Genomic DNA, 113,945 nt, shown 5'->3' with positions numbered 1-113,945 from the left:
GCGCTGTATCGAGAACGCAACGAGTCCTACGATTTTCCGGACGAGGCGCAACGCAAGCGTGAACGGGCGAGCCAAGCCGAGGCCCTGAGGTCGGCGCTGGATGGCTGCGGGTTCGTGCTGGGCGAAGGCCGGCTTCCTGCCAGCGATTCGCTGGCGCGTGTCCTTTTGTCCGACGTCATGGAGTTCCAACTCGCCACGGCGAAAGAACTGCTTGAGCGGCACGGTGCCGGTCTGAAGGCGCGTGCCGAGTCGGAGGCCGGCGACGTCGAGGCACTCAGCCTGCTGGCAGCCCTGCAGTTGCGCGCGGAAGATCGCGCCGGTCTTGCGCAAAGCGATCGCTATGGTTGGGAGCGCTACCGCGATGCGCGTTTCGCCGCGAGCCGCGTGGCGGGCCTGGGCGCGGGCACGGCCGAAGAAAAAGCATCTGTCGCCGCGGAAGCGCGTCGTGCCTTGAAGGATTTTCCCGATAGCGCCTACGTGCTGATGCTGGTTCTGACCGAGGGCGATCTAAAGGGCGAAGAACGGAAGCGGGCGTTGCGATCGCAGGTGCTTGCGGAGTTCCACGGCCTGACCGCGGAAAGCGTGCTGCACGCGAGCAAGAGCGCACGAAGGCTGGTCGAAGCTTTCGTCGAGTATCGGGACTTGGTACAAGCCGATTCGACAGAGACCGGCGGCTGAGCGGACGAGCGGCTTAGCCGATGGAGCCGCCGATGTATTCCCGCGGAATGCGTTCGTTGAGATTCACCAGCACTTCGTACGGAATCGTACCCGCCAGTTGCGCCACTTCCTCGACCGGGATGGCGGCATCGCCCTGGCCACCGATCAGCACGACCTCGTCCTCGTTGTAGGCCGAACCATCGCCGATGTCGACCATGAACTGGTCCATGCAGATGCGTCCGACGATGGGATGCCGCTCGCTGCGGATCAGCACCGCGCCGCACGAGGACAGCGCACGCGAAAGGCCGTCGCCGTAACCGATCGGGATCGTCACCACGCGCGTGTCGCGTTTCGGCGCCCAGGTCGCGCCGTAGCTGACCGGATGGCCGGCTTGCACGACCTTGAAGTAAACCACCTGCGATACCAGCGAGAGCGCCGGACGCAGGTCGATTGTGCGACGGGCCGCCGGGTCGGGCAGGGCACCGTACAAGACAATGCCCGGGCGTACCATATCCAGCCAGGAATCGGGGTTGTGCAGCACGCCGCCGGAATTGGCGATATGGCGTAGCGGCATAGGCGCGCCGATGCGTTGGATGTGGGCGCAGGCTTCGGCGAATCGCTCGATCTGCTGCGCCGTCATCGGCGAGTCGGGATCGTCGGCACAGGCGAGATGCGAATAGATGCCCTTGATCTCGCACCAGCGCGAGGCGCAGGCCGCTTCGATGAAGGCGCCGCAGGAATAGCTGTGCACGCCGATGCGTTCCATGCCGGTATCGATCTTCAGGTGCACGATGGCCTTGCGTCCCATCGCCTCGGCGGCGGCTTCGACCTGGCGCAGCTTGTCCAGCGAAGAAACCGTCACCTCCAGGTCATGCGCGATGAACTGCGCCACCTGCTTCCCGAAGATCCCGCCGAGCACCAGGATCGGCACTGTCACGCCGGCGCGGCGCAGGGCGATGCCTTCTTCGACGAAAGCCACGCCGAGCTGTTCCACGCCCTGCGACTGCAGGTGCAAGGCCACCGGCAACAGGCCGTGGCCGTAAGCATTGGCTTTGATGATGGCCATGACCGGCACGCGGACATGGGCGCGAATCGCGCGCAGGTTGTGCGAGAGGGCGTCCAGGTCGACGCGGATGCGGGTGGGGCGCTGGCTAACCGGATCGCTCATGCCGCAATTGTAGGGGTGGGCGGCATCGCTGGCGACTGCTCGGCGTACGCGCTGCCGCGCGCGTTCACGAGAGATGGACAGGCTTCACCGCAGACTGTGCGCGGTTCCATTGGAAGCCGCCATGCCCTCCGTCATCGTCTGGTTCCGCCGCGATCTGCGCCTGGCCGACAATCCCGCCCTGACGGCTGCGTTGGAGTCGGGACATTCGATCGTTCCGGTCTATATCCATGCATTGAACGAGGAAAAACCCTGGCAGCCCGGCGCCGCCTCGTCGGCCTGGCTGCATCGTTCCCTGCTTGCGCTGGACCAGGACCTTCGCCAACGCGGTTCGCGATTGATCCTGCGCAGCGGCGATAGCCTGAAGGAGTTGGAGACGCTCGCCGAGCAAACGCAGGCCGAAGCGGTTTATTGGAACCGGCTGTACGAACCGGCCTGCATCGCACGCGATACGCGGGTCAAGGACGCGTTGAAACGGCGCGGACTGCAGGTCGAGAGTTTCAACGCCGCTCTGTTGGCGGAACCCTGGACCCTGGCGACCGGTACCGGCGGTCCCTACCGCGTCTTCACTCCTTTCTGGAAGAACTTGTCGCAGCGCCTCGGCAGCCCATCGCCGGATCGCCCGCCGGAACGCCTGGTCGCACCGCCCGAGCGCCTGATATCGCAGGCGCTAGCCGACTTGAATCTGCAACCGGCTCCACCGCAACCGGCGTGGGACGAGGGCTTCTGGGAGAAATGGCAGCCGGGCGAGGGCGGGGCGCGGGAGGCACTGGACGTATTCGTCGATGGCGCCGTCCACGGCTACGGCCAGCAGCGCGATTTCCCCGATCGCATCGGAACCTCGCTGCTTTCGCCGCACCTGCACTTCGGGGAAATCTCGCCACGCCAGATCCTTGCGCGCCTGAGGTCCGAGCATTGGCCCGCCAGAACCGAGCCGGACGTTGCGCACTACCTGCGCGAACTGGGTTGGCGCGAGTTCTCCCATCACCTGCTCTATCACTTCCCGCAGACGTCCGAAAACAACCTCAATCCGCGCTTCGACGACTTCCGCTGGGCGCCGGTGAATCCGGAAACGCTGGCGGCCTGGCAGCAAGGGCGCACCGGCGTGCCGATCGTCGACGCCGGCATGCGCGAGCTCTGGCGCACGGGATGGATGCATAATCGCGTGCGCATGATCGTCGCCAGTTTCCTTTGCAAGAACCTGCGCTACCACTGGTCGCATGGTGCGCGCTGGTTCTGGGACACGCTGGTGGACGCCGACCTGGCCAACAACACGCAGGGCTGGCAATGGACGGCAGGTACCGGCGCCGATGCCGCGCCCTATTTCCGCATCTTCAACCCGGTGACGCAGGCACAGCGCTTCGATTCGGCGGGCAAATACGTGCGTCGCTGGGTGCCCGAACTCGCGAACCTCCCGGACAAGGCGCTATTCGCTCCCTGGGAGCTGCCGGCCGCGACGCTGGCCGAACTCGCACCCGACTATCCATCCCAGCCCCTGGTCGATCTGAAAGCCAGCCGGGAGCAGGCGCTGGCGGCGTATTCGACCTCGCGTTAGAGCGGTTTCCGCGTTGACCATGCCCCGGCGGCCCATGCACCATGGGCGAACGCCGAAAGGATGCCGCCATGAGCGAAACCGCCACGCCGAAACTGCGCCGCGAACCGATGTCGCGGGTGGATACCGCCTGGCTGCGCATGGAACGCGCGACCAATCTGATGATGATCACCGGCGTGATGATGTTCGACTCGCCGATGGACATCCAGACGCTGCGCAAGGTGGTCGAACAGCGCTTCCTGGCCTATCCGCGTTTCCGGCAGAAAGCGGTGGAGACCCCCGCCGGCGCCTGGTGGGAAACCGATCGCGACTTCGACATCGACTGGCATATCCGGTTGACCGCCTTGCCCGGGCGCGCGGGCAAGAAGGAACTCGAACGCTTGACCAGCCAGCTCGCCTCGACACCGCTGGATCAGACCAAGCCGCTATGGCAGTTCCATCTCGTCGAGAAATACGGCGGCGGTTCCGCCCTGATCACCCGTATCCATCATTGTTATGCCGATGGCATCGCCCTGGTGCAGGTGCTGCTCTCGCTGACCGACACCAGTTCGGAACCGAAACCTTCCGAGCGGCTGGAGAAGGCCTGGCTGAAGAAGGAGCACGCGCCCGTCGCCAAGCGCGTCGGTCGCATCGACCGCTACATGAAGCTGGGCAGCCAGATGCTCGAACGCGGCATGGATCGTGTATCGCGATCCGACCATGGCGGCGCTGATGGCGAACGAGGGCGTCGAGATCGCGCGCGAAGTCGGCCACGCCTTGTCGCTGTCGGACGATCCGCCGACGGTGCTGAAGGGCCGGCTCGGCGTCAGCAAGCGTGTTGCCTGGGCCGAGCCGCTGAACTTGAGCGAAGTGAAGTCGGTCAGTCGTGCCCTGCGTTGCACGGTCAACGACATCCTGCTGGCTTCGGCCAGTGGCGCGCTGCGCAGCTACATGCTCGAGCGCGGCGAGCAGATCGACGGCGTGACCATCCGTGCCACGGTGCCGGTGAATCTGCGCCCGCTGGAACACGCCAAGCAGCTGGGCAACCACTTCGGTCTCGTTTTCCTCGACCTGCCGGTCGGCGAGCACAATCCGATGCGACGTCTCGAACGCGTCGCCGCCTGCATGCGCGTGTTGCGCAAGTCGCGCCAGGCCGTGGCGACCTTCGGCGCGCTGGCGGCGGTCGGCATGGCGCCGGCGGCGGTGCAGGGCATGGCGCTGGAGATGTTCAGCCGCAAGGCCTCGGCCGTGGCCACCAACGTGCCAGGCCCGCAGATGCCGCTGTATCTCGGCGGCAGCAAGGTCAAGGACCTGATGTTCTGGGTGCCGCAGACGGGTTCCATCGGCATCGGCATCTCCATCATCAGCTACAACGGCGAAGTGCATTTCGGCCTGATGGCGGATGCGAAGTTGATGCCGGACCCGGATTCGGTCATTCGCCGTTTCCGCCCCGAGTTCGAGAAGATGCTGTACCTGGCGCTGATGGCGCGTTGGGAAGGCGAATTCACCGCCGAAGATGCCGAGGCCTTGATGCTGGATGGCCCGGAGTCCTGAACGCCGGCTGTCGCATGCCGGTGCCAGCGCGCATCCCGAGGCCCTGTCGACTTCTCTTTGGGGAGGATCGCCCCCAAAGGAGTAGCCATGAACAACACTTGTGATATCCCCGGTATCGGCCTGCGCGTTTCGCCGAACCAGGTTCCGGACCCCATGCACGACATCTCGCCCGGTCTGGATCGCGGCGAAGCCGTATTGGCCGGCGGTTGCTTCTGGTGCACCGAGGCCGTGTTCCGCCGGCTCGACGGCGTGCAGGAAGTGCAGCCCGGTTATGCCGGTGGTGCGGCCGACGCGGCCAACTACAAGGCCGTCTGCAGTGGGGCCACGGGTCATGCCGAGGTCATCCGCATCGTCTACGACCCGGCGCGCACCAGCTACGGCCAATTGCTGAAGGTCTTCTTCGCCGTGGCGCACGACCCGACCCAGAAGGACCGACAGGGCAACGACGTCGGTACGCAGTACCGCTCGGCGATCTTTCCGATCGACGACGCGCAGGCGCAGGTGGCGGCCGACTACAAGGCGCAGCTCGAGCGCAGCGGCGTCTTCGCCGGCCCGATCGCGACGACGATCGAACCGCTGGAGGCCTTCTTCGTCGCCGAGGCCTATCACCACAACTATGCCGCGCTGAATCCAGGCCAGTCGTACATCCGCTATGTCTCGATGCCCAAGGTCGAGAAGCTGGAAAGCTATTTCGGTGACAAACTCGCGAAGGAAGGTTCCCGATGAGCAATGGCGTCACCATTCCGCGCTCTGCCTCCGGTTATGATCTGCGCCCCCTGCGCGGCGAGGCGCGCGAGCGCGCGGCGGCGAAACTCAGCCCGGAAGAGCGCCGCGTCCTGCTGGAGCACGGCACCGAGCGTGCGTTCTGCGGCACCTTGTTGAACAACAAGCACGCGGGCGTTTATGCCTGCCGTCTCTGTGGCCTGCCGTTGTTCCGTTCCGACGTGAAGTTCGAATCCGGCACCGGCTGGCCCAGCTTCAATGCGCCGTTCGATCCGGCCCACGTGCTCAACATCGAGGACAACAGCTACGGCATGAAGCGCGTGGAGATCCGCTGCGCGCGCTGCGACGGTCATCTGGGCCACGTCTTTCCCGATGGTCCCCCGCCGACGCACCTGCGTTATTGCCTGAATTCGGCGGCGATGGATTTCTTCGAAGACGGCCGCTTGCCGGAACAGAAGACCGCCGACTAAGGTTCAGCGATCCGGGAAACGGCTGGCATGCGCCGCCAGCAGTTCCTGGGCGATGGAGGCACCGGCCAGCGCGGTGATGTCGGCCGAATCGTAAGGCGGCGAGACCTCGACGACGTCCATGCCGACGATGTCCAGTCCGGCCAATCCGCGGATCAGCCTTAGCGCCTCGTGCGTGTTGAAGCCGCCGACCACGGGCGTGCCCGTGCCCGGGGCGCAGGCGGGGTCGAGGAAATCGATGTCGAAACTGACGTAGCAGGCCGACGAGCCGACACGTTCGCGGATGGCGGCGATGCAGGCGTCGACGCCCTGCTGGTGCAGCCAGCGCGCATCCAACACCTGGAAGCCGTGCGTTTCGGCATTGAAGGTGCGCATGCCGACCTGGATCGAACGGGCCGCATCGACGATGCCTTGCTGCGCGGCATGGAAGAACATCGTGCCATGGTCGATACGCCCGGTGCCATCGCGCCAGGTATCGCTATGCGCATCGAAATGGATCAACGACAGCGAGCCGTGCCTTTCGTGCAGGGCCTGCAGTATCGGATAGCTGATGTAGTGATCGCCGCCCAATGTCAGCGGCACGACGCCGCGCCCGACGAATTCGCGGTATTGCGCACGGATCGCGTCCGGCACCTTGGCCGGTTCGCCGTGGTCGAAGAAGACATCGCCCCAATCGATCACATGCAGGCGATCGAGCGGATCGAAATCCCAGGCATAGGGCTGGCACCAGGCCAGCGAGGCGGAGGCGGCACGGATGGCGCGCGGACCGAAACGCGTGCCGGGTCGGTTCGTCGTCGCGGTATCGAAAGGCACGCCGATCACGGCGACATCCACGCCGTCGAGGTCTTTCGTGTAGCGGCGGCGCAGGAAACTCAGGGCGCCGGAGTAGGTCGGTTCGGCGCGACTGCCATAGGGCGACTCGCGGGTGAACGCCAGATCGACATGCGAAGGCGTGGCGGGGGATTTTTCGCTGGGCGACATCGTGGCTACCTCATCGGGCTTCCACTCGTCGTTCCCTGTCAGGCCGGGACGAGACTCACCGGTATCTATTTACTTCATCGTCGGCATGCTGAACTCGGCGCCGGTGCGGATGCCGGTCGGCCATCGCGCGGTCACCGTCTTCATTCGTGTGTAGAAGCGCACGCCGTCGGGGCCATGCATATGCAAGGGGCCGAACAGCGAGCGTTTCCAACCGCCGAAACTGTGGAAGGCCATCGGTACCGGAATCGGCACATTGATGCCGACCATGCCGACCTGCACCTGGTGCGCGAACTGGCGCGCGCTGTCGCCGTCGCGGGTGAAGATCGCCGTGCCGTTGCCGTATTCGTGTTCGTTGACGAGCTTCAGCGCCGCGTCGAAATCCGGGGCGCGCACGACGCAGAGCACTGGTCCGAAGATCTCTTCGCGGTAGATGCGCATGGCCGCCGTGACGCGATCGAACAAACAGCCACCGAGATAGAAACCATCTTCATGACCCGCGACCTTCAGGCCGCGACCGTCGACGACGAGCTCGGCGCCTTCTTCCACGCCGAGATCGACATAGCTGCGAACTTTGTCCCGATGCGTGCCCGTTACCAGCGGACCCATATCGGGGTCGCCCTGGCAGCCCGGGCCGACGCGCAGCGCCTGCACCATCGGCTTGAGCCGGGCGATCAGCGCGTCGGCGGTCGCATCGCCGACACAAACCGCCACGGAGATCGCCATGCAGCGCTCGCCGGCCGAACCGTAACCGGCGCCGAGCAGGGCGTTCGCGGCCTGATCCATGTCCGCATCGGGCATGACCACCATGTGGTTCTTGGCGCCGCCCAGGGCTTGCACGCGTTTGCCGGCCGCACTGCCGCGGGCGTACAGGTATTCGGCGATCGGCGTCGAGCCGACGAAGCTGACGGCCTGCACGCGCGGATCGTCGAGCAAGGTATCGACCGCTTCCTTGTCGCCATGCACGACGTTGAACACGCCGTCCGGCAGGCCGGCTTCTTTCAGCAGGCGCGCCAGGATCATCGGCGGCGTCGGATCGCGTTCGGAGGGTTTCAGGATGAAGGTATTGCCGCAGGCGATCGCGATGGGAAACATCCACATCGGCACCATGCAGGGGAAATTGAACGGGGTGATGCCGGCGACCACGCCCAGCGGCGCGTACTCGCTCCAACTATCGACGCCGCCACCGACATTCATCGAATGCTCGCCTTTGAGCAGGTGCGGAATCCCGCAGGCGAATTCGACGACTTCCATCCCACGCGTCAGCTCCCCGCGCGCATCCGACAGCACCTTGCCATGTTCGGCGGTGATGGTGGCCGCGATCTCGTCGGCATCCCGTTCCAGCAGTTCCTTGAACTTGAACAGCACGCGTGCGCGATTGAGCGGCGTGACGGCGGCCCAGGCCGGGAAAGCGCGGGCAGCGGATTCGATCGCCGCTTCGACCTCGGCTTTCGACGCCAGCGGAACGCGGCCGCTGACGCGGCCGGTCGCCGGATCGAAGACATCGCCGTTGCGCCCGCTGCTGCCCGCAACTTCCCGTCCGTGGACGAAATGCGCGAGTTGGGCGGGCGCGGGGCTCATCGGATCAGACCAGCGCCTTCTCGGCCGGCACGTACTCGTAACCGAGGTCGCGCGCGACGGCTTCATAGGTCACCTTGCCGGCGTGGATGTTCAGGCCGTTGAGCAGGTGCGGATCGTCGAGCATCGCCTTCTTCGGGCCCTTGTTCGCCAGCTGCACGGCGAAGGGCAGGGTGGCATTGGTCAGCGCGAAGGTCGACGTGCGGGCGACGCCGCCCGGCATGTTGGCGACGCAGTAGTGGATGATGCCGTCCACTTCGTAGGTGGGGTTCTGGTGCGTCGTGGCCTTGCTGGTCTCGAAGCAGCCGCCCTGGTCGATGGCGACGTCGACGAGAACCGAGCCCGGGCGCATCAGGCCGAGCTGGGCGCGCGACACGAGTTTGGGTGCGGCCGCACCGGGAATCAGCACCGCGCCGATCACGAGGTCGGTATCGGGCAGGCGCTCTTCGATCGCGTCGTGCGTCGAATAGATCGTCGTCAGCTGATGACCATAGACCTCGTCGAGATACTTCAGGCGATCGAGCGAGCGGTCGAGAATGGTGACGTGCGCGTTCATGCCCATCGCCATGCGCGCGGCATTGATGCCGACCACGCCGCCGCCGATCACCAGCACTTCGGCCGGCTTCACGCCCGGCACGCCGCCGAGCAGTACGCCGGAACCGCCCTGCGCTTTTTCAAGCGCATGCGCGCCGGCCTGGATCGACATGCGTCCGGCGACTTCGCTCATCGGCGCCAGCAGCGGCAGGCCGCCCTTGCGATCGGTCACCGTCTCGTAGGCGATCGCGGTGCAGCCCGAGGCGATCAGCGCCTTGGTCTGTTCCGGATCCGGCGCGAGGTGCAGATAGGTGTAGAGCAGCTGGCCCGGGCGCAGCATCTTGCATTCGTTCGGCTGCGGTTCCTTGACCTTGATGATCATTTCGGCGCGCTGGAAGATTTCTTCCGCGGTATCCACGATCTCGGCGCCGGCCTTCTGGTACATCTCGTTGGTCAGGCCGATGGCCTTGCCGCCGTCGCGTTGCACCATCACCTTGTGGCCGTGCGAGATCAACTCGCGCGCACCCGAAGGCGTCAGGCCGATGCGGTATTCGTGGTTCTTGATTTCCTTGGGTACGCCGATAAGCATGTTGTCGCCCTCCCGGGCATCAGTGGGCGATTCTTGAACCTGCGGCGCTTGTCGTTTCACCGACTTCGCTCGTCACGGTTTTCGACATCCCCGGTTGTTCTCGTGGGCGCCAGTCGGCGCGGTGGCGATTTTAAGCCATTGCGGATCAGTTTGTTTCCCGGATGGCCTCGGCGATACGGCCGAAAATCTGGTCGATATGGGATTTTTCCAGGATCAGCGGCGGCGACAGGGCAATCACATCGCCGGTCGTCCGGATCAGCAGGTCTTTCTCGTGGAAGCAGCGCGTGAATACGTCGAAGGCGCGGGCACCGGGCTTGCCGTCTCGCGGCGCCAGTTCGATGGCGCCGATCAGGCCGAAATTGCGGATATCCACCACGTTCGGCAGCTCGCGCAGGCCGTGCACGGCGTTTTCCCAGTACGGGCCGAGTTCGATCGCCTTCTCGAACAGGTTCTCTTCTTCGTAGGTATCCAGCGTGGCGAGCGCAGCGGCACAGGCGACCGGGTGTCCGGAATAGGTGTAGCCGTGGAACAGGTCGATCATGTTCTCCGGGCCTTGCATGAAGGCCTCGTGCACCTTGTCCGAAACGAAGACCGCACCCATGGGTATGGAGCCGTTGGTGAGGCCCTTGGCGGTAGTGATCATGTCGGGGGTGACATCAAAACGCTGCGCCGCGAAGGCTTTGCCGACGCGGCCGTAACCGGTGATGACTTCATCGAAGATCAGCAGGATGCCGTGCTTGTCGCAGATCTCGCGGATGCGTTGCAGGTAACCCGCTGGCGGCAACACGACGCCGGCGCTGCCCGAGATCGGTTCGATGATGACGGCCGCGATCGTGCTGGCATCGTGCAACTGCACCAGCCGCTCGAGATCCTCGGCCAGTTCAACGCCGTGCCAGGGCAGGCCGCGGCTGAAGGCATTGCGCGAAATGTCGAGCGTGTGCCGCAGGTGGTCGACGCCCGGCAGCATCGGCCCGAAGAACTTCCGGTTGTTGACCATGCCGCCGACCGACATGCCGCCGAAGCCGACGCCGTGATAGCCCTTTTCGCGGCCGATCAGGCGGGTGCGCTGGCCTTCGCCGCGTGCGCGGTGGTAGGCCAGCGCGATCTTCAGCGCGCTGTCGACCGCTTCGGAGCCGGAATTGGTGAAGAACAGATGTTTCAGCGACGGAGGCGCGATCGCCGCCAGGCGCTCGGCCAGCACGAAGGGCAGGGGATGCCCCATCTGGAAGGTCGGGGCGAAGTCGAGCGTGGCGATCTGCCGCTGCACCGCTTCGACGATGCGCGGGCGCGCATGGCCGGCGTTGCAGCACCACAGGCCGCCGGTGGCGTCCAGGATTTCCCGGCCGTCCACCGAGCGGTAGTGCATGCCCGAGGCGCTGGCCAGCATGCGCGGCTTCTGCTTGAACTGCCGGTTGGCGCTGAAGGGCATCCAGAAGGCGTCCAGATGTTCCGGGGCGGCCACGGCCTGGGCTTCGTAGGCATCGCCAAGGGCGGATTCAGTGTCGGAAGCGGTCATGGCGGCGGTCTCGCGGCAGCGGGTCCGCCCAGCTTAGCCTGTTGAATAAAATTTACAATATGGCGGGCTTTGTTGCGAAATTGACCACGCCGGGTGGGGGTGTTAAATATTCGGCAACACAGAAAACAGGCTGTCCATGGATATCGGTTCGCGACTGCAGGCGGTACGCACCAGCAAGGGTCTGAGCCAGCGCGAGCTGGCCAAGCGCGTGGGCGTCACCAACAGCACCATCTCGCTGATCGAACAGAACAAGGTCAGTCCGTCGGTCAGTTCGCTGAAGAAGGTGCTCGACGGCATTCCCATTTCCCTGGCCGATTTCTTCACGATGGATCTCGCCGGCGATGCCAGCGACGGGCCGTTCTATGCCGCCGAGGACATGCCGGACCTGGGCAGCAACGACATCCACTACTTCCTCGTCGGCAAGCGCCGTCCCAATCGCCAGATGTGCATCCTGCGCGAAGTGATGCCGCCCGGCAGCGACACCGGCGAGAGCATGCTCTCGCACGATGGCGAAGAGGGCGGGGTGATCATGCAGGGCCAGGTCGAGATCACCATCGGCGAACACGTGCGCGTGCTCGGTCCCGGCGAGGCCTATTACTTTGAAAGCCGCACGCCGCACCGTTTCCGCAACATCGGCAGCGAGCCGGCCATCCTGGTCAGCGCCAGTACGCCGCCGACGTTCTGAATCCTCGTATTCGGTAGCGCGGCATCGTCGCCGTTGCTGCCATTCCATCGGAGCCGTCATGAAACAGACCCTCACCCGCGACGACTGGCAGGCGATGGCCGATGCCCTGACGATCCGCCGGCAAGCTTTCATCGACGGCAAGTACGTCGATGCCGCGTCCGGCCGAACCTTCGATGCCTTGAGTCCGATCGACGGACGCGTGCTGGCCCAGGTGGCCGAATGCGAGGCGGAAGACATCGACCGCGCCGTCGCGGCGGCGCGCCGCAGTTTCGAGAGCGGCATCTGGTCGGATGCCAAGCCTGTGCAGCGCAAGCGCACCTTGATCCGCTTCGCGCAGTTGATCGATACCTACGGACGCGAACTGGCCCTGCTCGAATCGCTGGACATGGGCAAGCCGGTCGGCGACGCGCTGGCGGTGGACGTCGCGGCCTCGGTGCGTTGCATGAACTGGACGGGCGAGGCCATCGACAAGGTTTACGGCGAGATCGCTTCCACCGGACCCGACGAACTGGGCTTGGTCACGCGCGAGCCCCTGGGCGTCGTCGGTGCGATCGTGCCGTGGAATTTCCCGATGTTGATGGCGGTGTGGAAACTGGCGCCGGCCCTGGCGATGGGCAATTCGGTCGTGCTCAAGCCCTCGGAGAAATCGCCGCTGACGGCGATACGTCTGGCCGAAATCGCGATCGAGGCGGGCATCCCGCCCGGCGTGTTCAACGTCGTGCCGGGCTTGGGTCGCGCGGCCGGCGAGCCGTTGGCCCGGCATATGGATGTCGACGGCCTCGTGTTCACCGGCTCGACCGCCGTCGGCAAGTTCCTGCTGACCTGCGCCGGCGAATCGAACATGAAACGCGCTTACATGGAGTGCGGCGGCAAGAGCCCGAACATCGTCTTCGCCGACGCGCACGACCTGCACCGCGCGGCGGTCGAATCGGCCTCGGGCATCTTCTACAACCAGGGCGAAGTCTGCACGGCCGCCTCGCGCCTGCTGGTGCAGCGCGATATCCAGGAAGAGTTCGTCGGCATGGTGGTCGAGGCGGGGCGCAGCATGCAGCCCTCGCATCCGCTTGAGCCAGACGCGCGCATGGGTGCGATGGTGGATGAGACGCAGACCTTGCGCGTGCTGGGTTACATCGACAAGGGCCAGAGCGAAGGCGCGCAGCTGCGACTGGGCGGAAAACGCGCCAACACCGTCGAAGGCGGCTGCTACATCGAACCCACGGTGTTCGACAATGTGCGGCACGAATCGACGATCTCGCGCGAAGAGATCTTCGGGCCGGTGCTGTCGGTGATTCCTTTCGACAGCGAGGAAGAAGCCCTGCGCATCGCCAACGACTCGCCGTACGGCCTCGCGGCCGGCGTCTGGACGCGCGATATCTCGCGCGCGCATCGCATCGCGCGCAAGCTGCGTGCCGGCAGCGTCTGGGTGAACTACTGGGACGGCGGCGACATGACCGCGCCCTTCGGCGGTTACAAGCAGTCCGGCAACGGCCGCGACAAATCGCTGCACGCCTTCGACAAGTACACCGAGCTCAAGGCGACCTGGATCAACCTGAAGGCCTGATGCGGCAGACGCGTGGCGGGCTTGAGCCCGCCCTACGGCATCAGGAGGCGATCCTGGCCTTCGCCGTGTTCTGGATGAAGGCCAGCAACGAGGCCAAGCCATTGCTGCGCGTCGGCGACAGGTGCTTGGCGAGGCCGATGTCGGCGATGTAGTCGGGCGTCGTCGCCAGGACCTCTTCGGCGCTGCGGCCCGAATACACGCGCAGCGCCAGATAGATCAGGCCGGAGACGATGCTCGAATCGCTGATCGAATGGAATACCAGTTTGGCGGCATCGCCTTCGGGAACGATCCAGACCATGGACTGGCAGCCCTGCAGGCGGTTGGCCTCGGTCTTCCACTCCTCGGGGAAGGGCGGGAGGCGCTTGCCGAGATCGATCAGATACTGGTAGCGCTCGGACCAGTCGCCGAAAAAGGAAAACTCCTCGGCGATGACGCGTTGCGCTTCGGCGGCGGTGGCTTCGATGGGAAAGTCGGTGTGCATGCCGTGAGTCTACTTCCGCGTCGATCGACGGACCTAGTTGCCAGCGGGGGCCGGAGTCGATGCCGGCGCGGCCGGCTGGACCGGGGTGGCGGGTGCGGGGGGCATCGCGACCGTGCTCGCCGGTGCGGCAGGTACGGCGGGGGCCGCGGCCGTGATTGCCGACGCGGCGGCCTCTGCGGCCTGCGGGAAGTAGTAGTCGATCTCGGCCTGGACATTCGCCAACGCCGGATCGCTGGTCGCAAGCTTGGCGAATTCGCCGGCAGTCGACTTCAGCCATTCGAGGCCTTCCTTGCCCAGGCCGTAGTACTTGTCGTTGGCGCCGGCCCAGATATTGATCGCACGCGTCTTCGTCCGACTGAAGGAGTGCGTCGTCACCGGCTGGCCATGCATCCAGATCTCGTAGCGCACGACGAACTCTTCGTTCGTGACCACCGGAATGATGCCGAGCGTGCTGCCGGAGAGGATCGCGCTGAGCATGCCCGCGGCGTTGCCACCGGCGGTCGGCCTGATCGTGTGCGTTACCACCAGGAAGAACGGCGCGCCGGCGAGTTCCTTGTCCATGCGCGCGAAGGCAGGGGCGGTCTTGAGCAGGTCGTAGACCGTATCGCCGCCGATCGAGGCGTAGAACTGCATCGGCGGCAGTGCGCGTACGCTGGCCTTGGCGGGCATCTCCATGGTGGCCGAGGTGCCGGCGGTCGTCGGGGTGTCGCCGGCAAGCACGGGCGCGGCGCAAAGGAGGGCGACCAGTGCGGCGGCAGCCAACGGCGAGTAGCGGGCGCGATGGGCGGTCATGATGAGGATCCTCACTGGAAGCAGGCGAGCTGGACGGTGGCGCCCAGCGCGGCATCGTTGGCGGTCTTCATATCGCCAGGGCCTTTGGGCTGCACTTCGCTGAAGGCGATGTGCTCGCGCCGCAGGAATTGCGCCACGTAGGTCGAGTCGAGGGCGAAGTTGACGTTCTGCGGAAGCAGGCCCTTGTCGACCAGGGACTTGGCGTTGAGCGTCCCGACCGCGATGCCGAGCAACTCGCCGTTGTCGGACACTACCGGCCCGCCGCTATTGCCTGGCTGGATCGGCGCGGAAAACTGGAACATGCCGTAGGAACCCTTCATGCCACTGGCGGAACTGACGTTCCCGCGGGTGAGGTTGGGCGAATCCGCGAGCAAGCCCTGCAAGGGATAACCGACGCTGGTGACCGATTCGCCGAGCACGAGCTTCTCGCCACTGCGCAGCGGCAGGGCGGCGGCGGTCGCCTGCGCCGAATCGAGCACCGCGACGTCGAGCAGTTCGCTGGCGGCGCGTGGCGTGACGCGGAACGCCTTGCCGTCTTTCCGCGCCTCGAGCACGACGCAGCCGCGCTGTACATGGGCCGCCGTCAGCAACTGGCCGCTGGCGTTGATGAAGAATCCGGTGCCCGTGCGCACGGGCTTGCTGCGGTCGACCAGCAGTTCCCGGTCGAACTTTTCGGTCGATGCCGTAGCCGGGAACTTGATCGCATCCGGTTGCAGCTTGAGTGCCGTGTCGGCCATCGCCGAAGCGATCGCCTGGCGCGCGCCGGAATGGGCGGCGGCCGTGAGATTGAAGCCCTTGATCGGGACGCGCGCCACGGCAGTGGCCTCGTGCAATTTCTTGCCGTCGGGCGCGAACACGTTGTAACTCAGCGTCAGCTGCAGGCGGCCTTCCTTGAAGTCCCAGTCCGGGTTCAGGTCGAGCAGCAGGCCGTAGTTCACCGGCTTGCCTTCCTCGAACCGCACCATGTTCGGAAACACGGGCTTGCCGACCTGGGTGATGGCATCGCCCAGGGCATCGCCCGGCTCGAACCACACGTTGTAGCGGGCGTTGTAGGTGCGTGCGCTCAGTTCCGAGGGTGGCGCGTAGACGGCGAGCGCGGCATCGCTATTCGCGATCGCCGGAGATTTGGTTTTCCCCGCGAAGGCAAGGGCTGGGACGAGGCACAGAAGCAAGCCGATGCTTCGAATGATGAGGCTCATGCAGAAGATCCTCGCCGTGCGCGGCAGGTCCGCGGGCGGCGTCGAGTCGAGGGAGAGGGGTGCGAGGCGGGGACACGAATGGCCCCCGCAAATTGTAGCGGATGCCATGCGGAGTGCCGGCACGGTTCGCGAAAAACGTGCTGCAGTCCGCGCTTCAGGTCCTGCGCCGTACCCAGCGCACGCCTTGGGCGGTGTCCTCGAGCACGATGCCCTGGGCCGCGAGTTCGTCCCGGATCGCATCGGCGCGGGCGAAGTCGCGGTTCTTCTTCGCGGCGACACGCTCGTCGATCAGCGCCTGGATGCGCCCGTCCTCGTCGGCATCGCCGCCACGGGCGAACCACGCCGCCGGATCCTGCTGCAACAGGCCCAGGCTGGCGGCGGCCGACAGCAGCTCGGACTTGAGGCGTCGCTTCTCTTCAGGCGATTCGGCCTTGCGCGTTTCGCCGGCAAGGCGCGCGAGTTCGGCCAACACCATCGGCGTGTTCAGGTCGTCGCAGAGCGCGGCCTCGACGCTCTCGGGAATCGCACCGGCGGCAGCCGGGACATCGGCGAGATCGCGCAACGTGCCGTACAAGCGATCGAGCGTGCGGATGCTCTGCTCCACCAGGCCGTCGGACCAGTCCAGCGGCTGCCGGTAGTGCGCGGTGAGCAGGGCGTAACGCAGGGCTTCGGGCGGATACTCCGCCAGCAACTCGTGCAGCACGCTGACATTGCCGAGCGATTTCGACATCTTCGTGCCGCCCATGTCGAGCATGCCGTTATGCACCCAGAAGCGCGCGAATACCTTGCCGCCATGCGCGCAGGTGCTTTGCGCCACCTCGTTCTCGTGGTGCGGGAACAGCAGGTCGTTGCCGCCGGCATGGATGTCGATCGTTTCGCCGAGGTGCGCCTCGGCCATCGCCGAACATTCGATATGCCAGCCCGGTCGGCCGACGCCCCAAGGCGAATCCCAGCCAGGCAGTTCGGGCGGGCTGGGCTTCCACAACACGAAATCGCCGGCATCGCGCTTGTAGGGCGCGACCTCGACGCGGGCGCCGGCGACCATCTCGTCCATCGGACGGCGCGAGAGCTTGCCGTAGTCGGGATAGCTGGCGATCGAGAACAGCACATGCCCGTCGGCGGCATAGGCATGGCCGCTGGCGATGAGCTTCTCGATCATCGCGATCATCTGCGGCATGTGCTCGGTGGCATGCGGCTCGACGTCCTGGCGGATCACGCCGAGGCGGTCCATGTCCTCGCGGTAGATCGCGGTGAACTTGTCGGTGATCGTCGTGATCGGCACGCCCTGTTCCTGCGCGGCCGCGTTGATCTTGTCGTCCACGTCGGTGATGTTGCGGGCGTACACGAGCTTGGGATGGCGGCGACGCAGCAGCCGCGCCAGTACGTCGAAGACGACCGGGCCGCGGGCATTGCCGATATGCACGTAGTTGTAGACGGTAGGGCCGCAGAGATACATCGTCACCCGGGCCGGGTCGGCGGGTTCGAAGGCTTCCAGGCGGCGGTGCAGGTTGTTGTAGAGGCGCAGTTCCATGTCGCAAGTTTAACAAGCCGGGCCGCTTGGCCGCTGTCGCCGCCTTATTCCGCTTGGGTATGAGTCGGCCGCCGCCTTGGGACGCGGTTCAGCCGGAAGATGCTTGAATCCATCCAGCCAGACAGGCGCGCCACCCGAAGGCATTGGGGAACGTGAGAACGGGCGGCGTCCCGGAAGATGACCGCCGCGCCTGGACTGGCATCCAGACCTTGGAGGCCCCGATGCAACGACTTGTCTTCAGCCTGCTTGCTTCCGCCCTGCTCATGCCAGGCCTCGCGCTAGCCCAGTCCGGTTATTACGAGCAGGACGATCGCTACGGCTACGACCGCGAAAACGTCACCTACGGCTACGCCGACGTGTTGCGCGTCGATCCGATCTACGAACTGGTGCGCACCCGCGTGCCGGAAGAGCGTTGCGGCGAAGAGGTCCGCGATGGCGGCGATCCGACCGGCGGCACCGTGGTCGGTGCCATCGTCGGCGGCGCCCTGGGCAATCAGGTCGGCAAGGGCGACGGCCGCAAGGCGGCCACCGTGGCCGGCGCGGTGATCGGTGGCGCCATCGGCCGCAGCATCGACAAGAACAATGGTTCGGCCAGCAGCGGCGGTTGCCGCATGGTCGAAGTCGAGCGCGAGGAGCGCCGCATCACCGGTTACGACGTCGAATACCAGTTCAACGGACAGAAATACGTGTCCCGTCTTAGCTACGACCCGGGCAACCGCCTGCGCGTGCGCGTTTCGGTCATGCCCGACGACCAGGACGGGCAGGGCGTCGGCTACCGCTGAGTTGCGCGCTCCAGGACTGCCTGACATACTTCGCGCCCGATGAAGATCAACCGCGTCGACGCCGTCGTCCTGACCTCCGCCTATATGGCGGCGGGCATGACCTCGCGCGCGCGCCGACCGGAAGCCCACATGCTCGCTGGGTAACCGGACGTCATCTTACGTTCACCGGAAAAGCCCAGCCTCGCGCTGGGCTTTTTTTTGCCGCCGTAACACTACCGCCACTCCGAAGAAGACTGATGAAACACTTCCTCAACACCCAGGACTGGACCCGCGCCGAGCTGGACGCAACCTTGGCGCAGGCCGCCGAATTCAAGCGCCGCAAGCTGGGCGACCAGCTCAAGGGGCGGTCGATCGCGCTGGTCTTCTTCAATCCTTCGCTGCGCACGCGTACCAGTTTCGAGCTCGGTGCCTTCCACCTGGGCGGGCATGCCGTCGTGTTGCAGCCCGGCAAGGACGCTTGGCCGATCGAGTTCGACCTGGGCACGGTCATGGATGGCGAGAGCGAGGAGCACATCGCCGAGGTGGCGCGTGTGCTGGGTCGTTACGTCGACCTGATCGGCGTGCGCGCCTTCCCGAAGTTCGTCGACTGGTCGAAAGACCGGGAAGATATGGTGCTACGCGCCTTCGCGCGCTATTCGCCGGTGCCGGTGATCAACATGGAGACGATCACCCACCCCTGCCAGGAGCTGGCGCATGCCTTGGCGCTGCAGGAACACTTCGGCACGACCGATCTGCGCGGCAAGAAGTACGTGCTGACCTGGACCTATCATCCGAAGCCGCTCAATACCGCCGTGGCGAATTCCGCCCTGACGATCGCCACGCGCCTCGGCATGGACGTGACCCTGCTATGCCCGACGCCCGAGTACGCGCTCGACGAGCGCTACCTCGGCTGGGCGAAAGACAATATCGCCGAAAACGGCGGTTCCTTCGCGATCAGCCACGACATCGAGAGCGCCTATGCCGGCGCCGACGTCGTCTACGCCAAGAGCTGGGGCGCGCTTCCGTACTTCGGGAACTGGGCGCCGGAGAAACCCATTCGCGATCGCTACAGGCACTTCATCGTCGACGAAGCCAAGATGGCACTGACCAACAACGGCATCTTCAGCCATTGCCTGCCGCTGCGGCGCAACGTCAAGGCGACCGACGGGGTGATGGACTCGCCCAACTGCATCGCCATCGACGAAGCCGAGAACCGCCTGCATGTGCAGAAGGCGGTCATGGCCGCTCTGATCTAGAAACGAGTGAAGAGGAAAGAGGAACGGGTAAGAGCTTCCACTCGTTCCTCTCAACCCTGCACTCGTTCCTCTCAACTCTCCACTCGTTTCTCGGAAAAATCGCCATGACCGCTTCGCCCAAAGACATCGTTCTCGCCTTTTCCGGCGGCCTCGACACCAGCTTCTGCGTGCCCTACCTGCAGGAGCGTGGCTGGAACGTGCATACCGTTTTCGCCGATACCGGAGGCGTGGATGCCGAGGAGCGCGCCTTCATCGAACAGCGCGCGCAGGAGCTGGGCGTTGCCTCGCACCGTACCGTCGATGGCGGGCCGGCGCTGTGGTCCGGTTTCGTGAAGCCTTTCGTCTGGGCCGGCGAGGCCTACCAGGGCCAGTATCCGCTGCTCGTCTCCGACCGCTACCTGATCGTCGACGCCTCACTGGCGCGTTGCGCCGAACTCGGAACGCGGGCCATCGCCCATGGCTGCACGGGCATGGGCAACGACCAGGTGCGCTTCGATCTTGCCGTGAAAGCATCGGGCGACTATCAGATCGTCGCGCCGATTCGCGAGATCCAGAAGGAGCACACGGAAGTCCGCGCCTACGAACAGGCCTATCTGGAGCAGCGCGGTTTCGGCGTACGCGCCAAGCAGAAGGCTTATACGATCAACGAGAACCTGCTTGGCCTGACGATGTCAGGTGGCGAGATCGACCGTTGGCAGGCGCCGGGCGAGGGTGCGCGCGGCTGGTGCAAGCCGCGTGGCGAATGGCCGGCGCAGCCGCTGCGGGTAAAACTCGGCTTCGCGAAGGGCGAGGCGGTATCGCTGGACGGCCAGCGCCTGGCCGGCCATGAACTGCTGGCGAGACTCAATACGATGTTCGCCGCCTACGGCGTCGGTCGCGGCATCTACACCGGCGATACGACCATCGGGTTGAAGGGCCGCATCATCTTCGAAGCGCCCGGTCTGCTCGCCTTGCTCACCGCGCACCGTGCGCTGGAAGAAGCGGTGCTGACGAAGCAGCAGAATCGCTTCAAGCCCGATGTGGCGCGCAAGTGGGTCGAGCTGGTCTACGAGGGTTTCTATCACGACCCGCTGAAGAAGGATCTCGAAGCCTTCCTGGCTTCCAGTCAGGACTGCGTGGACGGTGAAGTCGTGCTGGAAACGCAAGGCGGCAGCGTGGCCGCGGTGGCGGTGATGTCCGAACGCATCCTCAACGCCAAAGGCGCGACCTACGCGCAGGCCGCCGATTGGGGCGTGGCCGAAGCGGAAGGCTTCATCAAGCTCTTCGGCATGAGCAGCACGCTGTGGGCTGAGGTGAACAGATAGGAAAGAGTTAAGAGCAACGAGGAACGAGTGAAAGCCGCAAATTGGCGAGATCTACTCGTTCCTCTTTCCTCTCCACTCGTTTCTTGTCCTTGAAGCAACCAGATGGCGAACCGGACCATGCATGAAAAGACTCTCCAACACCTCGACGCGCTCGTGTCCTTCGACACCCGCAATCCGCCGCGGGCGATCGGGACCGACGGCATCTTCGACTACCTGCGCGACCAGTTGCCGGGTTTCGAAATCCGCGTAAGTGACCATGGCGATGGCGCCGTGTCGCTGCTGGCCGTGCGCGGCGAAACCGCGCGATTATTCAATGTGCATCTAGATACGGTCCCGTCGTCGCCGGCCTGGACAGCGGATCCGTTGAAGCTGCGTGTCGAAGGCGACCGCGCCATCGGGCTGGGCGCCTGCGATATCAAGGGCGCGGCGGCCTGCCTGCTCGCCGCGGCGCAAGCAACCGATGGCCCGGCGGCCTTCCTCTTCAGTAGCGACGAAGAGGCCAACGACGCACGTTGCATTCCCTCGTTCCTGAAAAGCGATCATGGTTTTCATGAAGTGATCGTCGCCGAGCCGACACAGGGCGAGGCGGTCCTGGCGCATCGTGGCATCTGCTCGGTGCTGATGCGTTTTCGCGGCGAAGCCGGCCATGCTTCCGGCGCGCAAGCCTTGCAGGCCAGCGCTTTGCACCAGGCGATGCGTTGGGGCGGTCGGGCACTGGATCTGGTCGAAGCGCAGTCGCATCAGCGCTTCGGCGGACTGACCGGCCTGCGTTTCAATGTCGGCAAGGTCGAGGGCGGTATCAAGGCCAATGTCATCGCGCCGGCAGCGGAAGTGCGCTTCGGATTCCGGCCCTTGCCGTCGCAGTCCGCGGATGAATTGCATGCGCAGTTCGGAACGCTGGTGCCGGCCGGGGCGGTCGAGCGTTACGAGGAAACCTTTCGCGGCCCGGCGCTGCCGGCCGGCAATACGGCCGATGCGGAGAACCGACGTCTGGAGGCGCGAGATCTCGCCGATGCGCTCGGCCTGCCCATCGGCAATGCGGTCGATTTCTGGACCGAGGCCTCGCTGTTCTCCGCGGCCGGCCTCACCGCGATCGTCTACGGCCCCGGCGATATCGCGCAGGCCCATGCCGCCGACGAATGGGTATCGCTCGACCAGCTCGCCACCGTCGCGCAGTCCTATCGTCGCATCCTGGGGGCGCAATGAACGCCAGCGCCGTCGTCGAACCACGTCGCGCGCCCTCCCGGGGGTCGCTTCCGTCTTCATGCTTTGCAGGACCTGGCAATGACTGAGTTGCGCACCACGATCGTCCGCCTGCTGTCCAACATGGCCAGCGCGAAGGAGATCCAGCTCTACCTGAAACGTTTCTCGCAGGCAGGCGCCAGCAAGTTCGCCGTCGTGAAAGTGGGCGGCGCCGTGTTGCGCGATGATCTTGACGCCTTGGTGTCCTCGCTTTCCTTCCTGCAACAGGTCGGCCTGACGCCGATCGTCGTGCATGGCGGCGGACCGCAACTGGACGAGGAAATGCAGCGCGCCGGTATCGCCAAGGAAACGCAGGACGGTTTGCGCGTGACCCGCGCCGACGGCCTGGCGGTCGTGCGGCGCGTCCTGCAGCGCGAGAACCTGCGTCTGGTCGAAGCCTTGCAGGCGCAGGGCGTGCGCGCGACCTCGATCACTTCGGGCGTATTCGAATCCGAAGCCCTCGATGCCGAACGCTACGGCCTGGTCGGCAAGGTCGCGAGAGTGCATACCGATGCCATCGATGCCGCGATCGGTATCGCGTCGATTCCCGTCATCGCCAGCCTCGGCGAAACCCATGGCGGTCAGATACTCAACGTCAATGCCGACTGGGCCGCCAACGAGCTGGTCAAGACGCTGCAGCCCTACAAGATCGTCTTCCTGACCGGTACGGGCGGCCTGCTCGATGGCGAGGGCGCGGTGATCGATTCGATCAACCTCAGCACCGAATACGACGAGCTGCTGGCGCAGCCCTGGTTGCATTCGGGCATGCGTGTGAAGATCGAGCAGATCCACGACCTGCTGATGCAGTTGCCGATGTCGTCTTCGGTCTCGATCACGCGTCCGGACGAACTGGCCAAAGAGTTGTTCACGCATCGCGGCTCCGGCACCCTGGTCCGCCGTGGCGAGAAGATCCGAACGTTCGATCGCTGGGATCAGCTCGACCTGGACCGCCTGAAGTCCCTGGTCGAATCGGGCTTCGGTCGCCGCCTGCATGCCGACTACTTCGAGACCACCGAGCCGTATCGCATCTACGTCAGCGAACACTATCGCGCCGCGCTCATCCTGACGCTCGAGAACGGTATTCCGCACCTGGACAAGTTCGCCGTCAGCGACGACGCCCAGGGCGAGGGGCTCGGTCGGGCCGCGTGGCAGGTCATGCGGGCCGATAATACCCGGCTATTCTGGCGCTCGCGCAGCGACAATGCCATCAACGATTTCTATTTCGACGAAGCGGACGGCTGTTTGAAGGGCGAACGCTGGAACGTATTCTGGTACGGTCTGGAAGGTTTCGACGATATCCGTTTCGCCGTCGATCACTGCCTGACGCGTCCGGCTACCCTGATGAGCGCCTGAGATGAGTTCGACGAACTGGATCCAACCGATTTCCCTGCGTGGCCAGCATGTATCGCTGGAACCCTTGGCCATCGAACACGTGCCCGGTCTCCAGGCCGCCGCGGCCGATGGCGAACTGTGGAAACTCTGGTACACCTCGGTGCCGTCGCCGGACCAGGCGCAGGCCTATGTCGAAACGGCGCTGGCACTACGCGAGGCCGGCTTGGCGATGCCTTGGGTCGTACGCGACGGCGCGGGCGACATCGTCGGCAGCACGCGTTACGGCAATGTCGAGGCCGGCAACCGCCGCGTCGAGATCGGTTGGACCTGGTACGCGAAGCGCGTGCAACGCAGCGGCCTGAACACCGAAGCCAAACTGTTGCTGCTTACGCATGCGTTCGAAGCGCTGGAATGCAATGCCGTCGAGTTCCGCACGAACTGGTTCAATCATGCCTCGCGCAACGCCATTGCCCGGCTCGGCGCCAAGCAGGATGGCGTCCTGCGCAGCCATATGCGCATGCCGGACGGCAGCTATCGCGATACCGTCGTGTTCTCGATCCTTGCGAACGAATGGCCGCAGGTGAAGCGCCATCTGCAGTTCAAGCTGGAACAGCACGGGTCATGAAGCGCATCGGCCTGCTCGGGGCGCGCGGTCACGTCGGCGCCGAACTGATCGGCCTCCTGACCGCGCACCCGGAGTTCGAGCTCGGCTTCGTTTCCTCGCGCGAACGGGCGGGGCAGCGGGTCGCGGCCCATCATCCGGATGTCGATCCCGCGTTGCGCTATGTCGACGTGTCGCCGGAAGCACTCGTCGACCATCCGGTTGACGCGATCGTACTTGCCCTGCCGAACGGCAAGGCCGCGCCCTTCGTTGCGGCGATCGATGCAGTCGCGCCGACGACGGTGTTGCTCGATCTGTCCGCCGACTACCGCTTCGATCAAAGCTGGTACTACGGACTGCCGGAGCTGACGCGTGCGCGTTATCGCGAGCAAAAGCGCATCAGCAATCCCGGCTGTTATGCCACGGCCATGCAACTGGCCTTGGCACCAATGCATGCCCTATTGGCTGGTCCGGCGCAGTGTTTCGGCGTCTCGGGCTACAGTGGTGCCGGTACGACGCCCTCGGACAAGAACGACCCCGCCAGGCTGCGCGACAACCTGATGCCGTATTCGCTGGCGGGTCATGTGCATGAGCGCGAGGTGTCGCGCCAGCTCGGGCACGCGGTGCAGTTCATGCCGCATGTCGCTCCGCATTTCCGCGGGCTCAGCATCACGGCGAACATGATGCTGTCGCGCGGCGTCGCACTGGACGAAGTGCGCGCACGTTACGCCGACGCCTATGACGCCGAGCCGCTGGTCGCGATGCAGGACGAGGCGCCCTGGGTCTCGGCGATCGCCGGCAGGCATGGCGCCGTGGTCGGCGGCTTCACCCTGGCCGACGACGGGAAACGGCTGGTCGTCGTGTCCGTGCTCGACAACCTGTTGAAAGGCGCGGCGACGCAGGCTTCGCAGAACCTGAATACGGCCTTCGGTTTCGACGAAACCCTGGGCATTCCAATGTAGGAGCGATGCCCGGAGGAAATGCCTTTGGGACGCAAGTCGCGACTGTTGCAGAATCCGTGAGGTCGCGACTTGCGTCGCTCCTACAGGAAGCGACGAAACGAGGTGCAATGATGTCCGATCTTCTCTGGCAAAAACCCGGCGTCGAGGTCGACGCGAAAATCCAGGCCTTCCTCGCCGGCGAGGATGTGCTGCTGGACCGCGAGTTCTTCCTCTTCGACATCGAGGCCAGTCGGGCCCATGCCGAAGGCTTGCAGCGAATAGGCATTCTGAACGCTGGCGAACTCGCCTCGCTGAAATCCGAACTCGCGATATTGGCCGATGATTTCGTCGCTGGCCGCTTCGTGCTGGACCAGCGCTTCGAGGATGGGCACTCTGCCATCGAGGCGCGCCTGATCGAAAAGCTGGGCGACACCGGGCGGCGCATCCATACCGGACGCAGCCGCAACGACCAGATCCTGGTGGCGACGCGGCTGTGGCTGAAGGATCGACTGACTCGGGTGGCGGCGCTTTGCCGGGCAACCGCGCAGGTCGCGCTCGATCGCGCCGAAGCCGAGCAGTCGCTGCCATTGCCCGGCTATACGCACCTGCAACGCGCGGTGGTGTCGTCGGCGGGCATGTGGTGGGCTGCTTGGGCCGAAGCTTTCGTCGACAATGCCCTGCGTGCGAAGCAGACCCTGGCCTGGATCGATGCGAATCCGCTCGGCAGCGCCGCCGGCTATGGCGTGAACCTGGCCCTGGACCGCGCGCACACGACCGAGGCCCTGGGTTTCGCGCGCTTGCAGCAGGTCGCGACCTATGCGCAGCTGTCGCGCGGAAAGTTCGAGATGGCGGCGATCGAGGCCCTGGGTTCGGCCGTGCTGGACTTGCGGCGCCTGGCCTGGGATCTGTCGCTTTTCACCAGTGGCGAGTTCGGTTTCGTCGCCCTGCCGCCCGAGTACAGCACCGGCAGTTCGCTGATGCCGAACAAGCGCAATCCCGATGCGATCGAGCTGATGCGCGCGACCTATGCCAGCGTCGCGGCGGCGCGCAGCGAGATCGAGCAACTGCTGTCCTTGCCCTCGGGTTATCACCGTGACCTGCAGTTCAGCAAGGGTGCCATCTTCCACGCGTTCGGCCGCGGCCTGGCGGCATTGGAACTGCTGCCGGATCTGCTGCGCCGCCTGCAATGGCGGGAAGATCGCATGCGCGGCGCGCTGGAGCCGTCGATGTATGCCACCGATCTTGCCTTGGATCTGGCGAAGCAGGGCGTACCTTTCCGCGAGGCCTACCGGCAGGCGGCCGAGCCGTCGCGATGGCAGCAGGTCAGCGCGGAAACCAGTCTGCAAGCGCGCGTATCGCCCGGCAGCGGCGTGGCCCTGGGTCTCGACGTGCTGCGCGCGCGGCTCGATTCGCTGGACTGAGGCGCAACAAAAAAGCCGCCCTGGGGCGGCTTCCTGCGATAGCGACGGGCCGGAGGCTGTCGCGGAATCTTTGGTCGGGGAGACAGGATTTGAACCTGCGACTTCTACGTCCCGAACGTAGCGCTCTACCAGGCTGAGCTACACCCCGAGGTAGTCGCATATTTTAGGGGGTCGGGCGCGGCTGAGGCAAGCCCGGCGGACACACCGTACGGAGGGCCGCTAGAATGGCGGCTTCCCGAGGAGCCACCGGTCTTGATCAAGCCCCGCACCCCGCCCGGCATCATGGAGCTGCTGCCCCGCGACCAGATCGCGTTCCAGCGCATGCTCGACACGATTCGCCGTAATTACGAACGTTTCGGCTTCCTGCCGGTGGAAACGCCGGTGTTCGAGCTGTCCGAAGTGCTGCTGACGAAGACCGGTGGCGAAACCGAGCGCCAGGTCTATTTCGTGCAATCCACCGGGGCGCTGGAAAAGGGCGGCGAAGGTCTGCCGGAATTGGCGATGCGTTTCGATTTGACCGTGCCGCTGGCGCGCTACGTGGCCGAGCACGAGCACGACCTGGCCTTTCCCTTCCGGCGCTACCAGATCCAGCGCGTGTATCGCGGCGAGCGCGCCCAGCGCGGCCGTTTCCGCGAGTTCTACCAGTGCGATATCGACGTGATCGGCAAGGATGCGCTCTCGGTGCGCTACGACGCCGAGATGCCGGCCGTCATCCATTCGGTGTTCTCCGAGCTCGGCATCGGCCCGTTCACCATCCAGCTCAACAACCGCAAACTGCTGCGCGGGTTCTTCGAAGGCCTGGGCATCGCCGACGGCGAGCAGCAGGCCCTGGTCCTGCGCGAGATCGACAAGCTCGACAAGCGCGGCGCGGAAGCCGTGCGCGCGACCCTGACCGGCGAAGCCTTCGGTCTGGCCGAGGCCGTGGCCGACCGCATCATGGGCTTCGTGCAGACGCGTTCGCGCTCGCATGCCGATGCCCTGGCGCAGCTCGATGCACTCGGCGACGCGAATGCGACCCTGGCGCAGGGCGTGGCCGAACTGCGCGAGGTGATCGAGTTGCTGCGCGGCTATGGCGTGCCGGAAAAGAACTACGCGATCAATTTTTCGATCGCCCGCGGCCTGGACTATTACACCGGCACCGTTTACGAGACCCAGCTCGACGACTATCCGCAGATCGGCTCGGTCTGCTCGGGCGGTCGCTACGAGAACCTGGCCAGCAGCTATACGAAATCGAAATTGCCCGGTGTCGGCATTTCCATCGGCGCGACGCGGCTGTTCTTCCAGCTGAGGGAAGCCGGCATCCTGTCCACGGCCGAAAGTTCGGTGGACGTGCTGGTCGGCCTGATGGACGAGACGCGACTCGGCGATTCGCTCGAAATCGCGCGCGGCTTGCGTGCCGCCGGAATTCATACCGAAGTGCAGCTCGAGGTTCGCAAGCTGCAGAAGCAGTTCCAGTACGCCGACAAGGCCGGCATCCGCTTCATGGTGATGTATGGCGAGGACGAGGCGTCGCGAGGCGTCGTCAAGGTCAAGAACCTGCGCAGCCAGGACCAGTTCGAAGTGCCGAAGGCCGAACTGGCGGCCCAACTGAAGGTCGAAATCGAACAGCAGCGCGCGCTGCAGGGACGCTGACATGAAGCCGATCCATCTCGACGGGCGTTCGTTGGGCCGCGAACAGGTCGTCGCGGTCGCCTGGGGCGCCAGCGTCGAACTCGACGAAGCGCAGATGGCGAAGGTGCAGCGCGCCGCCGATTTCCTGTCGGAACAGGTGCAGCACCAGGAGCCGATCTATGGCGTTTCGACCGGCTTCGGCAGCAATGCCGACAAGTTGCTGGGTTCGCGCCGGCAGCGCGACGGCCTGCCGGGGCGTCGGCCCAACGAAGAGAGCCTGCTGGAAGAATTGCAGCGCAATCTGATCGTCACCCATGCCGTTTGCGTCGGCGAGCCTTTCGCGGCGGAAGTCGTGCGCGCGATGATGGTGATCCGCATCAATACGCTGATGCGCGGACATTCGGGCATCCGGCCCGCCACGTTGCGGGCGATGACGGCCCTGCTCAACGCCGGCATCGTGCCTGTGGTGCCGCAGAAGGGCTCGGTCGGCGCCAGTGGCGACCTCGCGCCACTGTCGCACCTGGCCATCGTGCTGCTGGGCGGTGGCGAAGCTTTCCATCGCGGCGAACGCCTCTCCGGTGCGGAAGCGCTGAAGCGCGCCGGCCTGGCGCCGGTGACGCTGTCGCACAAGGAGGGCCTGGCACTGAACAATGGCACGGCGCAGATGCTCGCCACCGGCGTGCTGGCCGTCGCCAAGCTCGACGAACTGCTGGAAACCGCAGATCTCGCCGCCGCGATGACGATCGACGCCTTCGCCGGCCGTTTACGTGCCTTCGACGCGCACGTGCATGAGCTGCGCCCGCATCCGGGCCAGGTGAAAACGGCAGCGAATCTGCGCAGCTTGCTGTCGGGTTCGACCCTGGCCGACATCGACTATCACCTGGTGCCGCGTTTTCGCACCTGGCAGCCGGAGAGTTGGAAAACGCCGGTACAACAGGCGCTGGCCTTCGACATCGGCTGGGACTGGGTACCGCTGACCCAGCGTCACGGGCGCGAAAAGTTCTATCTGCGTTTCCAGCCGTTCCGCGGCGGCAAGAAGCACCAGCCGCAGGACAGCTACTCGCTGCGCTGCATCCCGCAGGTGCATGGCGCGGTGCGCGATGCGATCGAGCAGGCCAAGCGCGTGCTCGACATCGAGCTTAATGCGGTGACGGACAATCCGCTGCTGTTCCCGGACCTGGCCGAATCGGGCGGCGCGCATCGCATCGAAGACCAGGTGGTGTCGGCGGGTCATTTTCATGGCATGCCCTTGGCGTTGGCGATGAGTTACGTCAAGGCCGCCATTCCGGTGCTGGCCTCGATCTCGGAACGCCGGCTCAACAAGCTGGTCGATCCGGCCACGAACGACGGCCTGCCGCCCTTCCTGATCGGCAACGAGGACGGCACCGAGAGCGGTTTCATGATCGTGCAGTACACGGCGGCGGCCATCGTCAACGACCTGTGCTCGCGCGCGCATCCGGCCTCGGTCTATTCGATTCCGACCAGCGCCAACGCCGAAGACCACGTCTCCATGGGGGCGAACGAAGCGCGGCACGTGCTCGACATGACGGCCGATCTCGCCCGCGTGCTCGGCCTGGAGTTGTATACGGCGGCGCAGGCGCTGGATTACCGTCGCGACATGATCAATGCCGCACGAGACCTGGCACGAAGCAGCGATGCGGAAGGGTTTTCGACGAAAGTGCAGGGCGGTCCCGCGACGGACTCGCCGGATCGTGCAACCTTCCTCGCCGAAATCGAAAATCTGCGCCTGGCCTTGCTGTCGGCCGAGGACTTCCACGCAGGCAAGGCCGTGCAGGCTGCCTGGACGCGCTTACGCCAGGACATTCCGTTCATGGCCAGCGATCGCGCGATGGATGGCGATGTCGCCTTGGCCGTGCGCCTGGCCGAGAACGGCGAATTGCTCAGCGCCGCGCGCGCGGCGCTATAGTCAGGCCGGAGAGCGTCGCGTGGAGGAATCGCATTTCCTGGATTCGATCTACTGCGCATTCCCTGCGTTCGAGCGCGAAGAGGCGTTGCGCATCGCCGCGTTGGGCTGTTCCATATCGGCCAACGCGACCTTCGGTGTCGTGGACGAACTCACGCGGCCGCCGTTCGGAACGCAAGTCGATTCTGGGATTGCGCGTGAAGTCCTCGACCTAGTCGATCATCGTTTGGACCATCCGCTAGTGCACCCCGTGCTGGCGGCCGCGCGGAGGCTGGTGAGACGAGAGCAGCTGACGGTCGAGGAATCCGTGACCACGATGCGATTGGTCGCGCTTCATCCCGGTCAGTACGCGGCGCTAGGCGTGGTTTATTTTGCATGCGATGACATTGACGGCATTGCCGACGCCGAGATGAACCGGATATTGGTCGAATGGGACGCTTAGTGTGCGCTTAGGGCCCTAGACCTTCACCGCCGCTTCCTGCACGCGGTTGCGACCGGCGTTCTTCGCCGCATAAAGCGCGTCGTCCACGTGGTGCAGCACATCGTCCGCGTTGTGGTTCCAGCCCGGCGGCACGCTGAAGGCGCCAATGCTGGCGGTGATGGCGATTTCCTTGCCGGCGTAATGCACCGGCTCGGCGCCCACGCGGCGGCGTAGTCTTTCCGCGATCTCCAACAGCCGCGACTGCCCGCAGGCCGGCAAGGCGACGACGAATTCCTCGCCGCCGAAGCGCGCCACCACGGCATTCTCCGAGAACACGGTGTCGGCCAGCTTGCGCGCCAGTACGCGCAGGCATTCGTCGCCGGCCAGGTGGCCGTGCGTATCGTTGACCTTCTTGAAATGGTCCAGGTCGATCAGCAGCACGCCGAGTGGCTGTCGGGTTTCGTGCGCCTGGCGCAGCAGCTGGTCGAAGACGTCGTGGAAATGCCGGCGGTTGAACACGCCGGTCAGCGCGTCGCGACGGTTGGATTCGCGCAGGCGGGAGTTCGCTTCGGCCAATTGCTCCAGCGCCGAGCTCAGTTCGCCGGTTCGGCGCGAGACATTGCGCTCGAGCTGCTCGTTCGCCTCGCGCACGATGCGTTCGTTTTCGCTGCGCAGGTTGGCGTAACGGAAGGCGAGGGCGAAGGACAGCAGGATCATCTCGGTCGCCGAACCGACCTGGATGCCGTATTCGGTGACGAAGGTCTTCGGGAGGAGGCCGATCGACACCGAGGCGTACATCGCCGTGCCGAGCAGCAGCATCGTCCAGGCGGCGAGGAAGAGCTGGGCCGGCCGGTAGCCGCGGCGGATCGTGTACATGGCCTGGTAGATGATGGCCAGCACGCCCGGGAAGACGCAGTAGGTGCCGAGCTTCACCGACAGCCGGTAGTCGACGAAGAACGAGGCGATGCCGACCAGGGTGAAAAAGCCGATCAGGCAGCGCGAAATCAGGTCGCCCAGCGGCCAGCGTTGCTCGAGTTCGAGGAACTTGCGGGCGAACTGGTGCATGGCGATCTGCGAGACCGCCATCGACAAGGGGATTGCGTGATTCGCCAGCCAGGGCGAGCGCGGCCACAGGTATTCGAACGCGAGGCCGTTGAGGCAGAACATCACCAGGCCGAAGCCGGCGATATGGCACATGTACCAGAAATGGCTGCTGTCGCGCAGCGACAGCCACAGGATCAGGTTGTAGAAGAACAGCGCGAACAGGATGCCGTTGTAGATGCCGATGCCGATCTGCGCATCGCGTTCCATCTCGGCGAAAGCGCCGAAGGTGTACAGCGCCAGCGGCGCCTGCATCGAGCTCTTGCTTTGCGTGCGCACCAGCAGTTCGACCTCGGTGCGCTGCGGCAGGTCCACCCAGAAGTTCGGATGGCGGTAGCGGATCGCACGCGCCGAGAAAGGCAACATGTCGCCGGAAGCGAGATGGTCCACGCGTCCGTCGGGATAGCGCAGGTAGACATCGACGTTGTCGAGCAGAGGGTATTTCAGTACCAGCAGCCAGCGTTGCTCGGTATTGCCGGCGTTGAACAATCGCGTATGGAACCAGTAGGCGCCGTCGACGAAGCCGAAGGTCGGGTCGCCATGCGGCAGCGGCTGGAAACCGCTGGAGTCCGCCGCCTGGAACATCGCGCCCGAGTCGATGCGTCGGCCGGCATCCACGCGATAAGTGACATAGGGCGAGAGCTCGAGGCTGGAAAGGCCCGGGCGTAGTTCGGCCCGCGCCTGCGCCGCGCAGGGGGCGGGCCCCAACGCGAAGAAAGCCAGCAACAAAGCGAGCAGCCTGAATACCCGTTGGACCACGCGATCCTCCCTGCGCACACCTTAGCCGTCCGTCCGGGACAACGCCATCGAAAACAGATGCTTGCCAATGTATTAATGCGCTGTTACATTAGAGCAATGAAGCGTCGGGATACCTCCCAAAGGCACAACCCGCCCGGTCCGGTCGAAACCGGGCCGGAGGACTTCATGCGCCTGCTCGACGCCCTGTTGGCGATGCGGACCCCGGGTGAGCTGCGGGCCTTGCTGCTGGACCTGTGCACGCCGGCCGAACTCGAGGCGATCAGCGATCGTTGGCGCGTCGTCCCCTTGCTGTTGCAGGACATTCCCTACCGCGAGATCCACGAACGCACGGGTGTCAGCGTGACCACCATCGGTCGCGTCGCCCGCTGCCTCGACTTCGGCGCCGGCGGCTATCGCATCGCCGCCGCGCGCGTGCTGGACCATCAATCGCATCCCGAACTCCACCCCGAACGTTCGGGGCATTGAGTTCACCCACCTTTCGCTAACCAGGAGCCGCATCATGCGGACGCATGATCGTTTGCGCATCGCCATCCAGAAATCGGGCCGTCTGTCCGAGCCTGCCCGCGACCTGCTCGCGCGCTCCGGCCTGTCGTTCCGCGAAAGTCGCGATCGTCTCTTCTGCTTTGGCGATACATTGCCGATCGATCTGCTGCTGGTGCGCGACGACGACATCCCGGGATTGATCGCCGATGGCGTTTGCGACCTTGGTGTCGTCGGGCGCAACGTGCTCGAAGAGCAGGCGGGCGAGCGTTCGGCGAGGGGCGAGACGCGGGCGTTCGCCGTGCTGCGCGAACTGGGTTTCGGCCAATGCCGGCTTTCGGTCGCAGTGCCTGCCGACTGGGATTGGCGGGGCCCGGCGACGCTGCAAGGCCGACGCATCGCGACGAGCTATCCGGCCTTGCTGGCGCAATGGTTGCGTGAGCAGGGCATCGAAGCGGAGATCGTCGTCCTGGCGGGATCGGTTGAAATCGCACCCAAGCTGGGCAAGGCCGACGCCATCTGCGACCTTGTTTCCAGTGGCGCCACGCTCGCCGCGAACCAGTTGCGCGAAGCCGCGTCGATCCTGCAGAGCGAAGCCGTGCTCGCGGGTCCGGCCCTGCCGTTCGGCGATGCGCGCGGTGAGCTGGCCGCGATGCTGCTGCGACGGCTCGATGCCGTGCTTAGCGTGCGTGCAAGCAAGCTCGTGCTGTTCCAGGCTTCGCGATCGGCGCTGCCTGAGTTGATGAAATTGTTGCCGGATGCGGAACCGCCCACCGTCATGTCCATCGAAGGACGCCAGGGCGAAGTGGCGCTGCAGGCCCTATGCCGCACGGCGATTACCTGGCAACGCCTGGAAGAGATGAAGCGTGCTGGCGCCAACGGGCTGCTGGTATTGCCGGTGGAGCAGATGCTGGCATGAAGATCCTGCGCTGGAGCGAATTGGACGAGGCGGCGCGCAAGGCGACCTTGCGTCGGCCGGAACGAAGCCCGTCGACGGCGATCGCGGATATCGTGCGACGCATCGTCGAGCAGGTGCGGGTCGACGGCGACGGCGCATTGCGCGCGTTGACGCGGCGATACGATAACGCCGAGCTCGGCGACTTCGCCGTCGATGCGGCGGAGTTCGCCCAGGCGGAGCGCGAAGTGACGCCCGAACTGCTGGCGGCGATGCGCGATGCGTACGCGCGGCTCGTGACTTGGCATGAAGCGGGCAGGGCGCAGGAATTCGACGTCGAGACCGCCGAGGGCGTGCGTTGCGGTCGCATGCTGCGTGGCATCGGGCGCGTCGGCCTGTACGTGCCCGCGGGCTCGGCACCGCTGCCGTCCACCGCCCTGATGCTGGGTGTACCGGCGCGGCTGGCCGGCTGCGAGCGGATCGTCTTGTGCACGCCGCCGCGTTCGGATGGTCGCGCCGATCCGGCGGTGCTGATGGCGGCGAGACTCTGCGGAATCGACGAAGTGTTCAAGATCGGCGGCGCGCAAGCGATCGCGGCGATGGCCCTGGGCACGGAATCGGTGCCGGTCTGCGACAAGCTCTTCGGGCCGGGCAATGCCTACGTGGCCGCCGCCAAACAATACGTCAGCGGCTTGCCGCAGGGACCGGCGATCGATCTGCCCGCCGGGCCGTCGGAAGTGCTGGTGATCGCCGATGCAGGCGCCAATCCGCGCTTCGTTGCCGCCGACCTGCTGTCGCAGGCCGAGCATGGCGAGGATTCGCAGGTCGTCCTGCTCAGCGAGTCGTCGCCCCTGCTGCAGGCCGTCGCGGTCGAAATAGAAGCGCAGCTTCCGGCGTTGCCGCGCGCGGACATCGCCCGCGCCGCGCTGGCGCATGCTCGCGGCATCCAGGTCGAACGGATCGAGCTCGCTTTCGACATCAGCAATGCCTATGCGCCCGAGCACCTGATCCTTGCCCTGCGCCAGCCGCGCGATTGGTTGGCGAGCATACGCGCCGCCGGTTCGGTCTTTCTCGGCGACTACGCGCCCGAAGCCCTGGGCGACTATTGCTCGGGCACGAATCATGTACTGCCGACCGATGCGGCCGCGCGGGCCTGGTCCGGCCTCGGCCTCGCGAGTTTCCAGATCGCGATCAGCCTGCAGGAAGTGAATCGCAGCGGTTTGATGCGCATCGGTCCCTGTGCGGTGACGCTGGCGCGCGCCGAGGGCCTGGAAGCGCATGCGCAGGCCGTGTTGCGCCGGCTGGAGTCGGCGACATGAATTCGGTCATGGAACTCGCCCGCCCCGACCTGCGCGATTTCGCCGGCTATGCATCGGCGCGACGCAGTTCGGCCAGCGGCCGGATCTGGTTGAATGCGAACGAATCCTCGCTGGCTTCGTCGGCGGACGAGGGCGGGCGACTGAATCGTTACCCCGACCCGCAGCCTTCTGCGTTGCGCGAGCGCATGGCCACGCTCTACGGCGTGGCGTCGGCGCAGTTGATGCTCACGCGCGGCAGCGACGAGGGCATCGACCTGCTCGTGCGCGGATTCTGTCGCGCTGGCGTCGATCCCGTGCTGATCGCGCCGCCGTGTTTCGGCATGTATGCCGTCTGCGCCCGCCTGCAGGACGCGCCTCTGGTCGAAGTTCCGCTGATCGATGCGGGCGATGCCTGGCGTTTCGATATCGAAGGCATCGGTCGCGAAGCCATCGCCCGTCGAGCCCGCCTTGTCTTCCTGTGCTCTCCCGGCAATCCGACCGGGCAGGCATTGAAGGTTCGCGAGGTCGAAGCGCTGCTCGAGCGACTACAAGGCCGCGCCATTCTCGTGGTGGACGAGGCCTACGTCGAATACAGCCGCGAGGCGAGCGCCGCAGGCTTGCTGGAAAGATACCCATGCCTCGTCGTACTGCGCACTTTGTCCAAGGCCCATGCACTGGCCGGCGCGCGCGTCGGCGCCTTGCTAGGGGATCCGACCCTGGTCGAATTCCTGCGCAACTTGTCGGCGCCGTATCCCATCGCGGCTCCTTCCGCCGAATGCGCACTGGCGGCGCTGAGCGAAGAATGCGTGGCCGAGTCGCACCGTCGCGTTCGGATCGTTCTGCGCGAACGGGAGCGGCTGCGCAGCGCACTGTCGATGGCGCCGGGCGTTCGTCGCATCTACGCCTCGGAGGGCAACTACCTGTTGGTTCGTTTCGCCGATGCGGATGCGGCGCTGCGGCGCTGGCTCGACGCCGGCATCGTCGTCCGCGACATCCGGGCGATGCCCGGCCTCGGCGATGCCTTGCGCGTCAGCATCGGAACGCCGTCGGAGAACAGCGCTGTTCTGGCGGCCCTGGCGCTGGAGGCTTGCGCATGAGCCGCATCCTTTTCGTCGATCGCGACGGCGTCCTGATCGAGGAGCCCGAGGATTTCCAGATCGACGGTTACGAGAAGTTCCGCCTGGTCGAAGGCGTGATCCCCGCGCTGCTGAGGATCCGAGACGCGGGTTATCAGTTCGTCATGGTGTCCAACCAGGATGGATTGGGCAGCGCGGAGTTCCCGGTCGCGAGTTTCGAGGGGCCGCAGCGCCTGCTGCTTCAGATACTCGCATCGCAGGGAATCCGCTTCCGGGAAGTCCTGATCGACCCGCACCGGCCGGAGGACGGCTCGCCCGATCGCAAGCCCGGCATCGGCATGGTGATGCACTACCTGCGCGATCGTGATACCGATCTCCAGGCCAGCGCGATGGTGGGCGACCGCGAAACCGACATGCAGTTCGCGGCGAACCTGGGCGTACGCGGTTTCCGCTTCGGCCCGCAGGCCTACGACTGGCCGACCATCGCGCATGAGCTGGTCGATCGTCCGCGCCAGGCGACGGTGGAACGCGCGACGCGAGAGACGCGCGTACGGGTCTCGCTCGACCTGGACAGGCGTGCCGATCCCGTGGTCGCCACCGGCCTCGGTTTTTTCGACCATATGCTCGAGCAGCTCGGCAAGCATGGCGGTTTCGCGCTGTCGCTCGCTTGCGCCGGCGATCTGCACATCGACGAACATCATACCGTCGAGGATTGCGGCCTGGCCTTGGGCGAAGCCTTTCGCAAGGCGCTGGGCGAGAAGCGCGGCATCGCACGCTATGGTTTCGTCCTGCCCATGGACGAAGCGAAGGCCGGCGCGGCCCTGGATTTTTCCGGGCGGCCCTGTTTCGTCTTCGACGGCGGATTTCCGCGCGAGCGCGTCGGCGACCTGCCGACGGAGCTCGTGCAGCACTTCTTCCGCTCGTTCTGCGAAGCGGTCGGTCTGAACCTCCATCTCGAAGTGCGCGGCGACAATGCGCATCACATGGTGGAGGCCTGCTTCAAGGTCGTCGCGCGCGCACTGGGCCAGGCCATCCGGCGCCAGGGCGACGAGGTGCCGAGCACCAAGGGCTCGCTATGAGCCCGCGCGTCGTGCTGCTGGATTCCGGTGGAGCGAACCTGGGTTCGGTGCAGGCGGCATTCGCGCGGCTCGGCGTCGACGCGCCGGTCAGCAGCGATGCGGCACGGATCCGTCGCGCCACGCATGTGGTATTGCCTGGCGTCGGTGCGGCCGGTAGCGCGATGGCGCGACTGCGCGACAACGGCCTGGATCGACTGATTCCGGGGCTTTCCCAGCCCTTGCTCGGCATCTGCATCGGCATGCAGCTTCTGTTCGAAAGTTCGGAAGAAGACGACTGCGAATGCCTGGGACTGCTGCCGGGTCGGGTGAACCGGCTCGATGAAGCGCAAGGCGTTCGCGTGCCGCACATGGGCTGGAACCGGCTGAAGCAGACGGCGGCGCACGGACTGCTGCGTGGTCTGGACGATGCCTGGATGTATTTCGTGCACAGCTTCGCCGCTCCGAGTTCGTCTTTCGCTTTGGCCGAAGCCCGCCATGGCGGCAGCTTCGCCGCGGTGGTCGGGCAGGGCCGTGTCTATGGCGCGCAATTCCATCCGGAGCGATCGGGGCGGGCCGGCGCGCGCTTCCTGCAGAATTTCCTGGAGCTGGCATGAACTGGACGATCTATCCCGCGATCGACGTTCGTGGTGGTCGCGTGGTGCGCTTGGCGCAGGGAGACTACTCCCGCGAAACGGTGCATGGCGAAGACCCGCTGGCGCTGGCCGCCGCGTTCAGCGCCGCGGGTGCGCAATGGCTGCATCTGGTCGATCTGGATGCTGCGCGCAGCGGAGCTTACGGCTTGCGCACGCTCCTGCAGCGTATCGTCAAACGCACGCGACTGAAGGTGCAGACCGGTGGCGGCATCCGCGACGAGTCCGATGTCGAATCCCTGTTCGAGGCGGGGGCGGCGCGTGTCGTGATCGGTACGCTGGCCGTGCGCCAGCCCGGGCGCGTGATCGGCTGGCTGAAGGAGTTTGGTGCCGAGCGCATCGTGGTCGCGCTCGATACTCGTCTCGAGGGCGGACGTTGGTGCCTGCCGGTGCGTGGGTGGACCGAGGCCTCGGTGGCGAGCCTCGATGAACTGCTGATGCGTTTCCGCGATGCCGGCCTGCGCCATCTGCTGTGCACGGACATCGCGCGCGACGGCATGCTCGCCGGGTTCAACCTGGAGCTGTACGAGGGCTTGCAGCGCCGGTTTCCCGGCATCGAATTGCAGGCTTCCGGCGGTGTTTCCGATGTCGCGCAAATCGCGCGGGCGCGCGAAGCCGGCCTCGCCGGCGCCGTGCTCGGGCGCGCCTTGCTCGAGGGCCGCATCGCCTTGCCGGAGGCGCTGGCGTGTTGAGCCGTCGCATCATCCCTTGCCTGGACGTCAGGAACGGCGCGGTCGTGAAAGGCGTGCGCTTCCGCGATCACGTCGTGGTCGGCGACATCGTCGATCTGGCCCTGCGCTATCGCGATGAGGGCGCCGACGAGCTGGTCTTCTACGATATCGCCGCGAGCCCGGACGGAAGAGAAGTCGATCTTGCCTGGATCGAACGGATCGCGCGGCGGATCGACATTCCCTTCTGCGTGGCTGGCGGCATTCGTTCGGTATCGCAGGCGCGGGCGGTGTTGGCGGCGGGCGCCGACAAGATCTCGATCAACACGCCGGCGCTGGAACGCCCGCAGCTGATCGACGAGCTGGCCTTGGCGTTCGGCTCGCAGTGCGTCGTCGTGGGCATCGACAGCCTGCGCGATTTCGACGGCCAGTGGCGCGTGCGCAGCCATACCGGCGATCCGGCGGCGATGCGGCACAGTAGGCGTCGTACGCTGGATTGGATCGTCGAGGCGCAGCAACGCGGCGCCGGCGAGATCGTGCTCAATTGCATGGGCTCGGACGGGGTGCGGGGCGGTTACGACATCGAACAACTGCGGGCGGCGCGCAAACTTTGCCGCGTGCCGCTGGTGGCGTCGGGTGGGGCGGGGCGCATGGAGGACTTCGCCCAGGTATTCGCCGCCTGCGATGTCGACGCCGCGCTGGCCGCCAGCGTTTTCCATTCCGAAACGATCCGCATTCCCGAGCTGAAATCCTTCCTGCGCGATCGCCGATTCGAGGTGCGTGATGCGCTTTGACTTTCCGTTGGATCCGGACCGCCTGCCCGATCTCGATTCGCTCGCCTGGGAGAAGCAGCAGGGGCTGTTGCCGGTGATCGTGCAGGAGGCCGAAACGCGACGCGTGCTGATGCTCGGCTACATGAACCGCGAGGCGCTGCAGGCGACGTTGTCGTCGGGCTTCGCGACTTTCCATAGCCGCAGCCGGGCGCGGCTATGGCGCAAGGGCGAGACCAGCGGCAATGGCCTGCGCGTGGTTTCGCTACAGGCCGACTGCGACGCCGACGCCTTGCTGCTGCAGGCGTTGCCGGAAGGACCGACCTGCCATCTGGGACGCCCCAGTTGTTTTGCCGAGGCGCCGCGCGACTTCCTCTCCGAGCTCGATCGCGTGGTCGCAGAACGCGAACGCGAGCGCCCGGCCGGCAGCTACAGCACCAGCCTGTTCGAGGCGGGGCTGCGTCGCATCGCACAGAAGGTCGGCGAAGAGGGCGTCGAAACAGCCCTGGCTGCCATCGCACAGGACGATGAAGCCCTGCTCGGCGAGTCCGCGGACCTGCTGTACCACCTGACGGTGTTGTTGCGCGCGCGCGGCCTCTCTATCCAGGAAGCCGTGAAAGCGCTCGAATCCCGGCATCGTTGACGCCGGCCAGGCCTCGCGTCGGGTAGCATAGACCGACGAGTACCGGATGCAGGGCGGCGAGATGGTGACAGTGGCAAAGAGGCAGGCGATCGAATCATCCATCGCCCGCCACCGGTTTCCGGTTCTTGCGTTGAGTGCGTCGATGCTGTTCGCTTCGCTGGCGGCGCAGGCGCAGTCCGCGAACCTGTGCCATGACGCCTCCGTGTTCGAAGACCGAAACGGCAACGGCCTGCGCGAGCGGGGCGAGCGCGGTATCCCGGGCGTAACGGTTTCGGACGGCGTGCGTATCGCGACCACCGATCGCGTCGGTCGCTATTCGCTGCCGCCGGTGTCGGGCCGGACTCTGTTCGTGGTCAAGCCGGCCGGGTATCGGCCGCACCGGCGCGAAGACGGATTGCCCGATACCTGGATCAACTGGCAAGACACACCCGGCCCCGCGCTCAGGTACGGCGGCGTGCCGGCCGCGCCGATGCAGTGCAAGAGCTTCGCCCTGCAACGCGAACCACGCCGCGCGAAACCGCTCGACGTGCTGGTATTCGGCGACCCGCAGCCGAAGTCGTTGACCGATGTGGGCTACTACCAGCGCGACATCGTGCAGCCCCTGGTCGCACAGGGCGGCGGTCGCGCGCAGGCGGACCTCGGCATCAGCCTCGGCGACATCGTCAACGACGACCTGTCCCTGTTCACGGCGATCAAGAAGGTCGACGCCGCGCTCGGCGTTTCATGGCTGCACGCGCCGGGCAACCACGACATCGACTTCGATGCGCCGCGCGACGAAGAGTCGCTCGCCAGCTTCCGCCATGCCTTCGGCGCCGAGACCTACGCCTGGGAAGAACCGGAAGCGAACTTCATCGTCTTCGATGACGTGATCTACATGCCGGGCAAGAAGCCCTCGTATGTCGGCGGCCTGCGCGAATCGCAGTTCGCTTTCCTCGAGGCCTATCTGCCCACCGTGCCGAAAGGCCGGTTGCTGGTGTTGTCGGCGCATATCCATTTCTACGATGCCGAGCCTGGAATCGAGACGTTCCGCCGCGCCGACCGCGAGCGCCTGTTCCGGATGTTGTCGGCATTCCCGAACGTGCTGCTGCTGACCGCGCATAGCCATGCGCAGCGGCATGCCTACTACGGCAAGGCCGACGGCTGGCTGGGCGAAGGCCTGCTGCACGAGTTCAACATGGGTGCGGCCTGCGGCGGCTACTGGTCGGGCATCGCGGACGCATCCGGCATTCCATCCGCAACGATGAGCGACGGCACGCCGAACGGCTATTCGCGCCTCAGCGTCGATCGCGGCGGCAAGTATTCGCTGCGTTGGTTCCCGGCGCGGGAGTCGCCGAACCGGCAGATCGGCTTGCACGCACCGAAAGTGCTGCGCCAGGGTTCGTGGCCGGGTTACGCGGTCTATGCGAACGTCTATATGGGCGACGAGCGCAGCGTCGTGGAATATCGCATCGGCGATGGCGAATGGAAACCTATGCGCCGGGTCGAGCAAGCCGATCCGGCCGTGCTGGTGCAGAACCTCGCCGATGATGCCGCGATGCGCCTGCGCGGCTACGATCGCGCGCCCGAGGCCTCGCCTTCGCCGCATCTATGGCGCGGCGCCCTGCCGACCGACCTGCCGCTGGGCACGCATCGCATCGAGGTGCGCACGCAGATCGAAGGTTATGGTCTGGCGACGGCAGCGACAGAATACCGCCTCGACCCGGCGCCCTGAGGGCGCGTTTCAGGGCGCGATATCGGCGAAGCTGGTGACGCGCGGATGGCCGTGCGTGGCCTCGCCCAGGCGCGGCTCGGCGTAGTCATCGAGACGGTCCAGCATCACCGTCGCCATGCCCGCTTCCCGAGCGGCATCGAGCTCCTCGACGACATCGGAGAGGAAGACGATCTCGCCGGCGGGAACGCCGAGCGCCGCGACGATGTTGCGATAGCTCGAAGCCTCGCGCTTGCCGCCGACTTCGGTATCGAACCAGCCCGAGAACAACGGCGTCATGTCGCCGGCGTCGCTATGGCCGAACAGCAGCTTCTGCGCCGGCACCGAACCGGAGGAGTACACATGCAGCGCATGTCCCTCGGCTTTCCAGCGGCGCAAGGCTTCGGCCGCGTCCGGATAGACGTGCGCGGTGAAATCGGCCTTGCCATACCCGGCTTTCCAGATCAGGCCCTGCAGGGCCTTCAGTGCCGTGTGCTTGCGGTCCTCGTCGATCCAGCCCTGCAGCACTTCGGCCAGCATCGCATCGTCGCAGATGCCGCCCAGTTCCACCGCGACGACGTCTAACCAGCGGCGAACCTCGGGGTCGTCGCCATGCGCCTCGACGAAGGCCGGCAACTCGCGCCGCGCATACGGGAACAGCACGTCCTTGACGAAGGAGATGCTGCTCGTGGTGCCCTCGATGTCGGTGAGGACGGCGCGCTTCGGCGTCGTGGACATCACAGGGCCTGGCCGGCTTCGAAACGCGGGAACTGCTGCGCGATGTCGGTCCCGGTGAAATAGCCGACCCAGCCGTCCGGTTCGGTGAAGAAACGGATCGCGACGAAATGCGGCGACGGTCCCATGTCGAACCAGTGCAGGGTGCTGTCCGGCACGCCGATCAGGTCGCCCTGTTCGCAGAGGATCTCGTAAACGCGTCCGTCGACGTGAAGGGTGAACAGCCCCGAGCCGGCGACGAAGAAGCGCACTTCGTCTTCCTTGTGATAATGCTCGTCGAGGAACTTCTTCCGCATCGTCTCGCGATCCGGGTGCTCCGGATGGATACTGACGACGTCCACCGTGCGGAACCCGTTGTCTTCGATCAGGCGGTCGATATCGGCGCGGTACGCCGCCATCACCTGTTCGGGCGAGGCGCCGGGCGGCAGCGGTGCGTTCGCTTCCCATTGTTCGAAGCGCACGCCGATCTTGGCCAGTTCCGCGGCCATGCCGGCATGATCGCGGACGACCTGCAGCGGAGTTCCGGGTTCGCCTTCGTTGAAGATGCGCAAACGACTCATCGGTGCAGCTTCCTCGTTTCCAGTTCGCAGGCAAGCAGGAACTCGAAAGCTTCCAGGTGGCGGCGGGCTTCGGCCATGTCGGCGCCCCAGGCGTACAGGCCGTGGCCGTTGATCAGGTAACCCCAGAGCGGACCATCGTCGAGCAGCACATCGACCTGCGCCGCCAGCGTCGGCATGTGCTGGTTGTTCGGCAGCACGGGAACGTCCATCTGCGTGGCGTGCGTCTTCTGCCCGCGGAAGGCCTTGATCAGTTCGTAATCCTCGAAGCGCACATGGCCGGCGCCGCCGTACAGGCGCGAAGCGATCGTCTGCGTCAGGGAATGCGTATGTAGCACGCAGCCGATCTCGGCGAAGCGACGGTACAGCTGCGTGTGCAGCAGGGTCTCGGCCGAGGGACGATGCGCCGTGGCGACCGGCTGGCCATCGAAGTCCACCACCATCAGGTCGTCGCGGCCGAGCTTGCCTTTGTCGCGACCCGAGACGGTGATGACCGCGTGGCGATCGTCCAGACGCATCGAGAAATTGCTGCTGGTCGCGGGCGTCCAGCCGAGGCCGGCGAGCTCCCGGGTGTTGGCGATGATTTCGTCCGCGCAGGCGTCGAAACGGTCGCGGTCGTAGGGCAGGGCGTTCATGCGGGAAGTTTATCGGAAGCCGGCCAGTACTGCCGTCCATGCCGGGTGCTCGGCGTCAACCACGGTTCACGGATTGGGTCTAGACTGGGGGCGCGCCACCGGGAGATGCCGCCATGACCGATTCCGTCCCTTCCCGTCGCCGTTTCCTGGGTCGCCTCGCGCTGGCTGCCGCAGCGATCCCGGCCCTGCACTTGGCCCTGTCTCCGGCACAGGCCCAGTCGCTGAAGAAGCTGACGATCGACAATGCGCAGGCGAAGGCGCTCAAGTACCACGAGAGCATCGCCGGCATCAAAGAGCCGACCTACAAGGCGGGCAGCATCTGCGGAAACTGCCAGTTCTTCACCCAGGCCACCGGTGCCTGCACCTTGTTCCCCGGGTTCAGCGTCAATACCAAGGGTTGGTGCTCGGCCTGGGCGAAGAAGGCCTGAGCAAGCGGTCGCTCGCAGCGGCTGAGACCCGCGCTTCCGTAGAATGAGCCATCGGAATGCGGCGCTTCGCCGCGGTCGCGGTCGATGCTGGAGACGGGAATGGAAATCCTGCTGTACTTGTTGCTCGTGCTGGTCGCTGCTGCGCTGGTATTGCTGGTCGTACTGTTGCGCCGCAATCCGTCGGCGACGATGGCGGCCGAGATGGAAACACGGATCAATGCGCTGCGCCTCGATGTAGAGCGCGTGGAACGCAATCTGCGCGAGGAACAGCGCAGCGGGCGCAGCGAATCGCAGGGCGCTTTGGCCGGTTTCGATCAGCGCCTGGGCCAGTTCACCGAACGCACCGAGACCGGGCTGGGCGCCCTGCGCCAGAACCTCGGCGACGATGCGCGTCGCACGCGCGAGGAATCGGCGGCCAGCCTGCAGCGCCTGGCCGAATCGCTGCAGGCGCGACTGGAAAAGCTCAACGAAACGACCGAACGCCGCCTGGGCGAAGTGCGCCTGACGCTGGAAGGCCGCTTGAAGGACATCCAGCAGGACAATGCCGGCAAGCTCGAACAGATGCGCCAGACGGTGGACGAGAAACTGCATGCGACGCTGGAAACCCGGCTGGGCGAATCCTTCCGCCTGGTATCCGAACGGCTGGAACAGGTGCAGCGCGGCCTCGGCGAGATGCAGAGCCTGGCCACGGGCGTCGGCGACCTGAAGCGCGTACTGGGCAACGTCAAGACGCGTGGCATCTTCGGCGAGGTGCAGTTGGGCGCGATCCTGGAGCAGATGCTGACGAACGACCAATACGAGGCCAACGTGGCCACGCGGCCCGGATCCAACGAGCGTGTCGAATTCGCCGTGCGTTTCCCCGGCAGCAAGACGCGCGACGACGAGCCCTTCTGGTTGCCCATCGACGCCAAATTTCCGCGCGAAGACTACGAGCGCCTGCTCGATGCGCAAGAGCGCGCCGATGCCGAGGCGGCGAACCTGGCGGGCATGGCGCTGGAGCGCCGCATTCGCGACGAAGCCAAGACCATCACGCAGAAATACGTCGCGCCGCCGCATACCACCGATTTCGCCATCCTGTTCCTTCCGACCGAGGGGTTGTACGCCGAAATCCTGCGTCGCCCCGGACTGGTGGAAGCCCTGCTGCGCGACCACCGTGTGGTCGTCGCCGGCCCGACCACGTTGTCGGCCATCCTCAACTCGCTGCGCATGGGTTTTCGCACGCTGGCCATCGAGAAGCGTTCCAGCGAGGTCTGGCGGGTGCTGGGCGCGGTGAAGACCGAGTTCGGAAAGTTCGCCGGCGTGCTGGAGAAAACTCGCAAGAAGCTGAGCGAGGCCACCAATGTCATCGACCAGGCGGATGTACGCACGCGGGCGATAGAGCGCAGTCTGCGCGGTGTGGAAGCGGCGACGGAAGGAGAAAGCCAACGCTTGCTGGGCGATTCCCTGATTCCGGATCCGGATCCTGAAAAAGAAGACGGCGCGGACTAGCCGCGCCGTCTTGTTGTTGCATGTTGCCTCGCGTCAGCCGTGCGAGCTGCCGTTCGCCAGGTGGCTGCGGCGACGGCTGTAAGCGAAGTAGACGATCAGGCCGACCACGGCCCAGATGCAGAAGAACTTGATGGTCGGGTTCCAGCCGAGGCTGAAGAACAGCAGGACGCAACCGGCCATGGCCAGCGGGCCGATGACCCAGATCGCCGGGGTGCGGAACGGACGCGGGCGGTCCGGCGCGACCTTGCGCAGCACCATCACGCCCAGCGCCACGCAGAAGAACGCGAACAGGGTGCCGGCGTTGGAGATGTCCGCCAGGATGTCGACCGGGAAGAAGGCCGCGAACAGCGAGACGCAGAGGCCGGTGATCCAGGTCACGACGTGCGGCGTGTGGTACTTGGGATGCACTTCCGCCAGCTTGCCCGGAAGCAGACCGTCGCGCGACATCGTGAACAGGATGCGGGTCTGGCCGTAGAGCATCATCAGCACCACCGAGGGCAGGGCGACGATGGCGGCCAGGGCCACGAGGTCACCGACCTTCTCCCAACCCAGGTTGCGCAGCACGAAGGCCAGCGGTTCCTTGCTTTCCGACAGGGCGCCGCCCGGCTGTGCGCCGGTGGAGCCGACGGCGGCGTAAGCCACCAGCAGGTAGAACACGGTGCAGATCGCCAGCGAGCCGATCAGGCCGATCGGGATATTGCGGTTCGGATTCGTGGTCTCCTCCGACGCGGTCGAGACCGCATCGAAGCCGACGTAGGCGAAGAAGATCGAGGCTGCCGCGCCCAACACGCCCACGCCCGACAGCGGCGTACCCCAGCCGTTCGGCAGCATCGGTTCGAAGTTGGCAGCTTGCACGGCCGGGAAGGTCAGGATCACGAAAACCGAGAGTGCGGCGATCTTCACCAGCACCAGCACGGACGTGACCTTGGCCGACTTCGACGTACCCATCACCAGCAACCAGGTGACCACCAGCGAGAGCAGGAAGGCGATCAGGTTGAATCCGCCCTTGTGCGTCACGCCGTCGACCTGGTGGATGACCGCGCCATCCTTCAACTGCTCGACCCAGAACGGCCCGGCGGTGAGGAAGTCGGGCAAGCCGAGGCCGGCGGCATGCAACCAGCCGTTCGCGTAGCCCGACCATCCGACGGCGACGGCGCCGGCCGCGACCGCGTATTCGAGGATCAGTGCCCAGCCGACCATCCAGGCGATGGTCTCGCCCAGCACGGCATAGGAGTACGTGTAGGCCGAGCCGGCCACGGGGACCATGGCGGCAATCTCGGAGTAGATCAGCGCGGTCAGCGCGCAAACCACGCCGGCGATGACGAAGCTGTACATCATGCCCGGGCCGGCCTTGTTGGCCGCAACCGCCGTGAGCACGAAGATGCCGGTGCCGATGACGGCGCCGATGCCCAGCATGGTCAGCGAGAAGGCGCCGAGCTGGCGCTTCAAGCCCTTCTTTTCCGCGGTCGCCAGGATCTGGTCCAGCGGTTTGACTCGTTCGAAAATCATCGCTCTCCCCCAGGAAACATTATGAGAACGCCGGCCGCGGGAACAGTCGGCGCGCGTCGAACCTGCCGGTCCGCAAGCTGCCGGACCAAACCGCCCGTACCATAAGCGACCCGGCCCAACCCGGCAAGTTCAGGGCCCGGCCCAGCAAGGAAGCGTGATGAACGACCTGAATCCGGCGCAGACCCAAGTCCTGCAACTGCTTACGGATTGCCCAGGCGCCGCGGATGCGCAGGTGCTCGCGCTGTTCAGGGATTTCGCCGCCGCCTCAGTCGATTGCTGCGAACGCACATTTTTGGCCGGGCACTTCACCGGCTCGGCCTGGCTGGTGTCTGCGGACGGACAACGCGTGCTGCTGACGCACCACCGCAAGCTCGGGCGCTGGTTGCAGCTCGGCGGCCATGCCGATGGCGACAGCGACCTCGCGCGCGTGGCCTTGCGCGAGGCTGAAGAGGAGTCGGGATTGTCGGATTTGATCGTCGAACCGCGGCCCTTCGACCTGGACCGCCACGCGATACCGGCGCGCGGCCACGAACCCGAACATTGGCATTACGACGTGCGCTTCGTCGTGCGCACGATCGGTCGCGAGGATTTCGTCGTGGGCGAGGAATCGCACGACCTGGCCTGGCGCGACATCACGGCGATCGCCAGCGATGCGCAGGCGGACGAGTCGTTGCGACGGATGGCGCGGAAGTGGTTGGCGCGCGAAGGCGGACCGTAGGAGCGGCGTAAGCCGCGATCGGGTTATGGCAAGCAGCCGTCCATGGAGCGCTGCCTCTCGGCGTCCTGCCTCGCCCGAGTTTGAGCCGCGATCGTCCCCCGGACGATCGCAAGCGGCTCAAACTCGACCATTGAACTCCCCGGTCAGCGTACTGACGTAGATCTTCTCGCCGTTGACGATGTACTCCGGCACCATGATCTCCAGGCCGGTACTGAGCTTGGCCGGCTTCGGGCGTTTGGTCGCCGTGCCGCCTTTCAGCTCCGGCGGCGTATCGACCACTTCCAGCACGACGTTCGGCGGCAGTTGCAGCGCGACCGGCGCGTCGTCGATCAGCTGCACGTAGCAGCCCTCCAGGCTTTCGGTGATGTAGCCGGCGGCTTCGCCGACGACGTCGGCATCGAGCTGGTAGGGCGTGAAATCCTCGGTATCCAGGAAGACGAAGGCCTCGCCGTCCTTGTAGGAGAAATTGGCTTCGCGGCGCACGAGATCGACTTCCTTCATCTCGTCTTCGGCGCGCAGGCTCAGGTCGAGTTTGGTCCCGCCCGGCACGCTGTACATCGTGAAGCGGAAAGTGACGTTGCCGCCGCGGCCCTGCGGCGAGCTGCGCTCGATGTCGCGGATCTGGTAGACGCCGTTGTTGTGTTCGACGACGTTGCCCTTCTTGATGTCTACGGCTTTCATGGGAATGGCGAGTTAAGAGGAACGAGTGGAGAGGAGTGAGTGACGAGGAGTAAGTGAAGAGTCGTCAGGAACAAGAACTCGTTCCTCGTTTCTCTCCACTCGTTCCTGCTACTTCGGTGCCAGCCGCACCGCGCCGTCGAGACGGATCGTCTCGCCGTTGAGGTAGCGGTTCTGCAGGATGAAGGCACACGTATTGGCGAACTCTTCCGGACGGCCGAGGCGCGACGGGAAGGGGATCGATGCGCTCAGCGACTGCTGTACGGCTTCCGGCATGCCGTCGACCATCGGCGTCCAGAAGATGCCCGGCGCGATCGTCATCACGCGGATGCCGAAGCGCGAGAGCTCGCGCGCCATCGGCAAGGTCATGCCGACCACGCCGCCTTTCGAGGCCGAATATGCGGCCTGGCCGATCTGGCCTTCGTAAGCCGCCACCGACGCGGTATTGACGATCACGCCACGCTCGCCGTCTTCGCCGGCCTCGTTGTGCTGCATCAGGTTGGCGGCGGCCTTGGCCACGTTGAAGCTGCCGACCAGGTTCACCATCACGGTGCCGGCGAACTGCTTGAGCGGCATCGGCGCTTCCTTGCCGAGCACGCGGCCGGCGCCGAGGATGCCGGCGCAATTGATCGCGGCGTTCAACCCGCCCAGCGCGGCTTTGGCTGCGGCGACATTGGCTTCGACATTGGCTTCGTCGGAGACATCGGTGCGGAAGTAATGCGCGTTGCCGGCGCCGAGCTGCGCCACGGCGGCCGCGCCCTTTTCGTCGTTGATGTCGAACAGCGCGACCTTGCCGCCGTTGGCGACGATATGGCTGGCCACGGCGAAGCCGAGGCCGGAAACGCCGCCGGTGACGACGGCGCGGATGTCCTGGAGCTGCATGGGGTAATCCCGCGGGAAAACGCGATTTTAGCGTAGGAGCCAGCGCGGCGCGAACACGTAGGCCGGGCTGCCAAGCCCAGCGATCATGCGCCTACAGATCCCGCAGATAGAAGGTATTGCAACCACCATGGCCGGTATCGCCCATCGGGCCGGCGATTCGCGAGAAACCGCTGCGCTCGTACAGGCGCATTGCGGCATCCATGCCTTTCAACGTCTCCAGGTAGCAGCGGCGGAAGCCGGCCGCGCGGGCCGCATCGAGGCATCGCTGCATCAGGGCGGCGCCAGCGCCGAGTCCCCGCAGGGCCGGCAGGAAGTACATCTTGCGCAGTTCGCAGACGTCCTCTTCGCCGCCGGTCAGCGGCGCGATGCCGCCGCCGCCCATAACCACGCCCTCGCGTTCGACGACGAAATACGCGCATCGCGGTTGCGAATACGCACGCGTCATCCAGTCCACTTCGGGGTCGTTGATGGCGAAGCCGTCGCCCTTGGCGCCGAACTCCGGCATCACCTCGCGGATGATGCCGGCAACGGCAGAGTCGTCTTCGGCGCGAATCGGTCGGATCAGGAATTCCATGCCATCAGTCTAGCGGGTCAGCCGGCTATTTCGTCCGGATCATCAGATTGGTCAGCTCTTCCGGCGAGATACCGGGGCTGTACAGGAAGCCCTGGCCCAGGGAGACGCCGAGATCCATCAGGAAGCGACGTTGTTCTTCGGTTTCCACGCCTTCGGCGCAGATCGACAAGCCCAGGCTATGCGCGATACCGGCCACCGCCTGGCAGATCGCGACGTCGGAATGATTGTCCGGCACGCCCTGCAGGAAGGGTCGGCTGAGCTTGAGGCCATTGATCGGCAAGCGGCGCAAGTAGTTCAGGGCGCTGTAGCCCTCGCCGAAATCGTCGATCACGAGGCCGACGCCCAGGCTGCGCAAGGCATCGAAGCTGGCGACCGTGTCCGGTGCGTCCTCGACCAGGACGCGTTCGGTCATCTCCAGTTCCAGCACCGAACCAGGCAGGCCGCATTTGCCCAGCGCGGCTTCGACCACGCGCGGCAATTCATCGCCGAGGATCTGGCGCGAGGAAACATTCACCGCGACGCGCTCGATGGACAGACCCGCCTTGCGCCAGGCGCAGATCTGGTGACAAGCCTGGCCGATGACCCAAGCGCCGATGCGCACGATGTCGCCGGTCGCTTCCGCCTGGTTGATGAAGGCGTCCGGCGACAGTTCGCCGAGCGAGCGATGGCGCCAACGCAGCAGGGCTTCCGCGCCGTAGATGCGGCCGTCGCGCAACGAGACCTGCGGTTGGTAGACGAGGTGGAACTCGTTGTTGTCCATCGCCCGTCGCAACTGCGACTCGATCTGCAGGCGATCCTGCTGCCGCCGCGCCAATCGCGGGTTGAACCGTTGCCAGGTGTTGCGGCCGCGGCGCTTGGCGTCGTACATCGCCGCATCGGCATTGTTGAGCAGCTGCTCGGGGCGTTCGCCGTCCTGCGGCGAGCAGGCGAGCCCGACGCTGGCGGTGAGCGAGAACTCCTCTTCGGCGATGCGGAAACCCTCGCCGAACGCCTGGGTGATGCGCTCGGCTATTTCCTCCGGGGCTTCGCTGTCCTCGTCGAAATCGCAGAGGGCCAGGAATTCGTCGCCGCCGAAACGCGCCAGCACCGCATCGGGGCCGGCGGCTTCGGTCAGGCGCTGCGCGGCGCCGATCAGGATCTGGTCGCCGGCGCTGTGGCCCAGCACGTCGTTGACCATCTTGAAGCGATCGAGGTCGATGTAGAACAGGGCCAGTTGCCGGCCGGCGAAGCCCAGTCGCGACTGCAGAGCCGCCATCATGCCGTCGCGATTGAGCAAACCGGTGAGCGGATCGGTACGCGCGAGCACTCGCAGGCGCTCTTCTTCCATCTTGCGCGCGGTGATGTCCTGCAAGGTGCCGGTGAGGCGCGTGACTTCCGGATCGCTGCGCTCGGCTTCGCCGATCAGGCGCGCCCACAACACTTCGCCGTCGGGGCGCTGCCCATAGACTTCCAGATCGAAGCTGCCGCCTTCGCGGAACAACCGCGCCACGGCCTCTTCGACATGCGGCCTGTCGTGCAGCGAGATCTGCGTCAGGATCTCGGACAGGTCGCGCGGCGGATCGTCGACGCGGCCGATGATGCGCAGGGCTTCGTCGGTCAGGTAGAGCTTTTGCCGCGGCGCATCCCACTCCCAACCGCCGATGCGCGCCAGCGTCTGGGCGCGATCGAACAGGGCGCTGTCGCGCTTGAGCACGGTGACGTCGCTGAAGATCGATATCACCTGGTGCGGTTCGGTGTTGTCGGGCGCGTATTGCGGCACCGAGGTGACCGACAGCCAGCTCAGCTGCTTGCTGTGCCGGTGGTAGAGGCCGAGCAGTGTGCTTTCCACCGTCTGGCCATGGCGCAGCGCGCGCATCGGCGGCATGTCTTCGAAGTGGATCTGCTTGCCGCGTTCGTCCACCACCAGCCAGCGTTCGAAACGCAGCGCATCGGCGAGGCGGTCGCCGTGCTCGATGCCGAACATGCGCAGCGCGGCCGGATTGCCGGACAGGATGCGACCGGCCTTGTCCTGCACCAGGATGCCCTTGTCGATGCTCTCCATCAGCTGCTGGTAGCGCAGCTCGGCTTCGACGCGCGAACTCAGGTCGCGTGCGACGGCGACGATGTGGCGTTCGCCTCGATCGTCGAACACGGCTGAGTGCACCTCGACCGGGAAGCGACTGCCGTCGGCGCGCATGTTGGTGACTTCGATGACGTAGCTCTCGCCGCGGTTGAGCACTTCCCAGACCGGACTCATGTGGTCGCGCGGCAGATCGGGATTGAGCACGTGCACGAGGCGGCCGACGATGTCGCCGCGTGGCCGACCATAGGCTTCCAGGCCGGCGGCGTTGAGATCGAGGATGCGGCCTTCCTGATCGATGATGCTGACCGGGTCGGGCAAGGCATTGAACAATCCGTCGGCGCGCAAGCGCTCGGCCTCGACCTGCTGCAGCAGCGAGTCCATCGCCGCCAGCGCGGCCGCCAGCTGTTCGGATTGCCGCGCGGGAAACTGGCCGGAAGCCAGGCTGTTACGGAGTTCGTTCAGCGCGGCCTCGGCGCGTTGCGCGGCGGCGCGTCCGGCGCTGCCGGAATCGCCACCGTCGCGGGCGTCGTCTCCGTTCATCGCGCTCAGGTTAGCACCAAGGCAGGCGCGAAATGCCTAGCCGAGGCGGGCCCGGGTGACCTTGCTGCCCGTGTCCCGTCCCAGCAGGGCGGCCAGCCAACGCCCGGTTTCGACCAGACGATCCAGATCCACGCCGGTGCCGAGACCCAGGCCTTCCAGCAGGTAGACCACGTCCTCGCTGGCCACGTTGCCGCTGGCGCCCTTGGCATAGGGGCAGCCGCCGGTACCGGAGACCGCCGAGTCGACGACGCGCACGCCGGCCTCGACGCAGGCCAGGATGTTGGCGAGAGCTTGGCCATAGGTGTCGTGGAAATGCACGGCCAGCGCCGGCATCGGCACCTCCGATGCGACCGCGCGCAGCATGTCGCGCGCCTTGCCGGGCGTGCCGACGCCGATGGTGTCGCCGAGCGAAACCTCGTAGCAACCCAAGGCATGCAGGCGCGAGGCGACACGCACCACATCGTCCACCGGCACCTCGCCCTGGTAAGGGCAGCCGAGCACGGTCGAGACATAGCCGCGTACCTTCACGCCATCGGCGCGGGCCTGCTCCATCACCGGGCGGAAACGTTCGATGCTTTCGTCGATGCCGGCATTGATGTTCTTGCGGTTGAACGCTTCCGACGCCGCCGTGAAAACGGCGATTTCCTCGGCGCCGACCGCGCGTGCGCGTTCGTAGCCCTGCAGGTTCGGCACCAGCACGGGATAGGCGACGCCGGGTTTGCGCCGTATCGCGGAAAAAACCTCGGCCGCATCGGCCAGCTGCGGTACCCAACGCGGACTGACGAAGCTGGTGGTTTCCACCGTTTGCAGGCCGCAGTCGGCGAGTTTCTCGATCAGCGCGATCTTGTCGGCGGTGGCCACCATCGCCTTTTCGTTCTGCAGCCCGTCGCGCGGGCCGACTTCGACGATCCGTACGGCAGGACTCATTTCTTCGCCGGCGCCTTGCGCAGCACGCCCCGGTCGTCGTCGAAGAAGCCCGCCTCGCGCAATGCGGCCGCATCGACCGGCGCGAGCAGGCGGTTCGTCAGCGTGTTCTCGGTCTTGTGCGTCTCGCCGCGCAGCTTGCCGTCGATGATGCGATGGGCGACGGCGCGATCGTCCGGCAGTTCCAGCGTCAAGGTTTGGTTCGCAACGGAGTAGCGCAGCAGGTAGATGTCGCCGCTCGGCGCCGAAGTGTCCTTCATCTCGAAGCGCTGCTTGGCCCAATCGGCATCGACCCACAGGTAGCGCGCATCGCTGTCGCGACCGACATACAACTGCGTCGGCGTACCTTCCTTGCGCCCGGCCTTCTCGTTCTCGACGAACAGCAGTTGGCAGGCCGCATCGATGCGCAATTCGACTTCGCCATCGTCCTTGCCGTTGGATTTTTCGTCGACCGACAGCCAGGTGCCGGCCAGTTCGGAGTCGCAGGCGCCTTCGGCCACGGGCGAGGCCTGGAAGCTGGTGGCCTCGCAGCCGGCCAGCAGAAGGCAGGAAATCATCGCGAACGTTCTCATGGCGAATCCTCCAGTCGGATCAACACCGCATCGGCTTCGACGAAATCGCCGGCCTTGGCCTGCACCGAGGCAATGGTGCCGGCGCGCGGCGATTTCAACGACAACTCCATCTTCATCGCTTCCATCACGCCGAGTTCCTGGCTCGCCTCGACCCTGTCGCCAGGCTCGACCTTGAGCAAGACGATGCGTCCGGGCATCGGCGCGAGGATACGGTCTCCTGACTTCGCTTCGGCATCGGCCTCGAAGCGGAAGGCGGGCACGCGTTCCAGGCGCAGCCGCCGTTCGCCGTCGTGCAGGAAAACGCCAAGCGCGTCGGCGCGGGCGCGCAGCCGCACCGACTGACCGTCGAGCGTGGCGCCGAGCCAACCGGCCTGAAGCCGGGCGCCGTGAACCTCGATGCCACGGCCTTCGTGTCCTATCCGGTAGTCGCCATGCGCACCACGAGCCCGCACTTCGATGCGCGTGCCGCGATGCTGGAAGCAGAGCAGGCGTTCGCCGGCATGGCCCAGACGCCAGCCGTCGGCGATCGCCCAAGGCGAATGCGGGTCGCCGCTACGCGCCGCCGCGGCATGGGTGGCGGCTTCGTCGAACAGCAGGGCAGCCGTGGCGGCCAGGGCCAGGGGCGCCGGTTCGGGCGAACCAGCCGTCGGCATCACTTCGTCGAGATGTTTGTCGAGGTAGCTCGTGTCGATTCGCGCTTCGGTGAACACCGGATGGCGCACGAGTTTCTCGAGGAATTCGATGTTCGACTTCGGCCCGGAAATCTCGCATTCGGCCAAGGCATCGCGCAGGCGGGCGAGGGCGCGCGGGCGATCGCTGTCCCAAGCGATCAGCTTGGCGATCATCGGGTCGTAGAAGATCGTGACGGTATCGCCTTCAATCACGCCGCCATCGAGACGCACGTGTTCGTTCGCTGCCGGAAGCCGCAGCTTCTCCAGGCGACCGGAGCCGGGCAGGAAACCCTGCTCGGGATCTTCCGCGTACAGGCGCACTTCGATCGCATGGCCGTTCCAGCGGACGGCATCCTGCGTCAGCGGCAAGGCTTCGCCAGCGGCGACGCGCAGCTGCCATTCGACCAGATCGGTGCCCGTCACGAGTTCGGTGACGGGGTGTTCGACCTGCAAGCGCGTGTTGATCTCCATGAAGTAGAAACCACCGCCACCCTGGCCCCGACCATCCACGATGAATTCCACCGTGCCGGCGTTGACGTAATCGATCGCTTGCGCCGCCTTCACCGCCGCCTCGCCCATGCTTGCGCGCAGTTCCGGCGTCAGGAAAGGCGAAGGCGATTCTTCGATGACCTTCTGGTAGCGGCGTTGGGCCGAACATTCGCGTTCGCCGAGATGGATCGTATGGCCCTGCGCATCGGCGAAGACCTGGATCTCGATGTGGCGCGGCTGTTCGATGTAGCGCTCGAGCAGGACGCGATCGCGACCGAAGGCATTGCGCGCTTCGCGCTGGCAGGATTCGAGCGCGGCGGCGAACTCGCCCTGTTCGCGCACGATGCGCATGCCCTTGCCGCCGCCGCCATGCGCGGCCTTGATCATCAGCGGATAGCCGATGCGATCGGCCTCCTTCGCAGCACGGCGCCGTCCTGGTTCTCGCCGGTGTAACCCGGCACGACCGGCACGCCGCGCGCCTGCATCAATTCCTTCGCGCCGGCCTTGGAGCCCATCTTGCGCATCGAAGCGCCTTTCGGGCCGATGAAGACCAGGCCGGCGGCCTCGACCGCGTCGGCGAAATCGGCGTTCTCCGAAAGGAAGCCATAACCCGGATGAATGGCCTGCGCGCCAGAACGTTTCGCCACGTCGATGATGGCATCGCCGCGCAGATAACTTTCGGCCGGGCGCGGTCCGCCGATCGGCCAGGCTTCGTCGGCCAGGCGTGCATGCTGCGCGCTCGCGTCGGCTTCGGAGTACACGGCGACGGTGCGGATGCCGAGGCGCCGGCAGGTGCGAATCACGCGGCAGGCGATCTCGCCGCGGTTGGCGATGAGGATCTTGTCGAACATCAGTCTTCCCTGGCCCAGTTCGGCGCGCGTTTGTCCAGGAAAGCATTCAGGCCTTCCTGTCCTTCGGGCGAGACGCGCAGGCGCGCGATCAGCGCGGCGTTCTCGGTATCCATTTTCTCGGCCGTTTCCGCCGTCATGCCGGCGACGCGCAGCGCGAGGCGCTTGGCTTCCTTCTGCGCCTGCGGCCCGCCCTTGCGCAGCCAGTGCAGGCTGCGATCCACCGCTTCGTCGAGTTGCGCCGGTTCGACGCAGTGCTGCAGCAGGCCGATGCGCTCGGCTTCGCGCGCATCGAACACTTCCGCCGCGAGGAACAGGCGACGCGCTTGCCTGGCGCCGACCGCGGCGATGACGTAGGGCGAGATCACCGCCGGCACCAGGCCGAGCTTGACCTCGCTGAGCGAAAACTTCGCGCCATCCACGCCGACGGCGATATCGCAGCAGGCGACCAGACCGACGCCACCGCCATAGGCGGAACCGTTCACGCGCGCGATCGTCGGTTTGCCGAGGAAGTTCAGGGTGCGCATCAGCTTCGCTAGGCGTAGCGAATCATCCCGATTCGCTTCCTCGCTGGCCGCCGCCATGCCGCGCATCCAGTTCAGGTCGGCGCCGGCGGAGAAGGTGCTGCCACTGCCGGTCAGCACGACCGCCCGCACGGACTCGTCCCGGTCCAGCGCTTCGAGCGTTGCGGTCAGCTCGGCGATCAGGCCGTCGTCGAAGGCGTTGTGCACGGCCGGCCGGTTCAGGCTGACCCGGGCCACGCCACCGCTTCGCTCGGTCAGGACGGAATCGGACATGCGCGCTCCCTGCTCGGAAAGCCGGAATGATAGCCGGATTGCGGGTTTTGGCCCGACCGACGGGCGGGCCGGGGCAGGCCCCCGCCTGGCGCTGGCTGACATATAATGAGAACTATTCTTGATTGGCGGGCAGGCCATGCGTCTAACCGAACTACCGAGGGGCGCCACGGCGATCGTGGACGAGGTCGAGAGCCTGCGCGCCGAAGACGCGATCGCCAAACGATTGCGCGACCTCGGTTTCGTGAAGGGCGAACCCATCCGCATCGTCGCGCACGGCCCGCTCGGCGCCGAGCCGGTGCTGGTGCAGGTGGGTTATACGCGGTTCGCGCTTCGTCGCAGTGAAGCGGCGCGCATCCGCGTGGCGCTGGAGGCCTGAATGAGCACGATGCGCATCGCCCTCGTCGGCAATCCGAACTGCGGCAAGACCGCATTGTTCAACCTGCTGACCGGCAGCCACCAGAAGGTAGCGAACTACGCCGGCGTCACCGTCGAGCGCAAGGAAGGTCGCTTCACCGCCGCCTCGGGTCGCGTGTTCCAGGTGCTCGACCTGCCCGGCGCCTACAGCTTCGACGCCGCCAGCCCCGACGAAGCGATCACGCGCGATATCTGCCACGGCACCTTCCCGGGCGAAGCCGTGCCGGACCTGATCGTCTGCGTCGCCGACGCGACCAACCTGCGCCTGCATCTTCGCTTCGTGCTCGAGGTGCGTCGCCTTGGCCGCCCGATGGTGCTGGCCCTGAACATGATGGACGCCGCGCGCCGTCGCGGCATCCAGATCGACGTCGCCGAACTCTCGCGTCGGCTCGGTATTCCCGTCGTCGAAACGGTGGCGGTGAAGCGGGGCGGCGCCCAGACGCTTGTCGATCACCTCGACGCGAGCCTGCCGCCTGCGCCCGCGCTGTCCGATTTCGCCGATGGCGACCAGCATGCCCTCGTACGCGAGCTGCTCGCCGATACGGTGGTGATGCCGCGACGCACCGCCGAGATCGACGATGCGCTCGATCGCTGGTTGCTGCATCGCGTCTGGGGCCTGGTGGTGCTGGTCGTATTGATGTTCCTCATCTTCCAGGCGGTGTTCTCCTGGGCAGCGCCGCTGCAGGACGGCATCGAAGCCGGCACCGCCTGGCTCGGCGAGTTGCTGGGCAATACCTTGCCCGAGGGGCTGCTGCGCGGTCTGCTGGTGGACGGCATCGTCGGCGGCCTCGGCGGCGTGGTCGTCTTTCTGCCGCAGATCCTGATCCTGTTCCTGTTCATCCTCGTGCTAGAGGAATCGGGCTATCTGCCGCGTGCGGCCTTCCTGCTCGACCGCATGATGTTCGCCGCCGGGCTGACGGGCCGCTCCTTCATCCCGTTGTTGTCCAGCCACGCCTGCGCGATTCCGGGCATCATGGCCACGCGCAGCATCCAGGACCCGCGCGATCGTCTCGCGACCATCCTCGTGGCGCCGCTGACGACCTGTTCGGCGCGTTTGCCCGTATATGCGCTGCTGATCGGCGCCTTCATTCCGCAGCGCGACGTCGGCTGGTTCAACCTGCAGGGACTGGTGCTTTTCGGTCTGTACGTGGCCGGCATCGTCAGCGTGATGGCCGTGGCCTGGGTCATGAAACTGATGCGCCGGGACAAGAGCGAACACGCCCTGATGCTGGAGTTGCCGTCCTACCGCGTGCCGAATCCGCGCGACGTGCTGATCGGCCTGCAGGAACGCGCCATGATTTTCCTGCGTCGCGTCGGCGGCATCATCCTGACGCTGACGGTGCTGCTGTGGTTCCTGCTGAACTTCCCGGCGGCGCCGGCCGATGCGGTCGGCCCGGCCATCGACTACAGCTTCGCCGGCCGTCTCGGCCACCTGATGCAGCCGCTGTTCGCTCCGATCGGTTTCAACTGGCAGATCTGCATCGCCCTGGTGCCGGGCCTGGCGGCGCGCGAGGTGGCGGTGTCTTCGCTGGCCACCGTCTACGCCATTTCCGGGGGCGAGGATGTCGCCGCGGAACAACTCGGGATCATGATCGCGTCGCAGTGGTCGATGGCGACGGCGTTCTCGCTGCTGGCCTGGTACGTGTTCGCACCGCAGTGCTTGTCGACGTTGGCGGTGATCAAGCGCGAGACGAACTCCTGGCGCAATGTCGCGATCGCGACGGGCTACCTGTTCGCCCTGGCCTACCTGGCCTCGTTCCTCACCTACCGCATCACGCTGGCGTTGAGCACATGAGCGAAGGCCTGCAACTCGCGATCGTCGGCCTGATCGTTCTGGCCTGCGCCTGGCGCGCGTTCAAGCGCTATGCGCCGAAGACGGCCTGGCGTATGCAGGCCTCGCTATCGTATTCGCTCGAACGCAAGGGTCGTCCGGCCTGGTCGATGCGCATCGGGCGCTGGCTGAGGCCGATGGAAGTCGCGAGCGGGCAGGGCTGCGGCAGCGGTTGCACGACTTGCGGCAGTTGTGCGACGAATCCCGTGCAGGAAACGACGCCGGCATCCAACGACCCGCTGCGCATCCGCATCATCGGCTGAGCGCGCAGGTTCGGTCTTGTCGTCGCTTGGGGTCTGGCCCGTCCCGTGGGCAGGCCTAGAGCGTGAAGGAAACCACGAACAGCAGGACCAGCTGGGCCCCGAACAGCGGCCATAGCCATCCCGTTTGCGTGCGAGCGACAGGCAGCGACAGGCCTCGAACTCGCGATAGCAGGATGTCGTGGATCGTGAGCATCGCGAACGCGCTCAGTACGGCTGCGCAGATTTGATATCGCAAGGCCAGCCCATCGCCGACCAGCTTGTCCAGGGTAAGGAGAACCAGGCCGCAGGCCGAAATGCCGGTGAGCAAGGCGGCGACCTGACTCTGGCTCCACCCTTCGCCGCCAGGGTGACGGCTGCCCAGCCAGAAGATGGTGGTCACGATGAAAGGGATGCTGCCGCTGAGGTCCATCGCCACCAAGGCCACGCCGCAACCCAGGCCGATGGCGGTGAGCAGAAGCAGCCAGTCCCATTGCATGCGCGCCTGGTTGTAGTCGTGGAAGCGGATGAGGCCGAGCACGACCAGGGCATAGGCCAGCCAGAGCAGGAAAGACCCGCCGAAGCCCATTGCCCAATTCAGCGCGAATCCACGGCCCTCATCGATTGCGACCACATAGGCGCCAATGACAGCGGTCCATAGCAACAATCTTGTAGCGATCAACGCAAATCGCTCGCGATGCAGCGCATTGCGATCGGTCGCGCGATTCCAGAAGCGCTGGGCGCTCTGGTTGATGTCGGTCGATGCCGCATCCGGATCGGCAGCATGCAAGGCCCGCGCGAAGTTCCCGGTACGGTTGGGCAGCCCGGGGAATGCGATCAGACACAAGCGACGCAACCAGGAGAACGGCTGCACCAATTCATCCGCGATCTTCCTGTCGGTCCAGGTGGCATACGGCCCTGCCTGGGTGCGCAGCACACGCTTGAACTCCTCGATGTCGCCGAAGCGGCGTTGGACCTCGTACAGGCGGTGACGCAACTGACTATCGACGCCGGAGATGCTATCCAGCCCGAAGAAGGTGGTGACGCTTTCGAAATGAGGGGCGGCCGCCGTGGGTTCGACCATTTCTAGGGCGGCGACCACGGGGTATTGCAGGGCGTGCTTGCGTTCCAGCGAGTACAGGTCGGGATGCGCCTGCAACCAGGTTTCCACCCCGGATGGGGTGTCGGTGCGCATGCGTTGGGCCAGTTCCTCGGCGAAGGCAGCCGAGTCGAATCCCTCCTCCGACTCCCCGATGATTGATTCGTTCGCGGCATCGGCAGCACCGCTGGCGGTCGCACCGGCATTGACCACGACGAACGAGGCGTCGTCGAGCGCATCGACCGAGGCGAACTGGACGGCGGGTTCTTCGCCCCGCTCAAGCGTCTCGTCTTCGCTATCGTCGTCCCAACCCTGTTCGCGCCAACGCAGTTGTTCCAGGCAGGCTTCGTAGGCCTCGTGGATTCGCTGGAACCCCTCCGGATCCTCGTCCGGACGGTGCTGGCGCAGCAGTCCGGCATAAGCGCGCTTGACCTGGACGGCGTCGGCCCTACCATCGAGGCCGAGAATCTTGAATGGCGACATGCTCAGTCGAGGCCTTGCGATTCGAGCTTGTCGAGTGCGTTCGAGAGTTCGCCTCGCTCGCGTTCGATGCGCAGGCGATCCTGCGATTCCATCACCGCCATGAAACGCGCCAACCAGTCCTGCAGCATGCCGCGCTGATCGAGACGCTCTTCGTACAGGCGTTCGATGCGGGCGATCGCGGCCAGGTTGGCCTGGTCTTCGCGTGGATGCACCTTCAGCGCCGACAGCGAGGCCAAACGTTCGCGGATATCGGCATCGCTCAATACGCCGGGATTGTCCTGCAGGATGAGCTCGCGCTTTTCGCCGGTACCGAGAGTGGTGGATTCGACCTGCAGCACGCCATTGACGTCGTAGGTGAAGCGCACGTCGATCGCCGGTTGGTGCTTGCGAATCTTTTTCGCCAGGCGGATGTCGAGGGTACCCAACAAGACGTTGTTGGCCACGCGCGGGCTCTCGCCCTGGAAAATCTCCAGCCTTATCTCGCGCTGGCCGTCCTGCATCGCGCTGAACTGCTCGGAGCGGCTGATCGGCACCGTGGCATTGCGTTCGATGATGGGCGAGAAGTGGCCGTCGCTGATGCGCCCGTGCTCGTCCTCTCGTGCGGTCGCGATGCCCAGCGTGTACGGGCAGACGTCCGTCATGACCACTTCTTCCAACGTCCGGTTCCGCATCTTCATGCCCGCCGCGATGCAGGCGCCGAAGGCAATGGCCTGGTCCGGGTGTACATGGCGCAGGGGGAGGCGGCCGAGCATTCGGGCCACCAGTCGGGTAAACACTGGCATGCGCGACGCTCCGCCAACCATCACCACTTCGCTGAGGTCGCCGGGCGACAGCTTCGCGTCGCGCAGCGCGCGCTCGATCGGCGCACGCACGCGCTGCAGCAGCGGTTCGACGAGTTGCTGGAAACGGCTCTCGGTGATTGTCCACTCGCGCGTTTGGCCGCCGGCCTGCAGGGTCATGCGGACCTCGTCTTGCTGGCTCAACTGCTTCTTCGCGATTTCGAGCCTGGCCAGCAGCTGGGCCAGTTCCCCCGGGGCAACAGCCGCGTGTCGATCTCCAGATCCTTGCAGCAGGCCTCAAGCATCGCCTTCAGGAAGTCTTCTCCGCCGAGGTGATTGTCGCCGGCGCTGGCATGTACCTGCATCACCCCATCGAAAATCTCGAGGATGGACACGTCGAATGTGCCGCCGCCCAGATCGAGCACGATGAACGTGGAACCGTCGATGCGTTCCTGCAGGCCATACGCCAGCGCAGCGGCGGTGGGCTCGTTGATCAGGCGCTCGACCTTGATTCCAGCAAGTTCGCCAGCCGCACGAGTGGCTTTGCGCTGCGCGTCGCCGAAATACGCCGGCACGCTGATCACGGCTTCACGAACCTTTTCGCCGAGCGCCGCCTCCGCGTCGGCCAGCAGGGAACGCAGGACCAGCGCCGACAACTCCTCGGGACGGAAGCTGCGCTTGCCCAACTGAGTGCTGCGATTGGTGCCCATCCAGCGCTTGAATGCGGCGACGCTGGCGCCGGGATGCGTAATCAGGCGATCGCGCGCGCCGGCGCCGACCAGGACGCCGCCATCGTCCCCGATGCTGACGACGGAAGGCGTCAACAGTTCACCGACCGCGTTCGGGAACAATCGCGGTGCGCTGTCTTCGTAGATGCCGATCAGTGAATGGGTAGTGCCAAGGTCGATACCGACGATCATGCGCCAGGGGGTCCGCCGAAAAGAGGTGATTATCCGCGAACAGGCGGAAGAAAAATGCCCGCTCGGGTCACATCCGGAACACGCCGAAGCCGGTCTTCTCGATCGGTGCGTTCAACGAGGCGGACAGGGCCAGGCCGAGCACGCGGCGCGTATCGGCCGGGTCGATGATGCCGTCGTCCCAGAGGCGGGCGCTGGCGTAGAAGGGATGGCCCTGGCGTTCGTACTGCTCGCGGATCGGCGACTTGAAGGCCTCTTCCTCGTCCGCGCTCCATTCTTTTCCCGAAGCTTCGATGCCGTCGCGCTTGACCGTCGCCAGCACGGAGGCGGCCTGTTCGCCGCCCATCACGCTGATGCGCGCGTTCGGCCAGGTCCACAGGAAGCGCGCGCCGTAGGCACGGCCGCACATGGCGTAGTTGCCGGCGCCGAAACTGCCGCCGATGATCACGGTGAACTTCGGCACGTGCGAGCAGGCCACCGCCGTCACCATCTTGGCGCCGTCCTTGGCGATGCCGGCGTTTTCGTACTTCTTGCCGACCATGAAGCCGGTGATGTTCTGCAGGAAGACCAGCGGGATGTCGCGCTGGTTGCACAGCTCGATGAAATGCGCGCCCTTGAGCGCCGATTCCGCAAAGAGAATGCCGTTGTTGGCGACGATGCCGACCGGGTAGCCATGGATATGCGCGAAGCCCGTCACCAACGTCTTGCCGTAGCGCGCCTTGAATTCCTGGAATTCGGAGCCGTCGACCAGGCGGGCGATGATCTCGCGGATGTCGAACGGGCGACGCGTGTCCTTCGGCACGATGCCGTACAGCTCCTCTGCGGCGAACAGCGGTTCGCGCGGCGGCTGCACGGCGACCGGCAGCGACTTCTTGCGGTTGAGGTTGAAGACGATGTCGCGGGCGATCTGCAGCGCATGGCGGTCGTTTTCGGCGTAGTGGTCGGCGACGCCCGACACGCTGGTGTGCACGTCGGCGCCGCCGAGCGCTTCGGCGTCCACGACTTCGCCGGTCGCAGCCTTCACCAGCGGCGGGCCACCCAGGAAGATCGTGCCCTGTTCCTTGACGATGATGCTCTCGTCGCACATCGCCGGCACATAGGCGCCGCCGGCGGTGCAGCTGCCCATCACGACGGCGATCTGCGGGATGTTCTGCGCGCTCAATCGGGCCTGGTTGTAGAAGATGCGACCGAAATGTTCCCTGTCCGGGAAAACTTCGTCCTGCAGCGGCAGGAAAGCGCCGCCGGAATCGACGAGATAAATGCAGGGCAGGCGGTTTTCCAACGCGATTTCCTGCGCGCGCAGGTGCTTCTTCACCGTGATCGGGAAATAGGTGCCGCCCTTTACCGTCGCATCGTTGGCCACGACCACCACTTCCTGTCCGTGCACGCGCCCGATGCCGGCGACCATGCCGGCGCCAGGTGCCTGGTCTTCGTACATGCCATCGGCCGCCAGTGGCGAAAGTTCGAGGAAGGGCGAGCCCGGGTCGAGCAGGGCGCTGATGCGTTCGCGTGGCAACAGCTTGCCGCGTTCGGTGTGCTTGTTGCGCGCTTTCTCGCCGCCGCCGAGGCTGGCTTGTTCGAGTCTGCGATCGAGCGCCGCCACCTGCTCGCGCAGGTGCTCGGCATTGTCCTGGAACTCGGGGCTGCGGGGATCGACCTGGGACGACAGTGCGGGCATGAGGAGAACTCGACCGGAATCGCGACAGTGTAATTCAGCGGCGCGGTCGGCCGAATGCCGAGGGGCGGAAAAAGAAAGCGCGCCGAAGCGCGCTTTCCCGAGCCCGACGCGAATGGCGGATCAGTCCTTCTTTTCCGCATCGGCGGTGGCCTCGGCCTCCGCCTTTTCTTCCTTCATCTTGTCGGCCACGTTCTGCGCAGCGTCGCCCACCGCATCGGCGGCCTTGGCCTTGCCCTCTTCGTAGGCGGCCTGGGCATTGTCGGCGGCGGCGTCGGTGGCCGCGGCGGCCTCGCCCAGCGCTTCGCCGGTACTGGCGGCGGCGGCGTCGGCGCCCTGCACGATGGCGTCGCCGGTGGCGGTCGCGGCATCGGAGATCTTGTCGCCCGCGTCCTGCGTGGCGGCTTCGGCCTCGGCCGCTTCCTGCTGGGCCGTGGGGGTTTGATTGCTGCATGCCGCCAGGCCGAAGGAAACCAGCGTCAGGGCGGCGAGTTTCAATGAGGTGTTCATGGCTCCTGCTCCGTGGATAGCGGGGTCTGCCCGCGTGACGGAAGCTTGTGACCGCATCGGTGTAGGAAACATGAACCGAACGCGGCTGGCCCGGGGCCATGAATCCCGGCCAAGAAAAAAGCCGCCGACTTGCGTCGGCGGCTTTCGATCGACCAGTGGTCGAAGCGAGATTACTTCTTCTCGCCTTCGGCAGCGGCGTCGGTCGCAGCAGCAGCGGCCGTGTCGGCAGCGGCGGCAGCGTCGGTCGCAGCAGCAGCGGCCGTGTCGGCAGCGGCAGCGGCGTCAGCAGCGGCGTCGGTGGTGGCAGCAGCGGCGTCAGCAGCGGCGTCGGTCGCGGTGGCGGCGGCGTCGGTCGCAGCAGCAGCGGCTTCGTTGGCAGCGGCGGTGGCGTCGGCAGCGGCGTCGGTCGCGGTGGCGGCGGCGTCGGCAGCCTGGTCGGCAGCCTGGTCGGCCTGCTGCGAGCAGGCGGTCAGGGCCAGGCCCAGGGCCAGGGCGAGCAGGGTCTTGTTCAGGGACATGGGGTATTTCCTCGTCTAGACGTTAACGTTTGTTAATAACAAAACGTGCGCGTAGGGCGCACGTGCCGGATATGATGACAAGTCTATGGCCGGAGTCAAGCGTTCAGTTTGACTCCGCAAGCCGGCGTTCAGGCGAGCTCGATCGCGATGGCCGTGGCCTCGCCGCCGCCGATGCAGAGGGCCGCCACGCCCCGCTTGCCCCCGCGACGCTTCAGCGCGTGGATCAGGGTCACGATCAGACGGGCGCCGCTGGCGCCGATCGGGTGGCCGAGGGCGCAGGCGCCGCCGTTCACGTTGAGCTTGCCGTGTTCGATGCCGAGCTCGCGCATCGGCGCCATCGCCACGGTCGCGAACGCCTCGTTCACTTCGAACAGGTCCACGTCGCCGACTTCCCAGCCGGCCTTGGCCAGCACTTTCTCGATCGCGCCGACCGGCGCGGTCGTGAACCATTCCGGCGCCTGCGAATGCGTGCTGTGCGCGACGATGCGCGCGAGCGGTTCGACGCCGCGCTTCTCGGCGTGTTCGCCCGACATCAGCACGAGGGCGGCGGCACCGTCGTTGATGCTCGACGAACTCGCGGCCGTGATCGTGCCGTCCTTCTTGAAGGCGGGCTTCAAGGTCGGGATCTTGGCGATGTCGCAGCGGCCCGGCTGTTCGTCGGTGTCGACGATGACTTCGCCCTTGCGGCCCGCCACGGTGACCGGCGCGATCTCCTCGCTGAAAGCGCCTTCGGCCTGCGCGGCCAGGGCGCGGCGCACCGACTCGGCGGCGAAGGCGTCCTGCTCCTCGCGGCTGAACTGGTATTTGCCGACGCACAGTTCGCCGAACACGCCCATCGGCTGCTTGTCGTAAGGATTGGTCAGACCATCCCAGGCCATGTGGTCGAGCATTTCGGTGCTGCCGTAGCGGATGCCGGTGCGCGAACCGTTGAGCAGGTGGGGCGCATTGGTCATCGATTCCATGCCGCCGGCGACGACGACCTTGGCCGAACCGGCGACGATCAGGTCGTGGCCCAGCATCACGGCCTTCATGCCCGAGCCGCAGACCTTGTTGATGGTGGTCGCGCCGGAGGACATCGTCAGTCCGGCAGCGATGGCCGCCTGGCGCGCAGGCGCCTGGCCCAGACCGGCCGGCAGCACGCAACCCATGATGACTTCGGACACCTCATCGGCTTCGAGGCCGGACTGTTCCAGCGCGGCCTTGATGGCCGTCGCACCGAGCGTGGTGGTCGGAACGCCGGTGAACTGGCCGAGCAGGGAACCCAGGGCGGTGCGGCGTGCGCCGACGATGACGACGGAAGACATGGCGACTCCAGAGATGCGAAGCCCGATATTATGCGCCCGCGCGCGGGGCGGTCCAAGCGCAAGGCCATGGCGGATTCGGCTGTCGGATCTCGCCTGCTTCGCTTGTCAGGCGTGCGTCCAACGCCTAGCCTGAACCTTGGGGCGCACCTGACGGCGCGGACGGAGGAAGGATGATTCCCGCCTGGATCGCGGTCGTGCTCCTGCTCGTCGCCACCGTCATCGGCCTGTGGACCGGCCGGCAGCGCGAGCGCGCGCGTCAGGCGGCGGACCACGAACACAGCAGCCTGCGCCTGAAACTCGTGCTTTGGAGCACCGGCGACGAACTCTGGGAGATGGATCTTGCGGCCGACACGCTGAGCCGCTCGAATCCGCTCAAGCACCTGCAGGCGTCCAGCCACGACCTCGTCACGCGCGCCAGCGCGATGCGCGCCCTGGTGCATCCGGACGACCGCGATGCCTTCAACGAGGCCATGGTCCTGCACTTCAAGGGCGACACCGAGTACTTCGACATCAGCTACCGCGCGCCGGATTTGGCGGGCAGCTGGCGTTGGCTGCGCTCGCGCGGACGCGTGGTCGAGCGCCAGGCCGACGGCCAGGCGCTGCGCATGGTCGGCACGACGAGCGACGTGACCGAGTTCAAGAACCATGAACTCGAACTCGACGAGCTCAACCACGAGCTCGAATCGCGCGTCGAACAACGCACCGAAGCGCTGGACCGCAGCAACCGCGAACTGCAGGACGCCATCGTCGAACTGCAGCAGGCGCAGGACCAGCTCGTGCATTCGGAAAAGATGGCGGCGCTCGGCGGCCTGGTGGCTGGCGTCGCGCACGAGATCAACACGCCGCTCGGCATCGGCGTGACGGCGGCCTCGCATCTGGACCAGGAAACGCGCCGGCTCGCCCAGCAGATCGAAGACGGCAGCCTGACGCGCGAAGCGCTCGGACAGTTCCGCCAGATGGCGACGGAAAGCGCGCAACTGATCCTGCGCAACCTGATGCGGGCCGACAAACTGGTGCGCAGTTTCAAGCAGGTGGCGGTGGACCAGTCCAGCGAAGAGCGTCGGCGCATCGATCTCGGCGTCTATCTGCAGGAAGTGCAGACCTCGCTGCTGCCGGCGATGAAGAAGAGCACGCACCGGATGGAAGTCGAATGTCCGACCGCCCTGGTGGTCGATACCTATCCGGGCGCCATCTACCAGATCGTCGCGAACCTCGTGATGAATTCCCTGCTGCACGGCTTCCGAGATCGCCAGGACGGGCTGATCACGCTGACGGCGAGTCGCGAGGGCGACGAGATCCTGATGGTCTATCGCGACAACGGCGTCGGTATGGACGAGGAAACCTGTCGGCGCGTCTTCGAACCCTTCTTCACCACCCGGCGAGGCGAGGGCGGATCGGGCCTGGGCATGCACATCGTCTGGAATCTCGCGACCAGCCTGCTCGGCGGCGGCCTGCAATGCGAGAGCGCGCCCGGCAAGGGCGTGCGATTCGAGCTGCGGTTTCCGGCGGCCGCGTAGCGTTGGTTTTGTAGGAGCGACGCAAGTCGCGCCCATCGCAGCTACCGATCTCGCTTCTTGTAGGAACGACGCAAGTCGCGACCCATCGCAGCGAGCGAAAATGCTTCTCGTAGGAGCGAGGCAATCGCGACTGTTTGGCTGCACCAGGCATTTGCCCTGCGGGCGGCGGCACCTCTTGTTTCGGCAAAAGGTGCCCCAAAACCATTGCGCCCGACACTCGCCGGCGCGAAATCCTTTCTCGCCGTACCCTGTGCTTCTCGCCGCCCGCGGGCCGGCCCGAACTCGCGCATCCCTGCGCTCGGACAGTCGGGCCTTTCCCCCGCGGTCGGCTGCGATTGTGTTCGCACATCCCTGTGCTCATCCCTCGCTACGCTCGGGACCAGCTTCGCTGTCCTGATTTGCTCCCGGCAAATCAGTCGGCTCGCTTTAGGGCGCGTTTTGCTCTAGGCCCGCGCATCCTGCGCTATGCCGGGACGAGCGCGAAGCAACTGCAGCCCGAAACGGGCCAACTAATCCGGCATCTGCGCCCGGATCGCCTGCGCTTCGTTCCAGTGCGCGAACAGTTTTTCGACGAGGGCCGGATCGAACTTGATGCCGCTCTGCGAAGCGATGAACTCGCGGATGCGGCCTTCGTCCCAGGCTTCCTTGTAACAACGCCGGCTGCCCAAGGCGTCGAAGACGTCGGCCAGCATCGTGATACGGCCGGGCAGCGGGATGTCCTCGCCGGACAGGCCGCGCGGATAGCCGCTGCCGTCCCAGTTCTCGTGATGCGTCAGGGCGATCTCGGCGGCGAGCTTCAGGATGCCGCGGCGCGATAGCGCCAGCATGCGATGCCCGATCTCGGCGTGGCCGCGCATGATGCGCGTCTCCTCGGCATCGTGCGCTCCCGGCTTGTTCAGCACCGCATCGGGAATGCCGATCTTGCCGATGTCGTGCAAGGGCGCGGCATAGCGCAGTTGTTCGCACTGGCTCGGCTCCATGCCGCTGAGCCGGGCGAGGAAGGCGGCCAGTTCGCCGACGCGGCGCACGTGCGCCGCGGTTTCCTGCGACCGCGATTCGGCGGCGCCGGCGAGCACGATGATCATCTCGCGCTGCGCTTCCAGCAGGTCCTGGTTGAGATGCAGGTTCTCGAAGGCGATCGATACGTTCGTGCAGAACACTTCGACCAGACGGTAGTCGAGGTCGGACAGGTCCCAGGTCTCGCCGACGTAGAGCAGGCTCTCGCTCTGCTGGCTGTCGGTGAAATGCAGCACGTAGTGGTCCTTGCGGAACTGGTGCTGCTTCTTGTCCAGCGCCGCGCTCAGCGTGACCAGCATGTGCGCCGGCAGTTCCTCGCCGGCCGGGTGGTCGACGAAACGGGAGAAATCGCCGGTCGCCGCGGCCACGACGAGGTTCCCCGGGTTGATGGCGAAATCGCCGGAAACCTTGCAGTACAAGGCCCCGCGTTCCAGGCCCACGAGGCCGGTCAGCTGCGACAGCACGGCCGAGGCGAATTCGGCCGGGTTCTCGTGCGAGAAGATGTGCGCCGAGGCGGAGATGACGCGTTCGAGGCCGCGCCGGTTCGCCTCGATCGTCATGATGTCGCGATAGGCGCGCAAGGAGGCGAACATGGTCGTCGCCAGCTTCTGCGCCGTCAGTTCGGTCTTTTCCTTGTAGTCGTTGATGTCGTATCGCGTGATGACTTCATGCTCGGGCGCCTGGCCGGGCTGGCCGGTGCGCAGGACGATGCGCACGTTGCGGTTGCCGAGGTCGTTGCGGATGAAGCGAACCAGCTCCAGGCCGGCCTGATCGCTCTCCATCACCACGTCGAGCAGCACCACGGCCAGGTCCTCGTGCCGGCCGAGCAGCTGCCGCGCTTCGGCGGCGCTTTCGGCCGACAGGATCTGCAGCGGACGATCCTCGAAGCGGAAGCCGCTCAGTACCAGGCGGGTGACTTCGTGTATCTCGGGCTCGTCGTCGACGAGCAGGACTTTCCAGGCGGGTAGCGCGGCGGGCGATGCAGCGAGGAAATCCATGGGCGTTCCGCAGTCAACGGCTCGCCTTGGAGTCTAGCCAAAGCCGGGGGAGAAAAGCTGCCCCGGCGCACGGAATCTTCCGGGCGCCCCGTCCGGGGCGTGTCGGCGGCTCAGTGGCCGGCGAACAGTTCGCGGCCGATCAGCATGCGGCGGATTTCGTTGGTGCCGGCGCCGATGGCGTAGAGCTTGGCGTCGCGCAGGATGCGGCCGGCCGGGTATTCGTTGATGTAGCCATTGCCGCCCAGGGCCTGGATGCCTTCCAGCGCGACCTGCACGGCCGATTCGGAGGCGTGCAGCAGACAGGCGGCCGGGTCCATGCGCGAGGCATGGCCGCCGTCGTAGTCGCGGGCCACCTGGTAGGCGAAGGCACGGCTGGACTGCAGCGCCGTGTACATGTCGGCCAGCTTGCCCTGCATCAGGCCGAAGGTGCCGATCGCCGCATCGAACTGCTTGCGTTCGCGCACATAGGGCAGGGCGAGATCCATCGCCGCCTGCATCAGGCCGATCGGGCCGCCGCTGAGCACGAGGCGCTCGGTATTGAGGCCGCTCATCAGCACCTTGACGCCCTGGTTGACCTCGCCGAGTACGTTCGCGGCCGGGATTTCGCAGTTCTCGAAGACCAGCTCGCAGGTGTTCGAACCGCGCATGCCGAGCTTGTCGAGTTTCTGTGCGGTGGAGAAGCCCTTCATGCCGCGTTCGACGATGAAGGCGGTGAGGCTGCGGCTGCCCGCTTCCTTGCCGGCCGTGCGCATGTAGACGATCAGCACGTCGGCCTCGGGGCCGTTGGTGATCCACATCTTGCTGCCGTTGGCGACCCAGCTATCGCCCCGGAGTTCCGCGCGACAGCTCATCGAGCCGACCACGTCCGAACCGGCGCCCGGCTCGCTCATCGCCAGCGCGCCCTTGTGTTCGCCGCTGCAGAGTTTGGGCAGGAACCGGTTGCGTTGTTCCTCGGTGCCGTTGTGATAGAGGTTCTGCACGCACAGGTTCGAGTGCGCGCCGTAGCTCAGGCCGATCGAACCCGACGCGCGCGAAATCTCTTCCATCGCCACCAGGTGGGCGAGGAAACCCATGCCGCTGCCGCCGTATTCGGTCGGCACGGTGATGCCCAGCAGGCCCATGTCGCCAAGCTTCGGCCACAGGTCCTGCGGGAACCAGTTGTCGTGGTCGATCTGCGCCGCGCGCGGGGCGATCTCGCTGTCGGCGAAACGGCGCACCGTGTCGCGCAGGGCATCGATGTCGTCGCCGAGGTGGGGGAAGTGCATGCGTCAGGGCTCCAGGGTCAGTAGTGCGACCGGCTCAACCGGCTTTTCGTTTCTTGTTCAACCAGAACATCAGGCCGACGATGCCGCCGATCAGCGCGCCGACGATCGCGCCGCGCATCACGCCTGAGCTGCGCGAACCCGCGCCTGCCGTCGCGCCGGCCTCGGACCCGGTGGCGGTCGCGTCTTCGCCATTGGCTTCGCGGATGCTTTCCGCCCAGGCCACCACGTTTTCCTGCACCCAGCGGCGCGCTTCGGGTCCGGTGTCGTCGGCGAAGCAGTACAGGTACAGCAACTGCTGCTTGACCATGACGATGGCGGTGCCGCCGATGACGCGCTTCTCCGTGCCCGGTCCGACGGCGACATTGCTGCCCATCGAGAAGAACACGCCCCAGGGTTCGCGCTTGAACACGCCGTCGTACTGCACGCCGCTCAGCGTCAGGTTGGCATCGGCGCCGTACTGGTCCTTGACCGCCTTGTTGCCGCTGCTGGCCAGTTCCGCGGCCTGCTTGTCCAGCGTCGGCGCGAGCTTGGCGATCTCCGCCTCCACCTGTTCCATGTTGGCGGCGAATTCTTCGTCCGAGATGGACACGCCATCGACCTGGCGCAACACCTGCAACTGGAAATAGCGCTCGAGGTCCTGCGGGTTGCCGGCAAGCAATTCGGCCTTCGCCTCGGGCTTGATGTAAGCCTCGACGAGGCGGTTGCCCGGCGGCAGGTAGGCCTGCGAAACATCGAACACCTGCGGGAGGTCCTTGCTGACCGGTTCGAACCCGGACGGGTCGGGGATATCGAGCGAGCGCGATCCGAATTTCGTCGGGCCGGCCATGGCGCCGCCGACGAAAACCGCCGTGGTCAGGGCGAAGCCGATGAGGATCGATGCGAAGCGAGTGCGCGTATGCGTCATGGCCTGTCTGCCCGGTGAGTCCGGCCGCCAACCCCTGGCGCCGGAGAACGTCAATTCTATCCGACCCGCCGAAACGACACCGCCCGGGCGAGCCGGGCGGTGCGGTACTGCCTTGCGGGCGCGGCGATCAGGAGCCGCGGCGGCCCTGGAAGCGTGGCGCGCTCTGCCCCAGGTGCGGCAGGCGCAGCTTGCCGATCGTGGCGATGCGCTCTTCGGCCATGCGGTCGGCGGCGCGGTAGGTCGGGATGTTGTCGCGCTTGCTGATCTCGAAGATGCGGCCGAGGTTGAAGTAGATCGTGCGCAGCATGCGCATGGCGCGTTCGCGGTTGTAGCCGTCGATCTCCAGCGAGACGTTCATCAGGCCGCCGGCGTTCACCGCGTAATCCGGTGCGTACAGGATGCCCTTGCGCATCACTTCGTCGCCGATCTCGTCGGTGGCCAGCTGGTTGTTGGCGGCGCCGCAGATGACCTTGCACTTCAGGCGCGGCAGCGTGTTGGCGTTCACCGTGCCGCCGAGGGCGCAGGGCGAATACACGTCGGCGTCGACGTCGTAGATCTGGTCGGCGGCCACCGCTTCGGCGCCGTGGTCGTCGACCGCGCGCTGCACGAGTTCCTTGTTGATGTCGGTCACGAAGACCTTGGCGCCGCGCTCGCGCAGCAGCTTCACGTATTCCATGCCGACGTGGCCGACGCCCTGCACGGCGTAGCTGTACTTGCCGACGTCCTCGTTGCCGAACTTCACCGAGAGCGCAGCCATCAGGCCCTGCAGGGTGCCGTAGGCGGTGAAGGGCGAGGGATCGCCCGAGCCGCCGTGCACCTGGTGCACGCCGGTGACGAATTCGGTTTCGCGGAACACGTATTCCATGTCGTTGACGTCGATGCCGACGTCTTCGGCCGTGATGTAGCGGCCGTTGAGCGAATTAACGAAGCGGCCGAAGGCGCGGAACAGCGCTTCCGACTTGTCCTTGCCCGGGTCGCCGATGATCACCGCCTTGCCGCCGCCGAGGTTCAGGCCCGACACCGCCGCCTTGTAGGTCATGCCGCGGCTCAGGCGCAGCACGTCGTTGAGCGCGTCCTGTTCGGTGGCGTAAGGCCACATGCGCAGGCCGCCGAGGGCGGGACCCAGCACCGAGTTGTGGATCGCGATGATGGCCTTCAGGCCGGCGTCCTTGTTGTGGCAGAAGACGACTTCTTCGTGACCGGTGTGGGCGATGGTGTCGAAAATCATGACGGGCTCCGCGCGGGACGGCCTGGAAGTGCGCAGGGCCAAGGTTGGCTCTCCACTTCAGGAATGTTCCGCAAGTAGATGAAAATTATGGGATAAATGTTTCGCTTTAGCCGAAGGCGGGGCGCCCGGCGCGGCGTAGTGTAAAGCAAACGCTCTAACGCAGTTGCGATGCCCGGGTTAAGCCGCCGCCGGGTTCGGTCCCGGCCGATTCCGGGCGGCCAGCGGGGCTGTCCGCTTTTTTCGCGGCAGGGCGTTCGCCTCATTGCCTGGCCGTTTCGTCTCTCCCCGGGATGCGGCCGGCACAGACCCTTGAGCAGGGACTTGGCGGCCGTACTCCGGCCGCCATTTTTTTGCGTGATGCGCGTCTCATTGCCTAGACTGCCGCCGACACGGGAGGGCGTGGTGGCAGTCGATCCGCACAACATCGGGCGCGAAACGAGCGCGAGCAACGAGGATTCGGCGCAACTGGCCGAACTGCTGGAACGCATCGGCCAGCGCGACAGCGAAGCGCTTTCGAGGCTGTACGAACTCACGCTCGGCCGCGTCTATGCCGTGGCGATGCGCGTGCTGGAAAATCCGGCGGATGCGCAGGAGACGGTGGGCGACGTCTATCTGCAGGTCTGGTCGAAAGCCGCCGATTACCGTACCGAACGCGGCGAGCCCATGGCCTGGCTGCAGACGTTGGCCTGGAGCCGGGCGCTGGATCGTCGGCGACGTCGGCAACGCCAGTCGCGCGAGGTCGAGCTGCATCCGGAGGAAGCGCAGGACACGTATACGGAATGTGAAGAGATCAGCGTCGAGCAGGCGGCGGAACGCTGGTGGTCGGCCCGGGCCGTGCGCCGGGCCTTCGTGGAATTGTCGGAAGCGCAGCAGGTCGTGCTGCGCATGTTGTTCGAGGAAGACATGAGCCAGCAGGAAGTCGCGGAAAAAACCGGTTGGCCGCTCGGGACGGTGAAATCGCACTCCCGTCGCGGCCTGGCCGTGCTGCGCGAAGCCCTGCTGAAGGGAGGCCAGGACCATGCCTGATCGCAAGCCCGAAGATCTCATCCTGCTGGCCGCCCTGAGCGGACAGCTGCCCGAATTGCTGCCCGCCGCCGAGGTCGCGCAGGCCATGCACGATCGCCTGATGGCCCAGGTTCGTGGGGCGCCGCTGCAGGTCGTGCGCGCCGAAGAAGGCCGCTGGGTGACGGTGGTCGCCGGCATCGAAGCCAAGCGCGTGCGCTGCGACGAACGCACCGAAACCACGCTCTGGCGCATGCAGCCCGGCGCCGTGTTGCCGGCGCATGTGCACGATCACGACGAAGAATGCCTGCTGCTGGAAGGCTCCCTGGTGCAGTCCGGCACCGAGTACCGCGCCGGCGACTATCTGCTCGTGCGGGCAGGGCATCCCCACGAGGATTTCCATTCGCCCCGGGGCGCGTTGTTCCTGATCCGGGGCGAGCGCCGGGATTCCCTGCACCAGCACGCCTGAGCCAGGCGCTGCATCCGGCCGGCATGACGCCGGCGTATTACCCCTGCGCGCCGATCCGGCGCTACATCGCAGGGGAACATCGTGATCATGTCGAGTTTGCTTCTGACGCTGGCTCTGGCCAGTGCCCCGGCGACCGCGAGCGCCCCGGCGACCCCTGCCGAAGCCTATCCGCCGATCCGTCAGCGCAACGGCATCCTCGTCGATGTCAAAGGCCGCGGCGTCTATACCTACGACGGCGATACCGATCCGGGCAAGAGCAACTGCGATGCGCAGTGCCGCCTGCTGTGGCCGCCGATCTTCGCCGACGCGGGCGCGCAACCGAAGGGGCCGTTCACGCTCGTGCAGCGCAAGGACGGACGGCAGCAATGGGCCTACAAGGGCAAGCCGCTGTATCGCTGGATCTCCGACAAGAAACGCGGCGATGCCGGAGGCGATGGCGTCAGCGGCGTCTGGCATCTGGTGCGCGTGCCCAAGCCCGTTCCGGCCTTTACGCCGGAACCGGTACGCAATCCGCCTGCGAAGCCCTGATTCGCCATGCGCATCGAATACGCTCCGACGCTGCGTGCGTCGATCCTGTTCGCGTTGGCCACAAGCGCTACGCCGGCATTCGCCGACGACGAGAAGGCCGCCGGCGAGATCGGCCATGGCGGCAAGCTGATCCTGACCGGCGGCGTCAGCCAGGTCGAAGGCGCGGCCGGCGGGGGATTGACGCCCTGGGCCGTCATCGGCAGCTACGGCAGCGATGACCAATGGGGCGCGAACGCCTTCTACACGCGCGTGAACGTCGACGATTACCACCTCGACAGCTACGGCGTGCTCATCGGTATCCACGACCGCGTCGAACTCAGCATTGCGCGCCAGGAGTTCGATACCGAAGACGTCGGTGCCGCGCTCGGCCTCGGCCGCGGTTTCACGATCAAGCAGGACATCATCGGCCTGAAGGTGCGCCTCGCCGGCGACGCCGTGCTCGATTCGGACCGCGCGATGCCGCAAATTTCGATTGGCGTTCAGCACAAGCGCAACAACCGCGGCGCGTTGCTGTCGGCCATCGGCGCCGAGGACGATTCCGGCACCGACATCTATGTCTCGGCGACGAAACTCTTTCTCGCGCAGGGCATCCTGCTCAACGGCACCGTGCGCTTCACGAAGGCCAACCAGATGGGCCTGCTCGGTTTCGGCGGGGACAAGCACGATGGCTATCGTCCGCAGTTCGAGATCTCGGCCGCCTACCTGGTGAACCGCAAGCTCGCCATCGGCGCCGAATACCGCGGCAAACCCGACAACCTCGGCATCGCCCGCGAAGACGATTGGGTCGACGTCTTCGTGGCCTGGGCGCCGAACCGCCACGTATCGCTGACCGTCGCCTACGTCGATCTCGGCAACATCGTCATCAAGGACCGGCAGCGCGGCGTCTATGCCTCGCTGCAGGTCGGATTCTGAGGAAATCCCGCGCATGAACCGCAAGCCGTTCCGGAGTTTCGCATTGCTGTTTTTGTTGGCGCTGTTCAGCCCGGTCTGCCTCGCGCAGGACGCCGAGACTGATGAAGTCCCGGCCGAAGACGTGCCGGCGGACGAGGCCGCGCCCGACGAGGCGCAACTGCCGCAACGCGATCCGACCGCCGCCGATCCGGCACCGGCGCACCCGGAACTGCGCGCGGTGTTCGACCAGTTCGGCGGCGAAGCAGGCCTGACGGCCCTGATGGAAGAATTCATGGCCCAGCTGCTGCGCGATCCGCGCACGAAGTCCTTCTTCGAGAACGTGGACCAGAAGGCGGTCAAGCGTCATCTGGTGGAGCAGTTCTGCGCCATCCTCGGCGGCGGTTGCGAATACACGGGCCGCGACATGAAATCCGCGCACGCCGGCTTCGGCATCGATCGCGCGCAGTTCAACGCCTTGGTCGAGGACTTGCAGATCGCGATGGACAAGCGTGGCATTCCGTTCCGTGCGCAGAACAAATTACTGGCGAAACTCGCGCCGATGCATCGCGAGATAGAGGGCAGATAGGTTGATGGTGTGTGGTGGGTGGTTGGTAGTTACAGCTCTCATCCAATCAACTACCAACCACGAACCATCAATCCAGCTTCTCTACGCCCGCCGCTTCCACCCGGTTCTTGCCTGCGAGCTTGGCGCGGTACAAGGCGGCGTCGGCCGCGGCGATCAACAGCTCGGCGCTGAAACCTTGATGCGGAATCACCGAGGCCACGCCGACGCTGATCGTCACCACGCCCTCGGGCGTGGCCGCATGCGGCATTTCGGCTTTTTCGACCACGCGGCGAATCCGTTCGGCCACCTGCATCGCCTGGTCCAGCGTCAGGCCGGGCAGCACCACGCCGAATTCTTCGCCACCATAACGACCGGCCGTATCCTCGGGCTTGCGCAATTCGCCGTCGATGCGCCGCGCCACTTCGCGCAGGCAGTCGTCGCCGGCCAGGTGCCCGCGCTGGTCGTTGTAGAGCTTGAACTGATCCAGGTCGAACAACAGGAAGGACAGCGGCGTGCCGCGCGCCTGCGCCAGTTCCCATTCGCCATGCAGGCGTTCGAGCAGCATGCGGCGGTTCGCCAGGTCGGTCAGCGGGTCGTGATAGGAGAGGCGCGTCAGTTCCTCGTTGATGCGGCGCAGTTCGATGCCGCGCGATTCGAGTTCGGACGTGCGTTGCCGCACCAGTTCCACCAGTTGCTTCTCGCGGCGGCGCTGCTGGCCTTCGCGCAGGCGCAGCAGCACGTACAGCAATACACCGGCCAGCAGTCCGAACAACAACAGCGCCGGCGTCGTGCGCCAGAACGGCAGCGGGATCGTGATCGCCAGGTCGATGGGCTTGGCCAGGCGGCCGTGCGCGTCCATCGCCTCGATGCGCAAGTGGTAGTCGCCGGCGGGCAGGGCGGTGAAGCCGCGCTGGTTGTCCGGGGTCCATGGCGTCGCCTGGGCTTCCAGGCCCAGCATCTGGCTGCGGTAGCGGATGCCCGATTCCTGTTCGCCGGTGCGCAGCGCGACTTCGAAACGCAGGTCGTGCGTGCCGACCGCGAGCTCGATCGGGTGGGTCAGTCGCGCGCGCGACACCGCGCGCGCATCGATCGTCAGGCCTTCCAGCACCAGGGGCGCCGCCTTCGTGCCGCTCAGCGCGATAGGCTCGAATACCGCGACGCCGCCGATGGTGCCGATCCAGATGCGCTTGCGTTCGTCCACCTGCAAGGCGCCGTAGTTGCATTCGTCGTGCGGCATGCCGTCGACGCGATGGAAATCGGTGGCGTCGTACACGCCGTTGCCGCGCGCGCGCCATAGCGCCGCGCCGTAGTTCGTGCACAGGAAAAGATTGCCGCGCCCGTCCGGCACCACTTCATAGACGAAGGGGTCGGGCGGCGTCGGCAGGGCCGGGCGCTCGACCACGCGCGGATGCGCGGCATCGCTGACGTCCAGGCGCAGCACGCCGGCCTTCAGACTGCCGATCCACAGCACCTGGCGCTGGTCCTCGCGCGCAATGCGGCTGATCGCGTAGAAGCTGTCGTCGGGCAAGCCCTGGGCGACGCTGAAATAGGTCCATCGGCCGTCGGCGTCGATGCGTGCGATGCCATGCGTGCTGGTCGACGCCCAGAGCACGTCGCCGACGCGTTCAAGATCGTAGACACGACGCGGATGTCCGTCCTTCGGACTCCAGCTCGTCCACTGCCCATCCTTCAGGCGCGCGAGCCCGGATTCGCGCAGGCAGAACCAGAGCGAGCCATCGCTGTCCTTCCAGATCTGGCTGATCGCCTCGTGATCGGATTTCGGCCAGGGCGTGGGAATACGCTGGAAGCGCCGCCCGTCGAAACGCGAGAGTTCGCCGCCCCAGGTGCCGACCAGCAGTTCGCCCGTGCCCGGTTCGCGCGCGAGGCTGCGCACCATGTCGCTGGGCAGGCCGTCCTTCGTGCGGTAATGCCGCCAACCCGCGGCGGAATAATGCAGCAGGCCTTCGCCATCGCTGCCCAGCCACAGTTCTTCGCCACCGTCCTGGCCGGTTTCGTGCAGCAGCGACCAGACGCCATTGCCCTTGCGGCCGATCTGGCTGATCGTGCGCCACGGCCCGACCAGGGGCAGACGCGCCGCGCCGCGGTCGGAACCGATCCACAGGAAAGGCACGCCATCGGCGGTCTTGCCGATCGCCAGCGCTTTCACCGCCGCGCCTTCGAAACCCGCTTCCGAATCCACCGGCAGCCAGCGGTCGCCGGAGCGATGCGCCAGGCCGCTGCGCGTGCCCACCCACAAATGCGGCGGCTGCCCCGGTTGCAACTGCACCTGCAGGTGCTGCACGAAATTCGTCGGCAGGCCATCGGGCGAAGCGAGCAGGCGCTGCCAACGTCCATGCTGCAACCGCGCCAGGCCGCCGCCGTAGCTGCCGACCCACAGGATCGGGCTGCCGTCGGACGGATCGGTCCATTGTTCGAGCGAGGAGATCTCGTTGAAGCGCGGACCCGCCACGTCCATCACGACGCGAGCGCAGGCTTCCTTGCCGCGGCAACGCCACAGGCCGGTGCCGAAGGTTGCGACCCAGAGCACGTCCTCGTCGGCATTCGCACCGGCTTGCAGCAGCACATCGAAGACTTCGCTGGCCGCCATCTCGGCCGGCATCGCATGGTGGCGCCAGCGTTGTCCGTCCCATTCGTGCACGCTGCCGCGGCCGGTGGCGAAGAGGCGATAACCCTGGCCCTGGCGCTGCGGGAAGGCGCGCAGGCGCACGCCGCTGTCGCGGTCGAGGCCGGCGTTGTCGTGCACGCGCCGCCATTCGCCGGCTTCGCGCACGTACACGCCATGTTCGGGCACCGAGACCCAGACGCGGTCGTCGGGCGTGGCGGCGATGTCGCGCACCGGCGCCGAAAACACGTCGCGCGGCCCGGGTTCGGGCACGAAACGGCTGCTGTTGTAGCGCACGAGGCCGCGCATCGTGCCCAGCCAGACCTGGCCGTCCTTGGTCACGGCGGCGCTGACCACGCTGAGGTCGGGCAGGCCTTCGCCCTGGTCGAAATGCTCGGCCGGCAGGAAGCCGATGTCCTCCAGCGCCAGCTTCGGCTCGGCCAAAGCGCTGCCCGCCATCGCCGAAACACCGACGACCAGCCACTGCACCGCGCGTACGAAACGACGTGCCTGCATGCGGACCCCCCGACCCAACGATAGCCCGGCTGCCCCGTGAAGAGCCAGCCGAACCCCGTCGTTCCGGGCTGTCGGGACCTGCGCCACGGTTCATTTAACGCCGCCGGCGCTACAATTCCGGTCTTGATTGGACCCGGCCGAACCCCGCGATGAGCACTCCCGCCAGCGACTTCACCTCCGCCGACGCCGCGAGCGAACGCAGCCCCCTGCGTTTCGTCACCGCCGCCAGCCTGTTCGACGGGCACGACGCCGCGATCAACATCATGCGCCGCCTGATCCAGGCGCAAGGCGTCGAAGTCGTGCACCTCGGCCATAACCGCAGCGTCGAAGACGTCGTGCGCGCCGCGCTGCAGGAAGACGCCGACGGCATCGCCCTCTCCAGCTACCAGGGCGGCCACGTCGAATACTTCAAGTACATGGTGGACATGCTGAAGGAACGCGGCGCCAGCCATATCCGCGTCTTCGGCGGTGGCGGCGGCACGATCACGCCGGAAGAAATCCGCGAACTGCAGGCTTACGGCGTCGAGCGCATCTACCATCCGAACGACGGCATGCAGATGGGCCTGGTCGCGATGATCGAGGACCTCGTGCGCCGCACGCAGAGCGCGCGCGATGCTTCGGGTCGTAGCACCGTCACCAACGACAACGGTTCGGCGAAGAAGAAGGGCGGCAAGAACAAGAACGACGTCGCCGCGCCGGAAGTTTCCATCGACGACGAGATCGCCATCGGCCGCGTGCTGAGTGCGATCGAAGCCGGCAACTATTCCGAAGCCGAACTCGCCAAGCTGCGCAAGCAGTGGGCCGCGCCCGGCGGTTCGCGTTTCCAGCCCGCGCGTCCCGCGCCGGTGGTTGGCCTCACCGGCACCGGCGGTGCCGGCAAATCGTCGGTCACCGACGAGCTGATGAACCGCTTCCTGCAGGCCTTCCCGGAGATGCGCATCGCCGTCATCTCGGTGGACCCGACCCGTCGCCGCACCGGCGGCGCCCTGCTGGGCGACCGCATCCGCATGAACTCGCTGCGTTCGCCGCGCGTCTTCATGCGTTCGATGGCCACGCGTCGCCAGAACGTCGCCACCAATGCCGTGCTGAAGGACTGCATCGCCTTCCTGCGCTCCTTGCCCTACGACCTCGTCTTGGTCGAAACCGCCGGCATCGGCCAGAGCGATTCGGAAATCGTCGATCTCGTCGACTTCCCGATCTACGTGATGACCTCGGACTTCGGCGCGCCCAGCCAGCTCGAGAAGATCGACATGATCGATTACGCCGAGCTCGTCGTGCTGAACAAGTTCGACAAGCGCGGCGCCGAAGACGCATTGCGCGACGTGCGCAAGCAGTGGAAGCGCAACCGCACCGCCTTCAAGATGGCCGACGAGGACGTGCCGGTCTATCCAACGATCGCCTCGCAGTTCAACGACCCCGGCGTGAGCTGGATGTTCTCGAACCTGTGCCGGCTGCTGCGTGCGAAGCAAGCCGCGAACGATGCCGGCAAATCGGCCGGCACGGCGCATTGCGACTTCAACCCTGCCATCGACACCTCGCTGAAGGAACCGCGCGCCACCGTGCTGATTCCCGGCAATCGCGCGCGTTATCTCGCCGAGATCGCCGAGCAGGGCCGCAGCATCAATGCCTCGATCGAGAAGCAGGCCGAAGCCGCCGATCGCGCTCAGAGCTATTGGCAATCGCTGCGCGACCTCGGCGACGACCAGTTGCCGCCGATGCTGGCCTTGTTCGAAGCCGAAGCCCTGATTCCGTCGAAAGACCTGCCGTTCCCGGCCTGCGGCGAACGTCGCAGCGGCATGCCGGACCGCCGCAAGCCCTTCTTCCAGTGGGAACGCCGCCGCGAGGGCGAGGGCGCCGCGAATGCGCCGGACTACGCCCAGCAGGACCTGAAGCCGGCGTTCTACGCCGACCGCAGCGTCACCACGCTGCGCCAGCGCTACAACGATGCGGTCAAGGCGTTGACGACCGAATCCTGGAACCTGCTGCGCGAATGGCCCGAGCGCCTGAAGTCGGTCACCGATGAAGTGACCGAATACCAGGTGCGCGACAAGACCATCCGCGTCGAGAACTACCGCGAATCGCTGTCGCACCAGAAGATCCCGAAGATCGCCGCACCGAAGTTCCATAGCTGGGGCGAACTGCTGGTCTTCCTCGGCAAGGAAAACCTGCCGGGTTCGTACCCGTACACCGGCGGCGTGTATCCGTATCGCCGCACCGGCGAAGACCCGATCCGCATGTTCGCCGGCGAAGGCACGCCTGAACGCACGAACCGCCGTTTCCATTACCTGAGCCTCGGCCAACCGGCCGCGCGCCTGTCCACCGCTTTCGACTCGGTCACGCTCTACGGCGAAGACCCGGCCGAACGCCCGGACATCTACGGCAAGATCGGCAACTCCGGCGTATCCATCGCTACGCTCGACGACATGAAGAAGCTGTATTCCGGCTTCGACCTCTGTGCGCCGACGACCTCGGTGTCGATGACGATCAATGGCCCGGCGCCGATGATCCTCGCGATGTTCATGAACACCGCCATCGACCAGCAGGTCGAGAAGTACCTGCAGGCCGACCAGGCGCGTTGGGACGAGGCGCACCAGAAGATCGCCGAACTCTACGAAGGCCGCCATCGCCCCGAATACTCTGGCCCGCTGCCGGAAGGCAATGATGGTCTGGGCCTGGGCCTGCTCGGCGTCACCGGCGATCAGCTCGTCGATGCCGAGACGTACGCGAAGATCAAGGCGCATACGCTCAAGACCGTGCGCGGCACCGTGCAGGCCGACATCCTGAAGGAAGACCAGGCGCAGAACACCTGCATCTTCAGCACGGAATTCGCCCTGCGCATGATGGGCGACATCCAGCAGTTCTTCGTCGACAAGGGCGTGCGCAATTTCTATTCGGTGTCGATCTCCGGCTATCACATCGCCGAAGCCGGCGCGAACCCGATCTCGCAGCTGGCGTTCACGCTCAGCAATGGCTTCACCATCGTCGAGTACTACCTCGCGCGCGGCATGAAGGTCGATGATTTCGCGCCGAACCTGTCGTTCTTCTTCAGCAACGGCATGGACCCGGAATACACGGTGATCGGCCGCGTGGCCCGCCGCATCTGGGCCCGCGCGATGCGCGAGCGCTACGGCGCCAACGAGCGCTCGCAGATGCTGAAGTACCACATCCAGACCTCGGGCCGTTCCCTGCACGCGCAGGAAATCCAGTTCAACGACATCCGTACGACCCTGCAGGCCCTGTACGCGCTGTTCGACAACTGCAATTCGCTGCACACGAACGCCTACGACGAAGCCATCACCACGCCGACCGAAGAATCGGTACGCCGCGCCGTCGCCATCCAGATGATCATCAACAAGGAACTGGGGCTCAATTTCAACGAGAACCCTTGGCAGGGCAGCTTCATTGTCGATCAGCTGACCGACCTTGTCGAAGAGGCCGTGTACAAGGAATTCGAAGCCATCAGCGAACGCGGCGGCGTGCTCGGCGCGATGGACACCATGTACCAGCGCGGCAAGATCCAGGAAGAATCGCTGTATTACGAGCAGAAGAAGCACGACGGCAGCCTGCCGCTGATCGGCGTGAACACCTTCCTCGGCAAGGACCACGGCGGCGAGATCACCACGACCATCGAACTGATCCGCTCGACCGAAGGCGAGAAGGGCCAGCAGATCGCCAACGTCCGCGCCTACCAACTCGCTCGCAACGATCTTTCCAACGGCGCGACTGTAGGAGCGATGACCGAAGGAAATCCCCGTGGGACGCAAGTCGCGACCTCGGGCGCGAATGGACTTTCACCCCTCCAATCCACCGCCCGCGAACGCAAGAACATCTTCGCTGCGCTGATGGAAGCGGTGAAAACCCACAGCCTCGGCCAGATCAGCCACGCCCTGTACGACGTCGGCGGCGAATACCGCCGAAATATGTAACCCGCTGCGTCGTTTCCCTTGTAGGAGCGACGCAAGTCGCGACAAACGGGCCGCCATCGCGGCCCGTCTTCTTTCACACGCACCGAACCCTGAACCCCATCCCGCGACTTTCTTCGCCCGATGGTTCAATATCGATCCATGACAAGCGCACGCCATCTCCTGTTGCTGTTGGCCAGCCTGGGCCTGAGCGGCGATGACATCGCGCGTTCGGCCGACGGCAAGCTCGTCGTCGGCCTGTTGCCGGTGGACGTGGAGGCGGAATTCGATGGCTGCGGCTGTTTCTTCGGGGCGGGCGCCGAGGAGAACACCTATCGGCACTATCTGACCGGCTGGAACCTGGACGAAGAAGATCGGACTCCGTTGCGGATCAACGGCCGCACCGAACGCCTGAGCGCGGAGATCGTCGAAGCACCCGGCGAACCCGCGAGCCGCATCGGCGACCCGGTGCTGTTCCAGTTGCGGAACCCGCAGGTCCGCGTCGACCTGGTCTGCAAGATCGCCGAAAACTGCGAGGCGTCGCAGGATGAAAACTGCGAATCCACCAGCTACGCCTGTAACGCGACTATCGAAGCCCACGGCAGCCACGTGGAGCTGCCGGCAAACGGTCGCTGCGGCTGTTGAACGGCGAAAACGCAACGCTGCCGGCCGATCCCTGGGTGCCGCCACGCTGGCTGGCCGGCCTGTTGAGCGCCGTCCAGTTTCTGATCGTCATCGCAGGGTCCGGCGTCTGCATGTACCTCGTCGGGCGAGGTCTGGTGCTGGATGTCGATTTTCGCATCTTCGTGGCCCTGGCAACGACGCTGGTGTTCTACTTCGCGGCGATCGCCATCCATGAAACTGGTCATGCGTTCGCGGCGCGTGCGGCCGGCATGACGCTGGTCCGCGGCGCATTCTTCCATTGGCAGTGCGTGTTCTCCCGCCGCGGTTGGCGATGGCGTCGTCGCGGAAGCCAGCGCACGCCCTCGGCCTTCGTGATGGCCTGGCCCGATCCCGCGCGTGCCTTGCGTCCGCAAATGCTGTGGTTCGTTTCCGGTGGCGTTCTCGCCAATCTCGCCAGCGCATCGGTGTTGGCCCTGCTGGGTTCCTGGGTTCCCGCGCCCGCGAACGGCTTCATGCTCGGCTTCGCCGTGCTGCATCTCGAACTGGCCGTCATCAATGCCTTGCCGATGGTGTCGGGCTGTCCCACCGATGGCCTGAACTTCCTGGCCTGGTGGCGGCGAGATTTCGAACAGCATCCCGCGGCGCAATGCATGCGCTTGCTGGGGCGGTCGATTACCGGCACGACGGCAGACCAGCTTCCTGACGGCGAGGTGGCCGCCCTGGCGAAGGGGCGCGACGGCGTGCAACTGATCCATGGCTGGATCGTCATGAAGGCGGCACAGAACCGCGGCGAATGGCAGAAAGCCGCAGAGGCGGGCGATCGGCTCGACGCCGCGATTGCCGCCCTGCCTGCGCCCGCCGTGGCAGCGAACAAGGATTTCCGTTGGCAGGTTGCGCTGGAAACAGCGTTCTTCCGGTCACTGGTCGCCGGCTCGCCCGATGCCATGCGCCAGATTCCCTTCAACGCCAATGGCGACTGGTTCGCACCCCACCTCTGGCCGCGCTGCCAGGCCCTGATCGCCGCGTTCGATGGCGATACCGCAGCTCGCGACCTCCTTCTGGTCGAATCGCAGCGGCATGCCGAAGACTCCATCGATCGCGCGCTGCCGATAAGCGAGGCCGGGCTAACGGACGCGGTCGTGACGTTGCGGGGGCTGACAGGGGAGCAAGCCAGTTCAAACGGAAATGTTCTCTGACCCCTTTCCCCAGCCCAAGGCGGTCGCCGTTCCGGTCAGTGTGAGAATAGTCACATAGCCCCGAGCCCAACCGACTGTTTGACTTGAGGCCGATTCGGCGTGAGCATTCCGCGGAAGAGAAGTAGTGAAGTACCAGTCAAGCGTAACTACGCTATGGTCGGGTCATCGTTGCAGGAAGTTGGCGGTGAATAACGTCGCAACGTGCGGTTGCCGCGACAGATGAACGGGGAATGTGATGCCGAAATCAAAGCGTGCTTTTCGGGTGGATGCTCGTGCGCTAATTAGTCTCGGGCGCGAGAGCATCAAGGATCACACCACGGCCTTAATTGAGCTGGTCAAGAACTCCTACGACGCGGATGCTGAAAATGTCGAGATCGAGATCATAGGTGCAGATCGGAGTTCAGGGAGTTACATCCGAATTGCGGACGACGGAAGCGGAATGTCGTCGCAAGACATTGATGGGAAATTCTTGAGAATAGGATTCTCAGAAAAGCGCAAGAAAAAGTTTAGTCGTAAAGGGCGTCGCGAAACGGGAGAAAAAGGCATTGGTAGGCTTTCAGCCGATCGGCTAGGTGCCATACTCGAGCTTCGCAGTCAAACTGAGGGGTATGCGGAAGTTGGCGTTCGAGTCGATTGGAATCAGTTTGATATTGACGGTACTGAAATTGGGGCAGTAGCGGTTGAGGATTTGGAAGACTCCCGGCCCGTCCTTTGTTTGCGGGCGAATCCTAAACAGCTCCCAAAAACTGGCACAGAGGTTCGAATAAAGGAATTGCGTCAAGGCTGGAACTCTGACGATCTGGACTACTTGGGCGTCGAGCTAGCGACGTTGGTGCCAGCCTCCAGAGCGAAAGGTGATTTTCAAATCTGGATTCGTACTAGTGTTGCCGACGAGTTCGAGTCGGTGCGGTCCGCGTTTGAGTTAGCCGCGGCGCTGGAGCTTGAGGGTGAATTCGATAAATCAGGCCGCCTAAGCTATCGCGTCTCTACGCCGCCTCTCAAAGCCGGTCAGAACCGCCATTCCATACGAACAGGTGATGTTGCCTGGAATCAATTGGTCAACTCGAACCCGCAAATTCCATTCTCCACGGGAAAGTTTTCCGTCTTGTTGTCGTTCTTTCCGAGAAAAGCAGCCAGTCTTTCTGGAAACTTTTCGCTAAATCAGCTGAAGGAATATCTAGATGCTCAAGGTGGGGTGAGGATCTATCGCGACGGAATCAAGGTCAAGCCCTACGGCGATCCAACTCATCCAGAAGGCGATTGGCTATCGCTTTCGGAGAGAAAGATCAGGAATCCAGCCGGTGCGGGAAGGAAGTCTTTCAAAATTGCTGCCAATCAATTGGTAGGTGTGATCGAGATCGGCAGAGACACCAATCCGGGCCTTTCCGACAGCGCTGCGCGAGAGGGGCTGATTCACAGCGCGGAGTTCGTGACGCTGAAAGTGGCCGTGATTGCTTGCGTCCAGTTGCTCGAATCCTTCTATCACGAGCGATTCTCCAGTGAACGAGAGGCGGAGCAGGAGTCAGCGGAGAGGCTTCCAGAGGTGCTAGGTCAGATCAAAGAAGGCCTAGGCACTCTAAAACGATCGCTTTCTGACGTTCAGCGATCTGCGGAGGGGCGTGAGTCGGTTCGCCTCAGGGCGACTGTCGAGCAATTGGCGGCAGTTTCGGAGCGTTTTGCGCGTGCCGAAAGAGAAATCGAAGAGCTGGCAAGTCAAGCCACAGTTTACAGAGGGCTTGCTACCGTAGGAATTTCAAGCGCAGTCTTTGCGCATGAGACCGAGTCCGCGCTAGCGCAGGCGCGCATGTCTACGTCTTTGGCTCTAAAATCCATCAGTGCCTCCAAGCCAAACTTATCGCTGACGCAGACTGAGTTGGAGAAGGCGACGAAAGCGATAACAAAGGTGGGCGTGTGGGGTCAGTTCGCGATATCAAGAGTAAAGAAAGACAAGCGGCGACGGACAAAGGTAGACGTTTCAAAGATCATCGGGAATCTGGCCGACGAGATCGAGCCGCTCTATCAGGCTGCTGGTCTAAAGCTCGAGCGGAAGATTGTTCATGGTCTCGAGATTCGAGCCTTTGTCATGGATATCGAAGCAGTAATTCTCAACCTCCTAACAAACGCGTTTCACCACGCTGGAATGTCCAAGGCGAAGCGGGTTCTATTGACAGCGGCGTACGCTGGAAAGGGCGACGACAGAGTCATCGAGTTGAGCGTTTCTGATTCGGGCCCTGGCATCGCCAGAGAACACCTACCTCAAATTTGGACGCCGCTTTTTTCTACGAAGGCGGATACCAAAGGAAGGTCGGTTGGTACTGGCTTAGGGCTTTCCATAGTTAAGTCGGTTGCCGATGAAATGAACGGCTCCGTGCTTGCGCAACCGAAAGGTGAGCTGGGTGGCGCAACATTCAAGATTCGATTTCCTGCGAAAAGGAATTGACGGATGGACCGAGTGCAACGAATGGATAGGATTGCGATTGTCGACGACAATGCGGAGATGCGGTCCACACTCGCCGGTCACGTTCGATTAGAAATTGATGCCCGTGGTCTAAGTTGGGAGGTTCTGGAGATAGCTCCGTTACCTGACTTGAATGACTATTCCCCATGGCTACTCGCAAACGACGTGCGCGTGTTGGTTCTTGATGAGAAGTTGAGCGGTTCTGCAGACGAAGCAGGGGCAGACTACTCTGGGCATGACATAGCGGCGATTGTTCGGCAGCAGGTGCCTGATTTGCCTCAGGTCATAGTGACTTCGGTCAAGAATAGCGATGACTTGGATGATGCGGCAGAGGAGTTGGATGCCATTGTTGCCCGCAACGATTTCGATGAGCAGCCAGATTTGTATGTTGAACGGATGTTACGAATGGGAAAAAGCTATCTCGGGCGCTATGAAAGTCAACTTGCCGAGTTTGGTAGAATTGTTCGCGCTGTTGCGGCCGGTGACGTCAATGAGAGCGACATCTCTCGACTCGAGGCTATTCGGGCCAGTACTCAGAGTTCGTTTTCAATTACAGAGGTAACGACATCTCGGGAGTGGTTGGATCGCGCCAAGGAACTGAAGGCGAAGCTTGAGGAAGCGGTCATGTTGCTGCGAGAGCAAGCTCGTAAGTGAGGGGGCTATGTGAACTGGTTCTTAATCGACAAGCACTCAGCAAAGCAGCCAGCTGGCAAGTACTCGGAATGGAAGTCTCTACTTCGCGAAGAAGGGAGAGAGCAGTGTGTCTATTGCGCCATCAAGGAATCTTCTTACGGAGGGTTCAGGAACTTTCACGTTGAACATTTCCGTCCAAAAAGGCACTTTCCAGATAAGGAAGACGATTATTTCAATCTTTTCTATGCTTGCGCGGTCTGCAACTCTTTCAAGGGCTGTGACTGGCCCGCGGATCCAGTCGATGACTACTCTGAAGCTGCCTACATTGACCCTTCCTCTACTGATTTGGCGCAAGTCATTGATATTGATGAGCGATTAGTCGCTCGGCCCAAGAATCCGGCCGCCGCGTACATGATTGAAAGATTGTATCTAAATCGACCTCAGCTCTTGCTCTTGCGAGAGATGGTGCGCGTGCGGGCCGAGCTTCATGCGCTGCGAGAAGCAATGAGGCCTCTAGTTGCAGGTGGGGTCAGTGGTGATGTTGCTGGACTTCTTCTGGACGTTGGGGATTTGTTGGACAAGCTTCACGAAGTTTCGCCATACGAGCCTAGTGATGTTAGACGTAACTAATCTTGAGTCGGAGCGAGGCTGGGTTGATGTCGGCGTGTATCCCACGCCTGCGACGGTCATAGAAAAGTTTGTTGTCTTTATTCGGTCCGTCGCCGGATTTGATGATGTGGTGGAACCAATTCGAGTGCTTGACGCTTGTTGTGGCGATGGTCGACTAGGACATGCGCTCGCCCGCAACCTAGATGCGACCGGGAAATTGGTAGATCTCTCGTTCGTTGAGGTGAGTCCGCGACATTTGGTCCGGTTGAATGCGAAGGTTTCGTATCCGATAGCTGTGTATATCAGGAATTTTTTTCAATGGCAGGCCGCATCTCTTTTTGACGTTATCGTCAGCAACCCGCCGTACCTGGCGCTAGGCGCAAGAGACGCCGAACGATTTGAAATTGATTGGAAGGTAGCGCGGGCCGCTGGACGCAACTTGTACGGCGTGGCTATTCGAAAAGCAATTGAACTCTGCAGGCCCGGCGGGACAGTGTTTATGATTGCACCCCACGGCTGGACCCGGAATGTTGGTTCGGCCGAACTGCGCGAGTTCGTTGCCCAGCATGTGTCCGAGTTGACGATAAATGCCTTCCGCAGTCGCACAAGAGTTTTCCCGGATGTCAATCAGGAAATCGCATTTCACGCGTTCAAGAAGCGTACTAGTCAAGACGTAGAGCCGATTGTGTTTTCTCTCGCTTACGAGCAGGCATCGAAGCAACTATTGGATTTCGATACTAAGACGAAAGATAGAGGGCGAAGCAGAGGTTCGGTCCGCGTCGGTCCGGTGGTCTGGAATAGAACGGAGCTTGATCTGACCGGGAACCCGAAGGGCGCGATGCTGTTAGTGAATGGAGGAAACATCGGGCGCGATGGCAAGCTGAGACATCACCACCGTTATCGCGAGCGCCAGTACATTGGAAGGAAGGGGCTGTCGAGTCACCATATCTCAAAGGGTCCCATGATTCTAATTAAGCGGTCAATGCGTGGGTCGCCTGGCGCTTGGGAGGTGGATTTTGCTTTGATTCGATCCAGAACCTTCGAATGCGTAGTAGAAAACCATGTAATCGTCGTTGAGCTTTCGCGCGGCATGCCCGCGAAAGATCGTGATGATTTTGCTACGAGACTAGCGAGGACTATTAGTCACCTTCACAAGGACCATGGGCATCCAAACATTTCTGCCGCGCTTGTGGCTGACGCCATTGCGGAGCTCGCCCTGGCTTGATTGTAGAGAACGGGCAGCCCGCCACGGCTAAGAGTGGTTTTGATGCAGATGCGTGCTTTGATTGGTTGATCTCGCGCGGTGGTTGAGCAAGCCTGTTAGGCGGAGTGCGCTAACTGGAATTAGGCGTTTTTTATGCGGCGGGTATGCGCGCTGATCTAACAGAAAATGATCATAGCTGGCGCGCTTTGGTCGGCGGCTTCGCTATGTCAACGATCCGCAACGCCTACTCGCTTGTCGCGAAGCTAGCGCCAGCGAAGGGTTGTTTCCTGCCTCAGTACTTCCGGCACACTCCCCAGCCTCCCAACACGGCGTAGCGTTCCCCTGCATCGATCATCGCGATCTGCCTGGGGAGAGGGCCGTCATGCCGAGCATGGACCGTCGAGCATTCCTGAAACTCGCCTCCGCCATGGGCGCAGCCCTGGCCTGGGGCGGGGCCGTCGCCAAAGCATCGACCAGCGGCTGGCGCGAGCGGCGCGATCTGTATCCGCAGGGCGTGGCCTCAGGCGACCCCGATCAGCAGAGCGTCATTCTCTGGACACGGCGCCCGTACGGCGACGGCCACGCGCCCGCCACGCTGCTGGTCGAGGTCGCAGAAGATCCAGACTTCAAGCGCGTCATCGCCACCACCGCCGCCAAGGTAAGCGCCGAATCCGACTGGACCGCTCGCGTCATCGTCGGCAACCTGCCGGCGGCGGGAGAATACTGGTATCGCTTCGTGGACGAGGAGGGCAACGGCAGCCGCATCGGCCGCACGCTCACCGCGCCCGCGGACGATGACCCGCGTCCGAGCAAGTTCGCCTTCGTCAGTTGCTTCTGCCTGCCCGAAGGCTACGGCAACGCCTATCGGCGGATGATCTACGAGGACGAGAACGCCAAGCTCGAAGACCGCCTCGGCTTCGTGTTGAACCTCGGCGACTTCATCTACGAAGTGGTGCAGTACCCCGACCAGGCCAAGAACGGCCGCTACGACCGCAAGCTCACGTTCCCGATCACGTTCCCGAAGGGCAAGGTCGTTGCCAGGAACCGTTTCTGGGTGCCGGACTCGCTGGAGGATTATCGCGTCGTCTACCAGGCCTATCTGCTCGATCCGGACCTGCAGGATGCGCGCGCACGCTGGCCCTTCGTGAGCGTCTGGGACAACCACGAGATTTCCTGGAACGCCTGGCAGTCGGTCTTCGAATTCGCCGGCACCGATGGCTGGGTGGCCGGGCAAAAACTCAAGGTCGCGGGCAACCAGGCCTGGTTCGAATACATGCCGGCGCGCGTGCTGCCGCCGGGCGCGAAGCTCGACACCTTCTCTGCGCCGACCGTCGAAGACGTGCAGCTCAAGCCCACCGATTTCGACGACACTGGCCTCGGCACCGAACCGAACAACCTTGCCGCCATCAACAGCCTGATCATCTATCGCGCGCTGCGTTGGGGCCGGCATATCGACCTGCTGCTCACCGACAACCGCAGCTTCCGTTCGCGCGATCCGGGCAATCACGACGAGGTCAACCCGCTTTTCGAAGGCGAGACCCTGGGCTTCGTGCCCGAGGAGTTGTGGGGGCCGCTCGATGCTGGCCGCGCGTTCAATGGCGGCCATCCGCCGGCGAAACTCAGCTACGGCGACAAGTCGGTGGACAACTACGTGGCCAAGGCGGCGCCGCAATCGATGCTGGGCGCGAAGCAAAAGGCCTGGTTCCTCGACCAGCTGCGCCATGCCAGGGCGACCTGGAAGGTCTGGGGCAATTCGCTGGGCACGCTCGACACGCGCGTCGATCCGCAGAACCTGCCGCCCGACGTCGGCGTGTGGAAAGGCAAGGGCTACGGCCTCGTGAGCGCCTACGACTGGGGCAGCGTGTGGCACGAGCGCGCGGAGATCTACGACACCGTGCGTGATGCCGGTATCACGGGGTTTGCGGTCGTCGCCGGCGATCGTCACAGTTTCTGGGCGGGTTATGCGGCGAAAGCCTTGCCACCGGCCGCGTTCGAACCGGTGGGCGTGAGCTTCGTCGGCGGCTCGTTGATTTCCGTCGGCGGCGCCGAGGCCAACGAATACGTCCAGAAGAAGGAAAACAATCCGACGCGCGGCCTGTACATCGCCGAAGACAAGGATGGCAAAAAGCAGCACACGTTCAACCTGATGATGCGCCATGGCGTGCGCTCGGCGCTGGAGTACGCCAAGACGCAAGACGTGCAGAAAGCGCTGGCGGTACGCAACCCGGAGATGGCCCCGCACCTGACCTTCGTTGACAACGGCGGCCACGGCTACGCCACGGTGCGCTGCGACGCCGAGAAAATGGTGACCGAGTTCGTCTGCATCCCGCGCCCCGTGGCGCGTGCGCCGGGCAACGACGGCGGGCCATTGCGCTATCGATTGCGCCTGGACATACCGCTATGGAAAGCCGGCGAACGCCCGCAGATGACGCAGACGGTGGTGGAGGGGGATGTGGGCCTGTCGGTGTAGGGTGGGTTTCAGTCCACGTCCTGTTTCAAGAGGCGACGGGTAGGCCGGGTCCGTCCCCTCCGGGTAAAGCGCGTCGCGTGGGAACGAGGCCTATTTGAAGATCGCGGCGAGCACGCTGCGGATGGCCTGGTTGTCGCCGATCTGCACGACGAACAGGTATGGCGCGTGCGCAGCCATCAACAGCCAGAACGCCGGGTGCCTGAAGCTGCCGAACTTGCGGAAGTAGACGACGATGATCAGCATCATCGCGATCATCGACGGCACGGCCAGTTTCACCAGTGAGATACCGTCCAGATTGCCTTGATTGGCCACGATGAAGAGGATGCCGAACAGTCGCGCCAGGCCCGGCGACAGCACGGCCAGCACCGAGGCCATCATCCATTGCACATGGCCGGCCAGGTTCCTGCGCTTCATCTCGTAGATCGCCATGAAGACGCTGACGAGGAACAGGCCTACCAGCACGACGTCGATGATGACCGCGAAATAAGCGAAGGTCGGATTGAAGAAGCCGTTCGGGTCGAGCTTCGCCACGTCGTCGATGTTCTTCGGGATGATGGTGAGCGCGCTGCCCGCCACCACGCCGGCGAGCAGGGTGCCGATGGCGCCGAACAAGCGATGGCGCCGGATGTCTTTCCGGCGCGTGATCAGGTAGGGCTGCACCACGACCAGCAGGTACCAGAGCGTCGCGGAGATGCCGTGCACGTGCTGGTGGAAGGTGGAGCCGGTGAAGTTGAGGTAGTAGCTGTACGAGAACCCGAGGATGGACACCGCGAACGGGAACAGCATCCACAGATGGAAGTTCCGGTAATCCGCTGTTCCCGGCACGGCGCTCGTCGTCGCGTTCATGGCTTCCCCTTGGTCGGTTCCCGCATTCAGGCCGTTGTGCGGCCCTGGCAGCGCGATGTCCCCTGATACTCGCGCCCGATGGACATTAGCATGGTGCTGGCGCCGGTCCAGGAAGCCGGGTCAGATTCGTAGGGTGGGCCTTGGCCCACCGTGCGGTAAGGCGAATACGCGGGTGGGCTTAAGCCCACCTTACGGCCTAGCGCAGACCTTTGCGCTCGCGCTTGGCCGCGTACATCGCCGCGTCGGCGGCGTTGATCAGGGCTTCGCCGTCCAGCGAGCCGGATTCGGCGACGGCCACGCCGATGCTCGGGCCGGCATAGTCGATGCTGACGCCTTCGCCGAGGTGAAAACGCTTGCTGGTGGCCGCCAGCAGGCGATCGCACAGGGCCTCGGTGGCGTTGCGCAGGTCGCGCCGCGCCGCCGTGCCGAGCACGATGAACTCGTCGCCGCCCATGCGTGCGGCGAAATCGCCGCCGCGCATCGCGTCGGTCAGGGCTTCGCCGACGGCGACGAGGAAACGGTCGCCGACATCGTGGCCGTACTGGTCGTTGATGGTCTTGAAGTTGTCGAGATCGACGAAGGCGGCCAGCACGGCGTGGTCGTCGCGGCGCGCCTGTGCGAGGCGACGCGCCAGGTCCTTCATCAGGGCGCGGCGATTCGGCAGGCCGGTGACGGTGTCGAGCAGGGCCGTCGCGGCCAGCGCGTCGTTGGCCTGTTGCAGGGCGTGCATCAGGCGCTCGCGTTCGACCTGTTGCGCTATCAGCGCGGAGAACATTTCCAGCATGCGCCCCGCGCCGTCGGCCAGCGGCCTGCGTTCGCCGCTGGCGGCGCAGAGCGTGCCGTAGAGCTTGCCGCCTTCGATGCGGATCGGCGTGCTGGTGTAGGTGGCGATGCCGAGCTGAGCCGCGGCATCGGAGTCGCCCCAGCAGTCGGCCACGTCGTCGGTATAGAAGCGGCCTTCCTCGAGCGCGCGTTTGCACAGCGTGTCGCCCCAGGGCACGCTCAGGCCTTCCGGGATCTGCAACTCGTGGCTGTTGCGCGCGTACAGCACGTGCTGCACGCCGGCGGCTTCGTCGATGGCGGTGACGTAGGTGGACTCCAGGCCGGTCACCGTTTCCATCAGTTCGAGCAGCGGGCGGACCAAGGATTCGAGATCGCCGCCGGCGCGCACGGAATCGGCGAGCAGGCCGACGAACTGGCGCAGAGGGTTGTCGCCGGGCAGGACAGGCATGGGCGTCTCCATCGCACGCAGTGTGTGCGATGCGCGTGATGATGGCGTGGAGACAGACGGCTGGCTATCCGATGGTTCCGACACAGGTTCCTCCCCCTGGGGCCAAACATACTGCTGGTTAGCCGCGCTGTCATCCGGCTGGGGGCAGATTGGGCCTCGTAGGGGGCTCGGCCCACCGATGCGTTGGGTCGAGATCATGGTGGGCTAGAGCCCACCCTACCAGGGCGAGGTGACATTTGTAGGGTGGGTTCAAGCCCACCAACGCGTTTTTCCGGGGTGCGTAGGTCATGTTGGCCGACATGCAAGCCAGGTTTCCTGGGTCAATCTGGTGCTATGTCGAGCTACCAACGTCACTGGGTGCCAGGCGGAACGTATTTCTTCACGATCAACCTGCTTGATCGAAAGCAACAATTGTTGGTCGAGCACATCGACGATCTGGGGCAGGCGTTCCGGGCAACACGGCAGGCACGGCCGTTCGACCTGCTGGCGATCGTGGTGTTGCCGGACCACTTGCATTGCATGTGGCGCTTGCCGGAGGGTGATGCCGATATCGCCAATCGCTGGGCGCAGATAAAGGCGGGTTTCAGTCGGGTGTTGCCGCAGATGGAGCCTCGCTCCATGAGCCGCGCGTCAAAGCGGGAGCGCGGTGTCTGGCAACGTCGCTATTGGGAGCATGTGATTCGAGACGAACAGGACTTCCGGCGCCATCCGACTACATCCATTACAACCCGGTGAAACTTGGCCACGCGCATCGGCCTGCGGATTGGCCCCATTCAACATTTCGTCGATGGGTGGAGCAGGGTGTTTACACGCCGGATTGGGCCGTCAATCCGGAAACCTCGTAGGGTGGGCCCTGGCCCACCAACGGCTTGCGCGGATGAACGGTGGGCTTGAGCCCACCCTACGACGGCGCAATGGATTCGTAAGGTGGGCCTTGGCCCACCGCACAAGCAACAAGGAACAAGGAACGGTGGGCTTAAGCCCACCCTACGACCGGATCAGGTTTATCGCTGATCCAGTTCGTGGTGGATCAGCACCACGCATTGCGACGCGAACAGCATGGTCCGGCCGAGGCTGATCTTCTTCGTGCCCAGGCGCTCCAGCGTGTGGAACGTGTTCTTCGGCATCGGGATATGGTCGGTGAGCAGGAAACAGGGGCGCTCGCCGAAGGCCTGTTCGCGGATCGGCGCGCCCTTGCGGTCCATGACGAAGAGCTGGTGATCCTCCGCCAGTTCCTGCACCAGCTTCTCGAAGCTGACCGTGCGGACCGTCACGCCGGATTCGACCGATCGCGATTCTTCCTTGCCCATGCCCCTGGAGGCATCCAGAGCGCGCGCGACCTTGCCGAGCAGCGATTGCTCATCGAAGCCGCCGATATCGTGCATGGCATCGGCTTCGAAGCGAATCGTGCGGGAGAAATCCTGCGTGCTCTCCAGCACCAGGTACACCACGACATCCTGGCGATGCGACTGCGCCACGAAGATCGCGTTCATCAGCGTGTGCGCGAGGATTTCGGTATGCGCTTCGCCACCGACGCCGGCCAGCAATTTCTGGCTGTCGGTCGGCGCGGCGCGGGCTCTCAGGACGAAGGTTCGCATGTACCGTTATCTTTCCTCGTAGGGTGGGCTCAAGCCCACCATTCGGTTTCCGCATCGTGCGGTGGGCCAAGGCCCACCCTACGGTGCGTTGATCGCCAGCTGCGCCGCGAAGGCGCGCTGGTAGGCCGGCCGCGCTTCGCCGCGCGCCACATAGGCGGCCAGCGTCGGGAACTCGTCGAGCAGGCCCGATGATCGCGTTCGCAGCAGCACCGAGGCCATCATCAGATCGCCGGCGCTGAACTCGCCATCGAGCCATTCGGCATCGCCCAGGCGCGCGGCCAACGGGCGCAGCCGGTCGCGGATTCGTTCTTTCACCATCGGCACGCGTTCCGCCGCCCAGGGTTTGTCGCGCTCGAGGAAGGCGGCGGTAAACAGCTCGAGGATGGGTGGTTCGATGGTGTTCACGGCGGCGAACATCCAGGCGATCGCGCGGGCGCGCGCATCGGCATCGTCGGGCAGCAGGCCAGGATGGTTCTGCGCGAGGTGCAAGACAATCGCACCGGTTTCGAACAGCACCAGACCGCCTTCCTCATACGTCGGGATTTGGCCGAAGGGATGCCGCGACAGATGCGCCGGTTCCTTCAAGGCCTTGAACGAGACCAGCCGCACCTCGTAAGGCAGGCCGACTTCTTCCAGCGCCCAACGTACGCGCGTATCGCGCGCCAGACCCTTGCCGCCATCGGGCGATTTCTCGAACGCGGTGATCGTGATGGTCATGGCTGGGCCCGCACTTGCTGCAGCAACCAGGCCAGCAACTGCGCATCCGGTTCCGGATTGCCGTCGAACAGCCAGGTGTGGCCGCCGAGTTGTTCCAGCCACAATACCGGCTTGTCGCCGCTGTTGGCCGCCTGCAGGCGCGCCACGTACTTCGCGATCGTCGCGGACGAGCCGTAGTTGTAATCGTCGGGTGCGCTCTTCACCACCAAGACCGGCAGGGAAATCTTTTCCGGCAGCTGGTAGTAGGGCGAATTGCGCAGCAGCAGACGCACGCCTTCGGGCGTATGCGTGTCGCCGAACTCGCCGAGGTTGCGCGCCGAAGTGGGATCGAGCTTCGCGCCGCGCAGGTCGTCGGGTTGGCCGACGTTGTAAACGACGGCGCCGAATTGCTGGGGCGCCAGTGCCAGGGCCATGCCGGCCGGCTGCGCGCCATTGGACGTGCCGAGCAGGATGGTGCGCTGCGGCTTCGTATAGCCCCTGGCGACGAGACCGCGTGCCACGGAAAGCAGGTCCTGCGTGGCGCGCGATTTGTTCTCGCGCAAGGCGGCGCGATGCCAGGCTTCGCCCAGTTCGCCGTTGCCGCGTACATGCGCGTAAGCAAAGATCGCGCCCTGGCGCGCCCACAGGGCGATGAAGGGATTGAACTCCGGCGCCTGCACCTTGCCGAAGCTGCCGTAGGCTTCCAGCAGCAAGGGTGCGCTGCCATCCAGCGGAATTCCTCTCGGGCGGATCACCGACACCGGGATGTTCACGCCGTCGTCGGCCGGGATCAGCAACTGTTCGACGATCAGGTCGGTCGGCGCGACGAAGCGCCCACCCGGCGCGATGGCGCTCGGCTCGGCCTGCTTTGCGGCCGGTGCGACGCGATACCAACTTCCCGGGTCGATCCAGTTCGACAGCTCCACCCAGGGGCCATCCTTCCGTGCGCTCGCGGTGGCGAAGCGCGCCATGCCGGCCAAGGGCAGCGAGACAGGCGAAACATTCTTGCCATCCAGGTCGGCGCGATACAGACCGTCGCGCAGATCGCGCAGTTCGGTGAAATACAGTTGCTCGCCATCGAGCAGGAATTCGCGTAGCAAGCCTTCGCGTTCCGGTACGACGGTGATCCAGTCGGACGCCTGCGCGCCGAGATCGCGCGCGACGATGCGGCGGCGATCGGCGCCGATGCTCGTGAGGGCCAGAACGCGGTCGCCCTGCAACAGCGGCGAGCCGTAACCGTCTTCGGCGATGCGTTGCCACACCGGCTTGCCCGTAAGCGCATCGTCCAGTCGCGCGGCCCAGAGCTCTGCGCGCTCGGCCCGCGTCCTCGCCAGTCGCGCGACGATCCACGATGAGCCGGGTGCCATGACGATGGCCGACGGCAGATCGTCGTCTTCGGTGTGAATGACGGCATGCACGCCATGGCCGAACACGGCGACGTCTTCGCTGACTGGCGAGCCGAGGCGGTGCAAGACCTGTCGGCCGCGCGCGTAGCGCGCGCCGCTCGGACCGATCATCGCGCCTTCCGCGAGACGCGGATAGACGAAGCCGGAACTGTCGGGCAGCCAGGTCACCTGGTAGCGGCTGCCACTGGTCGTGGTGAGAAGGTCGGTGATGCGATCCGGCAACAGCTTGCCCGTGCTCAGTTCAACCACCGAAACCTGCGGTGCCACATCGCCACGGCCGGTCGTGGTGATCGCGGCGTAACGACCGTCCCACGAGGGCGTGACGCGGCGAATGCGGCCGCCGCGCCCGGCGGCTTCCAGCGCTTCGTGGTCGATGACCAGGCGTTCCTGCGTGGCACCGTCGTCGAGCGCGTACAGCGCCTGCCCCTGTTCCAACCAACGCGTGATCAGCACCGTGCCCATCGTCGGGCTGACCTGGCCAAGCGTCGGCAGCGATTGAAGGGCGTCGCTGATCGCTTCCGCCAGCGACGAAGTGTCGCCCGCCTGTTCGAGCAGCGACTTGGCGTATCGCTGCTGTGCGTCGAACCAGAGCTTGAACGCCTTGCCGTCGGTGGCTTCCATCCAGCGGTAGGGGTCGCGCGTTTCCACGCCATGCACCGTTTCGGTCACGACCTCGATGCGTGCGGGCGGAGGAGGAGCGATCGGCACCCGCACGGACGCCGCGACATCGGCCGCGAGCAGCAGCAGGGGCAGGGCAATGAAAAAACGGGTCATGGCTTAGGGCCTGGAGTCGCGGAAAGTAGCCCGGGTTGAACGCCGACGGCGTGATACCCGGGATTGTTCGTATTCCCCGGGTATCGGCCCTTGGCCTCAACCCGGGCTACGTTCTTACTTCGCCAGCTCGTAGAAATACTCCGCGTACGACAAGGCGGCGCCATCGAAGCCATCGAGATTCTTGTTCGCCGATTCGATCAGGAAGAATTCGTCCGGTGCATGCGCGCCGCCGCCAAAGCCCAGGCCGAAATGCCCGACGGGCAAGCTCAGCGGCGGATCGGAGAAGGCGAAACCGGGATAGGAACCGGCGTTGCGCGGCCACAGCAGGGGCTTGTTGCCATGCGCGCGCAGCAGGGCGAGTTGCGCCTGGATCAGGCCCGAATCGGAACGCGTTTGCGTCGGGTTGTAGCCGCCGCTGACGTTGACTTCGATATCGCCGTAGCCGTGCTTGGCCAGATGCGCTTTCAAGGCCGCGACGGCATCGTCGAATTTCATGCCCGGTACCAGGCGCATGTCGATCTTGGCGACCGCGCGATGCGGCAGGATGGTCTTGCCGCCCGGGCCGGTGTAGCCGCCGACGAGGCCTTCGATATTCACGGTGGGCTGGGAGATCAAGCGTTCCTGCGCCTGCTGGTAGGGCAGATCGTCGATCCAGTGCGCGACCCCCAGCTGCTTCTTGGACATCTCGTCGCTATCGGGTGCGATGGCGGCGGCGATCATCGCGCGGTGTTCGTCGCTGATCGGCGGCGCGACCGGGTAGTTGTCGATCGTGATGGTGTTGCCATCGTCGGAAACGAGCGTGCCCAACGCTTTCACCAGTCGCCAGGCCGGGCTGTCGACCATCGCCTTCAGCGAGGAATGCACGTCCTTGTTCGGGCCGCGTCCCCAGCGTTCGCCGCTGGCGACCAATTCCAGTTCGACGATGCCCTTGGCACCGAGGCTGACGGTGATGATGCCGTCCAGATCCTGCATGGCGCTGGGCATGAAGACGCCGATGGATTTCGACAGGGCCTCCTGCACCTTGGGCGCGCGCACGATCTGGGTGAAATGCGGCGAGCCGATCTCTTCCTCGCCTTCGGCGACCAGCACGAGATTCACCGGCAACTTCTTATTGGCGGCATGGAACGCGTGCAACGCGGCGAGGAAGGCCGCTTCAGGGCCCTTCTGGTTCACCGCGCCGCGACCCATCATCACCTTGCCGACGCCGGGCTTCTCGACAATGCGGCCTTCGAGGGGCGGCGAACTCCATTCGGCCGGGTCGTATTGCTTGACGTCGTACATGAAGTACACGCCGACGGTTTTCGGCGCACCGGCGTCGAGCGTGGCGAAGACGCCGGGCTTGCCGTCGGTGGGCATGATCTCGACATGCTGGAAGCCGGCATCGCGCAACAGCATCGCCATGTGTTCGGCGCCCTTGGGGTAGGCGAGGTTCTCGGCCGCGATCGAGGGCAGGGCGATCCAGTCCTTGAGGCGCTGCACGTTGGCATCGTGTTGCGCGGCGAGCTGCGTACGGAGCGCGGCGAGATCGGCCTCGGCAGCCTGCGTTGCGGACGCGAACGCGGCAAGGCCCAGCGAGCAGGCCAGCGCGATGGCGCGGCCGGACAACGAACGATGCGATGTCATTCCCCAACTCCCGGTGATGGCGTGGGCCATGGTAGCCCGGGTTGAGCGCCATCGGCGCGATACCCGGGATCCTGGCTGGGCTCCAGCGTGGCCGCCTGAGCAGGCTCCCGTCGCCGATACGGAGGCTCCATCGGCGATTCCGCCGCTTCGTCGCAACGCCATTGCCGGGGCGTAGGCGCAGGCGCCATGGTGCCTTGCCTGCTGCGCAATCTTTCGGAGCCTTGCATGACCCCGATCGCCTTGTTTTCGCCCGAACCGGCCCGCGGCTGGCTGCCCTGGGTCTGGCTCGCGCCGATCCTGTTGATCGTGTTCGTCGCGGCGCCGGTGATCGCACTGGACGGATGGATGCAGGCGCAGCACTGGTCGGATGCGCGTGGCTATCCGATCGGACTGGCCGGCTTGTACGCCTTGCTCTGGTTCACCTTCGCGCCGACCTTGCTGCTGGTCCTCGCCTGGACACGTTGGATCGAACGCCGACCGATCAGAAGCCTTGGCTTCGTCGCTCCGGCGCCCTTGAAGACATTCCTGCAGGGCGTGGCGATCGGCGTCGGCACGATCACGCTGGTCGTGTTCTCGATCTGGGCGGCGGGAGGACTCCGGGCTGAAGGCTGGGGTTCGGCCTGGCGCTCACCGGCGAGCCTGTTGCATATCGCCTTGCTGCTGCCGAGCTTCGCCCTGCAGTCGAGCGTGGAGGAAATCATTTTCCGCGGCTGGCTGTTGTCGACGGTGGCGCGCAAAGCGAGCGTCTGGCTGGCGGTGCTGCTGGTGTCCTTGGTGTTCACGTTCCTGCACTACAGCCCGCATCAGCCCTGGCTGATCACGATGAGTTCGTTCCTGTTCTCGCTGTTCGCCTGCGCCTGGGTGCTGCGCACCGGGAATATCTGGGGCGCGATGGGCTGGCACACCGGCTGGAACTGGTGGCTTGCGACCGGATTCGAGTTGCCCGTTACCGGCATCGATGCGCATCTGCCGGCCTTGCTGGTGGCGCTACGTCCGCAGGGCATGGACGCCCTGACCGGCGGTGCCGAAGGCCCGGAAGGCAGTTTCCTGTGCGTTGGGTTCTTTGTCGTCGGCATCGCATGGATCGCCTGGCGACGGAGGCGGGCGACGGTTTCTTCGTTGCAGGTCGAGCGTAGCCCGGGTTGAGCGCGTAGCCCGGGTTGAGCGCCGAAGGCGCGATACCCGGGAAGTTCAACGAGTACAACCAGAACGCAACGAATGAGCGATCGCCAACACACGCGGGTATGGGCCCATGGCCTCAACCCGGGCTGCGGATCACCGCACGGCCGCGCGCTTGGCGGCAGGCAAAGCCGTGCGCAGCGCCTCGTTGTATTTCGCACCGAGCACGGCGAAGCCGTCTTCGTTCGGATGGATCTCGTCGTACCAGAACGATTCGACCTGCGTACCGGGCACGTTGCGGAAATCGGCGAACGAGAACTGGGAGTAGCCGCGCTTGATCTGCGCCAACACGCCGGCGAAACCCTGGCCCAGCAGCAGGTCGGCGAAGGGTTTGGCCTCGGCCTTGTTTTTCAGTACGGATTTCATCGGACGCCACAACCAGGGACCCACATTGCCGATCAGCGGGCGCGCGAGACCGAGGTTCATGATGTCGGTCTTGCCTTTTTCGCCGATGCGCACGAGCGGTGCGTAGGTATGGCCGACGACCCTGATCTGCGGCGCCAGCTCGCTCATCGCATCGAGCAAGGTCTCGTAACAGTCGCGGATGCCGTCGAACACGCCGGCATCCACGACTTCCTGATAGGCATCGGCGGCGGACAGGCCGCTCATGTCGCCGAAGACCTTGGCCAGGCGTTTGTCGAGCGCGTCGTTGCCGCCGATGCTGACGCCCAGCAGGTCGAACTCGCGCGCCGTCAGACGCTCGGCGTAGTTGCGGCAATTCGCCCGCGTACACATGTCCTTGGCCTGGAAACCGGGTTTGCCCAGCCGCACCGAGATGCCTTCGATGCGCGCGAAGCTGTGCCAGTTCAGGTTGCGATACAGCGGCGTCGTGAACCAGGAGTCGCCCCAGTAGGCGATCGCCGGTCGCGTCTGCAGGTACTCGCGCCAGGCCGCGCGCTTGCGGCTGCTCGGCGTGCCGGTGGCATCGCGGACGTCGTCCCAGTTCGTATAGATGCGCTGCAGCGTCATGCGATTCTCCGGTGGGGGTGCGAGAGGATCGGGCGGTCGGGCTCAGGCGTTGCGGCCCGGCGGCTTCAGGTTGGTCTTCAGGGCCGGCAGGCTGGCGAGGAAGTCGCGCGCTTCCCGTCCGGCCATCGAGAGCTTCCTGTCTTTCCTGATCGTACAGACACCGAGTTGCGAGATCACGCGCATCGTGAACTTGGCGCTGAGGCTGAGCTTGCCGTTCTTGAGCTGGAAATCGGGCGGCGTGTAGGTGAACTGCTTGAGGACCGCGGTTTCGGTCGCGAAGTCGCACTCGCAATCGCCGCATTCGGGTTCGACCGTGCGGAAAGGCGAGGAGGTCGGAATGATGCCGAAACCCATCCACCACATGAAGGCAGTGAGCCACAGCTGGATGTAATCCTGGTGCGCATTGGGGTCGAGCGTGCCGGCATCGGGCTTGCCGGTGATGGGCTTGTAGACATAGTCCGGCGGTCCATCGATGGAAACGAATTCGTAGCGAATCCGGGTGCAAGGATTCGAGCAGCTCATGATGTTCTCCACGTCGTGGGTATTCGTTCGCAAAGGACCCGGGCCATCGCGTCATGTCGGAGCGACGGTTCGGGACCGCACGAAGGCGCGGAACATCCCTGTCCGGCGGGATCGGCCGGCATCATTGGCAACGCACAATTTCATCGCGTCCGGCCAGTGCGTCGTCGCGTTTTTCCATTGAGGCGGCGGGTTGTCAGCAAGGCTTACATGGGCGGGCGAAGCGGTTCGTGTTGCAACCGTTTCGCCATGCTCCGTATCTGTCGCCGGAGTCCTCCGATTGGAAGCCGGCATGCCGCTTCGTTCCTCTGCGCCCTCGATCGCGCGCGTTTGCGCATTCTCCCTGGCCCTGGCGGGCGCACTCATCGACTCCGCGTCGGCGAACGAACTGGCGAAGCCCATCTCGCAGGCGTTGGAGCAAGTGCAAGCCGTGCCTGGAGCGTTCCCGGCAGCGGCGGTGGTGATCGTGCAGGGAGAGGCGGAGCCCTGGATACAGGTGCGCGGCCACACGCGCGCCGACGGCGGCGAGCCGGCGGATGCCGACACGCGCTTCTATATCGCGTCGCAGACGAAATCCTTCATGGGTTTGTTGGCCGCCGTGCTCGACCGTCGCGGCGAACTTCCGCTGGACACCAGCTTGGCCGAGATTTGGCCCGGATTGCGATTGCCGGCGCCGGCCGATCCGCATCGCATCACGATGGCCGATCTGCTCTCGCACCAGGAAGGCCTGAGCACCGATACCCTGAATTTCCTGACCGCCTACGTGCGCGACGTGCCCGCCGCGGAATACCCGTCGCTGTTGGCGACCGAGGTGCAGGTGCGCTCACCAGGATTCCGCTACGCGAACATCGGCGACTTGATCTACGGCGCGGCGCTGGAAGCCCGAACGGGTCGGAGCTGGCGCGACTGGATGCAGGCATCGCTGCTTCAGCCGCTGGCGCTCGAAGGCGCGAGCCCGCGTTCGTCAATGATCGACCCGCGCAAGATCGCTTGGAACCATCAATGGAACGGCCGCGCCTGGCGCGCGTTCGCGCCCAAACCCGATGCGCTGATGCACGCCGCCGGCGGCATGCTGGCTTCGCCGAAGGCGATGGCGCGCTGGATGCAGTTGAATCTTGGCCTGGGCGCGCTGCCTGCCGACGTGACGGCCGACGATTTCCGCCGCTCCTTGCAGCCGATCGCGAAGGCCAAGCTGGCCGATGGCGAGATCGACTGCGATGGCTACAGCCTGGGTTGGTATCGCTGCGTCTACAAGGAGCAGGAAGCGTTCATGCATCCGGGGTCCTACGTGGGCGCCGTGTCGGTGACGGTACTCGTACCGTCGTCCAAGGCCGGCATGAGCTTGATGGTGGCCAGCGACAGTGCGATGGAAGGCCTGCAACTGGAACTGATGAAGGCCTTCATCGGGCTCGCCACCGGACAGACGGGCGAGGATGTACGACTGCGCCGGTTGGTCGCGGACTATCCCTCGCGGCTGGAGACGCGGATCAACAAGCGCCTGCAGGCGATCGCCGCCGCCCGCGCCGAAGCGGATTGGGGCGATTGGCGCTGGAACCCCGACGCGGCGCAACGCCAGGCCTGCACCGGCCGGTTCTCCGACGCCGTGTTCGGCACGATGGAACTGGGACAGGAAGGCAGCGCCTGGTTCGCGCGCATCGGCGAGATGCGGCTGGCGCTGGAACCGGCGCAGCCGGGCATGTTCGCCGCCACGGACGGCAGCTTCGATGAGCCCGAGCCGCTGCGCTGCGATGCGGCGACCGGCACCGTGCGTTGGCGCGGGCGCGACTTCCGCAAGCCGTGAGCCGTCGCGCCTTCGCGCCCTCGGCTCAGGGCCGCCCGAACTCCACTTCGCGCAGGCGCAGTTGGCCACCGTGTTCGGCCACGACCATCGCGACGGCTTCCTGGTTGTCGCTATCGATGTTGACGTAGATCCAGGCCACGCCGTCCTCGCCGATGTTCGGCATGTCGGTCTGCACGTCGAAGACATTGGCCGTGGTCGGGAACTCCTCGCCCTCGAACATCGACTCGAAGGATTCCTTCATGTCCGCGACACTCATGTCGCCGTCGGGGTGAAGCAGCTTGCGCGCGGCCTTGTAGTCGCGGTCGAGCAGCAGGTTGACGAAGGCGAGGGCGACCTGGGCGGCATCGTCGGCGGCGGCGCTTTCGCCTACCGGGGCAGCGGCGGGCTGGGCTGCGGATTTGCCCCCGGCCATCTTGTTCTTCATGTGGGCTTCCATCATCGCCAGGATTTCCGCGGTCGACTTGCCCTGCATGGCCTGCATCATGGCCGCTTCTTCTTCGCTGGGTTCGGCGTCTTCGTCGAAGTCGGACAGGCCTTCGCTCTCGTCGTAAGTGCCGGCTTTCTTTTCTTCGCAGCGCTGGATGCCGATGGACTCGATGCCTTCGCTGCCGGACGCGTCCACGGCGCGATAAGCCGCGATGGCTTCGTCCCATTCGCCCATGTTTTCCAGGATCATGGCGCGCGGCAGGCCGAAACCGGCGGCGGCGGGAAAGATCGACTCGGCGATCTCGTAATAGGAAACCGCTTCGCGCAGCTTGGCCTGGTTGAACACGCTGTGCTCGTCGTAGGGCACGGGCTGCCATTGCGCGCCCTTGACCTCGCCGGCTTCCTTCAGGCCGGCCGATTCGGCGCGGTTGGCCAGGGCCACGACGGCGGCGGCGGCCTTGTAGCGGATGTCTTCGTTCAAGCGATGTCTCCCCGGTGGTCGGCTCCGAGTGTAGACAGGTCCGCCTGTGTTCGCGAGAGGGACGGTATCGTCGCTAGAATCGCTGCAGGCGTCCGGACAGGCAGGCGCGATGGAAAAGAGCAAGAAGGTCTCCGCGAAGCCGAAGTTGCTCGCCGGCGACAACCCGCAGATTCCGAAAGGCGAGGGCGATGCGCCGGTGCAGGCCTGGCTCGCCGCGATACCTGGCTGGAAACGCGAGGTCGCACGGCGAGTGGATGCCTTGGCGGCGAAGGCCGTGCCGGATCTGCGCAAGGCGGTAAAGTACAACTCGCCGCTGTACGGCGCCGCCGGTCGCGACGACTGGTTCATGAGCCAGCATTGCTTCACGAACTACGTGAAAGTCGCGTTCTTCCACGGCGTGGCGCTCGACCCCTTGCCGCCGGGAACTTCGAAGCAGGAACGAGTGCGTTACCTCGATATCCGCGAGGGCGACATCATCGACGAAAAGACCTTCGTCGCCTGGGCGAGGCAGGCGAGTCGATTGTCCGGCGAAAGACTCTGAAACGAACCCTGGAATGGAGAAGCTCATGCGTTTCACGAAACGGTTGATCGGCCCGGCGTTGGCATTGCTGGTGATGTTGCCGGGAGCGACCCTGGCGGCGGGCTTGATGAAAGCGACGCCGGATCTCGATGCGACGATCGCGAAACAGATGGAAGAGGCCGCCATCGCCGGCCTTGGCGCGGCCATCCTGGTCGACGGCCGGATCGTCTGGGCCAAGGGCTATGGTTACGCCGACGTGGCCAAGCGTGCGCCGTTCACGCCGGACACGATCATGAACATCGGTTCGATCACGAAGACCGTTACCGGTGTCGCGCTGATGCGCCTGGTACAGGAAGGCAAGCTGTCGCTGGACGCCGACGTCAACACCTACCTGCCGTTCAAGCTCGTCAACCCGCACCAGCCGGGCGCCGTGATCACGCTGCGGCAACTGGCCACGCATACGTCGGGCATCACCGATCGCTGGGACGTCTACAAGGACACCTATCACTACGGCGGCGAGCCGGAACAAACCCTCGGCGATTTCCTTAAGGCGTATTTCCTGCCTGGCGGCAAGCACTACTCCGAGGAAAATTTCCTGGATAAGCGACCGGGTACGCATCGCGACTATTCGAACATCGGCGCGGCTCTGGCCGGCTACATCGTCGAGCTCAAGAGCGGCGAACCCTTGTCGGACTACACGCGGCGCAATATCTTCCTGCCGCTGGGCATGTCCAACACCGGCTGGACCCTGGCGGGCATCGACCGTTCGCGGCACAGCCAACTGTACGTATCGCAGAACGGCATGACGATACCGATCCCGCTGTACGGGCTCACCACCTATCCCGACGGCGCATTGCGTACGTCGGTCGCCGACCTGTCGCGGCTGTTCGCCGCCCTGTTGAACGATGGCGCCTACGAGGGCGCGCGCATACTCGACGAAGGCACGGCGCGCGAGATGCGGCGCTTCGAATACACCGAAGCGAACAAGCCGGACAATGTGAAGCTTGACGAAAAGAACACCGGCATCTTCTGGCAATCGAAGTACAACGTAACGCGCATGGGCCACGGCGGTTCGGACCCCGGCATCTCGACCGAGATGCTGGCCAGCCTGTCGCGCGATATCGGCGTCGTGCTATTCGTCAACACGTCGACCTCGGGCGAAGAAGCGCGTGCCAACGCCGCCATTTTCGCCGCGTTGTGGAAGCAGGCGGAGGAGATGAAGGCGACCAAGTGATGGGGACAGGCTGTGACGCTCTTCCCAAAGCCGCAAGTCCTGCTTGTGGAGCGTAGCTGCAAAAGCTAGCGTTCACCGACGCGGATGTCGGCGAGGGGCTTATGCAACGGGTGGAGTCGCGGTCGATCTGGTTGTTTCTGTGCTTGTTCGTGCTCGTGAGCGCGGTCTTCTATACCGTGCCGCTGGCGACCGGCAAGATCATGTCGGGCAATCGCCTGTACCTGACCGGCCTGATGTGGAGCCCGGGTATCGCGGCCATCCTCACCTGCTGGCTGCATCGGATACCGATGGAATTCCTCGGTTGGCGTTGGGGCGAATGGCGCTGGCAATGGCGGTCCTGGTTGCTACCTTTCGGTTATGCGGCCGTTGCCTACGGCATCGTCTGGCTGAGCGGGCTCGGCGCGTTCGGCAATCGCGAATTCGTCGATGCTTTGCCGCAAACGCTCGGCTGGTCGACCGGATCGTCGGCGGGCGATGTCCTCGTTTTCCTGGTGCTGACCGGGACGGTCGGCATGGTGCAGAGCATGTCGCGCGCGCTCGGCGAGGAGATCGGTTGGCGCGGCTTCCTGGCGCCGGCGTTGACCGGGCGCATCGGTTATACGAAAGCGTCCCTGATCGTGGGCCTGATCTGGGGCGCCTGGCATATCCCCGGCCTGGTCTTCGCCGATTACAACGGCGGCACGCCACCTTGGTTCGCGATCAGTTGTTTCATGACCATGGTCGTCGCCAGCAGCTTCATCATGAGCTGGTTCCGCTTGCGCTCCGGCAGCCTGTGGACCGCAGCGGTGATGCACGCGAGCCACAACCTATTCATCCAGGCCTTCTTCACCCCGATCACGGCGAGTACCGGCGAAATGACGCCGTATGCGATCGACGAATTCGGCTTCGTCCTGCCGCTGGTGATGGTGGCGTTGGCGTTCTGGTTCTGGCGTCGGCGCGACGAGGCCATGCGCGCCGCAAACTGACACGTGCCTGCTCAGGGCTTGGCGGGCGGCGCGGCCATCGGCATCGGCGGCGCCAGCAGCGCGGCTCTGTCTTCGTCGCGCAAGGGAAAGATGGCGCCCTTGGCTTCTGCGAAACGCTCGGGATAGCAGGGGGCCGGCGCGCCGCACATCAGCTGGGACGGATCGTCGTTGTGACGGATGCCGAGCGCATGGCCGATTTCGTGGGCGGCGATGTTCAGCGCCACGCCGGGCGCCTGCAGCGCGGGCTTGTCCAGTGCGCGCAGGCCGATGAACTTGCGGCCGTCCTTCATGCGCGCGGTGAACGAAACGAATGGCACGTCGGCCAGCGCGATGACGATATCGCCCTCGATGGCGAACATTTCCTGCGGCGCGCGACGCTTCTGCAGCCCGTGGTCGGCGCCGTTCTCGAGAAAGTAGCTGTCCGGGATCGGATTCGCTTGCACGCCGCTCACCCGCAGCTGGTCTTTCGAGCCGGCCGCCTTCAGGGTCTGGTTCCAGAACGCGACGGCTTCGTTCACTGCGGCGATGCGTGGGTCGTCGGCGCGGCCGAGCACGGTGACGCTATGTTCCTCGGCGTGCGCGGCCGTGAACGGAAGCGCGGACAACATCAGGACGAAAAGATGGCGGCGCATCGACGGGATTCCTATGGGTTCCCGTGTGTAGATGCGGGGCGGCGCGAAACGGTCGCAGGCCTGACGCGACGAGGGAATGTCGGTCGGCCCCATCGCGCCTACCCGTTGCGATGGAAGTACACCTGCTCGGCCGCCCAGCGCAGTGGCGATGTGTGTAGCAGCAAGTCGAAAGGCCAATCCATCTGGAAGTGGTCGAACGCCCAGCGCAATGCGCGCTTGACGCGGAAACTCGGCGCAGTTTGCAGCGCCACTTGCTCCGGTGGCGGACCGTCGTCGCGCAAGCGCGCGGCCACGGCGCGACCGACCGCCCAGCCATGGTCCCAGGCCGAATGGATGCCGCCGGCCGTGACCGGCGAGACGATGCCTGCGGCATCCCCGACGAGAATGGCGCGATCGCGGGCGATGTTCGCGACCGGTCCGCCGCAGGGAATCAGGCCGGCGCGCACCTGTCCCGGCTTGAGATAACGCGGCAGGCCGCCGGCCACGCCTGCGTGCAGCAGGAAGGCGTCGATGTCGGGCGCTCGCGCGTTCGTAGGATCGTGTCGCAGCGCGAGACCAGCCTGGATGCCGGTCGGATTCTGCGCCAGCCAGCCGATATAGCCGGGGGCGAAGCGTTTGCCGACGAAACAGTGCAGGGCATCCGGATGCGCCAATTGCGCACCGGGGAACTCGTATTCGATGCCGTAGAGGAAGTCGCGAACCTCGCCCAGCGCGCAGCGTTTCGCCACGCGCGAGCGGGCGCCATCGGCGCCGATCAGATAGCGCGTGCGCCCGACGCCCGGCAGTTGCCAGCCATCAACGATACGTTCGCCGTCGGAAAATGCGCTGCCCAGGCGAAGATCGACGCCATGCGCGCGCAGCTGCTGTGCCAGCCAGCGCATCAGGCCAGGTGTGTCGGTCGTCAGAAAGTAATAGCCGGGAGACGATAGGTTCAGGTGTTCGAGGCTGGGTGCATACAAGCGCACGCCTTCGATGCGACGGACGAGTGACGCCGGCGCCTGGCCGAGCATCGTGCGCTCGGCCGCTTCCTTGACGATAATGCCGGTGGTGCGCAGTTTCTCGCCGGGGTCGCGCTTGCGTTCGAGCACGCAGACGCGCAGGCCGCGTTGCGCCGCGGCCAGGGCGCAGGCGGCGCCGGCGAAACTGGCGCCGACGACCACCAGGTCGAAGTCGAAAGACGTGCCTTCGTTGTGCATGGGGCGTCGCGTGGGGAGACGCATGCACGATGCCGTTGCTGCGCGCGCTGGCGATGGAGGCAGGGTGAAGCGGGAGTGAAGCAGTTCATACCGGCGGGCGCCCGGTTAGGGATACTATCCATGCGGATCGCTCGCCGGACGCCCCCGAATCCGCCAGGTCGCTGTGAACGCCGAACTTCCCTACGCCGGATATCGACTTTTCGCCAGAAGCGACGGCGAAGGCCCGGCCCTGCTGCTGATCCACGGCTTCCCTACGTCCAGTCGCGACTGGGATCCGCTATGGCCGGTGCTGTCGCGGCGCTGGAGCCTGCATGCGATCGACATGCTCGGCTTCGGTCTGTCGGACAAGCCTTCCGACTTCGCATACTCGGTGTCGGCCTCGGCCGATCAATGGGAGGCCTTATGCTCCGCCCGCGGCCTGGGCAGCGTGCATGTGCTGGCGCACGATTACGGCGACACGGTGGCGCAGGAGCTGCTTGCACGGCAGATCGATGGTCGGCTGCCGTTCGCGATCCGCTCGATCGCCTTCCTCAACGGCGGCCTGTTCGCCGAAGCGACGCATCCGCTGCGGGTGCAGCGGTGGTTGCTGGGCCCCTTCGGGCCATGGATCGCGCGACTGTCGAGCGAACGCACGTTCGTTTCGGGAATGCGGCGCATCTGTGCGCGCGTACCGGATACGGCCGAATTGCACGAGCACTGGCAGTTGCTGGTCCGTGCCGGCGGGCGACGCGTGCTGCCGAAGCTGATCCGCTACATCCGCGAGCGTAGCGAGCAGCGCGAACGTTGGGTCGGCGCCCTGCAGCGGGCCGGCATCCCGATCTGCCTGATCGACGGGGTGGAGGACCCGGTCTCGGGTGCCGATACGGTGCGGCGCTGGCGCGAACTGCTGCCGCAGGCGCCCGCGCACGAACTGACTGGCGTCGGCCATTACCCGCAATGGGAAGCGCCGGGCGCCGTTCTGGCTGCGTTTGAGGCCTTCCACCGGGGCGTGACTGTCTGACCGGTCGCGGCGGTCGCCTTGGCGGCGTTTTATACTGGACGCTCACTCCCGCTCGGGTATTTCGCAATGATCGGCACTTCCCTGATCCTGGCCGCGGTCGGCCTTCTCTTCGTCCTTTTCTGCCTCTGGATGCTGACCTGGGTCCTGGGCCTGCGACGCGTGGTGCCGGTGAACGAGGTGCACATCGTCCAGACCCGTAACAGCACCATCTCGTACGGAAAGGGCTTCGACAGCAATACCTACTACGAATGGCCGTCGCGCTTGCCGCTGATCGGTTTGCAGAAGGTGACGCTGCCGGTGTCGAACTTCTCGATCGACCTGCCGGATTACGCCGCCTACGACAAGGAGCGCGTGCCCTTCCTGGTGCACGTGATGGCCTTCTTCCGCATCAACGACTCGAACACGGCGGCGCAACGCGTGGCCTCGTTCGACGAACTGAAGACGCAGCTGACCGCGATCGTCCAGGGTTCGGTGCGCACGGTGCTGGCCGGGCACGAGATCGACCAGATCATGCTGGACCGCAGCCGTTTCGGCGAAGCCTTCACCAAGGAAGTGCAGCCGCAGCTCGGCGGTTGGGGCGTCGAAGCGATCAAGAACATCGAGCTGATGGATATCCGCGACGCTAAGGAAAGCGATGTCATCCAGAACATCATGGCCAAGCGCACGTCCGGCATCGAACGCGAATCGCGCCTGGTCGTCGCCGACAACCATCGCCAGGCCGAAATGGCCGAAATCGCCGCCAAGCGCGAAGTCGAGTTGTCCAAGCAACAGGCGATGGAGCAGGTGGGCCTGCGCACCGCCGAGAAGGACAAGAACGTCGGCGTCGCCAACGAGCAGGCGTCGCAGCAGGTGAAGGTGGAACAACGCGAAACCGCCGCGAAGGAAATGGACGTCGTGCAGGTGAAGAACGTGCGCGGCGCCGAGATCGACCGCCAGGTGGCGGTGATCGCCGCGGGCAAGGCGAAAGAGGTTTCCATCGTCGAAGCCGAAGCCGGCAAGCAGGTCGCCATCGTCGAAGCCGAAGGCGGCAAGACGCAGGCCGTGCTGGTCGCCGAAGGCAAGCTGGAAGCGGCCAAGCGCAATGCCGAAGGCATCGCGGTGGAAGGCGCGGCCAAGGGCACGGCGGAAACGGCGATCCTGATGGCGCCGGTCGATGCGCAGATCAAGCTGGCCGAGAAGATCGGCAGCGACAAGGGCTACCAGGAGTACCTGCTGGGCGTGCGCAACATCGAAGCGATCCAGGCCGTCGGCGTGGCGCAGGCCGATGCGCTGAAGGGCGCGGACGTGAAGGTCATTTCCAATGCCGGCACGCCGTCGAAGGGCCTGTCCGGCGTGATGGACCTGTTCTCGGCCGGCGGCGGCACCGCGGTGGCCAGCATGTTGGAGGCCCTGTCGCAGTCCGAGGAAGGCAAGAAGCTGCTGGAGAAATTCTCGGGCAAGGCAGACGAAAACAGGAAATAGGACGACGACGTCGGTTGCTGATCGGTTCCAGAAGCGGTCGGTGTGCGCAAGCGTGGCTAACGCATGGAAATGGCGCGCCTGATCGCCCAATATCGTCCACGTTCGATTGGATCCGGATTGCGCCATGCAAGAGCACGATTTTCGTGGCGACGAGTTGCATTTCCGCAATCGGCGCCGTAGTCATGCGCGGCGCACCTCCTGGCCCCTCTTGGTGGTGCTCCTCTTTGCGGGAACCGTGTTCTTGGCTTCCGTCGCCGTCTATTTCGTCAATGGTCGGGCATCGAGTTACGAGCGCGTAGCCGGTTCAGCAAAGCCACGTACTGGCTTGCGCGAGCCTATTCGCTTGCCGGTGGATCAGGCGGAGCAGGATGACCGGGCGTCGTCAGTATCAGCCTCTGATGGTGATGGCCCGAGCCTCTACAAGTGCAAGGGACCGAAGGGGGAATCGACCTA

At 65.1% G+C, this 113,945-nt stretch carries 101 protein-coding genes, 1 tRNA gene and 2 pseudogenes (2 of these 104 running past the window's edge); 58 read left to right on the top strand and 46 right to left on the bottom strand.

What is annotated here, in order from left to right; translation table 11 throughout:
- Positions 1–678, top strand: partial view of a hypothetical protein gene (locus QM707_RS06065; protein ID WP_415000964.1) — the final stretch only. It extends 768 nt beyond the left edge of the window; the window shows 678 of its 1,446 coding nt (coding positions 769–1,446); the start codon falls outside the window, past its left edge; it ends in the stop codon at positions 676–678.
- A 13-nt stretch (positions 679–691) separates the two neighbouring features.
- On the opposite strand, the gene alr is transcribed toward QM707_RS06065, so the two are convergent.
- Positions 692–1,825: an alanine racemase gene (alr, locus tag QM707_RS06060; protein WP_415000963.1), complete on the bottom strand. Its 1,134-nt coding sequence runs from the start codon at positions 1,823–1,825 to the stop codon at positions 692–694.
- A gap of 121 nt (positions 1,826–1,946) precedes the next feature.
- Between alr and QM707_RS06055 the strand changes: the two genes are divergently transcribed.
- From QM707_RS06055 to msrB, 5 genes and pseudogenes are all read left to right on the top strand, one after another.
- Positions 1,947–3,377 carry a cryptochrome/photolyase family protein gene (locus QM707_RS06055; RefSeq protein WP_415000962.1) on the top strand — a complete coding sequence of 477 codons (1,431 nt, stop codon included), beginning with the start codon at positions 1,947–1,949 and terminating at the stop codon, positions 3,375–3,377.
- A gap of 41 nt (positions 3,378–3,418) precedes the next feature.
- Positions 3,419–3,949: pseudogene (locus QM707_RS06050) on the top strand (wax ester/triacylglycerol synthase domain-containing protein); the annotation flags it as partial.
- Positions 3,950–4,055: 106 nt separating this feature from the next.
- Positions 4,056–4,907: a WS/DGAT domain-containing protein gene (locus tag QM707_RS06045; RefSeq protein WP_415000961.1), complete on the top strand. Its 852-nt coding sequence runs from the start codon at positions 4,056–4,058 to the stop codon at positions 4,905–4,907.
- 87 nt (positions 4,908–4,994) lie between these two features.
- Complete coding sequence (msrA, locus tag QM707_RS06040) at positions 4,995–5,633, top strand: peptide-methionine (S)-S-oxide reductase MsrA (protein WP_415000960.1); 639 nt, start codon at positions 4,995–4,997, stop codon at positions 5,631–5,633.
- Positions 5,630–6,100: a peptide-methionine (R)-S-oxide reductase MsrB gene (gene msrB, locus QM707_RS06035; protein WP_415000959.1), complete on the top strand. Its 471-nt coding sequence runs from the start codon at positions 5,630–5,632 to the stop codon at positions 6,098–6,100. Before msrA ends, msrB begins: the two co-directional genes overlap by 4 nt.
- Positions 6,101–6,103: 3 nt before the next feature.
- On the opposite strand, the gene speB is transcribed toward msrB, so the two are convergent.
- The 4 genes from speB to QM707_RS06015 form a co-directional block, all read right to left on the bottom strand.
- The gene (gene speB / locus QM707_RS06030; RefSeq protein ID WP_415000958.1) at positions 6,104–7,078 is read right to left on the bottom strand and encodes an agmatinase; all 975 of its coding nucleotides are present in this window, start codon (positions 7,076–7,078) and stop codon (positions 6,104–6,106) included.
- 69 nt (positions 7,079–7,147) lie between these two features.
- Positions 7,148–8,656, bottom strand: coding sequence for a CoA-acylating methylmalonate-semialdehyde dehydrogenase (locus QM707_RS06025; protein ID WP_415000957.1), 1,509 nt, complete (start codon positions 8,654–8,656; stop codon positions 7,148–7,150).
- Between the two features lie 4 nt (positions 8,657–8,660).
- On the bottom strand, positions 8,661–9,776 hold the full coding sequence (gene ald / locus QM707_RS06020; RefSeq protein ID WP_415000956.1) for an alanine dehydrogenase: 1,116 nt from the start codon (positions 9,774–9,776) through the stop codon (positions 8,661–8,663).
- Positions 9,777–9,921: 145 nt separating this feature from the next.
- The gene (locus QM707_RS06015) at positions 9,922–11,292 is read right to left on the bottom strand and encodes an aspartate aminotransferase family protein (RefSeq protein ID WP_415000955.1); all 1,371 of its coding nucleotides are present in this window, start codon (positions 11,290–11,292) and stop codon (positions 9,922–9,924) included.
- 136 nt (positions 11,293–11,428) lie between these two features.
- On the opposite strand from QM707_RS06015, the gene QM707_RS06010 reads away from it, so the two are divergent.
- The gene (locus QM707_RS06010; protein WP_415000954.1) at positions 11,429–11,977 is read left to right on the top strand and encodes a cupin domain-containing protein; all 549 of its coding nucleotides are present in this window, start codon (positions 11,429–11,431) and stop codon (positions 11,975–11,977) included.
- Positions 11,978–12,035: 58 nt separating this feature from the next.
- Positions 12,036–13,538: an aldehyde dehydrogenase gene (locus QM707_RS06005; protein ID WP_415000953.1), complete on the top strand. Its 1,503-nt coding sequence runs from the start codon at positions 12,036–12,038 to the stop codon at positions 13,536–13,538.
- A gap of 40 nt (positions 13,539–13,578) precedes the next feature.
- Here QM707_RS06005 and QM707_RS06000 read toward each other — a convergent pair whose 3' ends face one another.
- The 4 genes from QM707_RS06000 to cysS all read right to left on the bottom strand — a co-directional run bounded on the left by QM707_RS06000 (position 13,579) and on the right by cysS (position 17,541).
- Positions 13,579–14,019, bottom strand: a complete 441-nt coding sequence (locus tag QM707_RS06000) for a SufE family protein (RefSeq protein ID WP_415000952.1) — start codon at positions 14,017–14,019, stop codon at positions 13,579–13,581.
- 33 nt (positions 14,020–14,052) lie between these two features.
- Complete coding sequence (locus QM707_RS05995; RefSeq protein WP_415000951.1) at positions 14,053–14,811, bottom strand: hypothetical protein; 759 nt, start codon at positions 14,809–14,811, stop codon at positions 14,053–14,055.
- Between the two features lie 11 nt (positions 14,812–14,822).
- Positions 14,823–16,010 (bottom strand): S1 family peptidase, encoded by a 1,188-nt coding sequence (locus QM707_RS05990; protein ID WP_415000950.1) that lies wholly within the window; start codon positions 16,008–16,010, stop codon positions 14,823–14,825.
- 154 nt (positions 16,011–16,164) lie between these two features.
- Positions 16,165–17,541, bottom strand: coding sequence for a cysteine--tRNA ligase (gene cysS / locus QM707_RS05985; RefSeq protein WP_415000949.1), 1,377 nt, complete (start codon positions 17,539–17,541; stop codon positions 16,165–16,167).
- A gap of 221 nt (positions 17,542–17,762) precedes the next feature.
- Between cysS and QM707_RS05980 the strand changes: the two genes are divergently transcribed.
- The 8 genes from QM707_RS05980 to argH all read left to right on the top strand — a co-directional run bounded on the left by QM707_RS05980 (position 17,763) and on the right by argH (position 26,399).
- Positions 17,763–18,323, top strand: coding sequence for a glycine zipper 2TM domain-containing protein (locus QM707_RS05980; protein ID WP_415000948.1), 561 nt, complete (start codon positions 17,763–17,765; stop codon positions 18,321–18,323).
- A 236-nt stretch (positions 18,324–18,559) separates the two neighbouring features.
- A complete protein-coding gene (locus QM707_RS05975) occupies positions 18,560–19,558 on the top strand; it encodes an N-acetylornithine carbamoyltransferase (RefSeq protein WP_415000947.1) in 999 nt (332 codons plus the stop codon).
- A gap of 104 nt (positions 19,559–19,662) precedes the next feature.
- On the top strand, positions 19,663–20,862 hold the full coding sequence (locus QM707_RS05970; protein WP_415000946.1) for an argininosuccinate synthase: 1,200 nt from the start codon (positions 19,663–19,665) through the stop codon (positions 20,860–20,862).
- A gap of 117 nt (positions 20,863–20,979) precedes the next feature.
- A complete protein-coding gene (locus QM707_RS05965) occupies positions 20,980–22,068 on the top strand; it encodes an acetylornithine deacetylase (protein WP_415000945.1) in 1,089 nt (362 codons plus the stop codon).
- A gap of 78 nt (positions 22,069–22,146) precedes the next feature.
- Positions 22,147–23,457: an acetylglutamate kinase gene (locus QM707_RS05960; RefSeq protein WP_415000944.1), complete on the top strand. Its 1,311-nt coding sequence runs from the start codon at positions 22,147–22,149 to the stop codon at positions 23,455–23,457.
- 1 nt (position 23,458) lies between these two features.
- Positions 23,459–24,061: a GNAT family N-acetyltransferase gene (locus QM707_RS05955; RefSeq protein WP_415000943.1), complete on the top strand. Its 603-nt coding sequence runs from the start codon at positions 23,459–23,461 to the stop codon at positions 24,059–24,061.
- The gene (gene argC, locus QM707_RS05950) at positions 24,058–24,999 is read left to right on the top strand and encodes an N-acetyl-gamma-glutamyl-phosphate reductase (RefSeq protein WP_415000942.1); all 942 of its coding nucleotides are present in this window, start codon (positions 24,058–24,060) and stop codon (positions 24,997–24,999) included. The genes QM707_RS05955 and argC overlap by 4 nt, the downstream gene beginning before the upstream one ends.
- 110 nt (positions 25,000–25,109) lie before the next feature.
- Entirely contained in the window at positions 25,110–26,399 is a 1,290-nt protein-coding gene (gene argH, locus QM707_RS05945) for an argininosuccinate lyase (protein ID WP_415000941.1), read from the top strand.
- A gap of 71 nt (positions 26,400–26,470) precedes the next feature.
- On the opposite strand, the gene QM707_RS05940 is transcribed toward argH, so the two are convergent.
- Positions 26,471–26,547: transfer RNA gene (locus QM707_RS05940), tRNA-Pro, on the bottom strand.
- A 104-nt stretch (positions 26,548–26,651) separates the two neighbouring features.
- On the opposite strand from QM707_RS05940, the gene hisS reads away from it, so the two are divergent.
- From hisS to QM707_RS05925, 3 genes are read left to right on the top strand one after another with little or no spacing between them, the layout of a single operon-like run.
- Positions 26,652–28,031, top strand: a complete 1,380-nt coding sequence (gene hisS, locus QM707_RS05935) for a histidine--tRNA ligase (protein WP_415000940.1) — start codon at positions 26,652–26,654, stop codon at positions 28,029–28,031.
- A gap of 1 nt (position 28,032) precedes the next feature.
- Positions 28,033–29,937 carry an HAL/PAL/TAL family ammonia-lyase gene (locus QM707_RS05930; protein WP_415000939.1) on the top strand — a complete coding sequence of 635 codons (1,905 nt, stop codon included), beginning with the start codon at positions 28,033–28,035 and terminating at the stop codon, positions 29,935–29,937.
- A 19-nt stretch (positions 29,938–29,956) separates the two neighbouring features.
- A complete protein-coding gene (locus tag QM707_RS05925; RefSeq protein WP_415000938.1) occupies positions 29,957–30,376 on the top strand; it encodes a hypothetical protein in 420 nt (139 codons plus the stop codon).
- 15 nt (positions 30,377–30,391) lie between these two features.
- Here the strand turns inward: QM707_RS05925 and QM707_RS05920 are convergent, their stop codons facing one another.
- Positions 30,392–32,215 carry a 7TM diverse intracellular signaling domain-containing protein gene (locus QM707_RS05920; RefSeq protein ID WP_415000937.1) on the bottom strand — a complete coding sequence of 608 codons (1,824 nt, stop codon included), beginning with the start codon at positions 32,213–32,215 and terminating at the stop codon, positions 30,392–30,394.
- Between the two features lie 165 nt (positions 32,216–32,380).
- Between QM707_RS05920 and QM707_RS05915 the strand changes: the two genes are divergently transcribed.
- From QM707_RS05915 to QM707_RS05870, 10 genes are all read left to right on the top strand, one after another.
- Positions 32,381–32,680, top strand: coding sequence for a YerC/YecD family TrpR-related protein (locus QM707_RS05915; protein WP_415000936.1), 300 nt, complete (start codon positions 32,381–32,383; stop codon positions 32,678–32,680).
- A 34-nt stretch (positions 32,681–32,714) separates the two neighbouring features.
- Positions 32,715–33,614 carry an ATP phosphoribosyltransferase gene (gene hisG / locus QM707_RS05910; RefSeq protein ID WP_415000935.1) on the top strand — a complete coding sequence of 300 codons (900 nt, stop codon included), beginning with the start codon at positions 32,715–32,717 and terminating at the stop codon, positions 33,612–33,614.
- Positions 33,611–34,909: a histidinol dehydrogenase gene (gene hisD / locus QM707_RS05905; RefSeq protein WP_415000934.1), complete on the top strand. Its 1,299-nt coding sequence runs from the start codon at positions 33,611–33,613 to the stop codon at positions 34,907–34,909. The genes hisG and hisD overlap by 4 nt, the downstream gene beginning before the upstream one ends.
- The gene (gene hisC, locus QM707_RS05900) at positions 34,906–35,985 is read left to right on the top strand and encodes a histidinol-phosphate transaminase (RefSeq protein WP_415000933.1); all 1,080 of its coding nucleotides are present in this window, start codon (positions 34,906–34,908) and stop codon (positions 35,983–35,985) included. The genes hisD and hisC overlap by 4 nt, the downstream gene beginning before the upstream one ends.
- A complete protein-coding gene (hisB, locus tag QM707_RS05895) occupies positions 35,982–37,043 on the top strand; it encodes a bifunctional histidinol-phosphatase/imidazoleglycerol-phosphate dehydratase HisB (RefSeq protein ID WP_415000932.1) in 1,062 nt (353 codons plus the stop codon). The genes hisC and hisB overlap by 4 nt, the downstream gene beginning before the upstream one ends.
- Positions 37,040–37,636, top strand: a complete 597-nt coding sequence (hisH, locus tag QM707_RS05890) for an imidazole glycerol phosphate synthase subunit HisH (RefSeq protein ID WP_415000931.1) — start codon at positions 37,040–37,042, stop codon at positions 37,634–37,636. The genes hisB and hisH overlap by 4 nt, the downstream gene beginning before the upstream one ends.
- Positions 37,633–38,364 (top strand): 1-(5-phosphoribosyl)-5-[(5-phosphoribosylamino)methylideneamino]imidazole-4-carboxamide isomerase, encoded by a 732-nt coding sequence (gene hisA / locus QM707_RS05885; protein ID WP_415000930.1) that lies wholly within the window; start codon positions 37,633–37,635, stop codon positions 38,362–38,364. The genes hisH and hisA overlap by 4 nt, the downstream gene beginning before the upstream one ends.
- Positions 38,358–39,134: an imidazole glycerol phosphate synthase subunit HisF gene (hisF, locus tag QM707_RS05880; RefSeq protein WP_415000929.1), complete on the top strand. Its 777-nt coding sequence runs from the start codon at positions 38,358–38,360 to the stop codon at positions 39,132–39,134. The genes hisA and hisF overlap by 7 nt, the downstream gene beginning before the upstream one ends.
- Complete coding sequence (gene hisIE, locus QM707_RS05875; protein WP_415000928.1) at positions 39,124–39,753, top strand: bifunctional phosphoribosyl-AMP cyclohydrolase/phosphoribosyl-ATP diphosphatase HisIE; 630 nt, start codon at positions 39,124–39,126, stop codon at positions 39,751–39,753. Before hisF ends, hisIE begins: the two co-directional genes overlap by 11 nt.
- Positions 39,754–39,895: 142 nt before the next feature.
- Entirely contained in the window at positions 39,896–41,464 is a 1,569-nt protein-coding gene (locus QM707_RS05870) for a calcineurin-like phosphoesterase C-terminal domain-containing protein (RefSeq protein WP_415001813.1), read from the top strand.
- Between the two features lie 9 nt (positions 41,465–41,473).
- Here QM707_RS05870 and mtnC read toward each other — a convergent pair whose 3' ends face one another.
- Genes mtnC through QM707_RS05855 form a run of 3 tightly spaced genes read right to left on the bottom strand, consistent with a single transcriptional unit; the run spans position 41,474 to position 43,367 of the window.
- Complete coding sequence (mtnC, locus tag QM707_RS05865) at positions 41,474–42,178, bottom strand: acireductone synthase (protein ID WP_415000927.1); 705 nt, start codon at positions 42,176–42,178, stop codon at positions 41,474–41,476.
- Positions 42,178–42,735: a 1,2-dihydroxy-3-keto-5-methylthiopentene dioxygenase gene (locus QM707_RS05860; protein WP_415000926.1), complete on the bottom strand. Its 558-nt coding sequence runs from the start codon at positions 42,733–42,735 to the stop codon at positions 42,178–42,180. Before QM707_RS05860 ends, mtnC begins: the two co-directional genes overlap by 1 nt.
- Positions 42,732–43,367, bottom strand: coding sequence for a methylthioribulose 1-phosphate dehydratase (locus QM707_RS05855; RefSeq protein WP_415000925.1), 636 nt, complete (start codon positions 43,365–43,367; stop codon positions 42,732–42,734). Before QM707_RS05855 ends, QM707_RS05860 begins: the two co-directional genes overlap by 4 nt.
- A gap of 113 nt (positions 43,368–43,480) precedes the next feature.
- Between QM707_RS05855 and QM707_RS05850 the strand changes: the two genes are divergently transcribed.
- Positions 43,481–43,795 carry a high-potential iron-sulfur protein gene (locus QM707_RS05850; RefSeq protein WP_415000924.1) on the top strand — a complete coding sequence of 105 codons (315 nt, stop codon included), beginning with the start codon at positions 43,481–43,483 and terminating at the stop codon, positions 43,793–43,795.
- A 99-nt stretch (positions 43,796–43,894) separates the two neighbouring features.
- Positions 43,895–45,283: a DNA recombination protein RmuC gene (rmuC, locus tag QM707_RS05845; protein WP_415000923.1), complete on the top strand. Its 1,389-nt coding sequence runs from the start codon at positions 43,895–43,897 to the stop codon at positions 45,281–45,283.
- Between the two features lie 33 nt (positions 45,284–45,316).
- On the opposite strand, the gene QM707_RS05840 is transcribed toward rmuC, so the two are convergent.
- Positions 45,317–46,792 (bottom strand): amino acid permease, encoded by a 1,476-nt coding sequence (locus QM707_RS05840; RefSeq protein ID WP_415000922.1) that lies wholly within the window; start codon positions 46,790–46,792, stop codon positions 45,317–45,319.
- A 157-nt stretch (positions 46,793–46,949) separates the two neighbouring features.
- On the opposite strand from QM707_RS05840, the gene QM707_RS05835 reads away from it, so the two are divergent.
- On the top strand, positions 46,950–47,510 hold the full coding sequence (locus QM707_RS05835; protein ID WP_415000921.1) for an NUDIX hydrolase: 561 nt from the start codon (positions 46,950–46,952) through the stop codon (positions 47,508–47,510).
- A 117-nt stretch (positions 47,511–47,627) separates the two neighbouring features.
- Here QM707_RS05835 and yeiP read toward each other — a convergent pair whose 3' ends face one another.
- From yeiP to QM707_RS05795, 8 genes and pseudogenes are all read right to left on the bottom strand, one after another.
- A complete protein-coding gene (gene yeiP / locus QM707_RS05830; RefSeq protein WP_415000920.1) occupies positions 47,628–48,191 on the bottom strand; it encodes an elongation factor P-like protein YeiP in 564 nt (187 codons plus the stop codon).
- Positions 48,192–48,299: 108 nt separating this feature from the next.
- Positions 48,300–49,070: an SDR family NAD(P)-dependent oxidoreductase gene (locus tag QM707_RS05825; RefSeq protein WP_415000919.1), complete on the bottom strand. Its 771-nt coding sequence runs from the start codon at positions 49,068–49,070 to the stop codon at positions 48,300–48,302.
- Positions 49,071–49,161: 91 nt separating this feature from the next.
- Positions 49,162–49,644 carry a GNAT family N-acetyltransferase gene (locus QM707_RS05820; protein WP_415000918.1) on the bottom strand — a complete coding sequence of 161 codons (483 nt, stop codon included), beginning with the start codon at positions 49,642–49,644 and terminating at the stop codon, positions 49,162–49,164.
- Positions 49,645–49,669: 25 nt separating this feature from the next.
- Entirely contained in the window at positions 49,670–52,246 is a 2,577-nt protein-coding gene (locus QM707_RS05815; protein WP_415000917.1) for an EAL and GGDEF domain-containing protein, read from the bottom strand.
- Between the two features lie 36 nt (positions 52,247–52,282).
- Positions 52,283–53,173: a hydroxymethylglutaryl-CoA lyase gene (locus QM707_RS05810; protein ID WP_415000916.1), complete on the bottom strand. Its 891-nt coding sequence runs from the start codon at positions 53,171–53,173 to the stop codon at positions 52,283–52,285.
- On the bottom strand, positions 53,170–53,742 hold the full coding sequence (locus QM707_RS05805; protein ID WP_415000915.1) for a hypothetical protein: 573 nt from the start codon (positions 53,740–53,742) through the stop codon (positions 53,170–53,172). The genes QM707_RS05810 and QM707_RS05805 overlap by 4 nt, the downstream gene beginning before the upstream one ends.
- Positions 53,739–55,753 (bottom strand): annotated as a pseudogene (locus QM707_RS05800) (acetyl/propionyl/methylcrotonyl-CoA carboxylase subunit alpha). The gene QM707_RS05805 and the pseudogene QM707_RS05800 overlap by 4 nt, the downstream one beginning before the upstream one ends.
- Entirely contained in the window at positions 55,753–56,547 is a 795-nt protein-coding gene (locus tag QM707_RS05795) for an enoyl-CoA hydratase/isomerase family protein (protein ID WP_415000914.1), read from the bottom strand. Before QM707_RS05795 ends, QM707_RS05800 begins: the two are co-directional and overlap by 1 nt.
- 136 nt (positions 56,548–56,683) lie before the next feature.
- Between QM707_RS05795 and QM707_RS05790 the strand changes: the two genes are divergently transcribed.
- The 3 genes from QM707_RS05790 to QM707_RS05780 are packed head-to-tail and all read left to right on the top strand — an operon-like array spanning position 56,684 to position 59,055.
- Positions 56,684–56,923: a FeoA family protein gene (locus tag QM707_RS05790; protein ID WP_415000913.1), complete on the top strand. Its 240-nt coding sequence runs from the start codon at positions 56,684–56,686 to the stop codon at positions 56,921–56,923.
- A complete protein-coding gene (feoB, locus tag QM707_RS05785; protein WP_415000912.1) occupies positions 56,924–58,756 on the top strand; it encodes a ferrous iron transporter B in 1,833 nt (610 codons plus the stop codon). It abuts the gene before it with no gap.
- Positions 58,753–59,055 carry a DUF6587 family protein gene (locus QM707_RS05780; RefSeq protein WP_415000911.1) on the top strand — a complete coding sequence of 101 codons (303 nt, stop codon included), beginning with the start codon at positions 58,753–58,755 and terminating at the stop codon, positions 59,053–59,055. The genes feoB and QM707_RS05780 overlap by 4 nt, the downstream gene beginning before the upstream one ends.
- A gap of 55 nt (positions 59,056–59,110) precedes the next feature.
- Here QM707_RS05780 and QM707_RS05775 read toward each other — a convergent pair whose 3' ends face one another.
- The 7 genes from QM707_RS05775 to QM707_RS05745 form a co-directional block, all read right to left on the bottom strand.
- A complete protein-coding gene (locus QM707_RS05775; protein ID WP_415000910.1) occupies positions 59,111–60,613 on the bottom strand; it encodes a J domain-containing protein in 1,503 nt (500 codons plus the stop codon).
- A gap of 2 nt (positions 60,614–60,615) precedes the next feature.
- Entirely contained in the window at positions 60,616–61,596 is a 981-nt protein-coding gene (locus QM707_RS05770; protein ID WP_415000909.1) for an Hsp70 family protein, read from the bottom strand.
- Complete coding sequence (locus QM707_RS05765) at positions 61,593–62,312, bottom strand: Hsp70 family protein (protein WP_415000908.1); 720 nt, start codon at positions 62,310–62,312, stop codon at positions 61,593–61,595. The genes QM707_RS05770 and QM707_RS05765 overlap by 4 nt, the downstream gene beginning before the upstream one ends.
- Positions 62,313–62,379: 67 nt before the next feature.
- On the bottom strand, positions 62,380–63,987 hold the full coding sequence (locus tag QM707_RS05760; RefSeq protein ID WP_415000907.1) for a carboxyl transferase domain-containing protein: 1,608 nt from the start codon (positions 63,985–63,987) through the stop codon (positions 62,380–62,382).
- Between the two features lie 120 nt (positions 63,988–64,107).
- Entirely contained in the window at positions 64,108–64,494 is a 387-nt protein-coding gene (locus tag QM707_RS05755) for a hypothetical protein (protein ID WP_415000906.1), read from the bottom strand.
- Positions 64,495–64,664: 170 nt separating this feature from the next.
- Positions 64,665–65,012, bottom strand: coding sequence for a hypothetical protein (locus QM707_RS05750; RefSeq protein WP_415000905.1), 348 nt, complete (start codon positions 65,010–65,012; stop codon positions 64,665–64,667).
- 128 nt (positions 65,013–65,140) lie between these two features.
- Positions 65,141–66,316, bottom strand: a complete 1,176-nt coding sequence (locus QM707_RS05745) for a thiolase family protein (RefSeq protein WP_415000904.1) — start codon at positions 66,314–66,316, stop codon at positions 65,141–65,143.
- A 170-nt stretch (positions 66,317–66,486) separates the two neighbouring features.
- Between QM707_RS05745 and QM707_RS05740 the strand changes: the two genes are divergently transcribed.
- On the top strand, positions 66,487–67,833 hold the full coding sequence (locus QM707_RS05740; RefSeq protein ID WP_415000903.1) for a sensor histidine kinase: 1,347 nt from the start codon (positions 66,487–66,489) through the stop codon (positions 67,831–67,833).
- 509 nt (positions 67,834–68,342) lie between these two features.
- Here the strand turns inward: QM707_RS05740 and QM707_RS05735 are convergent.
- From QM707_RS05735 to QM707_RS05720, 4 genes are all read right to left on the bottom strand, one after another.
- A complete protein-coding gene (locus QM707_RS05735) occupies positions 68,343–69,848 on the bottom strand; it encodes a DUF3369 domain-containing protein (protein ID WP_415000902.1) in 1,506 nt (501 codons plus the stop codon).
- 110 nt (positions 69,849–69,958) lie between these two features.
- Positions 69,959–71,113, bottom strand: coding sequence for an isovaleryl-CoA dehydrogenase (locus tag QM707_RS05730; RefSeq protein ID WP_415000901.1), 1,155 nt, complete (start codon positions 71,111–71,113; stop codon positions 69,959–69,961).
- A gap of 34 nt (positions 71,114–71,147) precedes the next feature.
- On the bottom strand, positions 71,148–72,017 hold the full coding sequence (locus QM707_RS05725; RefSeq protein WP_415000900.1) for a hypothetical protein: 870 nt from the start codon (positions 72,015–72,017) through the stop codon (positions 71,148–71,150).
- Positions 72,018–72,144: 127 nt separating this feature from the next.
- Positions 72,145–73,245 (bottom strand): Glu/Leu/Phe/Val dehydrogenase dimerization domain-containing protein, encoded by a 1,101-nt coding sequence (locus QM707_RS05720; protein ID WP_415000899.1) that lies wholly within the window; start codon positions 73,243–73,245, stop codon positions 72,145–72,147.
- Between the two features lie 402 nt (positions 73,246–73,647).
- On the opposite strand from QM707_RS05720, the gene QM707_RS05715 reads away from it, so the two are divergent.
- From QM707_RS05715 to QM707_RS05695, 5 genes are all read left to right on the top strand, one after another.
- Complete coding sequence (locus tag QM707_RS05715; RefSeq protein WP_415000898.1) at positions 73,648–74,271, top strand: sigma-70 family RNA polymerase sigma factor; 624 nt, start codon at positions 73,648–73,650, stop codon at positions 74,269–74,271.
- Positions 74,264–74,716 carry a cupin domain-containing protein gene (locus tag QM707_RS05710; protein WP_415000897.1) on the top strand — a complete coding sequence of 151 codons (453 nt, stop codon included), beginning with the start codon at positions 74,264–74,266 and terminating at the stop codon, positions 74,714–74,716. The genes QM707_RS05715 and QM707_RS05710 overlap by 8 nt, the downstream gene beginning before the upstream one ends.
- An 87-nt stretch (positions 74,717–74,803) precedes the next feature.
- Positions 74,804–75,244: a hypothetical protein gene (locus QM707_RS05705; RefSeq protein ID WP_415000896.1), complete on the top strand. Its 441-nt coding sequence runs from the start codon at positions 74,804–74,806 to the stop codon at positions 75,242–75,244.
- 6 nt (positions 75,245–75,250) lie between these two features.
- Positions 75,251–76,156 carry a DUF3034 family protein gene (locus QM707_RS05700; protein ID WP_415000895.1) on the top strand — a complete coding sequence of 302 codons (906 nt, stop codon included), beginning with the start codon at positions 75,251–75,253 and terminating at the stop codon, positions 76,154–76,156.
- A gap of 13 nt (positions 76,157–76,169) precedes the next feature.
- The gene (locus QM707_RS05695; protein ID WP_415000894.1) at positions 76,170–76,721 is read left to right on the top strand and encodes a group 1 truncated hemoglobin; all 552 of its coding nucleotides are present in this window, start codon (positions 76,170–76,172) and stop codon (positions 76,719–76,721) included.
- Between the two features lie 67 nt (positions 76,722–76,788).
- On the opposite strand, the gene QM707_RS05690 is transcribed toward QM707_RS05695, so the two are convergent.
- Positions 76,789–79,839: a diguanylate cyclase domain-containing protein gene (locus QM707_RS05690; protein WP_415000893.1), complete on the bottom strand. Its 3,051-nt coding sequence runs from the start codon at positions 79,837–79,839 to the stop codon at positions 76,789–76,791.
- Positions 79,840–79,988: 149 nt separating this feature from the next.
- Between QM707_RS05690 and QM707_RS05685 the strand changes: the two genes are divergently transcribed.
- From QM707_RS05685 to QM707_RS05650, 8 genes are all read left to right on the top strand, one after another.
- The gene (locus tag QM707_RS05685) at positions 79,989–83,765 is read left to right on the top strand and encodes a methylmalonyl-CoA mutase family protein (protein WP_415000892.1); all 3,777 of its coding nucleotides are present in this window, start codon (positions 79,989–79,991) and stop codon (positions 83,763–83,765) included.
- Positions 83,766–83,903: 138 nt separating this feature from the next.
- Positions 83,904–84,386: a hypothetical protein gene (locus QM707_RS05680; RefSeq protein WP_415000891.1), complete on the top strand. Its 483-nt coding sequence runs from the start codon at positions 83,904–83,906 to the stop codon at positions 84,384–84,386.
- Positions 84,383–85,561: a hypothetical protein gene (locus QM707_RS05675; protein WP_415000890.1), complete on the top strand. Its 1,179-nt coding sequence runs from the start codon at positions 84,383–84,385 to the stop codon at positions 85,559–85,561. Before QM707_RS05680 ends, QM707_RS05675 begins: the two co-directional genes overlap by 4 nt.
- 235 nt (positions 85,562–85,796) lie before the next feature.
- Positions 85,797–88,001, top strand: a complete 2,205-nt coding sequence (locus QM707_RS05670) for an ATP-binding protein (protein ID WP_415000889.1) — start codon at positions 85,797–85,799, stop codon at positions 87,999–88,001.
- A 3-nt stretch (positions 88,002–88,004) separates the two neighbouring features.
- Positions 88,005–88,673 (top strand): hypothetical protein, encoded by a 669-nt coding sequence (locus QM707_RS05665; protein ID WP_415000888.1) that lies wholly within the window; start codon positions 88,005–88,007, stop codon positions 88,671–88,673.
- Positions 88,674–88,682: 9 nt separating this feature from the next.
- Positions 88,683–89,282 carry an HNH endonuclease gene (locus tag QM707_RS05660; protein ID WP_415000887.1) on the top strand — a complete coding sequence of 200 codons (600 nt, stop codon included), beginning with the start codon at positions 88,683–88,685 and terminating at the stop codon, positions 89,280–89,282.
- A complete protein-coding gene (locus QM707_RS05655; RefSeq protein ID WP_415000886.1) occupies positions 89,266–90,486 on the top strand; it encodes an Eco57I restriction-modification methylase domain-containing protein in 1,221 nt (406 codons plus the stop codon). The genes QM707_RS05660 and QM707_RS05655 overlap by 17 nt, the downstream gene beginning before the upstream one ends.
- Positions 90,487–90,847: 361 nt before the next feature.
- Complete coding sequence (locus tag QM707_RS05650; protein WP_415000885.1) at positions 90,848–92,935, top strand: alkaline phosphatase D family protein; 2,088 nt, start codon at positions 90,848–90,850, stop codon at positions 92,933–92,935.
- A 90-nt stretch (positions 92,936–93,025) separates the two neighbouring features.
- Here QM707_RS05650 and QM707_RS05645 read toward each other — a convergent pair whose 3' ends face one another.
- Together QM707_RS05645 and QM707_RS05640 are read right to left on the bottom strand one after the other, a co-directional pair.
- Complete coding sequence (locus tag QM707_RS05645; protein ID WP_415000884.1) at positions 93,026–93,781, bottom strand: hypothetical protein; 756 nt, start codon at positions 93,779–93,781, stop codon at positions 93,026–93,028.
- Between the two features lie 196 nt (positions 93,782–93,977).
- The gene (locus QM707_RS05640; protein WP_415000883.1) at positions 93,978–95,012 is read right to left on the bottom strand and encodes a diguanylate cyclase domain-containing protein; all 1,035 of its coding nucleotides are present in this window, start codon (positions 95,010–95,012) and stop codon (positions 93,978–93,980) included.
- Between the two features lie 333 nt (positions 95,013–95,345).
- Between QM707_RS05640 and QM707_RS05635 the strand changes: the two genes are divergently transcribed.
- Positions 95,346–95,747 (top strand): REP-associated tyrosine transposase, encoded by a 402-nt coding sequence (locus tag QM707_RS05635; RefSeq protein WP_415000882.1) that lies wholly within the window; start codon positions 95,346–95,348, stop codon positions 95,745–95,747.
- A 269-nt stretch (positions 95,748–96,016) separates the two neighbouring features.
- Here the strand turns inward: QM707_RS05635 and trmY are convergent, their stop codons facing one another.
- The 4 genes from trmY to QM707_RS05615 form a co-directional block, all read right to left on the bottom strand.
- A complete protein-coding gene (trmY, locus tag QM707_RS05630; protein ID WP_415000881.1) occupies positions 96,017–96,610 on the bottom strand; it encodes a tRNA (pseudouridine(54)-N(1))-methyltransferase TrmY in 594 nt (197 codons plus the stop codon).
- A gap of 78 nt (positions 96,611–96,688) precedes the next feature.
- The gene (locus tag QM707_RS05625) at positions 96,689–97,327 is read right to left on the bottom strand and encodes a glutathione S-transferase family protein (protein WP_415000880.1); all 639 of its coding nucleotides are present in this window, start codon (positions 97,325–97,327) and stop codon (positions 96,689–96,691) included.
- Complete coding sequence (locus tag QM707_RS05620) at positions 97,324–99,486, bottom strand: prolyl oligopeptidase family serine peptidase (RefSeq protein ID WP_415000879.1); 2,163 nt, start codon at positions 99,484–99,486, stop codon at positions 97,324–97,326. Before QM707_RS05620 ends, QM707_RS05625 begins: the two co-directional genes overlap by 4 nt.
- A 114-nt stretch (positions 99,487–99,600) precedes the next feature.
- Positions 99,601–101,109: a M20/M25/M40 family metallo-hydrolase gene (locus QM707_RS05615; protein WP_415000878.1), complete on the bottom strand. Its 1,509-nt coding sequence runs from the start codon at positions 101,107–101,109 to the stop codon at positions 99,601–99,603.
- 225 nt (positions 101,110–101,334) lie between these two features.
- Between QM707_RS05615 and QM707_RS05610 the strand changes: the two genes are divergently transcribed.
- On the top strand, positions 101,335–102,255 hold the full coding sequence (locus QM707_RS05610) for a lysostaphin resistance A-like protein (RefSeq protein ID WP_415000877.1): 921 nt from the start codon (positions 101,335–101,337) through the stop codon (positions 102,253–102,255).
- A 129-nt stretch (positions 102,256–102,384) separates the two neighbouring features.
- On the opposite strand, the gene QM707_RS05605 is transcribed toward QM707_RS05610, so the two are convergent.
- Both QM707_RS05605 and QM707_RS05600 read right to left on the bottom strand, forming a co-directional pair.
- Positions 102,385–103,257, bottom strand: coding sequence for a hypothetical protein (locus QM707_RS05605; RefSeq protein WP_415000876.1), 873 nt, complete (start codon positions 103,255–103,257; stop codon positions 102,385–102,387).
- Between the two features lie 42 nt (positions 103,258–103,299).
- Positions 103,300–103,779 carry a hypothetical protein gene (locus QM707_RS05600; protein ID WP_415000875.1) on the bottom strand — a complete coding sequence of 160 codons (480 nt, stop codon included), beginning with the start codon at positions 103,777–103,779 and terminating at the stop codon, positions 103,300–103,302.
- A gap of 289 nt (positions 103,780–104,068) precedes the next feature.
- Here QM707_RS05600 and QM707_RS05595 point away from each other — a divergent pair, with 289 nt between their 5' ends.
- Positions 104,069–105,577 (top strand): serine hydrolase domain-containing protein, encoded by a 1,509-nt coding sequence (locus tag QM707_RS05595; protein WP_415000874.1) that lies wholly within the window; start codon positions 104,069–104,071, stop codon positions 105,575–105,577.
- A gap of 25 nt (positions 105,578–105,602) precedes the next feature.
- Here the strand turns inward: QM707_RS05595 and QM707_RS05590 are convergent, their stop codons facing one another.
- A complete protein-coding gene (locus QM707_RS05590) occupies positions 105,603–106,484 on the bottom strand; it encodes a hypothetical protein (protein WP_415000873.1) in 882 nt (293 codons plus the stop codon).
- 109 nt (positions 106,485–106,593) lie between these two features.
- Here QM707_RS05590 and QM707_RS05585 point away from each other — a divergent pair, with 109 nt between their 5' ends.
- From QM707_RS05585 to QM707_RS05575, 3 genes are all read left to right on the top strand, one after another.
- Positions 106,594–107,025 carry a DUF1801 domain-containing protein gene (locus QM707_RS05585; RefSeq protein WP_415000872.1) on the top strand — a complete coding sequence of 144 codons (432 nt, stop codon included), beginning with the start codon at positions 106,594–106,596 and terminating at the stop codon, positions 107,023–107,025.
- Positions 107,026–107,050: 25 nt separating this feature from the next.
- Positions 107,051–108,238 (top strand): serine hydrolase domain-containing protein, encoded by a 1,188-nt coding sequence (locus tag QM707_RS05580; protein ID WP_415000871.1) that lies wholly within the window; start codon positions 107,051–107,053, stop codon positions 108,236–108,238.
- A 155-nt stretch (positions 108,239–108,393) separates the two neighbouring features.
- Complete coding sequence (locus QM707_RS05575) at positions 108,394–109,203, top strand: lysostaphin resistance A-like protein (RefSeq protein ID WP_415000870.1); 810 nt, start codon at positions 108,394–108,396, stop codon at positions 109,201–109,203.
- An 11-nt stretch (positions 109,204–109,214) separates the two neighbouring features.
- Here the strand turns inward: QM707_RS05575 and QM707_RS05570 are convergent, their stop codons facing one another.
- Both QM707_RS05570 and QM707_RS05565 read right to left on the bottom strand, forming a co-directional pair.
- Positions 109,215–109,835, bottom strand: a complete 621-nt coding sequence (locus QM707_RS05570; protein ID WP_415000869.1) for a matrixin family metalloprotease — start codon at positions 109,833–109,835, stop codon at positions 109,215–109,217.
- A 98-nt stretch (positions 109,836–109,933) separates the two neighbouring features.
- Positions 109,934–111,055: an NAD(P)/FAD-dependent oxidoreductase gene (locus QM707_RS05565; RefSeq protein ID WP_415000868.1), complete on the bottom strand. Its 1,122-nt coding sequence runs from the start codon at positions 111,053–111,055 to the stop codon at positions 109,934–109,936.
- 139 nt (positions 111,056–111,194) lie between these two features.
- On the opposite strand from QM707_RS05565, the gene QM707_RS05560 reads away from it, so the two are divergent.
- The 3 genes from QM707_RS05560 to QM707_RS05550 all read left to right on the top strand — a co-directional run.
- A complete protein-coding gene (locus QM707_RS05560; protein ID WP_415000867.1) occupies positions 111,195–112,031 on the top strand; it encodes an alpha/beta fold hydrolase in 837 nt (278 codons plus the stop codon).
- 66 nt (positions 112,032–112,097) lie between these two features.
- Positions 112,098–113,492, top strand: coding sequence for an SPFH domain-containing protein (locus QM707_RS05555; protein ID WP_415000866.1), 1,395 nt, complete (start codon positions 112,098–112,100; stop codon positions 113,490–113,492).
- A 124-nt stretch (positions 113,493–113,616) separates the two neighbouring features.
- Positions 113,617–113,945, top strand: the 5' portion of a protein-coding gene (locus tag QM707_RS05550) for a hypothetical protein (protein WP_415000865.1). It continues 295 nt past the right edge of the window; only the first 329 of its 624 coding nucleotides appear in the window; its start codon is at positions 113,617–113,619; the stop codon falls past the right edge of the window.

The organism is Arenimonas sp. (assembly GCF_047602345.1).
GTDB lineage: Bacteria > Pseudomonadota > Gammaproteobacteria > Xanthomonadales > Xanthomonadaceae > Arenimonas.
The sequence above is the reverse complement of the archived record's forward strand: the minus strand, read 5'-3'. Positions and strand labels throughout refer to the sequence as shown.

What these genes read in the sequence shown, in the direction of transcription:
- QM707_RS05930 (WP_415000939.1), top strand. Translation starts at nt 28,033, where the DNA reads ATGAAGCCGATCCATCTCGACGGGCGTTCGTTGGGCCGCGAACAGGTC.
- QM707_RS05640 (WP_415000883.1), bottom strand. Translation starts at nt 95,012, where the DNA reads ATGCCTGTCCTGCCCGGCGACAACCCTCTGCGCCAGTTCGTCGGCCTG.
- ald (WP_415000956.1), bottom strand. Translation starts at nt 9,776, where the DNA reads ATGCTTATCGGCGTACCCAAGGAAATCAAGAACCACGAATACCGCATC.
- QM707_RS05635 (WP_415000882.1), top strand. Translation starts at nt 95,346, where the DNA reads ATGTCGAGCTACCAACGTCACTGGGTGCCAGGCGGAACGTATTTCTTC.
- QM707_RS05870 (WP_415001813.1), top strand. Translation starts at nt 39,896, where the DNA reads ATGCTGTTCGCTTCGCTGGCGGCGCAGGCGCAGTCCGCGAACCTGTGC.
- QM707_RS05605 (WP_415000876.1), bottom strand. Translation starts at nt 103,257, where the DNA reads ATGACGCTGCAGCGCATCTATACGAACTGGGACGACGTCCGCGATGCC.
- QM707_RS05565 (WP_415000868.1), bottom strand. Translation starts at nt 111,055, where the DNA reads ATGCGTCTCCCCACGCGACGCCCCATGCACAACGAAGGCACGTCTTTC.
- QM707_RS05725 (WP_415000900.1), bottom strand. Translation starts at nt 72,017, where the DNA reads ATGACGCATACGCGCACTCGCTTCGCATCGATCCTCATCGGCTTCGCC.
- hisG (WP_415000935.1), top strand. Translation starts at nt 32,715, where the DNA reads ATGCGGACGCATGATCGTTTGCGCATCGCCATCCAGAAATCGGGCCGT.
- QM707_RS05960 (WP_415000944.1), top strand. Translation starts at nt 22,147, where the DNA reads ATGACTGAGTTGCGCACCACGATCGTCCGCCTGCTGTCCAACATGGCC.
- QM707_RS05695 (WP_415000894.1), top strand. Translation starts at nt 76,170, where the DNA reads ATGAACCGCAAGCCGTTCCGGAGTTTCGCATTGCTGTTTTTGTTGGCG.
- QM707_RS05795 (WP_415000914.1), bottom strand. Translation starts at nt 56,547, where the DNA reads ATGTCCGATTCCGTCCTGACCGAGCGAAGCGGTGGCGTGGCCCGGGTC.
- QM707_RS05745 (WP_415000904.1), bottom strand. Translation starts at nt 66,316, where the DNA reads ATGTCTTCCGTCGTCATCGTCGGCGCACGCCGCACCGCCCTGGGTTCC.
- QM707_RS05705 (WP_415000896.1), top strand. Translation starts at nt 74,804, where the DNA reads ATGTCGAGTTTGCTTCTGACGCTGGCTCTGGCCAGTGCCCCGGCGACC.
- QM707_RS05570 (WP_415000869.1), bottom strand. Translation starts at nt 109,835, where the DNA reads ATGCGCCGCCATCTTTTCGTCCTGATGTTGTCCGCGCTTCCGTTCACG.
- rmuC (WP_415000923.1), top strand. Translation starts at nt 43,895, where the DNA reads ATGGAAATCCTGCTGTACTTGTTGCTCGTGCTGGTCGCTGCTGCGCTG.
- QM707_RS05765 (WP_415000908.1), bottom strand. Translation starts at nt 62,312, where the DNA reads ATGATCGTCGGTATCGACCTTGGCACTACCCATTCACTGATCGGCATC.
- QM707_RS05685 (WP_415000892.1), top strand. Translation starts at nt 79,989, where the DNA reads ATGAGCACTCCCGCCAGCGACTTCACCTCCGCCGACGCCGCGAGCGAA.
- QM707_RS05625 (WP_415000880.1), bottom strand. Translation starts at nt 97,327, where the DNA reads ATGACCATCACGATCACCGCGTTCGAGAAATCGCCCGATGGCGGCAAG.
- QM707_RS05620 (WP_415000879.1), bottom strand. Translation starts at nt 99,486, where the DNA reads ATGACCCGTTTTTTCATTGCCCTGCCCCTGCTGCTGCTCGCGGCCGAT.
- QM707_RS05915 (WP_415000936.1), top strand. Translation starts at nt 32,381, where the DNA reads ATGCGCCTGCTCGACGCCCTGTTGGCGATGCGGACCCCGGGTGAGCTG.
- QM707_RS05835 (WP_415000921.1), top strand. Translation starts at nt 46,950, where the DNA reads ATGAACGACCTGAATCCGGCGCAGACCCAAGTCCTGCAACTGCTTACG.
- QM707_RS05670 (WP_415000889.1), top strand. Translation starts at nt 85,797, where the DNA reads ATGCCGAAATCAAAGCGTGCTTTTCGGGTGGATGCTCGTGCGCTAATT.
- QM707_RS05710 (WP_415000897.1), top strand. Translation starts at nt 74,264, where the DNA reads ATGCCTGATCGCAAGCCCGAAGATCTCATCCTGCTGGCCGCCCTGAGC.
- QM707_RS05645 (WP_415000884.1), bottom strand. Translation starts at nt 93,781, where the DNA reads ATGAACGCGACGACGAGCGCCGTGCCGGGAACAGCGGATTACCGGAAC.
- QM707_RS05600 (WP_415000875.1), bottom strand. Translation starts at nt 103,779, where the DNA reads ATGAGCTGCTCGAATCCTTGCACCCGGATTCGCTACGAATTCGTTTCC.
- QM707_RS05680 (WP_415000891.1), top strand. Translation starts at nt 83,904, where the DNA reads ATGACAAGCGCACGCCATCTCCTGTTGCTGTTGGCCAGCCTGGGCCTG.
- QM707_RS05610 (WP_415000877.1), top strand. Translation starts at nt 101,335, where the DNA reads ATGACCCCGATCGCCTTGTTTTCGCCCGAACCGGCCCGCGGCTGGCTG.
- QM707_RS05995 (WP_415000951.1), bottom strand. Translation starts at nt 14,811, where the DNA reads ATGACCGCCCATCGCGCCCGCTACTCGCCGTTGGCTGCCGCCGCACTG.
- QM707_RS05735 (WP_415000902.1), bottom strand. Translation starts at nt 69,848, where the DNA reads ATGGATTTCCTCGCTGCATCGCCCGCCGCGCTACCCGCCTGGAAAGTC.
- QM707_RS06055 (WP_415000962.1), top strand. Translation starts at nt 1,947, where the DNA reads ATGCCCTCCGTCATCGTCTGGTTCCGCCGCGATCTGCGCCTGGCCGAC.
- QM707_RS05780 (WP_415000911.1), top strand. Translation starts at nt 58,753, where the DNA reads ATGAGCGAAGGCCTGCAACTCGCGATCGTCGGCCTGATCGTTCTGGCC.
- QM707_RS05700 (WP_415000895.1), top strand. Translation starts at nt 75,251, where the DNA reads ATGCGCATCGAATACGCTCCGACGCTGCGTGCGTCGATCCTGTTCGCG.
- QM707_RS05665 (WP_415000888.1), top strand. Translation starts at nt 88,005, where the DNA reads ATGGACCGAGTGCAACGAATGGATAGGATTGCGATTGTCGACGACAAT.
- QM707_RS05855 (WP_415000925.1), bottom strand. Translation starts at nt 43,367, where the DNA reads ATGAACGCCCTGCCCTACGACCGCGACCGTTTCGACGCCTGCGCGGAC.
- QM707_RS05850 (WP_415000924.1), top strand. Translation starts at nt 43,481, where the DNA reads ATGACCGATTCCGTCCCTTCCCGTCGCCGTTTCCTGGGTCGCCTCGCG.
- QM707_RS05970 (WP_415000946.1), top strand. Translation starts at nt 19,663, where the DNA reads ATGACCGCTTCGCCCAAAGACATCGTTCTCGCCTTTTCCGGCGGCCTC.
- QM707_RS06010 (WP_415000954.1), top strand. Translation starts at nt 11,429, where the DNA reads ATGGATATCGGTTCGCGACTGCAGGCGGTACGCACCAGCAAGGGTCTG.
- QM707_RS05740 (WP_415000903.1), top strand. Translation starts at nt 66,487, where the DNA reads ATGATTCCCGCCTGGATCGCGGTCGTGCTCCTGCTCGTCGCCACCGTC.
- QM707_RS05860 (WP_415000926.1), bottom strand. Translation starts at nt 42,735, where the DNA reads ATGAGTCGTTTGCGCATCTTCAACGAAGGCGAACCCGGAACTCCGCTG.
- QM707_RS05555 (WP_415000866.1), top strand. Translation starts at nt 112,098, where the DNA reads ATGATCGGCACTTCCCTGATCCTGGCCGCGGTCGGCCTTCTCTTCGTC.
- QM707_RS05815 (WP_415000917.1), bottom strand. Translation starts at nt 52,246, where the DNA reads ATGAACGGAGACGACGCCCGCGACGGTGGCGATTCCGGCAGCGCCGGA.
- QM707_RS05955 (WP_415000943.1), top strand. Translation starts at nt 23,459, where the DNA reads ATGAGTTCGACGAACTGGATCCAACCGATTTCCCTGCGTGGCCAGCAT.
- QM707_RS05595 (WP_415000874.1), top strand. Translation starts at nt 104,069, where the DNA reads ATGCCGCTTCGTTCCTCTGCGCCCTCGATCGCGCGCGTTTGCGCATTC.
- QM707_RS05775 (WP_415000910.1), bottom strand. Translation starts at nt 60,613, where the DNA reads ATGTCGCCATTCAAGATTCTCGGCCTCGATGGTAGGGCCGACGCCGTC.
- QM707_RS05975 (WP_415000947.1), top strand. Translation starts at nt 18,560, where the DNA reads ATGAAACACTTCCTCAACACCCAGGACTGGACCCGCGCCGAGCTGGAC.
- QM707_RS05840 (WP_415000922.1), bottom strand. Translation starts at nt 46,792, where the DNA reads ATGATTTTCGAACGAGTCAAACCGCTGGACCAGATCCTGGCGACCGCG.
- alr (WP_415000963.1), bottom strand. Translation starts at nt 1,825, where the DNA reads ATGAGCGATCCGGTTAGCCAGCGCCCCACCCGCATCCGCGTCGACCTG.
- feoB (WP_415000912.1), top strand. Translation starts at nt 56,924, where the DNA reads ATGAGCACGATGCGCATCGCCCTCGTCGGCAATCCGAACTGCGGCAAG.
- hisB (WP_415000932.1), top strand. Translation starts at nt 35,982, where the DNA reads ATGAGCCGCATCCTTTTCGTCGATCGCGACGGCGTCCTGATCGAGGAG.
- cysS (WP_415000949.1), bottom strand. Translation starts at nt 17,541, where the DNA reads ATGGAACTGCGCCTCTACAACAACCTGCACCGCCGCCTGGAAGCCTTC.
- argH (WP_415000941.1), top strand. Translation starts at nt 25,110, where the DNA reads ATGTCCGATCTTCTCTGGCAAAAACCCGGCGTCGAGGTCGACGCGAAA.
- QM707_RS05980 (WP_415000948.1), top strand. Translation starts at nt 17,763, where the DNA reads ATGCAACGACTTGTCTTCAGCCTGCTTGCTTCCGCCCTGCTCATGCCA.
- hisD (WP_415000934.1), top strand. Translation starts at nt 33,611, where the DNA reads ATGAAGATCCTGCGCTGGAGCGAATTGGACGAGGCGGCGCGCAAGGCG.
- QM707_RS05615 (WP_415000878.1), bottom strand. Translation starts at nt 101,109, where the DNA reads ATGACATCGCATCGTTCGTTGTCCGGCCGCGCCATCGCGCTGGCCTGC.
- QM707_RS05750 (WP_415000905.1), bottom strand. Translation starts at nt 65,012, where the DNA reads ATGTCCCTGAACAAGACCCTGCTCGCCCTGGCCCTGGGCCTGGCCCTG.
- QM707_RS05730 (WP_415000901.1), bottom strand. Translation starts at nt 71,113, where the DNA reads ATGCACTTCCCCCACCTCGGCGACGACATCGATGCCCTGCGCGACACG.
- QM707_RS06000 (WP_415000952.1), bottom strand. Translation starts at nt 14,019, where the DNA reads ATGCACACCGACTTTCCCATCGAAGCCACCGCCGCCGAAGCGCAACGC.
- speB (WP_415000958.1), bottom strand. Translation starts at nt 7,078, where the DNA reads ATGTCGCCCAGCGAAAAATCCCCCGCCACGCCTTCGCATGTCGATCTG.
- QM707_RS05650 (WP_415000885.1), top strand. Translation starts at nt 90,848, where the DNA reads ATGCCGAGCATGGACCGTCGAGCATTCCTGAAACTCGCCTCCGCCATG.
- QM707_RS05790 (WP_415000913.1), top strand. Translation starts at nt 56,684, where the DNA reads ATGCGTCTAACCGAACTACCGAGGGGCGCCACGGCGATCGTGGACGAG.
- msrB (WP_415000959.1), top strand. Translation starts at nt 5,630, where the DNA reads ATGAGCAATGGCGTCACCATTCCGCGCTCTGCCTCCGGTTATGATCTG.
- QM707_RS05720 (WP_415000899.1), bottom strand. Translation starts at nt 73,245, where the DNA reads ATGATTTTCGACACCATCGCCCACACCGGTCACGAAGAAGTCGTCTTC.
- hisIE (WP_415000928.1), top strand. Translation starts at nt 39,124, where the DNA reads ATGCGCTTTGACTTTCCGTTGGATCCGGACCGCCTGCCCGATCTCGAT.
- QM707_RS05990 (WP_415000950.1), bottom strand. Translation starts at nt 16,010, where the DNA reads ATGAGCCTCATCATTCGAAGCATCGGCTTGCTTCTGTGCCTCGTCCCA.
- QM707_RS05580 (WP_415000871.1), top strand. Translation starts at nt 107,051, where the DNA reads ATGCGTTTCACGAAACGGTTGATCGGCCCGGCGTTGGCATTGCTGGTG.
- QM707_RS05820 (WP_415000918.1), bottom strand. Translation starts at nt 49,644, where the DNA reads ATGGAATTCCTGATCCGACCGATTCGCGCCGAAGACGACTCTGCCGTT.
- QM707_RS05965 (WP_415000945.1), top strand. Translation starts at nt 20,980, where the DNA reads ATGCATGAAAAGACTCTCCAACACCTCGACGCGCTCGTGTCCTTCGAC.
- msrA (WP_415000960.1), top strand. Translation starts at nt 4,995, where the DNA reads ATGAACAACACTTGTGATATCCCCGGTATCGGCCTGCGCGTTTCGCCG.
- QM707_RS06025 (WP_415000957.1), bottom strand. Translation starts at nt 8,656, where the DNA reads ATGAGCCCCGCGCCCGCCCAACTCGCGCATTTCGTCCACGGACGGGAA.
- QM707_RS05755 (WP_415000906.1), bottom strand. Translation starts at nt 64,494, where the DNA reads ATGAACACCTCATTGAAACTCGCCGCCCTGACGCTGGTTTCCTTCGGC.
- QM707_RS06005 (WP_415000953.1), top strand. Translation starts at nt 12,036, where the DNA reads ATGAAACAGACCCTCACCCGCGACGACTGGCAGGCGATGGCCGATGCC.
- hisA (WP_415000930.1), top strand. Translation starts at nt 37,633, where the DNA reads ATGAACTGGACGATCTATCCCGCGATCGACGTTCGTGGTGGTCGCGTG.
- yeiP (WP_415000920.1), bottom strand. Translation starts at nt 48,191, where the DNA reads ATGAAAGCCGTAGACATCAAGAAGGGCAACGTCGTCGAACACAACAAC.
- argC (WP_415000942.1), top strand. Translation starts at nt 24,058, where the DNA reads ATGAAGCGCATCGGCCTGCTCGGGGCGCGCGGTCACGTCGGCGCCGAA.
- hisH (WP_415000931.1), top strand. Translation starts at nt 37,040, where the DNA reads ATGAGCCCGCGCGTCGTGCTGCTGGATTCCGGTGGAGCGAACCTGGGT.
- hisC (WP_415000933.1), top strand. Translation starts at nt 34,906, where the DNA reads ATGAATTCGGTCATGGAACTCGCCCGCCCCGACCTGCGCGATTTCGCC.
- QM707_RS05810 (WP_415000916.1), bottom strand. Translation starts at nt 53,173, where the DNA reads ATGAGTCCTGCCGTACGGATCGTCGAAGTCGGCCCGCGCGACGGGCTG.
- QM707_RS05825 (WP_415000919.1), bottom strand. Translation starts at nt 49,070, where the DNA reads ATGCAGCTCCAGGACATCCGCGCCGTCGTCACCGGCGGCGTTTCCGGC.
- QM707_RS05760 (WP_415000907.1), bottom strand. Translation starts at nt 63,987, where the DNA reads ATGCCCGCACTGTCGTCCCAGGTCGATCCCCGCAGCCCCGAGTTCCAG.
- QM707_RS05585 (WP_415000872.1), top strand. Translation starts at nt 106,594, where the DNA reads ATGGAAAAGAGCAAGAAGGTCTCCGCGAAGCCGAAGTTGCTCGCCGGC.
- mtnC (WP_415000927.1), bottom strand. Translation starts at nt 42,178, where the DNA reads ATGTCCACGACGCCGAAGCGCGCCGTCCTCACCGACATCGAGGGCACC.
- QM707_RS06015 (WP_415000955.1), bottom strand. Translation starts at nt 11,292, where the DNA reads ATGACCGCTTCCGACACTGAATCCGCCCTTGGCGATGCCTACGAAGCC.
- QM707_RS05805 (WP_415000915.1), bottom strand. Translation starts at nt 53,742, where the DNA reads ATGAGAACGTTCGCGATGATTTCCTGCCTTCTGCTGGCCGGCTGCGAG.
- trmY (WP_415000881.1), bottom strand. Translation starts at nt 96,610, where the DNA reads ATGCGAACCTTCGTCCTGAGAGCCCGCGCCGCGCCGACCGACAGCCAG.
- QM707_RS05690 (WP_415000893.1), bottom strand. Translation starts at nt 79,839, where the DNA reads ATGCAGGCACGTCGTTTCGTACGCGCGGTGCAGTGGCTGGTCGTCGGT.
- QM707_RS05655 (WP_415000886.1), top strand. Translation starts at nt 89,266, where the DNA reads ATGTTAGACGTAACTAATCTTGAGTCGGAGCGAGGCTGGGTTGATGTC.